The organism is Spiroplasma clarkii (assembly GCF_002795265.1).
In the GTDB taxonomy this organism is placed as follows: domain Bacteria; phylum Bacillota_I; class Bacilli_A; order Mycoplasmatales; family Mycoplasmataceae; genus Spiroplasma_A; species Spiroplasma_A clarkii.
In genome coordinates this window covers 115343-230685 of the sequence record NZ_CP024870.1, presented here as the reverse complement: position 1 = coordinate 230685, position 115343 = coordinate 115343, and the positions used below count along the sequence as shown (strand labels likewise).

Below are 115343 nucleotides of genomic sequence, written 5' to 3'. Positions count from 1 at the left end.
CTGGTTTTAATTCCACATTGTGAATCAAAGTACCTTCTGGAATACTTCTTAATGGTGCAGCATTACCAATTTTGATATCTGCAGTTTCAGAAGCAATGATTTCTTGTCCTACTTGCATTCCTTTTGCAAATAAGATGTATCTTTTTTCTCCATCAATGTAATTTACAAGTGAGATAAATGAGTTTCTGTTTGGATCATACTCAATTGTAGCAATTTTACCAACAATATCTCTTTTATTACGTTTGAAGTCAATGATACGATATTTTCTTTTATGTCCTCCACCTTTGTGGCGAGTAGTAATTTGACCGTGATTATTCCTTCCAGCCTTTTCATTAATTTTTCCTAATAATGAAGCTTCTGGCTTAGAAGTCGTAAGGACACTATAATCTAAACTAGTCATATTTCTGCGACCATTTGTCGTAGGTTTATACTTCTTGATTGGCATAATTATCCTCCTGTTTTTCGCCTTTCTTCATGACTTACACTAATTTATGCTTGTCAGCATCTCTCTATAAGTCAGATAAAATATCTAGTGATTCTCCATCTTTTAATACAATGATGGCTTTTTTATATGCATTAGTTTTCCCAACATATTTTCCCATTCTTTTTTCTTTTCCGTCATAGTTCATTGTTCTCACAGTTTTAACTTTAACTTGAAAAATTTCTTCGAATGTTTTTTTAATTTGGGTTTTATTGACTTTTCTATCAACAATGAAAGTGTATGCACCATTTTGTTGACCTGCATAAGTTTTTTCAGTCAATAATGGTTTTTTAATAACTTCTGTTAAATGCATTATGCATACACCTCCTCAATACGATTAACTGCTTCTAATGTAACTACTAATTTAGTAGCATTCATTAAATCAAAAATATTCATTTTTTGGAAATCAAGTGTTTTTACACCAGGAATGTTTCCTGCAGATTTTACAACCACTTCTTCATGATCTCTTGTCACGATTAATGTTTTTTGATTATCAATTTTTACATTTTTCATAACCTCTAACATTTCTTTTGTTGATGGTTTTGAAAATGCAAATTTGTCTAATATTACTAAGTTTTGTTCTTTAGCTTTAATACTCAAGACACTTCTAATTGCAAGTTGTCTTACTTTTTTATTGACAGCTTTTTTATAATTGATGTTTGGGGTTGGCCCAAAGGCAACTCCTCCACCTCTTCATTGCGGAGCTCTAATTGAACCCTGACGAGCACGTCCAGTACCCTTTTGTCTTCAAGGTTTTCTCCCTCCACCACGAACTTCTGATCTAGTTTTTGTTTTTCTTGTTCCTTGTCTTAATGCTGCTTGTTGAGATACTACAGTGTCATAAATTGCTTGTTCATGTGGTTCAATCCCTCATACTTTATCATTTAAAGTAATTTCTTTTACAGATGAACCTTTAACATCTAAAACTTGTGCTTTCATGCAATTTACCTCCAAGATTATCCATTGTTTTCTGTAGTTGTTGCTTCAACAGGTGCTTGGCTAGGGGCTTCAACAGGTGCTGAATTTCTAACCAATAATTTAACAGCTTCTTTGGCTGCAATTCCTTTAACATTTTGTTTTAGAACTACAAACCCTTTTCTTGGACCCGGAACTGATCCTTTAACTAAAACTAAATTTCTTTCACTATCAATCTTAATAATTTCTAAGTTTTGAATTGTCACTTTTTCATGCCCCATGTGACCAGGCATTTTTTTTGATTTGAAGATTCTATTAATAATAGCTCCCATTGATCCAATACCTCTGTGGTATCCTGAACCATGACCCATAGGTCCTCTTGAGTAGTTATGTCTTTTAATAGATCCTGCAAATCCTTTACCCTTCGAAATTCCTGTAACATCGACAAATTCACCAGCGTTGAATACGTCGGCTGCATTAATTACTGCACCTGTTTCGTATCCGCTCATATCTCTGATTTCTTTTACGAAGCGCTTAGGTTCAGAGTTTGCTTTTTTGAAATTTCCCATTTCTGGTTTATTCATTAAGTTCACTCTTTTATCAATAGTTCCTAGTTTCAAGGCAGTATAACCATCTTTTTCAACTGATTTTACTTGTAAAACTGTATTTGGTTCCACAGCAATAACAGTGATTGGAATTAGTTTACCTTTTTCACTAAAAATTTGTGTCATCTCTAACTTACGTCCTAAGATTCCTTTCATGTGATACTTCCTCCTGAATATGATAATCATGTATACTTTGTTAAAAAACTATAGTTTGATTTCGATATTTACACCTGAAGGCAATTGCACTCTTTGTAAAATGTCCATTGTCTTAGCTGTAGGTTCTACGATTTCAAGTATTCTTTTGTGTGTTCTCATTTCAAATTGCTCTCTACTATCTTTGTATTTGTGAGTAGCTCTCAAAATGGTAATGATTTGTTTTTCTGTTGGTAATGGTATTGGTCCACGAACCTTTGCTCCAGTTGACTCAGCTGCTTCAATAATTTTAGCAATTGATTGGTCAACAATAGCATGATCGTAACCTTTTAATTTGATTTTAATTTTTTGTTGAGCCATTTGGTCCTCCTTACACATTGACAACCCCTTTTAGCGTGTTGTCTTTATAGACACAAAATATACATGCCATTCCATTATCACACAAAATAAAAAGCATTTCAATAAGAAATGCTCTTTTTTTTAAATATTTTCTTGCCAGATTATGGACTTTGCTGACTGGCTTTTAAACAATTTTCCCTTGAGCAAAGGTATTATTTCCTCCACCTTTAACACTAAATTCTTTAGTATTTTTAAAGATATCAATTGCCTTGTGTTGCTCAGCAATGTTTGGCGAAACACCAACTGCATATAATTTTGCACTAGGATTTGCTATTCTTACAATTAGTGAATCATATTGATTTTGGTAAAAGTCAATTAAAGCCTTTATTTCTTTCATCTCTAGCTCCCCAGTATTTAAGTCAATTTCTTGAATATCCCCAAAACTTACTGGTTTAATAGTTTTGAAATTTGCAATTTTTTGCTCAATTAATTGATCATCCACTTCTTTTTGATAAAGTTTGAAATCATTTTTTAATTCATTAACTAATACTTTAATTAAAGCTAAGTTATCTTTTGTAAGTGGAAGATTTTGAATTTTACTAATTTTATCTGCAATTACAATATTTGGCTTCAATTCCTTAAAACTGTCATATTTTTCAACAATGCTTTTAATTTCATGGTGTTGTTTATTAAATTGGGTGCTCAAATAGGCCTCAACTTCTTTATGACTTGTAACAGCGTGAAAACGATAAATTCCACTACCTTTTGATTCAACATCAGTTACCAATAAATCTTCAATGTCTTTAGTATTGGCAACATGTGTTCCTCCACATAGTTCACATGAATAAGTTCCAAATTTTACTACTCTAACTTCAGCATCATATTTTTCAGCGAAAAGAGCCAAAGCATTGTGTTTGTTTATAGCCTCATCTAGTGAACAATAAATAATTTCTCTTGGAATGGCTTGTTGAATATGTTTTTCAACTGAGTCATGAATTTGGTGAATTTCTTCATGGGTTGGCATTCGGTTAAAAGTTATGTCAATTCTTAATTCATCTTCATTATTAAAACTTCCACATTGTAAAGCACTTTCTCCTAACACTTCCCGAATTCCTGATTGTAAAATATGTGTTCCTGAATGGTTTTTCATAGTGTAGTATCTTTTTTCTTCATCAATTTGTGCCACAACTTGGTCACCACAACTTAATGTTCCATTGACCTGCACCTTATGAATGTGTTGTTTGTTTGGTCCTTGTTGAACATCAATGACTGGATGATGGTTTCCAGTGCTGTCAATCAGCACCCCAGTATCTGCTGCTTGCCCACCTTTTTCTGCATAAAATGGGGTTTGAGCTAAGGTCACAAATACTACTTGGTTGGTAACTTTTTTTGCTTCAAGGTCATCAATAAACATAAAGTTAACTTTTGTTTCACATTTTTCTGTTTCATAACCAACAAACTCACTTGGGACTTGTAATTTTGTTAGAATAGCAGATTGTTTATTTCAGGCTTTATCATCTTTACGAGAACTTCTAGCTAACTCCTTAGTTTCTTCAAGAAGTTTTACAAATCCATCAACATCAACTTTAACATTATTTTCAAAAGCGATTTCGCTGGTTAATTCAATTGGGAAACCAAATGATTCAAACAATAGCAGAGCATTTTTTGCAGTCACTTTTTTTTCTTTACTAATTATATTTTCAAGGTGTTCATACCCTTTAGATAGGGTTTTTAAGAAGCGATTTTCTTCGATTTCAATTATCTCTTTTACCATATTAGCTTTATCAACTATATAGGGATAAAATTCACTCATAGCTTGAATAACTGCATCAACTAATTTATACAAGAAAGCACCTTGGATGTCTAGTTTACGTCCATAAACACTGCTGCGGCGAATTAGACGACGAATGATATAACCTCGATCTTTATTCCCAGGATAGACTCCATCACTAATTGCAAAAGTCACAGCACGAACATGGTCAGCAATGACTTTAAATGCAGTGTTGATTTTAGTTTGTTCAGCATTTGGTTGAGAGTAATTTTCAATACTATACTTAAATTTATTTTGACATAATTCTTCAGTTTTTTTAATTGTAGGGAAGAATAAATCAGTTTCAAAATTTGTTGGGGCATCTTGGAAAATTGAAGCAATTCTCTCTAAACCTGCACCAGTATCAATATTTTTTCTTGGTAATTCAGAATAATTATTCTTACCATCATTATTAAACTGTGAAAAAACTATATTTCAAATTTCAATATATCTATCATTTTCGATATCGTCTTTTAGGAGCTTGGGACCAATTTTTTGAGGATCTCATTTTTCACCTCGGTCAAAGAAGATTTCAGTATTTGGACCACAAGGTCCTTGACCCACATCTCAGAAATTTGTTTCCCTTGTTCCCTTGAAAATGTGGTCAGCTGCAATTCCAATTTCCTTAGTTCAAATGTCATATGCATCTTTGTCATCTTCAAAAACAGTTATATATAATAAATTCCTGTCAATTCCAAATCACTTTTGATCTGTCAACAATTCTCATGCCATTTCAATTGCTTCTTTTTTAAAATAATCGCCAATTGAAAAATTACCTAGCATTTCGAACATAGTTTGATGGCGGGCAGTGACTCCAACATTTTCTATATCATTTGTTCTAATTGATTTTTGTGAATTAGTCAACCTTGGAGATGGTGGATTTTTCCTCCCGTCAAAATATGGTTTTAGGGTTGCAACTCCTGAGTTAATTCACAACAAACTTGGATCATCAACTGGCACTAAGCTGACTGGTTCTAAAAAATAGTGATCATGTGCCTTAAAAAAGTCTAACCACATTCTTCTAATCTCATTTGTTGATAATTTTTTCATAATAAATCTCCTTAAAATAACAAGTTAATTTTATCACAATCATTTGCTTGCAAATAAATATTTAAATTTTAAATTTTTATAAATCGAAAAAGTGCTCTTATCGCAAAAGTAGAATCTCAAATTGGATAATTGCCTTAGACTTTCTTTGCACAGAGCACTTTTTTTTGGGGGCTAGTTTTTTGGGTTTTTAAAAATCATTGATAAATTTCATATATTATTCATATAGAACTTCTATTGATAAAAGAATTTAATTTTTTTTAGATATTAACAAATCATTTTCTTCTTCTTAATCTAAAAATTTTTAAGTACAAAAAAATACAAGCATTCTTGTATTTTTCAGATTAATAATTTATTGGTTTTCCATTTTGAAGTGCTTCTGCAGCTTCACCAATTGCTTCACTTAAAGTAGGGTGTGGATGCACAGAGTGTGCTAGCTCAGTTATTGTACCTTCACATTCCATTACTGCAGTTATTTCAGAAATCATATCAGTTGCAGTGTTTGCAATAATGTGTGCTCCTAAGATTTGTTTGTACTTTGGCTCACAGATTAACTTAACAAACCCTGTGGTATTTCCATCAGCCAATGCTTTACCAATTGCTGCAAATGGGAATTTGTAAGTTTGATATTCAACACCATTCTTTTTCAACTCATCTTCAGTTTTTCCAACATATGCCACTTCTGGATGAGTGTAAACACAACTTGGTACACGGTCATAATGCATTTGCATATCTTCAGCTTTTTCAATTTGTAAACGTCTTGCGATATGATTAGCAGCAATAATTCCCTGATGAGAGGCCACATGGGCTAACATCATTCTTCCGGTAACATCGCCAATGGCATAAACTCCATCCAAGTTTGATTCACAATATTCATTAACTTCAATGTGGCCTCTTTGATTTATTTTTAAACCAATGTCTTCAAAACCTGTGGTTACAGTTTTTCGTCCCACAGATTGCAAACAATAATCTGCAGTAATAGTATTAGTTTTACCATCTTTTTCATAAATAACACTATTACCCTTAAATTCCTTAGTTGATGCTTCAGTAATAATTTCAAGATTACCTCTGTTTAAAAGTTCTTTCACCATTTCTTTTGAAACGTCACTGTCTAACATTTCTAAAATTGTTGGTAAAAATTGCAGAATAGTAACTTTTACTCCCAATCTTTTATATAGACAAGCAAACTCAACTCCAATAATTCCTCCCCCAATAATCACTAAACTTTTAGGAATTTTTGGAAGGGATAATGCACCAGTTGAATAAATTAAGAAACCACTTGCAACTGCTTCTTTGCTTCCTGGAAGGTCTAAACTATTTGGCAAGCTTCCAGTTGCAATAATTAAATTATTGCAAGTATATTTTTGTCCTTTAACTTCAATTGTGTTTTTATCAAGAGCTTTTGCAGCTCCATCAATGGTTGTGATTTTATTCTTTTTCAAAAGTCCTTTGACTCCATTAGTTAATTTTCCCACAACATCTTTTTTACGTGCTTGAATTTTTTCTCAATCAGCCTTGACACCAGTTGAGTCAACTATAATTCCATACTTATCAGCAGATTTAATGATTTGCTCATATAAGTCAGCAGATTTTAAAAGTGTTTTAGTTGGGATACATCCAACATTTAAACAAACTCCTCCATAGTATTCTTTTTCAACAACTAATGTTTTTAACCCAAATTGAGCACAACGAATTGCCCCAACATAACCTCCAACTCCAGCTCCAACCACAATTACATCATAATGTTTTTCTGGATCTGGGGCATTGAATTTTGGTGCTGGTTTCAGATTTGAACTAGTTCCAACTTTTATTCCTGGACCAAGTGGGTTATTTAAAACTGCAGTTACTTGTTCAAAAATTTTATCTTTTTGAGGAATTTCTCTTTTACGACCTCTTTGAATTAAATCATTTGAAACAGGAGTTGATCCAACAACTGAAGCATTTTCTTCAACTGGTTCACTAGTTGAAGTTTTGCCATCCTCAATTTCAACAACCACATCTCCAACTTTAATTTCTTGTCCTTGTTTAATTAAGATTTTTGCGATTTTTCCATCTGTTGGAGCTGGGATATCTGAAGTCATTTTGTCTGTTTCAACATGAAATAAAGGATCCCCCATTTTAACTTGGTCACCAATTTTAACAAAGACTTCTTGAACTGTACCTTCGGTTAGTCCTTCACCAATATCTGCAAATTTTACTTTATACATAAATATTCCTACTTTCTATTTATATTAATAGCATTGCTGGTTTTTTTAACAACTCAGCAACCTTTTGCATAAAACGACCAGCATCAGCGCCATCAATTATGCGGTGATCTGCAGTCATTGAAAATGGCATCATGTCTCGTGGCATTAATTGTCCATTAATGTAAACTGGAATTGTTGTAATTGTTCCAAGTCCTAAAATTGCAGCTTCTGGAAAATTAATAATTGGGGTTGCATAATCTAGACCTACCGATCCAAAGTTAGTGATTGTAAAGGTTGCCCCAACCATTTCATTCACTGCTAATTTTTTGCTTCTAGCTTTATTTGCTAGTTCATTAATTTTTACAGCAATTTGTAAAACTGATAATTTATCTGCTCCTTTAATCACTGGAACCAATAATCCTTCAGGTGTATCACAAGCCATCCCTATATTAATTTGTTCAGCAATTGCAATACTGTTTGTGTCTTTGTCAATTCGACAATTGATATTTGGCATTTCTTTTAAAACTAATGCTGACGCTTTAATAATAAAAGCCAGATAAGTTAATTTGACATTTTGACTTTCAGCAAAGTCTTTTAGTTGAGTTCTTAATTGAACTAATTCTGTTACATCAACATTTCTTAATCCAGTAAATCCAGCAACTTCACTGTGAGATTTTTGCATTGCTTTAACTGTAGCTTTACGAATTGAATTCATTGGTTTGTTAATAAATGTTAAAGGTTCATTAATAACTGGGACTGTAATTTTTGGATTATTATAGTCTGCACTACTTTTTGGTGAACTTGAAATTGTTTTAAGTTCACCAACCTGATTTGTTGGTTGGGTTTTAAAACTTTGCACATCTATTGTTAGAATTCTTCCATTTGGTCCACTTGGAGTCACTAATTTTAAATCAACACCCAAAGTAGCAGCAACTTTTCTAGCCAATGGAGATGCTTTAATAACATTTGTGGCAACTGAACTTGTAGGGTTTGGTGAAGTTGGCCTTGCAATCAAATCATTTGAAACAGGAGTTGACCCAACAACTGAAGCATTTTCTTCAACTGGAACACTTGTTGAGGTTTTGCCATCCTCAATTTCAACAACCACATCTCCAACTTTAATTTCTTGTCCTTGTTTAATTAAAATTTTTGCAATTTTTCCATCTGTTGGAGCTGGGATATCTGAAGTCATTTTGTCTGTTTCAACATGAAATAAAGGATCCCCCATTTTAACTTGGTCACCAATTTTAACAAAGACTTCTTGAACTGTACCTTCAGTTAGTCCTTCACCAATATCTGCAAATTTTACTTTATACATAAATATTCCTACTTTCTTACATATTAAAATTTAAAATTGATAATCTCTTCAAGTTTTGCAAAGATTTTTGTAGGGTTAACTTGATGATAACCTTCTCCTGAATCAAATGGAATCACAATATCATAACCTGTTACACGAGCTAGTGGTGCTTTTAAATATTCAAAACACTCTTCAGTAACTGAGGCCATTATTTCAGCAGCAACTGAAAATGAGCGAACAGCTTCATGAACTACTAACAATCTTCCTGTTTTTTTAACAGATTCAAAAACCATTTGACGATCTCAAGGTTTAATTGTTCTTAGGTCAATTAGTTCAACACTAAGATCTGGGTGTTTTTCTTCAAATTGTTCAATAGCTTTTTGACAATCAACAGTTTGTGCCCCATAAGTCACAACTGTGATATCATTACCTTCAAAAATTTTAAAACCTTCTCCAATTGGAACTGTGTAAAACCCATCTGGCACTTCTTGTTTGAAAGCACGATAAAGTTTTGTTGGTTCTAAAACAATAACTGGATCTGGTGATTCAATAGCTGCCAAAATTAATCCCTTGGTATCATATGGTGTTGATGGACAAACAACTTTTATTCCAGGAGTGTGAGCATAGATTACTTCCATAGCTTCAGAGTGTAATTCTAAGGCTCTAATTCCTCCGCCCATAGGGGTACGAATAACAATGGGAGCTGGATATTTACCTCGAGTTCTGTTTCTCATTCTGCCCATGTGTCCCAAAATATTTTGTAGTGAAGCTCACCCTAAACCTTGAAATTGTAATTCAACAACTGGTTTTAAACCATTCAAAGCCATTCCTAAAGCAGCCCCAATGTAAATTGCTTCACTAATTGGAGCATCAAAACAACGTTCTTCTCCATATTTTTTTTGCAAACCTTCAGTTGCTCGAAAAACTCCACCTTCAAAACCAACATCTTCTCCATAAACTACAACTTCATTTCATTTTTCCATTGCCACATCAAGAGCATCTGTGACTGCTTTAATGTTATTTAACTGTTTCATTAGTGGTGTCCTCCTTTGGCATTTGGGTTTGCTGCAAAAAATGCTGCAGCTTCTTGATATTGTGCTTCTAACTCTGGGGTTTTAGTTTCATAAAGATAATTAAAGACATCTTCTAATGGATAATCTTTGTGAGCTTCAGCATAATCAAATTCTTGACGAATAAACAAGTCTTGCTCTTCATCAAGAGCTGTTTGTTTTTTTTCAGTTCAGAGTTTTTTGTCAATTAAATATTTTTTCATTCTAATTAATGGATCTTTTGTCAAAGCTTCTTCATATTCTGGTTTTGGTCGATAAATATCAGGATTATCAGATGATGAATGAGCTCCAAGTCTATATGTATCAAATTCAATTAAGACTGGGCCATTACCTTGACGAGCAAATTCAATAGCCTCACTGGCAACTGCATAACTTGCTAAAAAATCATTACCGTCAACCTTGATTCCAGGAATGCCCACAGCAATTCCTTTAACGGCAACATTTAATGATTTTGTGGATTTAGCATATGGAGTTGAAATTGCTCATTTGTTGTTTTCACAAATAAAGACAACTGGAAGTTCATGCAGTTTGGCAAAGTTCATTGATTCATAAACTTCACCTTCACTCATACCTCCGTCACCAGTTGATGTTAATGCAACTCCATTTGTTTTTTTATATTTTTCTGCAAAAGCAATCCCCACTGCTTGAGAATATTGACTCCCAATAATAATATTTGGTGGTAAGAGGTTAACTCCTTGAGGAGATTGACCTCCAAACTCATTTCCCATTCAATACATCATAATGTTGTGCATTGGCATTCCAGCAGTTAATCAAGCTGCATTGTTACGATAACCTGGTGCTAATCAATCTTGTCCTTTGACCATAGCCAAAGCATAGGCAACCTCACAAGCTTCTTGTCCAGTTGAAGATAAAAATGATAATAAACGCCCCTGTCTTTGGGCTTTATTTTGAAAATCATCTTGTCTTCTTGATAAATTCATCAATTTGTAAGCTTCAATTAATTGTTTATCTGAAATTTTTGGTAAAAGTTTTTCATCAATTACTTTACCGTCAACATCTAAAATTCTGACAACTTGGTCTTTTTGTGGATCAAATTTATTTATATATTTCATTGCTACCTCCTATTGGATAATTAAATCCAAAATTTCTTGGACAGTAAATTCTGCACCAAAGATTGTTTTAATATCTACGTTTTCTAAAACTGTTTTTATGGGTAAAACTTGATAAGTCACTCCAATCAGCTTAGCTTCTAATGGTTCAGTTCCTCCATAACCTAAAAAGTCCCCATAAATTTTGCAATCATTTATCACTCCATCAATAACATTCAAGTAAACTTCAACACTGCCTTTACCTTCAAGTCTTTGGTTGTTTTGATAAGTAAAGGTTGCATTTTTTTTAAATGTTCAATCAGGGTTTTGATACTTTTCTTGATAAATTTTTTCAATTGCTTGTAAATCTTCTGGTTCTAATTTTAAATCACTAACACTTTTATTTTCTTGATAAGTTTTTATTAGAGCTGTGATAAATTCAGCAATTGTAATTGGTTTGCTAATTTCTGCATTTATATTAGTGACCCTAGCAGTGATTGATTCAATGTTCTTTGAAAGAATTTTTGCTTTATCTACTGTTAGGTATTTTACTAATTTATCTAGATTTGCATTAAACAAAATGGTTCCATGTTGGAGAAATCTATTCTGATACTTTCACATAGCATTACCTGAAATTTTTTTACCATTTAAGACTATATCATTACGTCCAGAAAATTGAGCTGGGATTTGCATTTGGTTCAGTGTAGTAATAATTGGTTCTAACATTTTTTCAAACATTGCTACCCCATTGTTTTCTGAATCAGTATAAATAATACTAAAATTTAAATTTCCTAAGTCATGAAAAACTGTACCTCCACCTGTGTTCCTTCTGATGACAGCGACATCATCAAGGTTAGCATTTTGTAAATTTATTTCTTTAGCAGCATTTTGATTTCTGCCCACCACAATTGTGTTGTGGTTTTGTCATAAAAATAAAATTGGTTCTTTAAATTTTTCACAAACTGTTAAATATTCTTCAGTTGCTAAATTGTATTTTGGATCTGTGCAATCAACTTTGTAAACTAACACCTTTTCACCTCTAATCCATTTACATTGATTATATGTTAACGTTTTTAAAAATGTTGTTGTTTCCACCACAAAATATAACTTGAAAAATTTTTTCTATTATGACACAATTAAGTATAGAATATAATTAAAGTGAACGAGGAGAAAATATGAAATTACAACATTTAAATAAAAGAAGGTTAATTCTAGTTGATTTAGACGGAACTGCTTTAATGTCAAATGGTGAACAAATTCACCCAGATACAAATGCTGCTCTAATTAAAGCTACCCAAGATGGACACATAGTTTGTGTCATTACAGGAAGACCTCACAGGGCCAGCATTAGGTTCTACCGTGAATTAGGGATTAACACTTTACTTTCAAACTTTGATGGGGCTCATATTCATGACCCTTTAAAAAGAAAATTTAAAAGAATTGTCCTACCAATTAATGAAGATGTAGTTCAAGACATCATCAACAATCCAATAATTATTAAGTCAAAAAAGAATCTTTTATTAGAATCTCACAATAAAGCTATTGTTCAAGAAAAAGATGAATTTATTGAAAGATTCTTTCACCTTGATGATGTTGAAGGTGATGAATACTTCATTGCAGATCCTTACAAAGAATGAGAAGGTCCTGCCACAAATGTGGTGCTGTTATTAAAAGATGATTCTTATAAAGATGATGTTTTTAGACAATTAGAAAAATTTAAACACTCAATTAAAATTCAATCTGGTAATGTTTATGGTTATGATAACAAAAACTCAGTTTCAATGATTACTTTAACAAACAAAATTGTTAATAAAGGCTTTGTGGCTGAAATTTTAGCACAATACTATAACAAAGATATTCGTGATGTTATTGCTTTTGGAGATCAACTAAATGATTTTGAAATGATTAAAAATGTTGGTTATGGAGTTGCTATGAAAAATGGTAGTGATGAACTAAAAAAAGTAGCTTCTGGAATTACCAATAAAACTAATAATGAAGGTGGAGTTGGTGAATACCTAACTCGCTTACTTGCCGGAGAAGAGGTTTAATCAAAATATCTACCACAAACCACAATTGTGGTTTTTTTATAATTCTTTTAAGTATTTACTGTAAAAAAACCTATATGTGTACTAAAATAATAGTAGTTAGTGAGGCTATTATGGAGAAAAAATATTGATGAAAAATTAGCACCAAGTTAACATTAGCAATATTACCATTGTGTGGGATCTTGATTTTTTTAATTGGTCAATCCACTGAATTGTTCAAAGATAGCACCGCTTATTGAACTAGACTATTAAAATGAGGTCAAGTGAATGATGCTGGTGAAAAAGTTTCTTGAGCTAGTGAAACCTATTTTAATAAACTAATTTCATTAGGAGTTGGAGGAAAGTTACTTTATCTATTTTGTAGAAATTTTATACCTTTAACTACAGTTGCCAATATTGTGGCCTCTGCCTTTTGGATAAATTCAGCTAAAAATCAAAAAAGTGAAGGTCAAGGTAAATTTGACAACTATCTTGTAGCAATTATTATTTTCTCAACTGTGTTTTGGGTTTCGGCTTTATATAATTTTTCAAACATTTTTACATCAGCTGTTTCAAACATGGTTTGATACAACTATTTTGCTTGAACCCTACTTCATGGTTTCCCTCAATTAGTTGGAATTATCTATCTAGTTTGTTTTTATCAAAAGTATGAAATTCCTTTAGAATCAAAGCAAGTTTGAAAATTGTGAGGTTTTTCACTAATTCCCTTATTTGGCTATTTAACTTTCTTTATGTTAAGTGGAATGTTTTTTCAGGTTACTAACTTATTTCCATTTTTTGGAGATATGTCAGGAACTGGTCATTATCCTTATGACTTTATTGATTTATTTCACAAAAAAGGCAACTACGCTGCAGCATTAGGATTACCAATTAACAATGCCACACAATTGCTGATTATTTACTTATTCTTTTTATTGACTCAATCGCTTTATTTTGTAATTATGTACTTTCCAGCTCGTCACCAATTTCTTAAAAAGAATCCTCAGTTGAAAAAAATCAACGAACAATTAGCTTAATTTTTAAACAAAACCAACAGTTAAAACTGTTGGTTTTTATCTAAGTAATAATTGTTTTAACTCTTGAACTAGGTTTTTGATTTCTTCAATCAATGGAGCATAAGTTTTTGGATCAGTAAAATCTACTCCACATTGTTTTAAAATTTCTAATGGTGGTTGACTACCTCCAGCTTTAACTAGCTGAATAATTGTTTGTTTTCCATTTTTAAAATCATTATATAATTTAAAACTTGCTACAAGATCTAATGCATATTTATAAACATAAAATGGTGATTCAAAAAAATGAGAAACATAGGCTCAGTGATAAACTTCTCGTTTTTTATCATCAAATAAATCATATCCATATTGATTTTCAATGTTTTTGTACAATTCCATAAGAATATCTGCAGTTAAGGGTAGCTGTTCTTGAACAAGTTTGTGAACTTGATACTCAAATTCAGCGAATTGAATTTGACGATAAAAGGTTGAAATCATGTCAAAAACTCTCTGTTGCAATAAATAGATTTTTTCTGAGTCAGAATTGGTATGTTTTAATAAGTAATCAAACAAAATGTGCTCACTAAAAGTTGATGACACCTCTGCTAAAATGATTGGATAATCATTTAAAGGGAACTTATTATTTTTATCAGCAAACAAGGTATGAACTGAATGTCCAACTTCATGTGCTAAAGTGCTTACCGAACTTAATTTATCATCTCAATTCATTAAAATCACAGGATCATGATTTTGGGCCCCAGTTGAATAGGCACCACTAACTTTGTTTGGGTTCTCAATATAGTCAATATTTCCAACTTTGAGTGCTATATCTAAATAGGTTTGATATTCTTCACCCAAAACTTGCAAAGCTTCTCTAACTATTTTTTTACCTTCAGGAATTGAGTATTTCTTTGAAAAATCCCTGACCAACTTTAATTCCCTATCAGTTGAATTAAAAGTTTTTAAGCCATGGTAGTTTTTAATTAATAAATAATAATCTTTTAATGGTTGAATATTTTGTTTGCCAATTTCTAACAATTTTTCATAAACCTCAGTTGGTACCAAATCATCATTTAATTTCATTTCTAGTGCTGATTGAAAATTGCGAATTAATGCTGTTTCATAATGTTCTGCTAAAATTCCTTCATAAATCTTTGTGAAACTAAACTTATTTTTAAAATAACCATTAAAAAATAAATTATAAACTTCTCTTCGCAATTTTTGATCTTTGTGGGGATCAGAGTCTTCACAAATCTTTTTATAAAAAGTATTGTCAACCACTATATTCTTACCTTGAAATTTAAAAGTAGCCTGGGTTTTATCAGCATAAGCCAAGGTTTGATAAATCTCTTGTGAATTTTGACGACTTTTAGCAACTATACTTAACAATTTTTCACTATCAGCACTTAAATAATGCTTTTTATTGGCAAACAAAATTTTAAAGTTATTAAAATACTGACTCTGTTTTGAAGCTTTGACTCATTCTAAAACTTGCTCAGAATCCAATGCCAAAATTTCAGGCTCAAGAAAACTTAAATCTCTCTCAACTTTATGAACTGTGTTTCTAAAAATTGCATCATATTTTTGAAATGTTATTTGAGTTTGGTCAACATCTAATTGACGCATAAATAAATTCAGTCTCGAGAAAAACTGATTGGCTTCAAAGTCCAAGTTTAAATAAGTTTGAAAATCATGTTGGTTACTTAATTTCCCTTCTAGGTTTTTTATTTTTTTATTGGCATCAACATATAGTTGTAAGTCCTTCTCTCACTCACTTATGTTTGAATACAATCTTGAAAAATCTCAAGAATACTCTTTGCTATTTAATTTTTCACTCATATGCTTATTATACTTGTTTTTTACAAGGTTAATAATTATTTACAACAAAAAAATTGTTCAACCAAGTTGAACAATTTTTAAATTTACTTTTTGTTTTTTTGTGCTTTTTTATCTTTTTTTTGATTATTTACTTTCTCATCATGATGTTTTGAGTTAACATTAATTTTATCAACCATTTTATCAGTATCAACTTTAACTTTTGTTGAATGTTTCTCATAAATATCAATAATCTTTTCAGCAGTTTTATCAAAATCTGCATTATAAACTTGGTTACCATTATCAATTATTGAAAGTTTATTAATGTTTTCTTGTAATTCATCAATAATGTGACTTGTGATTAGTATTCCAACTCCTTTTTTGGCAAGGAATTTGATTACCTCCATGAATTCCAATCTAGCCTTAACATCTAGGTTGGCTGTTGGTTCATCTAAGAAAATATAATCAGGTTTACTTACTAAAGTTATAATTAACAGCATTTTTTTCTGCATTCCAGCTGATAAATCTTTAAATGACTTATGACGATAATTTGATAAACCAAATTTTTCAAGTAAAGTTCTGAAACGTTCTTTTGCTAATGCCCTTTTTACTCCAGCAATTTTTGCATCAAGCATACAATATTCTTGAACATTTATTCCTTTTGGATAAATACTTTGATCTGGAAAGAAAGCGATTCTTTTCAAACCAAGATTCTTTTTAACATCCACTCCATCAAGTAAGATTTCACCTTCATCTTTGCGGTATTCACCAAAAACTGCTTTAATTAAAGTTGATTTTCCAGCACCATTATCTCCAACAAAACCATAAATATCTCCAGGCATAATTTTTAATGAAACATTACGAACACCAGATTTGGTCCCCTTAATACGGTTATCAAAAATTTTTGAAACATTTTTAATTTCTAACATCTTACTCAGCTCCTTTTTTATAAATATTTCTGCTGTATGGTAAGTAAGCTAATAAAGTTAGTAGAATACCAACAGCAATGAAACCAAAGTAGATTAATTGAACTTTAACTGGTCTTGATCTAACTTCCATACTTAAATCTTTAATATTAGTTTCTTTTACTGGACCACTTGAATGATCAATGCTATCTGGGTTACCACCTTTATATTTAATGTTTGGAGTTGCAAAGTTACCTGCTGGTAAAATTGAATTTGAAATTCCAAAGTCATCATAGTAGAAATCTTCTTTACCTGAGAGTAAGGTCATTGTGAAGAAATAAGTGAATGGATTAAAAGTCATCATAAAGATTGTTTTTTCTAAACCTTCAAGATCATTTTTACTAGTAACTCCAGGAGCTTTCATCACCATGCCAATTGTACCATTAATAAGTACTGTGCTTGGTAAAGTGTTTGAAAATCTACTTATTGCTTCAATATTTTTAGAGACCTCAGGTTCAATTTCTTCAATTTTTTCCCTTCCAGCATCAGATAAGCTGAAATTTTGCTCTCGATCTTGTTCATCATCGTCATCTCTTGATGAAACTTTAATTAATTGTTTATATGATAAAAAAGAGTCACTTCTTGGTGATATAATATTTAGTCCAAACTTAAATTGTTTTTGAAGAATTTCTTTTAGACTATTCAAATTCTCTTCAAGATTAGTATCAGTTGGGAACAATTTAACAAGTTCAGTATTATTCATATTGATTTTTTCATTAAGGACTGCACCAAATTGTTTTTCACCATTATAATTTGAAGTAGTTTTGTTCATATATCATGATTGTTTTGCAAGAGTAGCTTTTTCATTTTGATCTGTGCTTGTAAAACCAATTGCATTGATAAATTTTAAGTAAAGGTTGTTCTCTAATTTCTCTCTAATTTTTTGAACTAAAGTACGTCCATCATCATCAAATGAATCAGGTTGATCATTTAAGCGAACAGTCACACCACTATCATCAAAGAGTGGGAATGTTTTAACATAGTCTGCTGCTAGTTTCACCACTGAGTCATCGCCTTCTAAGATTCTAGTTGCAAGTTCAAGAAATGAGTTATATCTAACTGGATAATTACTATGAATACTTCCAAAAAAATCAGTAATTGGATAAATGAAATATTTTAAACCAGGTTCTGCTTCTAAGTCTAGAGCTCTAGCAAGGTTTGAATCAGGTTTGATTTCTAAATAAAGCAACCCACGTTCACCACCACTAGCAAGACCTCTAATTGCATCAAGATACTCAATATTACTTTTGCGCAGTAAAGTATAAAAATTATTATTGGTTTTGTTGGTTTTTTCTTGCTCAATCAGTTTCATAGCATTATAAGTTACTAAATTATCACCCTGACTAAATGAAGACAATGTACTAAACAAATAAAAGATTGGACTTAATACTCAATATAGTGATGAAAAAATACCAACAATTCAACCAAGTGGTAAAATTGCTTTTAGCCTAAAACTCATTGTTGTTACTAAAATTACAAAACCTGAGAATAGAATATCAAATGGAATTAAGGCTAAAATTCCATAGACATAACCATCTAAATACAGGTCATAACCAAGTGGTTTAATAACATGTAAAAAAATGATAAATTGTGAAAATGATAAGGCAATAAAACTAAATGTGATTACTTTTGCTGCAAAGAAACGTGTATAAAGAATTATTCATTTATATGCTCCTCTTCTTACCATTAAACCTTGGATTCCAGTGTTGCTGTCAACAACATAACTTGTACCTGTGGCAAAAACATTATAAAAAACTAAATAAATGACTGAAAGCATTATCGTCATAGTGTATGCCAATTTTATTCCCCAAATTCCACTAATAAAGGTTGCGAACACAACATTAAGGGCAAAAATTAAGATAATCATAAATGGGATCCCAATGAAAACTGCTTTGGTTTTTAATGTTCTAAGTAAATTAAAACTAGATATTGTTAATAAATCTTTCATATTTCTCCCTCCTAATTATAGATATAATCAACAATGTCTTGGGCATTGACTGATTTACCTGTAGTCACTTTCTTATAAATATCTGCAACTCTTTGGGTTTTGTTATCAAAAGCATTGTTATAAACTTGAACTCCATTTTCAATGATGGTTAGTTTATTAATACTTTCTTGCAGCTCATCGATGATATGACTGGTGATTAGTATCCCAATTCCTTTTTCTGCTAATTTCATAATAATGTTGATGAACTCAATTCTTGATTGAACATCTAAGTTAGCAGTCGGTTCATCTAAAAAGATGTATTGAGGATCTGTCACTAAGGTTACTGCCAGTAAGGCTTTCTTTTGCATTCCGGCAGATAATTCTCGGAATTTTTTGTTCATATTGTCCCCTAAATCAAGTGAAGCCAATAAATTAGCAAATTTTTCTAAGGCAACTTTTGGTTTCATTCCAGCGAGTTCTGAATCCATTAAACAAAATTCCTTTAAAGATAAGTCTTTAGGGAAAACACTTTGATCTGGGAAATAACTAATTCTTTGTAAATTATCACCAGTATAAATTGAATTTTTATCAATTTCAACTGTCCCGCCATCTCTTTTGTATTCACCAAAAACTGCTTTAATTAAGGTTGATTTACCTGCACCATTATCTCCAACTAAACCATAAATGTCTCCTGGTTTAATTGCAATGCTAAAGTTTAACACACCTTTTTGATCTTTTGATAAGACTTTTTGATTTTCAATGTCACTTTTTTTACTAGGAAATAATTTTGTAACTTTTAAAATTTCTAACATAATTACACCTCACTTATGTTTCTAACTTTTCTTCTTGAAAACATTCAGTAACTTAATCCTAGTAAAATTAATGAACTTCCAATTCAGCTAATGTAATTGATAACGATAGGTAATGGTTTTCTAGCAAAAACTAAATTCTTGTTCCCATTACTATCTTCTTCTAAAATTGGTAAATAACGATTTGCCAGTGGTATTAATTGTGAACCAGATTGAATAATGCTACTATCATAATCTGACTTACCTGAGTAAAGAACCATATTGTAAAAATTGGCAAAGGGATTTGCAAAATCATTGATATTTAAAAGTTTGTTTTTGAATTCTCTTGTTGTTCCATCATCATATGTAGCAGGACCTGATAATATGATACTAAAGATGTTTCCTAAAACCAATCTTGAAGAAGCAGAATATTTTGAATCACCTGCTCAGCTTTCAAATTTTAAATCGTAGTCGTAAGATTTATGATATGAGCGGTCATATTCATCACCATCAACTTGAAAAGTACTGTCTTGCTCATAGTATTTTTTAAATGTGTTTTGGTAAAGATAGTGACTTTTTAAAATTGCTACAATTTCTTTCAACTCATCTTCGTACATTTTTTTATTATTAGCTTCTAAAAATAGTTTTAAAAACTCATTTTTAGAGCTGATATTATCTAGTACCGCTTCATATTGGTCATCACCTGAAAAGCTTTGACGAGTTTGACTGCCAAAGTATGAATCTTTATGAAGCTTGATTTTAGCATTCCCTTCTGGTTGGATTGCTATGCTTTTAACAAAATTTATTAAAAAGTTATTTTTAAGTAGATTGTAATAGCAAGTGCTACCACAAGAGTCTCCATAATTAGTAAAATAAAAACCCAAATTTGAATCCTCATCCAAGTAAACAAGGTCACCTAAAAAATGTTTCATAAAATCACTTAGAGGTGAAAGACTACCTCCAGTTGCTTGCTCTGATAATTCTAAAATCATTCCTCCCTTAGTCAGGGCTCACTCATTATAATTAGAAAATATAAAATTGTTATTTGAATAAATTGGGCGATAAAATGTTTCCTCATTTTTTACAACTCTAATTTTTAAACCGCCAATAAAACTTGAAATATTATCAGTTGAATAAATACTATCGCTGTACTCTCTTTCTGATTTAAATAATTTATTTAAATCACCATCAAGCAATCCGCTAGCAAGTCCATCTGGGTATTTTTTTCTTAATTCATACAACCTGTAGACACGTCCAGTATCAAATTGGTCTTGATTAGAAAATAGACCACCAATTGCAGTTGGTAGACCAGCAAATAGTCAAAAGCAAGACATAACAGTTATAAAAATTCATGTAAATGGAATTGATTTTTTGTTACTATATGTTGCTGTTGCGAAAAAATAAGTCATCCCTGAAATTACAAACTCCAAAGGAAACAAAGCAAATATCCCAACAGATAATGTTGTTAAAACATAATAAATATTTAAAACTCCAAAAATTTCTGCTAAAGATATATACATTAAATAAACTAAAATGATGTAAGATCAAGTTATTGTTTTAATTGCTAAAAACTTTGAAAAGAAAATAACTGGATCTTTAACACCACGACGTGATTGAATACTTTCAACGCCCCCGTGTTTATCACTGATAATTGTTCTTGTAATGTTATTGACATTGTATATAGTCAAAAATATTGAAGATAAAACTATAGTCAATGAGATTGATAATACTGGCATATGCATTTTGGTAAAGAAAAGAAACATTAATATATTGACAAATAATGTTAGTCCAAAAACAGCACAACATGCTATGATATTAAATTTATTTCTATAAAATTTCTGTAAATTATTCTTATAAATTACGTAAAAACTTCTCATTCAACCAACCCTCCAAATTATCTAAAATTATGTATAAATTAATCTAAAGGATTTATTTTAACAATTCAAACATTGTTCTTGTCATTGGAGCTCTTCCACGTTTACTTTGATCAGCAGTTGAGGCAATATCTAAATGAATGTATTGTTTTTTCTCTGCAAATGAGTCTAAAAATGCAGCTGCAGTTGAAGAACCTGCTTGTCTTCCTGGTTCAGAGTTAACTAAATCAGCAATTTTTGAACATTTCATTGCTTTTAAATGTCCTTCAATTAACGGTTGTCTTCAAATTGGTTCTTGTGCTTTTAAAGCAGCTGTAACAAATTCACTGTAGAATTCATCTGAACTTGAAAAAGTTCCTGTAAATCATTTTCCTAAAGCAATATCAATTGCTCCTGTTAATGTAGCTACAGTTATTACTCTTTCTGCTTTTTGATTATGCACTGCATAAGTAATACCATCTGCAAGAACCAATCTTCCTTCAGCATCTGTATTGGTGATTTCTACTGTTTGACCATTCATTGATTTAACAATTGATTCAGTTAAAGTAGCAGTACCCCCAATTCTGTTGTCAGTTAGTAAACCAATTCCAACAACATTACATTTTGCTTTTGCTTTTGCTAAGGCCATCACTGTTGCACTTACAATTGCAGCACCTGACATGTCAAATTTCATGTTTTCTAAGAAATTTGATGGTTTTAGGTTATATCCCCCAGTGTCAAAGGTAATTCCCTTTCCAACAAGAGCAGTTTTTTTAGCTTTAGGGTCACCAGTGTATTCCAATACTACAAGTCTTGGTTCTACATTTGATCCAGCATTAACTGCTAAAAATAAGCCCATGTCTAGGTCTTGAATTTGTTTTTTGTTTAAAATTGAAATTTTAACATCAGCAACTGTTTTTGCTTTTGTTTCAATTCTGTTTGCGATCTCAACTGATGTACCTACATTTGGTGGTAAATCTTGTAAGTCACGTGCAAAGTTTACAAATTCCAATTTAATTTCTGAGTTTTTCAATAGATCTTGATATTTTGCATCAAAACCTAAATCAAATTGTTTTTCTGTAGTTTCTTTAACTTTCATTTCAATTTGTTTATGTGCTGCAAACATAACTGTTTCAACAACAGCTTGAAAAGCAGCATTTTTGTCTTTAAATAAGGCTACAAATGAATCTACATCAATGTTCAGATTATATTTTGTTGCTATGATATAGTTTTCAATTGTGCTTTTTAAATCTTCACAACAATCTGTCACCTCAATACAAAGATAAATAGTTTTTTCACTTGAAATTAAAGTTGCCACACCTGGTTCTAAAATAACCAATGGATCAACTTTTGAGTCTTTTGAAATTGCTTTTAAAGTAATTTCATTGTTTTTTTTATTAATAGTAATCATTAGTAATTACTCTCCCTTCAATATACCTACTAATTCTACCACTAATTTTTGTTGTTGCTTTTTTAAGATTAAAAAAGTTTTTAATTTTCATAAATGCTAAAAATATGATAAAAATAATCATCCTCAATCTAGTTCTTGACTTTAAGTTGGTTTATCAAGCATCGCCAGGTTATAAGAATGCATTATTATCAAGGCAAAATTTTATTGAACTTTTATAAAAAAAATGAGGTTCACCTCAAATTAATTTTCTTTATCAATTAAAAATCTATCTTGGCACATTTTATTTCAGCAACAACCATAAATTTCAAGCCTAAATTTGCCATCAATTTCTGAATAAGTTAGAAATGTTTTTTTAACTCCATGTCCAAAATTACAACGCATTTTATTATTAGCAATTTTTGAATTAGCACTAATAAAGCGTGACTTGAAAGTATAAATATAATATGTTTCGGTTTTCAACCTCTGGTTTTGACTATCTGTTAGTGCTAAAATTACAAATCTTAAATTGCTTATGTTTGATTCAAGTTTTCTTAACCTAGCAGCTGGACGATTTTTGTTCTTTAAGTGATAGAGATGCTTTTTTCATCGAGTTTGAATGTCAGTTGATTCACCAATGTAACTCATTTTTAAATTGTTTTGGCTATCAAGTGCAAAAATCAGATAAACTCCTTGTAAATCCTTTTCAAGTTCAAAAACTGAATTCATATCATAAACTTTTTTATTTTTAATTACTTGATTTAAAACTTTTGTACAATAGTTAATGTTTAGAGCCTTATATTCTAAAGAGCGAGAATTTTTAATCTTCATAATTTGAACAAATTTGCGATTATAGATCATCAGAAAAACTCCTTATCAACTTAAGTATTGTTATTTTAGTAGTTCAAAAATTGTTTTTAACATTGGTGCTGTGCCTTCGCTTTCAAGACGCCCCACTCCACTTAAATCAACATGAATAAAGGGTTTATCTTCTACAAAGGCTTGTAAAAATGCTGCAGCAGTTGAAGAACCAGCCTCAGCACCAGGTTCAGAGTTAACTAGATCTGCAATTTTTGAACGTTTCATTACATCTAAATGCTCTTCTAGTAGTGGTAATCTTCAACAATATTCTTGAGCTTTTTGACTTGCTGTGCTAAATTCTTCACAGAATTTGTCATTATTGCTAAACATACCCACAAATCATCTTCCCAAAGCAATGCGGATTGCACCAGTTAAAGTTGCTGCAGTTATAATTTTTTGGGCTTTTTGTTCTTGTAAAGCATAAGTGATTCCATCTGCAAGAACCAATCTGCCTTCAGCATCTGTATTGGTAATTTCAACAGTTAAACCCTTCATTGATTGATAAATTGCTTCTGGTAACATGGCAGTTTCACCAATTCTATTATCTGTTAACACTGCAATTGCAACCACATTACATTTTGCTTTAGCTTTTGCTAAGGCCATTACAGCACCACAAACCACAGCTGTTCCTGTCATATCAAACTTCATATCTTTGATATAAGGTGAAGATTTTAAATTATATCCTCCACTATCAAAAGTGATACCTTTCCCCACCAAAGCAACTTTTGGTGCTTTTGGATCTCCAACGTATTCTAAAACTACTACTCTTGGCTCAATTTTTGACCCAGCATTGACAGCCAATAACAACTCCATTTTTAAATTCTGGATTTCAGTTTTATTAAGGATTGTAGTCTTAATACCCCCAACTTCATTTGCCTTTTGTTCAATTAATTCTGCAAGTTTAATTGAAGTGGCAATATTTGGTGGAAGATTTTGTAGATCTCTAGCAAAATTGCTAAATTCAGTTTTTAAAGCTAGCTCAGAAAATAATGAAGCTCAGGTTTCAGAAACTAAAAAGTTAAAACTTGGTTCAGTTTTTTGTGTAGTTTTCATACTTAATACTGGATGATTTTGATACATTAAAGTTTCAATAACTGCTTGCATTAAGTCAATGTTGTTTTGAAAAACTTCCACAAATGAATCTAAGTCAATATTTAAGTCATACTTGTTCTGTTTGACAAATTTTTTAATAATAGTTTGTATCTTTCTAATAGTGGTTGCCTCAGTTAAACAAATGTATAAAGTTTTTTCTGTATCCACTAGTGTTGTCTGTCCGGTTTTTTGAATAAACAAACTAGATTTTGTATTTTTTTTATAGGCACTGAGCTTTAAAAAATTTGTTTTTAAATTTTTTGTTATCATAATTCCCTCACTTTTTATATAAAAATAATAACACCAACAGCTGCATTTTACAATTTAAAAAACACCTAAAATATTTAGATGCATCAGGAATTTCATTAGTCACTTTAAATTTTAAAACATTTAACTTAGATTTAGAAATTTTTAAAAAACCTAGCTCTTTAAATAATCTAGTAAGTTTGATATTATAGAGCTATCAAGAGGAGGAAATTGAATGAGTGGGATTAAATTTATATTAAAAATGATGCCAGTTGCTGCCTTGACAAGTATTCCAGCAACTGTTGTATCATGTGGAAAAGAGAATAATATGGTAGAAGTATATAGCTTAGATAGGACTAATGGTAAGCCAGGAACAAATTTTGAAAACTCAGGCATTACTATTATTGATAAAACTAAAGTCGAAAGATATTCTTTAGAAGAAGCACTTCCAGAAGGAATATGTAAAATAACATTTTACTTTAAAGACGGTACTTTTGACAATACACAAAACAAGTGATGATCTGGTTATAAACATCAATATATTGCCTACTTTAAAGACATCTTAGGTCTTGATTATAATGAAGAATAGCATTAGCTATTTTTTTTATTCACACCTTTTATAGTGAGCTAGTCTTAGATGCAAGAAAATTAATTTTTACCAAAGTAGTTTTCTCCAGGCTCTCATTAAAAATTATGTGAGGATTAAATTAAATATCATAGATGCAAATCTACTAATGCTAGTGTTGGGTGTTGAATTTAATTATAAAATGCTTGCCAGCTTTTGAAACATATTGTAAGTTGAATTTTTTTCTTATAAGTTTTTTAAACTTTGGTGAGTTCAACAAGATTTTGCCAATAATTTGCGCCTAAATAACTTGAATTGCAAGTCAGGCTTCAAGTCAAAAAAACTAGTGTCAAAGACACTAGTTTTAATGTTTTATATTGTTAATTATTTTACAATTGAAACTACTGATCCAGCACCAATAGTTCTTCCACCTTCACGGATTGAGAATTTAGTACCTTGTTCAACAGCAATTGGTTTAATTAAAGTAATTTCTAATTCAACGTTGTCCCCAGGCATAACCATGTCAGTACCTGCTGGTAAAGTAACTTCACCAGTTACATCAGTTGTTCTGAAGTAGAATTGAGGACGGTATTTGTTAAAGAATGGTTTGTGACGTCCACCTTCTTCTTGAGTTAAAGCATAAACTTGAGCTTTTAATATTGTATGTGGATTAATTGTTCCTGGTTTTGCAAGAACTTGTCCACGTTCAATATCAGATCTGTCAACCCCTCTTAACAAGGCTCCAACATTATCTCCAGCTTCAGCAAAGTCAAGTAATTTTCTAAACATTTCAAGTCCAGTAACGACAACTTTTTTACGTTCTTCAACTAGTCCAACAATTTCAACTTCTTCGTTAACTTTAACAACTCCACGTTCAACTCTTCCAGTTGCCACTGTTCCACGTCCTGTAATAGTAAAGACGTCTTCTACTGGCATTAAGAAAGTTTTTTCTTTATCACGAGCAGGAGTTGGAATGTAGTCATCAACTGCATCCATTAGTTCTTCAACTTTTGAAACTCAGTCTTGTTCACCATTTAATGCTCCAAGAGCTGAACCTCTAATAACAGGTGCTCCATCTCCATCAAATTCATAAGCACTTAGTAATTCTCTTACTTCCATTTCAACTAAGTCGATTAATTCTGCATCATCAACCATGTCACATTTGTTTAAGAAAACTACAATTGCTGGAACTCCAACTTGTCTTGATAACAAGATGTGTTCTCTAGTTTGAGGCATTGGTCCATCAGTTGCAGCAACAACTAAGATAGCCCCATCCATTTGTGCAGCTCCAGTAATCATGTTTTTAACATAATCGGCGTGACCAGGACAGTCAACATGAGCGTAGTGTCTTTTGCTTGTTTTGTATTCAACGTGAGTTGTGTTAATTGTAATCCCACGTTCTCTTTCTTCAGGAGCATTATCAATGTTTGCGTAATCTTTAAATTCTGCTCCTCCTTTTGCAGCCAATACTTTTGTGATTGCTGCTGTTAAAGTAGTTTTACCGTGGTCAACGTGTCCAATTGTTCCAATGTTAACATGTGGTAAACTACGGTCAAATGATTCTTTTGCCATTTTGTTCATTTCCTTTCATTTAAATATGACCAAATGTCATACTTAATTTTAATTTTTTTTTATCTAAATTACAATAGATTTTATTGATTTTCTTGGGCATCTCTGCCCGTTAAAAAGCACTATTTTCCAGATTTTTTTATAATTTCTTCAGCAATGCTTTTTGGAGCTTCGTTATAGTGACTGAAAATCATTGTATAATTTCCACGTCCTTGAGTAAATGATCTCAATTCAGTTGCATAACCAAACATTTCAGATAATGGTACTTTTGCTTTAACAGTTTGTGCATTTCCTCTTTGTTCTGAACCTTCAATTAAACCACGTTTTGATGAAATGTTACCCATTACATCTCCATAGTATTCATCAGGAACAGTAACTTCAACTGACATAATTGGTTCTAATAGCACTGGATTGGTTTTTTTAGCAGCTTCTTTTAATGCTAATGAAGCTGCAATTTTATATGCCATCTCATTTGAGTCGACATCATGGTATGATCCATCAACAATGGTTGCTTTAACATCAATCATTGGGAATCCAGCCAAGACCCCATTTTGTAAGGCATTTTCTAGCCCTACTCTGGCAGCATTGATGTATTCTTTTGAGATTTTTCCCCCAACAATTTTGTCAATTCACTCAAACCCTTTATCTGTATTTGGTTCAAATTCAATCACAACGTGACCATATTGTCCACGTCCTCCTGATTGTTTAACATATTTTCCTTCAACCTTAGCAGCTTGACGGATTGTTTCACGATATGAAACTTGAGGTGCTCCAACATTTGTTTCAACTTTAAATTCACGTTTTAAACGGTCAACAATAATGTCTAAGTGTAGTTCACCCATACCAGCAATGATTGTTTGCCCTGTTTCTTCATCTGTGTAAGTTCTAAATGTTGGGTCTTCTTCAGACAATTTATTTAAAGCAACACCAAGTTTTTCTTGGTCTGCTTTTGTTTTTGGTTCCAAAGCCAAGTGGATAACTGGTTCTGGAAACACCATTGATTCTAAGATAATTGGGTGTTTTTCATCTGCAAGAGTATCTCCTGTTGTAGTATCTTTAATACCAACTGCAGCAGCAATATCTCCAGCATAAACTTCTTCAATTTCTTCACGGTTGTTGGCATGCATTCTTAATAAACGTCCAACTCTTTCTTTTTTGTCTTTTGTAGCATTTAAGACATAACTTCCTTTGCTTAAGATTCCTGAGTAAACTCTAAAGAATGTTAATTTTCCAACAAATGGGTCTGTCATAATTTTAAATGCTAAGGCTGAAAATGGTTCTGCATCTGAGGCATGTCTTTCAGCTTCCTCACCATTTGGCAATACCCCTTTAATTGAGGGTACATCTAAAGGAGTTGGTAGATAATCAACAATGGCATCTAACAATAATTTAACTCCTTTATTTTTGAAAGCAGATCCTGCAAGCACTGGGAAAAACTCAGCTGAGATTACCCCTTTACGAATTGCAGATTTCAATTCTGGAATTGTTATTTCTGCTCCATCTAAAAATTTCATCATTAATTCTTCATCATATTCAACTGCAGCTTCTACAAGTTGTGCTCTTAGCTCTTCAGCTTGAGCTTGTAAATCTGCAGGGATGGGAATTTCTTTTGCAACTTCATCAGCTGCTCCATCATAATGTCAAGCTTTCATTTCTACTAAGTCAATGATTCCTGAAAATTGATCTTCAGCACCAATTGGTAATTGAATTGGTGAAGCTTTTGCTCCTAAACGATCCCCAATTGATTTTACTGAGTAAATAAAGTCAGCTCCTGTTTTATCCATTTTGTTTACAAAAACAACTCTGGGAACTTTATAAGTGGTTGCTTGTCTTCAAACTGTTTCAGTTTGAGGTTCAACTCCACTTTGTCCATCTAAAACAGCAACTGCACCATCTAACACTCTTAAAGATCTCTCAACTTCAACTGTGAAGTCAACGTGACCAGGAGTATCAATGATATTAAATCGGTGTCCTGCTCAAAATGCTGTAGTTGCAGCAGAAGTAATTGTAATACCACGTTCTTGTTCTTGTGCCATTCAGTCCATTTGTGACTCACCTTCATGAGTTTCACCAATTTTGTGAATTTTACCAGTATGGTATAAAATACGTTCTGTTGTAGTTGTTTTACCAGCATCAATATGGGCCATAATACCGAAGTTACGAGTATTCTCTAAACTAAATTCTCTAGGCATTTTATGTTCTCCTTATATCTGTTTTTATCAACGATAATGTGCAAAGGCTTTATTAGCTTCTGCCATTTTGTGAGTATCCTCACGTTTTTTAACTGATCCACCAACTCCATTTGATGCATCAATAATTTCATTAGCAAGTCTGTCAACCATTTCTTTTTCATTTCTTAGTCTTGAGTAATTGATTAATCATCTCAATGCTAAGGTAACTTTACGATCTGTTGAAACTTCAATTGGAACTTGGTAGTTTGCTCCCCCAATACGACGAACTTTAAGTTCTAAATGTGGTTTGATGTTTTCAATTGCTTTATCAAAAACTTCAATTGGACTTGTTCCAGTCTTCTTTTCAATTTGCTCAAAAGCTTTATATAGAATTGATTGAGCTGTTCCACGTTTTCCATCTAGCATAATTTTGTTAACTGCTCTAGTAACTAACTTTGAATTATAAACTGGATCTGGTAGAACATCTCTCTTTTCAGCTTGGTGTTTACGCATAATAATTTGCTCCCTTCTACTTTTATTTGACTGCTATTAACTGTGTATTTACACTCTTAAATTACTATTTTTTTTCTTTTGGTCTTTTAGTTCCATAAAGTGAACGAGATTGCATTCTTCCATTAACCCCAGTAGTATCTAAGGTTCCACGAATAATGTGGTAACGTACCCCTGGTAAGTCTTTAACCCTTCCCCCACGAATTAAAACAACACTATGTTCTTGTAGGTTGTGTCCTTCTCCTGGAATGTAAGCTGTAACTTCCATTCCATTAGTTAATCTAACCCTTGCATATTTACGCAAAGCAGAGTTGGGTTTTTTAGGTGTCATAGTAGCAACCCTTGTACAAACTCCTCTTTTTTGAGGCGATGAAATTCTAGTTACTTTTTTAAGTAAAGTATTAACTCCTCTGTTTAAAGCAGGAGCCTTAGTTTTTCATGTTTTTGCTTTTCTTGGTTTTCTAACTAATTGATTGATTGTTGCCATTGTGACTTCCTCCTTTCCACAATACCGAGTGTATTGTCTACACACAAAATATATTATATATTAAATCAGGTACAATTGTATAGATTTTTGTGAAAATTTTGTTTTTTTCAACAATAAAAGTACTGCTCAGGAGTAAACCCACTCTGTACTTAGTTGGTTCTTAAATACTTTTATCATACTCCATGTTTTGCAAAGCTAACAATCTTCTTGAGAAATATTTTTTATTTTAAACCCATAAAATAAAAAGAGATTTAAGAATCTCTTCTGTGCTAATGTTTTCAAATCTTTTAAATATTAAAACTAGTTTTTTTGAATAGAACTGTTGAAACTCAACCAAGTGTTGGAGTAATCCCCATCATTAAGACTGTTGAGGTTCAATATAGGGCTTGATTAATTTCTTTCATTTGAGTTCTTTCTATTCAATATGTATAAATTCCATCATCAGTGATAATTGGTTTTCCAATTTCAAAAACAATTGGATCTAAATCATCATTATATTGGAACACATTTGTAATAAAGATGTGTAAACCTCCATAATTTAAAAAACCATCAAGAATTTTACTTTTCATTTGAGTGATCAATGCTACAATTTGTAGAGCAAAAATAAAAACAAAGTAACATAATAAAATTGTGAAAATTGCATTTGCAACAATTGCTTTTTCAGATAGAAGCAAAGAAATTGTTACAAAAATCAAAGCTAACATAATTATAAAAATATAGATTTGCAATCCCCCAAGAATAACATTTAATATCAATTCCTTAACATCAACAGCTTGACTTGAAATGATAATCATTATCAAATATGCCGGAAAATAAGTAATTGTTAAAACTAAGATTAAAAATAATATTTTGGAAATGAGAATTTTTGCTTTTGAGATAGGTTGAGTTAATCAAAGTGAAATTTGGCCAGTATGCAGTTCTTTTAATAGAATTTTATTAATAAAAATAACTGCAGTTAGCCCATAAAAAACAATCCCTAGACCATTAAATAAAAAACTATGTAAAAGAGAAATTGAAGTCATTGCTAAGTTTCTACCATGACTTCCACTATCCTCTGTTGTTTGACGTTCTCACAAAACTCCATTACCAATTGAAAAACCTTTTGATAATAATGGAAGTAGCAGCATTGTTAGCATAAAAACAGTTCAAATTATTGAAAATGTTAGAATTAATCTTCAGTGAATTTTAAAATGACTTGCAATGACATTAAATATTTTCATCAAATAATTCCCCCACAGCTTTTGTTTTAAATACCCTGATAAACTCTTTTTGGATTTCATCTGTGCTAGAATCATTTATCTCAAACTCTCTAGCCAGTACACCTTCACTAATGAAACCAACTCGATCACATGTTTTTAATATCTCATCAAAAATATGTGAGCAAAATATTATTGTTGTTTGAAATTCATTTTTAAATTTTAGAATTAAATCTTTAAATTGCTCAGTGGCAGCACCATCTAAACCTCTTGTTGGTTCATCAAGCACTAAAAACTTTGGCTTATGCACAACAGCAGCAATAATTGCTACTTTTTGTTTCATACCACTAGACATTTTTTTTATTTTCCTTTTTACATCTAATCCAAAAAAATCTATTAGTTTTTCAACAAATTCTCATTCAATATTGCTTTTAAGTTTTGCTGCTATTTTTAAATATTCCAGTCCACTTAAACCATCATACAGTGCAATTTCTCCTGGGATATAACCACAAAAATCCATAATTTTTTCTGAATTCTTATATGGAGCTAAGCCATGAACTAAAATTTCGCCTTTATCTGGCTTGATAAAACCTAAAATTTGTCTAATAAAAGTCGATTTACCAGCTCCATTTGGCCCCATAATTCCATAAACTTCTCCATCATTAACAGTTAATGAGATTCCAAAATTACCAGCATTTTTACTATATTCTTTAAAAATATCTTTTGAAACAAGCATTTTTTTCCTCCTTTTTAGATATTTTAAAATATTTTAAGCCACATTATTAGTATATCAAATTTTTGATTATTTTAAAGCACCTCATACATAGCTTTTCTTATTATATGTGGTCCTTTGCAAATTCTTTTCATATTTACTGTGGTTAAATAAGAGAGAAATGGAGATAATTTTATGAAATTACAAACTAATTTAACAAAAACTGAACTTGAAAGATTAAAGCAAAATCTAACAGCTAAAAACTATTTAAGTTTTACAGAAACTGAACATGATTTGACAAATTTTGACCTAAATCAAGCCAATGAGGCTGTTGAAACAAATCGCTTAGCAGCAGTGGCTATAACCCAAGCAGCAGTTCAAGCAATTGATGCTCAACGTGATGAATTTGGTGAATTAGCTTGAAATTTAACGATTGAGCGTAATAAACTTTTAAAAGAATTAGATCAAGTTTCTTGGAGTGCTATGGTCCAAACTAAAAATAATCATATTAAGGCATTAAAAAAATTTGTAATTGAGTATAACTTAAATCTAGAAGAAATTGCTGATGAAAGTGAACAACTACAAAAATTAATTTATATTACAGTTGATGGTAATAATCTCTTCTTAAATTTTAGTAGTGATTTTGCTGAACTTGAGTTCAACATGCAATCTTTACATCCCAATAAAGCACTAAGTTTTGTGCAGCACTTTTATCAAACAGTCACTAATAATTAGAATAGCTCTATTTTAGGGATAATATTTTTGAAAACCTCAGGTTCAATCAACCCCTCTTGGTATGGATAAGTTAACACAATTCTTAGAGCAAAAATGAACAAGTAGTTTGTATCTAAATAACGCATAAACATTTTAATACGTGCAGCTGTAAACTCATCAGTTTGAACTTCTGATAGTTTTTGATAACAAACTTGAAAGGTTCTAATGTATTCAATTAAATTATCCATTAATTTGGCAAAAGCAGTTTCTGCTTGCAGTTCACTTATTTGATTAACTAGTTTATTTAACTTATCAAAGATAATTAAAGGGTCATTCTTTAATTCCAATTCATCAAAACCTTTAACAAGTTCAATTGATTTTTGGCCAACAATTTGGACTGCAGTAGCTACAATTAAGTCTAAACCAACTTTTGTGGTTACAGTTCCAACTGGTAAAGCTTCATTTTTTAATGAACTTTCAAATGATAAGATAGCAATAACTGCACTTTGTAAAACAGACATTAAATGATTTAAAAGAATTGATTTATCAAGATTGTTATCATTTGGTTTTCAATCACTAAAGGTTTTATCCAAAGCCACTCCCAATGCATCTAAATCTGATCGGGTTTTTAATTCTTGATTATTTTTGAAAAATTCATCCATATTATCTGGTATTTCAAACTCATTCCCACAATTGTCTTTAAAATTTTTATAAACATCATCTACCACTTTAACAATGATACTTTCATATTCAATTGGCTTTATTTGATTCATATTAAAAACTCTTTTCTATACATTTAAATAATACCTTATTTTTTATTATAATTATCTTATAACAACAAAAAAGGGAGGAAAAAATTATGATTTGAGGAGAAAGTAATTCAAGAAACTTCTTACAATGAGCAGATTATTGTCGCAGTAATGCTTTAAAAGAAAGAGGTATCACCAATACAGTGGGTCCAAATTTTACAACTGATCGCAATTCAGTTCAGTACCAACAGGCCAAAGAAGATCTCTTAAATGCTATTCAAAAAAGTCTCACTATTAGTGTGCAACAACTCTATAATACACTACCTGGTGCATTAATTGCTAATCCAACTTTAAAGAATGTGCTCTTACAATTATTTTTAGAGGATAATATTCAAATTCAAGCACAAGGATCAAGCCTTTCTGAAAGAGAAACTAACTATACTTTAGTTTTTGTTAAAAAGGCTACAAAATCACCACCAAAACCCAATCCAAGCTTTGTTGGAGATCACAAACAATCAAATATTGAAGATTTAATTGATAATGATTGGAAAGCCACTGGTAGAAAGCTTGATTTTGACCCAAAAACTCAACCAAAGCGAGAAAATTTAAATGTTAGTTTAAAAAGAACTCCTCGCCCAACAGTGGCTACACCTGCTGTTAAGCCTGTAATTGATCTGCCAAAACCTGTTCAACAAGAGGTTCCCCAAGCACCACCAGTAATTACTACACCAAAAGTTGAAATTCCAGTACAAAATCAAAATATTACCTATATTGAGATTCCTAAACCTAAACCAAAAGAGGTTGAAGTTCCACCAGCATTCATACCAGAATTAAAACCTAGACCAATTGTTAAACAACCTGAACCTATTGCAGATTTAACTATTTTTTATGGGTTGACTGCTCTCCAACTCTACTTTATTGAGGCATTTCTAAGGGATGCACTTCGCAAAGAAACAGATCCTGGAGCAATTAAGGAATTAAAAGAATTGGTCAAATCAAAAGCAGACAGAATTTATCTTGAAAATAAAGTCAGTATGAATATTGGTTTAAAAATCTTGGTTGGTTTGTCATGTTTTATTCTGATTGGTTTTATCATAATTGCTATCAATTCACAAAACAAAGTACGCAACCAAGCTGTGAAAAGCTATCAAGTCAAATATAAGGAGCTTGGTTATGAAACCTTAAAGACTAAATTAAGAGAGAAGTACCCAAAAATCATTAAATTTTAGAAACAAACATCTAAGATGTTCTTAACAGAGACCTAATTTTGTGCTCTGTTTTTTTGTCTAAGCTATCACATTTTAAAATAGTGCGCTGCTCAAAAATGTTCAAAATAAAACTTTCTGAAACTTTGATTTGGTTAGTATCTTCTAAGAGTAACCTATTTAAAAAAACCTGAGCACAGTATTTTTCAAGATAATTAACTCGACTTGTTTTTAATTCAATTTGGTAAATGTGTTGTTTATTGAACAATACTAAATCCAAATGACCAATAAATTCAGCTTGTTCTGTTAAGTAAAGCAAAGTTTGATCACAAATAATTTTACTAATATCATATTTATAACAAAAATTATTTATCTCAGTAATAAACCTTTTTGTGGCAGCTAAATGGTCTTTGTTGGTGCATTCCCCTTCGATAAAGACTATTTTTTGTCCCTTCTTATTTTTGATGCTATGAAAAATCTGCATTTTAATACAATTTAAGCGATTAATTGCATTTTCTACAATCACTGGTTTGATATTATCTGCATATTTATACTCTTGTAGTAGAACATCATTTGTGGTTTTAATTTTTGACCTAGATTCCACTAAAGATTCACTCAATCTTTTTAAATAAATATTTGTTGGATTCAGTTCAACCCCATCATTTAAATGGTATTGTTGTTCATAATTATCTCAAGTTATATACTCACTAATGTTGTTTAATAATTTTTGTTTCATAAGTATATCTTAAAGAAAAAAACAACTAAATCCCAAAAATTTTTTAGGTTTTTTTAATGTTTATGAATGAAAGCACCATAATTTACAGTCAGTTCATTGGCAAATTAATATAGAATAAAAAATACTCAATTAATAATTGAGTATTTAAACAAAAATTAGTTTATTAAGCTTTTAATCTCCATAATTTCTTGTTTTAATTGACTTATTTGGTCTTGCATTATTATTTCTCGCTTTTTAAATTCATTTATTTCAGCCTGCATTAATAGTTCTTTTTGTCTAAATTCCTCTTCGCGTCTTTTGAACTCTGCTTCACGTTTTTTGAATTCTGCTTCGCGAGCTTTGAACTCTGCTTCACGTGCTACAAATTCTGCTTCACGTTTTTGAAAATATTGAAGTTGTTCAAACATCTGTGCTTCCATCATTTTTTTGGTTCTTTCAATTGCTTCATCAACAAATTGTTGACAGTCTGATGGTATGTCATCAAAATTGAAGACGTTTAGCTCCCTTTTGGTAGCATCAATAGTTTTTTTAAACATTTTTCTTTCCTTTCCAGTAAAAACTTTCTCAAGTCTTTCTTACTCTCTAACTAGTATATCATCTAACCTATCAATTAATTTTTCAAATTGCATTTTGATATCTGCATCAGCAATAATAAGGAATACTTCCCCTATTTTTAACTTTAAATTCATAATTAATTATGTCCTTTCAATTTATCTGTTTATAGTTTGATTTGTAGATCTTATAAACAAGTAATTAAATTCTGATCTACAATTAATTAATCGTTAGCAAATAACAAAATTTGCACAATTTTTTTAAAAAAATCTTTCATTATATTTCAATAAATACATAACTTATTTTGCTTTTACTTGGTTTCATTTAAAGTCAAACAAAAAATACTCAACTAATGATAGTGAGTATTTTTTTGATTAATTTATTAATTTTTTAAGTTCCATAATTTCTTGTTTTAATTCATTTATTTCTGCTTGCATTATTAATTCTCGTTGTTTAAATTCCTCTTCACGTTTTTGAAAATATTGAAGTTGTTTAAACATCAATTCTTCCATTTCTTTTTTGGTTCTTTCTATTGCCTCATCAACAAATTGTTGACAACTTGCTGGTACATCATCAAAATTGAAAACATTTAGTTCCCTTTTGGTTGCATCAATAGTTTTTTTAAACATTTTTCTTTCCTTTCTGGTCAAAACTTTCTCAAGTCTTTTGTACTCTTTAACTAGTATATCATCAAATCTGTCGATTAATTTTTCAAGTAGCATTTTGATATCTGCATCAGCAATAATAAGGAATATCTCTCCTATTTTTAATTTCAGATTCATAATTAATTATGTCCTTTCAATTTATCTGTTTATAGTTTGATTTGTAAATCTTATAAACAAGTAGTTCAATTCTGCTCTACAATTAATTAATCGTTGGCAAATAACAAAATTTGCACAATTTTTTAAAAAAAATCTTTCATTATACTTAAATAAATACATAATTTATTTTGTTCCTTACAATTTGATTCAAACATGTTTTTCAGCATTTTTGTATCCTCTTTTACTGAAGTTCTTTCAAGTTTTTCGAAAACAAAAAAACTACTTTTAATAAGTAGTTTTTAAAGGCTGTTAATAAAACTAATTAGTTATTTGTTTCAGTCTTATTATAGGCATGTTTTTTTGTTAAAGTTGCAATTAAAGTTTTTGGAGATGTAGAGTTCTTAATTTCTTCTACAGATTCTGAGACTTTTTCTAACTTAACATTAATTTGTTCAACAACAGTTTCAAGTTTTACCATTTTTACATCAATTTGTGAAATTTTACTGTCTAAGAAATTTGTTCTTTCATTAATGACTTTAACAATATCTTGATCTGAAACTTCTGTTGAAAATGATGTTGGTGCAAGTACTGGTTCAGAAATATTTAAACTAGCCATTTGGAATGGTACTGCAATATTTTCACTTACCTCTGGTGCACTTAATGGTGTTGGTGCAAGTACTGGTTCAGGACTAGCTTCACTGAAGTTTGGAATTGTGAATCCAAACGGACTTGCTGTTGTTGGTTTTTCAACACTAGATGTCAAAGTAGTTTCGATTGTTGAACTTGCAAGCAAGTCAGGTTGTTGGAAGTTAATATCATTGTAAATAATTTCACGATCTGCATTAACAGACTGTTCTGTTGTTGGAAGTTGATCTAAATCCATGTTAATTGCTACTTCTAAACGTGCTTTTAGATGTTCATCAAATTCTTCTTTTGAAAGTTTAACCTCAGGTTCAGGTTGAACAATTGGTGTTTCTAAACTTGGTGTAAAGGTTGTGAAATCAAATGCTGCTGGAGTTGCTTCAGGAGTTGCTTCATTTTTAACATCTCCATCCAATAAATAACTGTAATCTTTTTGTTCATAGTTTAGATCTTGATAAATTCCAGTAATATCTGTGTCTATCAATGGTGAACTTGCTGGCATTAATTCAGCAACATTCATGTCAATTGCTAATTTAAGTCTTTGTTCAACATAGGGATCTGCATTATGAATTTTAGTTTCAACATGAGGTGTGTAAGTTTGAGTTTGTTTAATAGTTGGTGGAGTTGCAATTAAATTAGCAAAAGCTTGGATATCTTCAACTTCTGAACTTGAAGTTTTTTCAACTTGATTTAATTCAGCAAAGATTTCACTGGCTTCAGCTTCAACATCTCCCACCATTGGTGATTGAAAAACTTCTTGTCCACCAGACTCTTCTAGTGGGAAATTTGTCATGCTAGGCATTGGTTTGATTTCATCACCAAAATCTGTAGTTTTAGTAATATCTGACCCTGTTCCTAGAAAAGTGTCATCAATTGAGATGAAGTCTAGATCAAAATCTTGAGATAAACCGATTTTGTTACCAAGCTCATTAAGTTTTTTGATTTTACTATTCAGTTTTTCAACAATTTTCAATTTCTTACTTTCTTTTAGGTTTGCTAAATTGTTTGAAAAACTATCTTTTTCAGTGCCAAGAGCTTTATACTCTTTTTCTCAGGCTGAATACTTTTTTGTTTTCTTAATTTTTGCAAGTTCCTCTTCTGAAATTCTTGAATTTCTTGTCATATCAAATTCACTAACTTTCTCTTCATCACCTAAACCTAATTGCTCAGTGATCTCGTTGATTGCTTTAACTAGTCGATTGTAAGACCAGATTTCCTCATATTTTTCATTTAAATTCAAAACTGATACTGTAGCTTGTAATTTTTCATCCAAAGCCACTAGTTGTGCTTTTTTTTCATTTAAGATTTCATATTTAATTTTTCATTTTGATGATCCTTTTGGCAACATAGAACTAGAATTTTGATTTGCTCTCTCATTTTGGTCCAGTATACTTTGCTCTTGGCGTTTTTTTACTGTTACCAAATCTATGTTGCCAATTAACTTTCCCTCTTTATTTACCTCTTTTTCAAATTTTTTCTCTTCATGGTAGATTGTGATCAAGTTTCTTTCTTCAGCATAATTGCTGACTGCTTCTGCATCAAACAAGACAATTTCTAAGAAAATTCATGCTGTTAATAATAACCCTGATGCAATTAAGACAATTACTTGCCCATATAACATTCCACAAATTGGGAATAAAATTAAGATAAGTTTTGTAAATGGTTTTGAAATTTTTTGTTTCTTTTTCAATCTCACTAATTCTGAGATTGCTACAGCAATTAAAGTGATTGCAATTACTCCTAATGCTCCCATAATTGAAAAAACTTGTAAGTTTCCCAGACTGTAATCTGGGTTAATTCCTTCTGTTCCAATTGAATTCATAATACCAATTGGTGTTAAGACTCAGGCATTTCAACCTCCTGTAGTCACTAATTCACCAAATTGTTGAGTTGGTCCTTCAACTGTGATTACCCTAAAGAATGGTAATGCAAATGGTTGGTTGGTTAATCAAATGATAACTTTTAACATAAAGTCATTTGAAAACATTAATCCCCCAAGATATGGGAGTGCTGCAAGAAATCCCAGCAGCAGGGCAGCTGTAATCACAAAGATTCATGCTGCAATTACTAGAAATGTAAACATAATTTTGCCTCCTTTATTTTAAATCTGACCAGTGTACTCCTGGAATTTTAATAACATTTGTATTTTGATTTGCCTGATTTTGTTTGGCAAAATTGTTCTGAATGTTAATTGCTTGATTTTGCTCTAAAGCATTACCAAATTGTTGTAAACGCTGTTCTATTTCAGCTTGACTTCTTGGGTCTATTTCAATTTTTGGTGTTCTTAGACCTGGATGTTCTTCTCATTTTTGACTTGTGAAGAAATTTAGTTGTGGATTTTGGTACTGTGCTTCAGAAACTGGTTCATCTGCAAGTATCTCAGGATTGAAGCCCACATCCATAATTTTATCAATACGTTCTTGTTCTTCATCTCGCTCTTTTGAAGCGATTTCATTGGCTTGTCTTTGTAAATTTAGATCAACTCTGATTCTAATATCATTTTGCAACAAGCTTTCTTTGTTGTGAATTGCTGGCATTGACTGTCCTGGTTGGAACCCCATTGTTGGTTGTACCGGCGGACTAGTGAATGGCATTGGCTTTTCAAATTGATTCAAGTTTTGATTCATGTTTGGCTGTCTGATTGGAACAAGCATCTCTTGTTGACTTGCAAAATCTGGCAGTGGACTACTTTGAGTTATCCCAGAAAGTTCAGGTCTTGATGGTCTTGCAAAAGTGACTTGATTTAAATCACTTGGTGATTCAAATGATCTTGGGAAAACTTCTTGACTTGGAATTGGTTGAGCAACTTGAGGTTGAACAAATTGAGTTAATGAATCTAGTTCTGTTTCAAAATTGTCCTCTCCAGGTATCTCAAAGTAACCTTGTTCTGGTTCTTTAACACTTTCGGTCATAATCAGAATTGGTTTATCACTAATAAAACTACTAATTTTCATCAAAACTTGATTAACAATTTCAAATTTTTTAGCCTCTTGTAAAATTTCTGAACTTATTTGAATTATAAATTTCAAAGTTGGAATACTTACAAAAACTTCATAAATAAATTGTAAGATTGGTGTGATTTCAGAAAGTTCTAACTTATCAAAGTTCTCAATAATGACTGGAACTGCAATTTTGTCTAAACCATAGGCTCCTAGAGCTGTGTTAAACTCTTCTGCAATTAAACCAATTGGGTCAGTTATACCAATTTCTTCCACTATTTGATCAAATTCTGAATCTGTTTTACCATACTCAGTTGCTGCTAAACAGATTGAGGTTTTTTCTCACAAGACTCGCTTATCATCAAGTGATAATAGTGGCAATAAGTTAATGGCTTTTTTTAATAAAAATAAGTCTGGAGCAGTATATTGATAAACTTCTTGAGCATCAATCTGGATTTGTTGACCAGTTGGTAATAAGTTTAAAAGCTCTTTAAGCATATTTTCATCACTGTTAGCCACTATTGCGTAAACTTGACCTGTTAAAGTGTTTGTATTTAATGCCTCAGCAAAATTCTTGTAAGTCATTTGCTCATGTTGAATTGGTTCAGGACGAGTGATTTTTATTTCACTTGGCACTACTGGTTCAGGTGCTGAGAGTGGAGACTTAAAGTCCAACTTTGGTGGACCTTGGTTAAAACTTGTGTTATTTAGTGGTGATCTCATTGGTTCAATGCCTCCAAGTGGTGGAATTCTTTGTTGTTGATAATTTTCACCAATACTATTTTGTGGTGAAACTATTGGAGGTTGTGGATTAAAGTTAACTGGAGGCATCAGATTTGGATCTTGTCACTGCTTTGGCTCAGGATTAAAGTTAACTGGTTGAGCAAATGCTGGAGGTTGATTTTCAAATCTTGGTGTCAGAGGTTGACTTTGATTAAAGTTTGGTGCTGGTGCAGTGTTAAAGTTGGGATAACTTTGACTCTGACTTGGAGCTGGTGTGCTAGCTTCACTTGGAGGCATTGGAGTCATTCCAGGTCCAAATGGTGGTACTGCATTTTGATTCTTTTCACCAATTAGGCTCTTAATAAATGATGGCATGACACCTTTATCTTGAGTGAACCCCATTTGGGCACTAAGTCTTGCATATTTTTCACGTTCTTTTTCGACTTCAACTTTTTGTTTTTGGTCGTCTTCACGTTTCTTACGCATTCTTTCAAATGGATTAACGTACATATTTAGCCCCCTATTTCTATATATATTATATCACAAAAATTTCATTTTTTTGCTATAAGTTGTTGCATTAGTGATTGGACTTTGGTATGATATATGCTATCTTTTTTTTGAATTATCAAGTAAATTAAGGATTTTTGATGGTTGGTTCTTTAGTTCTCCAATAAAAAAACAATGATCTGGCTTTAAAAAATTTGATAATTCAGCTTCAGTTGTCAAGTATTTTTGACCACTTCTGTTAACACTTGTTGAAAAAATTGGTCCCACTACATTGATGATTTGTACCAAGTCAGCCCTTTTAATAAGTCTAACAGCTCAGGTGCGTTCGCCGTTAAGTTTTTTAGAGATAACTGTAGTTGGTTCAAGTGTATTCAAGTGTTGCATGACATTACTGTCAAGATCTATAAATTCTGCTGCTTGATTTAAGTTACTAACCAAAACTATTAAAGGTTTGTCAGGCACACTAGCTTTCAAAGCATTAATTTTCTGCTCATTTTCCAGCGATACTGTGGCACTTAAGCCATAAATTGTATCTGTTGGTAAAATAATTACCTCTTGTGCTTGTAATAGTTTGATGGCTTGTTGGATTTGAAATTCATTTAAAATGCCCATAATTACACCCATTTCTCATATATTATATCATAAAAAAACATATTATAATACACTAGTTATAGATTAATAGCAACTGTTTTAGTGAAAATAAAAGGTAAAAAACCCTTTATTTAAAGGGTTTTTTAAAAAGTTAAAACTTTTTTGTTTATTTTATCTTAAAATGGTCATTTTACTCCTCATTTAAGAAATAAGCACCTAATAAATTGGCATCATTTTCAAATAAAGCTTTTTTAATTTTTGTTTTAAATTCAAAATCTGCTAGTTTTGAAATTGTTTGCAATTCTGTTTGTAACAAGTCCATAAATAATTGATTTGCACTAATTCCTCCACCAATTACCACAACATCTGGATCTAGAGTTGTTGCTAAAAATAATATCAAATTGGCAAGTCGACTAATTTGGGTGTCAATGGCTTGTTTGGCAAATTGATCTGTATGATAACTATCATAAATTTCTTCACCTGATTTTGAACTTTTAGCTAAGCTTTTATAATAGTTTTGTAAAAAGTTCATGCCTGCAGCTGCTGAATAGTTTTTTACTTCATCTTGATTGTTAAGATAAAGTGCTCCACCAAATTCCCCAGCTCTTAAAAAAGAACCATGATACAAGCTATTATTAACAACAAGTGCTCCACCAACTCCAGTTCCCACAACAATAAAGACTGCATTTTTTGAATTAATAGCAGCTCCTGCACGTAACTCTGCAATGGCTGCACAATTTGCATCATTTTCAATAAACACTGGCAGGTTAAATTTTTCTGCTAAAGCAGTTTTAGAGTTAAAGTTTGTTTGTCCTTCAATAGCGCTAATTCCAGTCATTTGACCTGTTTCAGGGTCTATAATCCCTGGTGTAGCAATACAAATTGAATCAATTTGGTGTTCTTTTATAATTAATTCAACATTTTCAAAAAGGAGTTTTTCTAGTTTAATATAATCAATTAATTGACCATACTTAGCATTGGTTTTAAAAATTACTCTTTGTCTTTCATCAAATACTGCAAATTTACAGGACATTCCTCCAATATCAATACATAGTTTCATTATTTTTTACCTCTTTTATTTCATAAAATTGCTGAACCAAGTAGCCCACCAACTAATGGACCTGTAAAAGTCATAATAAAGAAACCTAAATTAATTGAAAGATAATCAATGTTAAACTGTTGTAACAGGTTGTCAGTTGAAAAACCAAAGACTGTCCCTAAAATGGTATTATAACCACCATAAGTTTTGATATCTAAAAATCCAATGACAAAACCAACATAAATCCCTAATAAAATGTTAACTAGATTTGCCTTTCACTTATACTTTTCAATCATTCATAGTGCATCTTCTGAAACACCATTAAATGCTTTCTTACCTGATTCTTTTGATAGTTTTCTCTCAGCTTCATCTAAATGTTTGCCTACAATAACTCCTCTAACTCATAGTGAAGTTCCTGGCATTGTAATTCCAATAACTTGGGCTGTAATTGGGGTAAGTCAAACATCAACTGGAGCAATTGCAAAACTTTCAACCATCAACATTGTTGAAGTAATCAATCCTCACTTGTTAATAGGACCTCCCATGTCAATTACCATTAAGATAAAGAAACAAGCAGCAATTATTCATCTAAATCATCAATACTTTGTGTTAGTTTCGATTAAAAAACTAAATACTTTTAAATTTAATCACTCAAAGTACTGGAATGTGTAAAAAACCAAGAAGAAAATTAAGAAGAATAGGGTAATTTCAAAGAGTCATCTAACTCCACCATTTAATTTTCGATATTTAATTTTCTTTTTAATAAAGCCATAGATATACTTAATGTAAAGTATGGCAATTAATGCTACCACCATTGCTCCAAAAATTCCAAAACTAGTTTCTATAAGATTTTTGGCAATTATGCGATAAGCACTTACACATAAAATACTGATTCCAGCTACTGCTGAGCTGGTTTCAGACTTTGTAAATGAAAAAACCAGCAATCCCACTATCATTGGGGCTACAATTATTCTAGCATAAGCAATGATATTTATTAAACCTTCATTATCAATAAAGTTATTTTGTGGTAAAAATTGTTTAATAAAAATCAAAATTCCTATTGCTAAGGCAAAAAATCTCACATAATTGTAGGTTTTACCATAAGAAAAACTAGCAGATCTGGCTAATTTCATTTTGAAAAAGTCAGAAATTGCTTGTTTTGTTTTTGAAACCTTGATTTTTCCATTTAAGATTCCAAAAATCTTGTCAGTATCATTAATAGCATCAATTGTTCTTGTTCTTAAAATGTTATCATGTTGGATGTGTTTTGTATTAATATCTTTATCAATTGCAATTAAAACTCCTTTGGCTCTTGCCAAATCTTCACTATTGATAAGATTATTATCACCTTTAGCACCATGTGTTTCAACTTTTATTTCAAAGTCATGCTCTGCTGCATATTTTAGTAATTTTTGCTCAGCCAAGTAAGTGTGAGCAAGACCAAAAGTGCAGGCCACCACTGCAACATAAAAGTCTTTGGTACCATCACTAGTAGTGGTTGGGGTAGGTTGTAAATCTCCTCCAATTGCATCAACAATTTGTTGAGGATCTTTTGTTGTGCTAATTAATTCAACAAACTGTTCATTTAATAATTTACCAGCTAAATTACCCAAAATTTCAATATGTAAATTTTGAGTTGTAGACTTAGGAACAAGAATGCAAAAAAACACTTTAGCATCTTGACCATCAATTGAATCTCACCAGACCCCAGTTTGAGTTCTAATGAATAACACTGTTGGTTTTAATATTTTTTCAAACTGGGTGTGAGGAATGGCAATACCATTTTCAAATCCAGTTGAAGAGATTTCTTCTCTTTCTTTAAGTTTAGCAATTAATCCTTCATCATCTTCACAAATACCTTTTTTTGCAGCAACATCAGCAATAAATTTAAAGACTTCTGCTTGGTCTTTTAGTTTTATATCCAGATAAATATTTTCTGTGGCTATTACCTTACTGTTCATACTACTCTCCTCTAGTTTTTAATTTATAAGTTTTAATTTCATATGCTTGTAATTTTAAAGATATTGGTAGTTCTACTTTTTCTAAAAAATTAGTTTCACAAATTGGTTGTAACACCCCTTCAATTTCAAAATTTTGTAACTCCTCTGTCGGGTTAAAGACTCTCAAAATTATACAAGAACCATCTTCACTTATTTTTAATGATTTTACTACAACATTTTGATTTGAAATATTAATAATATTTTTTTGTGGTTTTTTTAGTTTAACATCTTCAATTAATAAAAATCTTTCAAATTTATTTAAATATTTATTTAATGTTTGTTTTTGAATTCAAACAGGAGCATTCAACTCCTCTTGAGCATAAGCTCAAAACGATTTTTTACTTGCATCAACAATGTGAACCAGTTTAAATTTAAGTTTACCTAACATTTTTGAATCATAAGTTTTTATTTGAAAATCTCCAGTACCACTAGCCCTTCCAGGCCTTCATAACAAATTGTTTTTACCCAAACAGCTAACTGAGCGAAACAAAGTCACTGCAATTGTTGAAAAATCTTTGCCAATAATTTCATATTCATTAGTCCCAAAAGTAATGACCCCATATTTTAAATCATTATTTTTCAAATAAACATAGGCCTCATTAGTTTCTAAGGGATGAGGTTTTTCTGCTCAATGTTCTTCTCTTCAAGTTTTACATTCAAGAATTTCTACATCTCTTTTAACATCTGCATAGGCTTGAGAAGCATATGAATGTTGGTTTTTGAAGTTTGAATCTAAATCAATTGTCCAACGAATTTGAGAATTTTTATTCTCCATTTCTAACTCAACATTAATTTTATTACTATCTAAAAAGTATAACTCTAAAGTAAGGGTTTGATCTTTTTTATTTTCAATTTGATACAATTGTTGCAATTGTACCTTTATCACTTGACTTGAAGCTTCAACCAAATATTTATTTTCAACTAATTTTGAAATTATTTTATTGCTCTCATCAAGCGGTGAGTAATCATATGAGTCGCCACTATCAATTTGGGCTTTAAGACGATACTGGTTTTTAAATTCCTTTTTTAATAATTTATTTTTAAAGTTAACTGTACCATCGACATTAACTTGAATACTTCAAAAATCATTTTCAAAGACTTTTTTAGTTACCAAGTCTTTTTTTTCAACAATCTTTAGAGTACTTAATGCAAATGAAGGCAAGTTAATTTTGCTAGTAATTAAATTAGTGCGATAATAACCTTCTTTACCATCTGTTGATTCACCAAAAGTTCCCACATTAATATCAACATCATCATGAATGAATTTCTGTTTTTTAATTAAGTAATCTACATTTTGGTCTTGAAATTGCAGTTCAAAATTTTTGAATTTAGTAAACAAAGTCAATTCTAAATTAGTTTCATTAACTCTTGTTAATGGATTAAAAACTACAATTTGATTTTCATGAACATCAACTGACAAACATTTTAGAATATAAATTTTTAAAGATTCTAATGTATCATTGGCATTTTTTATTCGCATTAAAACATCTTCATTAACTGTATCACTGCAACATCCACCCAAAGAGTCATGAGCACTTGAAGTTAAAAGTTTTTTTAAAACTGTATTAATTATATTTTTATATGAGTCGCCTCCAACCAAACTTGAAAAAACAATTAATGGTTCAAGCTGATCAAATAAAAGTTTATCAGTTTGTTTTAAAGATTTTTTAATATCATAACGTTGAGAACCAATTGTTTTATGAATCCGAGCATTTTGAGGATACTTTAGTTCTCCTGTAATAGTTGGTAAATTTTTAACCTCAGCTATTGCTGAAAAATATTCTTCATAGTTTGATAAAATTCATTCATTTTCTTGATCTAGTTTATTTAATTCTTCAATAAACTCAGGAATAAATTCATTAATTGGGGCTTGGTCGCCACCAAGTGGTAATAATATTTTATCACTAGACAAAACATTATATTGTTTTATTTTTTTTAAACTAGCAGAAAAATCTTTTAAAAATTTTTGTGCTAGATTGTTAACATTATTTAAATTTAATTGGGCATAAGGGAAGAATGAACCCATAATTCAATAACCCATCAAGAAATTTAAGGCTTTAATAGTTGTACCATCAATTCCTTTTCAATAATGCAAAACTGAATTTTGCATGTCTTCATTTTTGACACCTCTTCAATAAATTAAATGATCTAGTTCAAATTTTTTAAAAATTTGGGGCATTTGTGATGACTGTCCAAATGAATCTGGTACATATGCCACTTGCATTGAGTGACCCAAATTTTTAGCAGCATTAGTGCCAATTAACAAGTTGCGAGCAATTCCTTCTGAAGTTGTATTAAATAAATCTGGCTGAGTGTATCAAGGACCAATAACTAATTTTTTATTTTTTACTGCTGTGTTAATTGCTTTGTGGTCATCATTAAACAATAAGTAATCATCAATAATTGAACTCTGCCCATCATAAATAAAGTTTTTGTAATTTGGTTTAGTAGCAAAAATCTTTAATAATTTTTGCATATTAATTTGTAATAAGAGATCTGCTTCTTGTTTAGTAAAATATCACTCTTTATCTCAGTGAGCATGGGGAACTACAAAGAGCTTGGTCTTTTTCATTATTGGTTTCTTCCTTTCTGGGTTTTTTGATTCAAGCTTTTTTTGTTCATAAAATCATGTAGAGTCCACCTCTCACAATTTCTTCCACAGCTTGAATACCACAAACTATTAATAAATAGTTACGAGCAATATTTTTTACTTGGACTTGATTAGTTGCATTTTGTTCACCTAATCATTTTTGAATTTGCATTAATGAATAGGTTAAATAGATAAAACCAATATTAAATACTAGTAGAGTTACTATTGAAACAATTACAGGTACAACTGTGTACTTGACTGCCCTTAATGAGGATAAACCAACTTGGTTCATTGAACGACCAATATCTTGAACAGCAATAATAATAAACATAAAAATACCTGTGTTTCAAATTACTTCTGTTGGTATATTATAAATTTTTAACAATGGGTAAGTTAGTGCCACAGTTATTAGTGAAAAAGGCATTGCCACAACTAAAGTTAAGTATCAAATTTTTAATGAAACTGGAACACAAAGTTCAGTTAGTTTTGAGCCATTTAAACGAGAAACATAAATTAAAGAAACTTGACCCAAAGCAGATGACATTAATAAACCAAAGTTAGTAATTTGTTGAATTGAGATTAAAGTAACAAATAAAATATCAGCATCTTCATAAAGTAATGAAGCATCAGTAATAAATTTTGTACTAACTGCAGCAGCTAAGTTGAAAACCAAAGTTTCAACAACTGATGGGATAATTACAATTAAAATTGTTTTTAATATCTCTGAGTCCCAACATTTTTTAAAGTCAGTTAACATTTTTTTATAGTTAACATGTTTACGATTTAAAAAGAACATCGCAATCACTGTAAATAAATTTGAAATAATTACTCCCAGTGCTACACTAAGCACTGGATTTATTAAAAACATAGTGCCACAAACTATAACAGTATTAATGATTCCTGATACTAAAATCACTAAGAACAAATGTTTTAAGTTTCCGCTAGCAGCTTCAACTCTTTGCATAACAATGTGAACACTGACTAACAGTAAGGCTCCTAAGTTTGTATAATAAAGTATATCTGCTGTTTTTCAATATTCTTGTGGTAGGTTTGCTCATTCATAAATATATTTTTTACAAAAGATCAAACCTAAAATGACAAGACAACATAATGCTAAGTTAAAGACAAAGCCTTGAAAGACACTTTGATAGATTTCATCTTTTTTACCTTTACCAATTAAGTTGCCAATGACAACAAAGATACCAGCAGACGAAAAGGTTGGGATAAAGTTAAATCAACTATAAGCAAAATTGGCTTTGTTGATAACTGAAGTTCAAACTCCTCCATCAACTCATCTAATTAATAAATTGTTAACCATTGATAAAACTACTGTAGAAATTAATTGTAAGTAGATTGGCAAGGTTAAAACTCAAATGTTTTTGTAAAGTTTATTTGGTAGTAAAAAGTTTAATTCCAAATTATCTTTTACTAATTCCAACTGTTCATCGCTAACTAGACTTTTTTTCATGAGTTAATTTTAAAACAAACGTTTTGACTTCATTAGGATTAATTTCATAAATACTATTTGATTGTACTTCTTCTAACAAGTTAAGTTCAGCTCCTAATGCATTGCTTTCTATTTTTAAAACTTTTGAAGTTGGATTATAAAATCTAATTAAATTATTTTTTTTATCTCATGTTTGTTTAATAGTTGTAACAACTAAATTTTTTAATGCTAATATATTTGCAAAACTAATTTCATTAGGTAGTTTTTTAATTTTTAAACTATTTTGTGATTGAACAAAGGTATCACCTTTTCATTGAAATTGATTAATTGTTTGTTTTTGATAGTAAACACTTGGAGTAGCATTTAATTTTGATAAGACATTTAGTTTAAAAATGTCTTCACTAACATAAGTACTTAAACTAAATTCTAACTTTTTAAGTAAGTTACTTTCTGGAGTTGGATGAGGATAATCATTAATTCCACTAGCTCTACCACCTCGATACAAGAGGTCACGATTTCCTATTCTTGATACACCTCTAAATAAAGTGATTGCAATTTTTTCTTGATTAGCTCCAATGATTTGATATTCATTGGTTCCCTTTGTAAAAACTCCAAAAGCAGTTTTATTATCTGTTAAGTAAACTAGTGATTCACATGCTTCAATTTCAATTGGGTAATCAACTCATTTTTCACTCAGTGCAGTTTTGGTATGTTCATCATTTATTTTTCTAGCAACAATTGCATAGGCTTGATCTGCAAATGAGTTGCTTTGATTTTTAATTTCTGAGTTAAAAATAATTCTTCAACGAATGTTTTCAACTTGATTTGCAATTTCTAAATTGTAATCAATTTTTTCTTGATTTAAAACTATGTGTAAGTTGATTGCTTGAGATTTTGTTTGATAATTTATTTCATTGTAAGTTATATCGGAGAAATTATAAACTAAGTTTAAATTCATAACTTTAATATTGTTATGAACTTGAGTTAGTATTTTTAAATCAGTTAACTGATTTATTTTTTCTTGATGTTCTTTGGGTGGAGAAAAATCATAAGTATCTCCAGCATCAATATGAGCTTCAAGTTCTAAAAAATTTGAGTAAGTTTGATTTCTTTTTTTGTCAAACAATTTTATTTCATTGGCTTCAACTCAAATTTTAAAAAATTCATTTTCGATGTAAGTTTCTTTTTGATTAACAATGTTGGTTGGTTGTTCTAACTCTGTAAGAGAAATTACTTTATAACCAAATCCTGGCATTGCTAATTTAAAATTCACTGTGGTTTGAAATCTACCAGTAGCTTCTTCAAGTAAAAAGTTAGTGGCATTTAAATCTTTTTCAGCTAAGTTTGAATAAACTTTTTGTTCTTTGTTAATAAAATCTGTTGAAGAATCAACAATTTTAAAGTTATCATTGTCAAAAAATAATTGTTTACTGATACCAAAATTTATATTTTGTTGATTTTCTTTTAAAGCAAAACTTTGTTTTCTTGTATTTACTTTGATGCAAAACTCTTTTTCAAAAGCATAGGGTTCTAAATTAAATAACAAAATATCATTTTGATTTAACTTCATTTTTTCCATGATTCTTTTTTTAATTAAAGTAATTTGTCCTTCAACTAATCCTTGTGCTGATTCTAAACGAGCAATAATAGCTCTATTAGTTTCATCAGTATTACATCCTCCCAAAGAGTCGTGTGCATGACATGAAACAAGTAGCTTAGTGGCTTCTAAAATTATTTCACTAGGATACTCACCTTTAAATTCTTTATACATAACAGCTAATGGTTCAAGTTCTTTGTAAATTAAATTTTCAACTTCTCTTGATAATTTTTTAATATCATAGCGAGATGAAGTAATAGTTTTATGTGCTCGAGCATATTTTCCATATCGAAATTGTCCTTTAATGGTTTGAGCCTTTTGCATTACTTCTGGATCATTGACTAAATCTGCAAAGAAACTTTCAAAGTCAGACAAGATGTATTCATTCTCTGGATCAATTTCATTCATAGCTGCTATAACTTTTTTTCAACCCTTAACCATTGGCATTTGGTCTGAACCAATGGGAATTAAAATTCTGTTGTTAGTTGAGGCAGCCCTGGCTTCTAAAATTTCAACTTCAGATTTTACTCAATCTAAATAAACTTGAGCATGTTTACTAGCAAACTGATCTGGATCTCAATTCACTTCATCATCTTTACTTCAGTTTTTGTGATATTGTTTTAACAAACCTCCAACCCCAGTATAATAACCATGTCTAAATAAATTGTAAGTTGGATACTTGGTTCCATCATCTGCTTCTCATAAATTGAAAAGATTATGTTTTACTAATTCATCATCAGCTCCTCTTCAATTTATGATTCCTAAATTATTTGTTTTAGAAATGATTTGGGGTAAGTTGGAATTAAAACCAAATGTATCTGGTAAGTAAGCCACTTGCATTGAGTGGCCAAGTTCTTGGGCTAATTTTGTTCCAACTAGTAAGTTTCGAACTATTGATTCTCCTAATGTGTTAAAAGTATCTGGTTGGGTGTATCAGGGTCCAATAATTAGTTTTTTTTGTTCAACCAATTTCTTTAGTTTACTTTTTTGATCAGGAAAGAATTTAAGGTAATCATCAATAATTGAATATTGACCATCTCAACAAAATTGTGCTTCATCTTTGTTAGCTTTATGACTGTTGAGTATGTTTTTCATGTTGTCCACTAAGTAAACATCACTGACATCTTTAATAAAGTATCATTCTTTGTCTCAGTGTGTATGTGGAACTAGATAGATTTTTAAGTTCTTCTTCATATTTCTCCTTTATTGATACATAACTATTTTATAATTTCTAATTTCTATATGTGGGAATTATATTCCACAAAGTTTGCATTAAATGATTAAAACCTTGGTTTTATAATGCTTTTTTAAAGAAAATGCACTAAAAAAATGGACCTAAGTCCATTATAAATTTCTTCAGCCTTCAATTTCTTGTTTAAATTCATTTTTTTCTGAAAGTGCTTTTTGATTAATTAAGTAGTAAATATTTTTTATAAAATCATTAAAGAAAACTAGAGAATTGAATGGTGAAATTAAAACTGGTTTGTTTAAATAATCTAAATTTCTAACATTGTTATTGATATAGATTATTTCTTGGAAATACTTAGCAAACTTTGTTTTTGAGTTTGCAGTTAATAAAAATGAATGTAAGTTTTTCTTCTGATGAACTTTCTTAATTAATTTTAAAGTATATGGGTGCATACCCCTAAACGAATAAACTATAAAGACTGAATTGGGTTTCATGTTGTGGATAAATTGATCAATGTTCTCATCTTTAAAATGTTGACACACATCAATTCCAAACTTTTCTAACATTCCAAATAATTCTTTGATTGCAAGTTCACTGTGACCCAGGCCAAATCTGTAAATATTTTTAACATCAGAGATTGTTTCACAAAGATATTCTAGTTTACTAAGTTGTTCTTTCATCATGGCATAATTTAAATTATTGTTGATATTATAATCTGCTAATAGTTTATAACCAATACCTTCAATTGTTTTTAAATTACTATCACCAATTTTTTTGTCTTTCGTAGTTCTCTCTTCTTGTAAATCTTGATCAGTGGTAGCTTGCATCCCCAATTGAAATGACAGTCTGTGGATATATTCTTTTAAACCAGACACTTGGATCTTTTCAAAAAATCTGTAGATAAAGCTAATCCCACAGCCATAATCTCTGGAAACCTCATTTAATGATGAATAAATTAACAAGTCTACATTCTTCAATGTATAATTGTAAAAATCTACTTCATCGTTAGTTAAATTTGATATATTTATCATCACAATGTCCATTACCTTTCACTATTTATTATATATACTTTTCAATTAAAATTAATTTTATCAAAGAAAAATGATTAATTTTTTAAAAGTGACAGGTAACCTTTTTCCGGACACACATATTTTACAACTTTATTCTCACATAATTGTAAAATTTTTGATATAAACTTGCATTTAGCTGATACTCAGCAAGTCCTTTATAACAGTAATTTTCTTTTAAGCATTCTCTTTTAAAAACTGATCAAAACCCTTAAATCCAACCATTATCTGTAGACTTGGCTATTCTTGACATGCTTGGAATCAAATTAAAGTACATTAGCATCAACTTATAATTATATGCTTTAAATTCAGAACCATTATCTGAGTGTATTACACTGTTTGGCAAGAAGACACCAAATTCATCAGTCATTTTTAGAAATGATTTTTCTACAAGTTGATTCCCTTTATTTTTTTCTGTTACTAAACCAAATATTTTTTTCATTTTAATATGATAAAAACCACAGGTATAGTATCTTTCACCATTGAATTCCTTTTCTGTTATGTCTACTGAAAAAACATCACCATACTTATCAAAATTTTCAGGATCAGTTAACAAGTTTGGGTATTTACCAACCTTTTCAGGTTTTGCTACCTTATTTTTTCATTTCACATGATTATTGGTGGAGATGCTTCTCATTTTAAAGTATCTCAATATTTTTTTATGTGATGACTTAGCTATCCCCTTAGTGAGCAAATCTATTGCAATTCTTTTACAACCATAGGTTTTTCCTGAATCAATAAAGCTCTGCTCAATATTTAAATAAAAATCATGATCATAATATCTTACCCTAGGTTTCCCTTGCTTCACTCATTCATAGTATGTACTTTTTGGAAGTTGAGCAATTTTTAATAAGCCATTTTTAGGTATTTTGAATTCATTGTAGATAAATTCCTCAACAACTAAGCATTTAATTATATTAAGCTCCCATTTAACTACTTTTTTTTACTTATCAGGGCCTCAATTCTTTTTCACATTTCATTTCTAGTTTCTAATTCGGCATTTTTCTTCTTCAGTTCTTTAACTTCATTTCTTAAAATTATTAGTTCTTCTTTATCAGCTGAATTTGGTGCCCCAAGACCATCAATTCCAGATTGATCATACTTTTTACACCAATTTAAAAGTGTTTGATCTGAGATGCCATAACTTTTAACAAAATTCTTGGCCTTTGTCTTGCTCTCTCTAAATTTTAAAATTATTTTTTCTTTTTGCTTTGCTGAGTAATGTCCCATAAAAAAACCTCTTTCCTAACAATATTATTTTACATTCAATATAAATGTAATTTAATTTTTTGTCCGGAAAAAGGTGGAAGTACATAATTTTTTAAAAGGGTGAATAAAAACACATAAAAATGTGTTTTTATTTGTAAAGTTTTTACTATTTGTATTCGCTTAAAACCATTGCAGGTGTATCTGCATTTTCTCCGTTATAATTAAAGAATTGTTCCATAGTCATTTCTACAAATGTAACCTCAGATGTTGCGTTATTTTCAATTTTAAACACAATTCCTTGATCTTTGTAACCATAGTAACTAATTGCTTTATCATCTTGAATTTTTGGATCAATTCCTTGAATTGTGTAAGAGCTTGTTTTTGATCCATTTGTCACAGTAAACTCTTTATTCTGAACTTTTAAAGTTGAACCATCAGGACTTTCTTTATCTCCTTGGTGAACATATTTGTTAAAGTAGTCTGCAAAGTTATGTGCTGCACTTATATTTCTTCCTCAGTTAAATGCATCACCAACTAAACCAATTTCTTTTGCTTGGTCTAATGTTGTTGCTGCATCAGCATCTTTCATTACTTTTTCAATTCCACCTGCAGCTAAATCTTTAGATGCAAATCCAGAACCAAGTTCAGGGTCATTGTATTTGATGAATGACATACCATTTTTGGTATTAATTTCAGTAATTGCTGTTTCAATTTTTTTTGTAAATTTAGTTGAAGCCTCAACTGAAGTATCACCTATATAGAATAGCGCTTGGAAATTATTGATTAAAAAATCTTCATATTCGTCAGCATATCTAGCTCAACTTGGTATTCACTCCATCTCTGGTTCTTCATCTTTACCTGCAGTGTTTGCATTAACACTAGATAAACAGTATTGATTTATGATGCTTTCTGTTGTTTTAGTCACAAAAAGATAGTCATCTAAATCAAAAACCTCAATCTCTTTATTTTCCTTGGCATCTCAAAGTCCAAATTTAGTAATTTCAAGTTTATCAGTAAAGTCCTCTTTAATTGTTCCATCATCTGGATTAATGTCGGCTTTTTGTAAAGCTCTTCCTGTCATTTCTTTAATAAAAATGTACTTACCAGTTAAATTATCACCAGTATGTAAAGCAATTGCATCATGTAATGAACTTGGAATAATTCCATAAACACCACCATCATATGTTGGAATTCCATTTACAAATGTGTTTGATTTTCATGCAGATTTTGCTAATTCATTCAAAGTATTTACTGAATTAACTAAACTAATTTTTAAACTAAATTCAGTGCTTGTAGTTAAGAAATCATCTCCCACTTTAACATCACCTGTAACTTCTTGAACAGTTATGCTAGCTCCATCAATTGCTGTTGATTTAAAGGTAATATCTGATGCATAACTTGATTGTAAATTTAAATCTTTTTTAATACTAAATTCTTTTGCAGTAATTTCTGCAGCTGATTTCATTATTTCTTTACCTTGTAATTTTTCAACAACAACTAAATTAATTTCAGTAGCTGTTTCTCATTTAAATTCAAGTACTTCTGTTACATCACCTTGTTTGGCACTTACTGTAATACCTGAACCTTTAACTGCAAATGTTGAACTATCAATTTCAACACTTTCACCTTCAAAGTCAAATTTTAAATCTGTTTTAGTTTTAAATATTTCAACTATTTTTTCTGCCATTTTAGTAAGTTCTTCAGAATTATTTGTAGAAATTATTAAGTCTTTGTGACCAATAACTTCTTCAGTCATAAGATACTGTTTTGCAGCTGTTGCTTTTTCAGATTCTGTAATTGTATCTTCTGTTTTTGGTTTACAAGCAACCACTCCACTAGTTGTTGCTGAAGTAATCCCCACTATCGATAATAATGTTAAAAGTTTCTTCATAAAGTTTCCTTCTTTCTTTTATTTTAATTCTCTAATTGTTGTTTTAAAATTCTCTGAATTGTAGTTTGAAATATTTTTAATTGCAAATTTTTTACTTTTACTTAAATCTACATCTTGTAGGAAGTAAGCATTTGTTCTTGTTGTTCCTAAAAATACTTCTTTGCCGTCAACAATTTGATAGATTTCATATCTGTCACCTTTTGTTGAAGCTTCATTTCAATACATTCTAATATTTGCAAATTCTGAATCTGAAATTACATATTCAAAATTAATGTCATCAACAAATTCAATGTTTTCAGTTTTTGCTGATTTTGCTAAACTCATTTGACCTAAATCAATGAAAACACCAGACTGATCTTGGGTACCTTCAAAAATTAATCCAATTGATTTTAGGTTTTTTCCTGTAAATTCACTCAAGTTTGCACTTAAGTCATATCAGTTTTCTGAACCTTTAATAAATCCATTATTTACTGCCTCAACCACTTTTGAAGTATTGTCTGTAAATTCTAGATTAAACTTAACATCTAATGAATTATTTGAACTTCCAAGTAAGTCTTTTGCACCAGCAACTGCTGATAAATTAATTTGCATTACTTGATCTGTAATTGGAATGTCACCACTAAATAATTTAACCTTAGTTGTTCCATTTTCTTTTAAGGTTCCACCTTCATATTCACCATTTTCAGTACTATAATTGCTTGAAGCAAATCTCAAGGCATTTCCTTTACTAAAGGCTTTTGAATATGTGAAGTCCGCATCAAAATTATTACCTCCACCATTTTCAATAATTCATTGGTAGGTTGGCATGATGTCCATAACTCCACGATGATTTCAAATTGAATTTTCAATCATTTTACCTTCTTGGAAGTATTTTATTCCTTGACCTGTTGAGAAATTTGTGACAAATTCTGGATTGGTTAAAACTGTTCTTTCATTTATAACAGATCCAATTCCTGAACCGGCACCTGATTGCCCTAGTTTTGATGGATCACCAGTGGTTCCACTAAACATTTTTCTATCCAATTCTCTGAATTTTTGAGCAACATTAAGTGCTTTGTTAATACCAACTCCACCAACAGCACTTGTAAAGTCTTTGTAAGTGTCTGCTAGTGCAAATGTGGCTAAACCAGTGGCAAAGTCTAAATCATCACCATTTTCAACTTTTATTAATCTATCAAAGTTAATATCTCCACTTTCCACTTCTGATTTAGCTTTGTTAATGTTAATCATATTGTGGTTTTTTCAACGATATTTTTCTAGATCATTTGCTTTGATATATGCATCTGTGTCTGCTGCAATTGAAGGATTAAAGTCACTAATGTAGTTATTTGCTCCACCATCCAAGTAACCCTTTGCTAAATTTGTTTTACTGTTGTTATCAGCTAGGCCTCCATGGTCAGTGTACATTGTGATTTTTAGGTTAGAATTTTTTTCTTTAACCTTTTTCACATATTGTTTCATTACTTCTGTAACTTCTGCTTCATTAACAATTACAGAGGTTGCATTTGCTTCATTATTTCAAAGTCATCCATCAAATCCAAAATATTCAGCAACCTCAATTAGTCTGTCTACAATTTTGTAGTTTCCAGCACCATATTTTTCAAAGAATCTTGCTAATGTTTGCTCTGTTAAACCAAAGTAACCATCAAAGTAAATGATACCCATAATTTCTGTACCATTTTTATGTGCAGCATCAATAATATCTGCAGTTGGTAAAACTATGATACCTTCATTGATTGCTCCAGCTCAAGCTGTATACTGGTCAACATATTGTCAATTTGTAAAGTTGTAATTATCAAACTGGAAACTACCTTGGGCAGGAGTTCCTGAAGTATTTTTATTTACAACACCCATTGCATTATGTTGAACATTACCAGTTTTGTCTTGGACAGAGTTAGATCCTTCAGTTAGTTTTCTTTCTTGTAACTTAATTGATGCACGATTGTATTTTGCATCTTTATCAGTATTTGGATCATAATCTAAAAAACTGTTAATAAGGTCATCATTATCAGTATATCCAAAATCACTTTCGCTTTGACCGTTTGGCATTCAATATTTACCAAATGGTGTTCCACTATTTGACTGTCTTGTAATATCAGCCTTAGTTTTATATCCTGTGCTAAATTCACTTGTATAAGTTAGTTGACTTCCACTATTTTCAGCTGCTTTTGCACCTTTTCAAGTTTTTACATTACCATCAGTTTTTGCTTTTGCTGTACATGAAACTACTGAAATAGTTGAAGTTGCAACCAAACCAACACTTGCTAAAATTTTTAAATAACTGTTTAATTTTTTCATTTAATTATCTTTCTATCGGATTTCTCCGCATTATTATTTTAAAATTTTGAAAAATTAAGGCAATAGATTTTTTGGAACCATATTCCAAAAATGGAAAATTTTATATAATTTTCAATAAAAACCCCACAGTGCCCTAGTTTAATAAAAAACACAATACCTATGTCAAATTCTAGACTTTTATATTGTGTATCTATTTTATTTAGTTTGTGTAATCACTTAAAACCATTGCAGGAGTGTCTGCATGTAGTTTATTAAATTCAAAGAATTGATCCATGGACATTTCCATGTATTGCACTTCATTGGTTGCATTATTACTGTAAAGATCAAACCTTGATCTTTATAGCCATAATAACCAATTGTTTCTGGGTCATTAATTTTTGGGTCAACTGCAATTATTGTGTAAGTGCTTGTCTTACTTCCTTGTGTTACACTAAATTCTTTATTTTTAACATAAATTGTTGTGGTGTCATCAAGTGGATTTGTTTTTTCTCCTTGATGAACATATTTGTTGAAGTAATCTGCAAAACAATGAGCTGCGCTTAGTCTTCTTTCTCAATTGAAAGCATCTCCGACAATACCAATGTCTTTTGCTTCTTCAATTGTTTGAGCATTATCTGCTCTTTTCATTAAAGCTTCTATTCCACCTTCAGCAAGTTGAATAGCAAGTATTCCTCCATATATGAAACTCATTCCATTATTACTTTTAAATTTATCTATTGCATATTTAGTATTATCAAATTCATAAAGTCTACCAGAATTATTTACCAATCATTGGTAATCATCTTCTTTAAAGTTAGTAACTTGTTGTTCAGTTTTTGCATCATATAAAGCAAAACCGCTTCCACTTTTAAATAAGTACTTCCCAGTTAATGAATCACCTGTATGCAAAGCAATTGCATCATGCAATGAACTTGGCATTAAACCGTAAACTGCTCAATCATAAGTTGTAAGTCCATTTGCATAGGTATTTGAACTTCAAGCAGATTTTACTAATGCAGCTAAAGTGTCTATTGAATTTATAAGGTTTATTTCTAAATCAAACTCAGCACTACTGCTGATAAATTCGGCTCCAACTGTTACTTTACCTGAAACCTTTTGAACCCCCTTACCTGAACCACTAATCATTGCATTTGATTCAAAGAATATTTCTGATTCATAATTGGAATTTAAGTTTAATTCTTTTTTAATACTAAATTTTTTGGCACTAATTTCAGTATTGGTTCTAATCATTTCACTTCCATTTAATTTGTTTACTTCAACAAAGTTAAGTGCTGGAATATTTTCAAGACTAAAACCAATTGTTTTTTTAGTGTTTTCTTTATTAACTTCCACAATGATTTGACCATCAACCAATACAAATGAAGCTACTTTTATTTCAACACTTTCTCCTTCAAAATCTAACTTTAAATTTTCTTTTGCTTTTAAAAGGTCAATAATTTTTTCAGATAGCAATTTAATTTGTTCTGAATTCTTTTCAGCCAGCAACACATCAGTGTGCCCTAAGACATTGTCACTAATTAAATAGTTTCTAACTGCAATTGCAAGATCTGAATCAACTTCGAGATTTTTTAAAATTGATCCTTTACATGCAATAACACCATTTGAGGTTGCTGTTGTTAACCCAACTGCGGCTAATAAAGTTAATAGTTTTTTCATATTTTTAACCTTCTCTCATTAATTTTGGTTCTTAAATTATTGTTTTAAATTACTTTTACATTAAATGATACATTTTCAACTTCATCAAGTGATGATTGAACAACAATTTCTGCATCTCCAGTAGAAAACCCTGCTGTAATAGTGATTACACCATTGTCATCATACTCAGCACTTGCTATGAACATTGATAAAGATCCAACGCTGATCTCTCCTAAATTTTCATAATTCAAAATTGTAACAATAGCAGTTTTGTCTTCACTTGATGAAACTATTTCAATATTTTCAGCGCCTGCCAAAATAATTTTGGGTGTAGTATTTTCAAAAACTTCAATTGAAAATTACTTATTTTGTATTTCTCCAATTGAAGATGAAACTATAATTTCTGTGATTCCAACACCAACTCCAGTTAGTGTAATTGTTCCTGCAAATTCGCTAACTGTAGCTATGTCTGTGTTATTAGAAGTAACTAAGATTTCACCTAATTCAGTGTAATTTGAAATTACTACAGTTTTAGTTTTGTCTTCACTACTCAAATTAATTTTTACATCTTCAGCTCCATCTAGAATGATTTCAGGTATTGGTATTTGAGTGCTATCCAAAATTTGAACATTGAAAAACACATCCAACACTCCATCCACTGATGATGAAACTGTAATTTTAGCACTTCCAACACCAACTCCAGTTAGTGTAATTGTTCCTGCAGATTCAGATACTGAAGCTACATCTGTGTTATTAGAAGTAACTAAGATTTTTCCTAATTCAGTGTGATTTGAAATCGTTACAGCTTTAACTTTATTCTCATTAATAAGATCAATTGAAACATTCTCAGCACCAACCAAATTAATTGTTGGAACTTGTGGTGCTTCAAGATTTGTTGTTCCCGATTTAATTTTAACTACAATTTTTCCTAAAACTGTATTTTCATATTTTATAGTTATTTCCTCATTTATGTCTTGTGCAAGTGCTGTTGTAATTTCTTTTAAACCAATTTTAACATCTGTTTTTAAAGTGCTAGCATTGAATTTAGTAAGTTGACTGGTAGTAATAATTGACTTTCCTGTTGCTGCATTTGATTCAAATATTAAACTGTCCTTCCCTTCAATAAATTCAGCAATTGTAATATTTTTAACATCTGTTGATAATTTTTCATTTGATAATTCAATGGAATCAAATATTACCACCTCATCATTGTCACTACATGCAACAACCGTTATGCTTGTACTTGCAACTAATCCTGTTGCTGCTAATAATCCTAATAGTCTTTTCATAATTTTATCCCTCTCTTTTTGCTTTCTTTATACTATGTTTTACAATATTTAATATTTTTAAAGATTGTAGTTCTTTGTTAAAGACTATCTTATGTAACATGCTGCATAGTTCAAAGATAATTCTTTAATCACTCTTCAATTTTGATAAAACTTATTTTTCTAACTTTCTAATAGATCTCTTGCAAATCCCCTTCATTAAAGGTTGCTCAATTTTACAAGTCACCACTTATATATTTAAAATATTCAATAAATTATTAGCTTTGTAACATTTTTAACCAACTCAACTCAATTTGAATTAGCAGTAACTTTTGCATTGTTTAGTAAACAACTTTGACTATAATAATTGAAAAGATCTATAATTCAATATGTTAAATTATCTAACTAGTAATTTAACAATTTCATTTATTTTCTATTTTTGGGGTTTTACCCTCAATAAAATTTTATAATTTTTTACCGTAAAGTCAAAAATTTTTGGAGAATGATATTCCCACATTTGGTGTTGTAAAAAAAATAGACCCCTGAAGGTCTATTTTAATTTAACTATTAGTGTTTTAATTTCATTTTTCTTTAAGATCTCAGTTACTTGACTTTGTTCTTTTTCAAGAGCATTAGTTTCAAATAACTCATAATCATTTAGATGATTTTTTAAGTTAAAATCATTTTCACTTAAATTTGCAATCCTGCAAATTATGTGTTTTTCATCATATGAAAGTTTCAATGCAGAAACAACAACTCCAGTTGGAACATTTTTAAAGATATTTAGTGGTGCTGGTTGGTTATTTTTGCAAGCAACTTTTGCTCTTCAAAAAGTTTGTCCAATTCATAAGTAATCTGAAATATTTTGATTTTGATAAAAATCTGCATATGATAGTGAATCATAAATTTGGTTAGCATCAAAATCTTTATTTAACAATAAATCAAATTCAAATTTTAGTTCTTTATTTAAATTACTTTCTGGTGTTGCATGTGGGTAATCATTAATCCCACTAGCTCGACCAGGTCTAAACAAGAGATCTCTGCGCCCAATTAATGATACCCCCCTAAACAATGTTAGAGCAAGTTTATCAAATTTCTCACCAATTAATTCATATTCATTTAAGTCATTACTTTTAACTCCAATAATTTTGTTGTTATCAGTTTTTACATAAACAAATTTTGAAAAGTTTTCAATTGCAACTGGCATGTCTTTTCATTTCTCTGCTTCTCAAATTTGCATTTTTTCAGTTTCAAAAACTGGTCTTTCAATCAGTGACAAAGCTTGATCTGCAAATGAAGTTTTATTGCTTTGATTTGTATTTAAAACAAATCTTCAACGAATGTCTTTGGCTTCATTTTTCATATTAATTTTAAAATTAATAGTTTCATTAATTATTGCGATTGTCACTTTAACTGCTTGAGTGATTTTTACTTTTGAATTTAAATCTTCATTAACGCTATATTGTAATGAAGTTACAAGTTTTGAAACTTGAGTATCACTTTCAGTAAGACATTTTGCTGACTTGGGTGCCATAATTTCTTGAGCACCAATTTTTGGTGAAAAGTCATAAGTGTCACCAGCATCTTGAGTTGCTTCTAAATACAAATCATATTTTTTATTTTTACTTTTATCAGTAATTTCAAAAACATTATTGATAAACTTTACATCATAAAAACTATTACTAATTGAATTTGTAACATGTTTTTTTCTTAAAATATTTTTAAATGGTTTTTCTTCATCTTCAACTACTTGTAAAATTTTATAGCTAACTCCAGGAATTATCACTGAGTTTAGATTTACATTGTGAACATAAAATCCTTTTTCTGATGCATCATTTTTAATTTGAGAATCAGTTGAGATGATAAAATTACTTCTGTCAAAATAATCACTGTCGACTAAAGCATAATCAAGTTCTTTAGCTCCAGACATTATTTTAAAAACTTTTGACTTTGTAACAACTTTTATTTTTGTTGAAACATTTCTCTCATAAGGTAACAAGTTAAAAATTAATAGATCATTTTTTTCTAAATTAAGGTATTCTACAATTCTCTTTTTAATTAAAGTGTTTTGAGATTCTAACATGAAGATTGCTTTTTTAATTCTATTTAAAACTTCTCCATTAGCCTCATCGGTACAACTACCTCCAAGGCTGTCATGGGCATGTGATTCTAGCAGTAATCTCAATGCTTTTTGATAAATTTTTGTTGGGTATTTGCCTGTAAACTGGTGGTATAAAATTCCTAAAGGTTCAGCAACATTATATAAAAGATTTTCAGCATGTTTGTTTAAACTTTTTATATCATATCTTGATGAACCAATTGTTCGGTGAGTTCTTGAATATTTACCATATTTTAATTCACCTTGAATTTCATTAATTTCTGCATCATAATTTTTTATTAAGTCAGCAATAAAATTATCATAATAACTTAAGATCCATTCATTTTCATCATCAAGTTCATTTAAATATTTTATAAAAATTGGTAGCCATTCAATGACTGGACTTTGGTCTGAACCAAATGGGAAACATAACATGTTTGACTTGTTTCTTTTTTTCAAATTAATTAAATCATCACGTGAACCATCTTTAAATTTTGCTAAATATTCTTTGGCAAGTTCACGCATGTTTGAAGCATCTCAATTTTTATAAACAGAATTAAAAGCTCAGTAAGTTAAACCATAACCATATTTAAATAAGTTATAAAGATAAACTTGTGATCCATCAATTCCTGTTCATTTATTAAAAACATCAGCACCAATGTGGCTGTCATCAACACCTCTTCACTGAATGATGGCATCACAGTCATTGTGTTTTAAAATTTGGGGTAAATTAGAATTAAAACCAAATGAGTCTGGGGTGTAAGCTTGTTTTGCTGTAAAACCTAATTCTTTGGCAAAATGTTTTCCATAACTTAGGTTCCGGATTAATGACTCTCCTGATGTTGAAAACATATCAGGTTGTGAATATCATGGTCCGACAATTAGTTTCTTTTCAGTAATTAATCTCTTAATATGTTTATAGTCTTCAGGATAAAACTCTAGATAGTCATCAACAATTGATAACTGACTATCATAAATATGATGTGAAAATGAATCACTGTTATCAGCAATTTCTTTTAGTTTGGCAATGTTGTCGACTAAAAATACTGATGATGCTTCTTTTGTGAAGTATCATTCTTTATCTCAATGAGTATGCGGTACAAAATATATTTTCAATTTCTTGCTAGACATTTTTACTTTCCTTTTCTTTCATAGCATTTATTTTTTTAGTATATTCAATTTTCATTTCAATAAATTTTGAAATGTTTTCATTTTTTGTTTTTAAATATTTTTCTTTAGCTGCTTTGTTTTTTGCATTGAACTCATCAATGATTTTCATGGCATCGCTCTTGTTAATATTTTCTTCATTTAGTTTTGCATTTTTATAGACTTTATTTTCTTTAAGAGTTTCTTTTAACTCAGTTTTTAATTTTGCATTAGCTTTAATTAAATTAAAACCAATTGAATCTTGAATTGCTAATTTTCTAGTTCTATTTAATTTTGGTGAGATTAAAAATCTTGCAGAAAATTTTGGAATTTTGGCATCATTAAAGATTAATGATTTTTTAAATTCTAAATCATGATTCTTTTTCAGAACAGCAGATTTTAATTTATCATAATTTTTACTATTAAGCTTTGACTCTAATAAGAAATTATTGTAAATAATTTTCTCATCATAGTATTTTCTTAAATCACTTTGAGCAAACTTAATACTTTGAATATGCTCTTGTTTTTTTTGTAAGTGACTTATAGTATCTTCAACTTTTGAAATTTTTGTATTTAAATTTGAAATATTTTTTTCAATTTTACTGTTATTTTTATTATCCTTAGTTAATTGTAGTTCAAGTTTTGATTTTTGATATTCTAGTTTTGCTTTATCATGTTCAGTATTTTCTAGTTTAGTAAAGTTAGAGTAAATTTGACTTAATTTTAATTTACTTGCATCTCTGTATTTTTGCAAGTTCATCAATGATGAACGAGTATTTCTAATTTTTTCATTCTCTGTAAAGTTTTGAATTGCTTTTTTAGTTTCTAAATTATTTTCAACAGTTATATTTAACTGTGAAACTGGATCAAAGAAATGAATTTTGTTTAAGTCAATAGCAAATTCAATTTCTTTGGTTCCACTTTTATTCATAATTGAATATTCATAAAAAGGAATTTTTACAGTTAAGATTTTTTTGTTAGTTGTTTCATCTTTTGTATTAACTCCAAACAAGTTAACTTCTGAACCCATAACTTCTTCATTTGAAATTTTTAATTTAAATACTGTTTCTGGATAAGTTAATTTTGTAGCTTCATTAAACTGAATATCAGTTGGACGAACTCCTAAAATAATTTCTTTATTTTCATAAACATCTAACTTACTCATCATAACTTTTGGTACTGAAAAATTAAATCCACAACCAGCAAAGACACCTTTAGCATAGGTTCCTTTTATTAAATTAATTTGGGGAGTACCTATAAATTTTGCGACAAATAAATTAGCTGGTTTTAAAAAGATTTCATCTGGTTTTCCAACTTGTTGGACAAAACCATCATTCATAACAATAATTCTGTCAGCCATTGTCATGGCTTCAATTTGATCGTGAGTTACATAAATAATATTTGTTTTTAAATCTCTATGTAAATTTTTAATCATGATTCTCATTTCTTGACGCAAGGCTGCGTCCAAGTTACTTAATGGTTCATCCATTAAAAATATTTTTGGTTTTCTAACAATTGATCTTGCTAGGGCAACTCTTTGACGTTGACCTCCAGATAATTCTTTTGGTTTTCTTGAAAGTAAATGAGATAGCCCTAATTTTTTAGCAGCACCATTAACTTTATCACTAATTGTAAACTTATCATATTTTCTTAATTTTAAAGAAAATGCAACATTGTCATAGACAGTCATATGGGGATACAAAGCATAACTTTGAAAAACCATTGAGATGTCTCTGTCTGCTGGTGAAATTAAGTTAACAACTAAGTCATCAATTCAAAATTCACCTCGACTAATATTTTCTAAACCAGAAATCATACGTAAGACTGTAGATTTTCCACATCCACTTGGTCCTACTAAAACAATAAATTCTTTGTCAGCAATTTCTACATCGAAATTACAAACTGCATGAACTCCATTGGGATAGACTTTATTTATATTTTTTAATTTTAACTTTGACATTTTTTACCTTTCTATAATACAAATTTAATATCTTTTGTTTTTTTACCTCTAAAGTATATGAATAAAACCAGGAAGGAAAATAATAACCCTCCAATTGCTAAGATCAATAAACCATAGAGAATATTAAATTTAAAAAGTATTGAAACTAGTATTGCCACAATACTTGGGCAATTCATGCTGTATGTTGTTATAGCACAACATCCAAAAAAACTTAAACTTCTTTTTGCAAACTTGCAAATTAACCAGCTGATAAAAGCAAACAAAACAATGTAGACAAGTAAGTAGCCAAAAATTGTTAAGTAAAACATTAAGGTAACCATTGGTAGTCAATCATACTTAGTGATATCCATAAAAAAATTAATCATTTTTCTTCAATCAGATTTGGTACTCAAATCATAATTGACTAACTTTGATTCCAAATATGGAACTGGTTTAAAATATTTTGAGTAATTATTTGTTTTAATTACCATTGATTTTTCATTAAAGATGAAGATATTTTCATCAACAGCATCTTTTCTTAAATCTTCATGATTGTAAATTGTGAAGTCTAACTTAAATTGTTTGGCTTCATAATCTTCAACATAATTAAAATGTAATTGATATTTTTCATTGTAAACTAAATCTGTTCTATTAATTTCTTGATCACCAATAAAATAATCTAGCTTTAAATTTTCGGTATCGACTTTTGAATTCTCTCCTAAAAAAATCTTCATTCGATCCACTAATTTCTCATCAACTTGATCATAAATTTGATTTTCAGAAATCACTATGCCTTGATTTCCTCAATAATAACTTTGTAATTCATTTAAGTTATTTGGATCTGAGATAAATCTGACTTTAATAAGTTCAGACATATATGAGAATGAATTAATTTCTTCATCAGAGCTTTCTTTTTTTATTAATAAACCTTGTTGGTTTATTTCATATTGAGGCAATTGTTTTCCTAAAGCAATAAGGTTTGACATGTTTCAGGTATTAAATCATAAAATCAGCACCCAAAAACTAACTAGAGTTAAAGTAAAAACAACAATATATAAAATATTTCAATATCATTTAATGTACTTTGTGTCAATGATAGCAGTTGGGCTGTAAAATGTTTTCACAAAATTCCTAAATCAATTTTTCATTAAATCGCACCTACTCCTAAAAGGACTCCAAAAATAATTAAGATTATAATTATTAGTGCAAAAACAATTGTTCAAAAAATTGTAGTTTCTTTTGAAAATGATAATCCAAACATTATTGCACCTCCTTTTTGTTAATTTTAATGCTTTTGTTCATTCACTTGACAATAGTTAAATTGAACCAAAACACAATTGCAATTGAGGTGAGGGCAACTCAAACTGTTCATCATTTGACTTTAATGATTTGGTTATTTGCATCAATTCAAGAAAAATTAAAGTAAGCAACTAATCATAAGATTAAACAAATAACAATTTGAATTAAAAATGGTACCAGAGCCTTGGCAAACCAATGCTCAAACAATAGTCCAAAGTACATACTTGAAGACAAAGCTCAGTAAATAAGAATAAAAGTTGTTAAATCTATTCTATCTTTAAAATACCACCAAAAATCTCCTTTTTGTATCAGTTGAAAACAACTAATTAGGATTAAAAAGGCTGCATTTGCTATTACATTTATGAAAATGTTTTCATAAAAATCAAATACTTTTAACATTCAAGCTTGAACTGCCAAGTAAATTGGAATTCCCACAATCAAAACTGGTTGAAAGAAAGGAATGTGCATAATAATATATTGGCACAGAAAAGAAACCAATAAGAGTAATGTTGCAAAGGTTTTTTTTAACATATCCTAACCTTTTGAACCTCCTTGCACCAAACCACTAGTGATTTGTTTATTAAGTGCCATAAATAAAAGTACAAATGGCACAGCAATCATTAGTGATCCTGCATTATAAGTCGTTTCTTGAGACTCACCGTAATACCCTCCCATTAATAAGACTCTTAGTCCCATTGGGACTGTTCAATCAGTCACACTACTTGTAGCTGCTTGTAAAATAACTCCTGATAAAATAAACTCAGAAAAACCAGCCATAAATGCTCATAGTGCTTGAATTGCTAAAATAGGTTTGGCAAGTGGAATAATTATTTTCCACAAAATTTTAAAGTTACCTGCTCCGTCAATTTTTGCAGCTTCATCTAAATCTCTTGGAATTGAATCTAAATAACCTTTTAATAAATAAGTATTTCAAGGTATAGCACCCCCAGCATAAGCAAAAGCTAAAAATAAGTAAGCTACATATTTTGCCACTGCTTCACTATTGGTAGGATTAAATAATCTTGAAAAATAGTCATATAAAGTAATTGAAGCAGTTAGTGCAGCCACTGTAGGGACCATTTGAATTACTAGTAGTAAAATTAAAGCATGTTTTTTTCCTCTAAAGTTAAATCTTGAGTAAGCATAACCTGAAAAAAGAGTAAAAATAACTTGTAAAATAATTGTAAATAATGCCACAAACAAAGTATTTAGCATTCATGATACAAAAGGATACTTGCTTGGGTTACTTAGCAAGTAAGAAAAATGTTCTCAACTGGCATTATCTGGTCATCAACTTTGGGTATCTGGATATTTTCCAGGAGTAAAAGCTGAACCAATAACAAATAAAATTGGGTAAATTACAATTGCTACCATTATAAATAAGAATAAATAGTGCAATAAAACAATTGGTGTTTTTGCTCCAACTTTTTTATAGTATTGTTTTCTGATTTCTTTTGAATCATCTAACTTGAGAGCATTACTAATAAAATATTTTAATTTTTCCATTACATCATATCCATTTCTTTAAATGATCTTGATTTAGTAAATTGGATTACCCCAATTACCATTAAGAATATTGCTAAGAAAATGCCAATTGCTGCCCCAAGTGCATATTCTGCAGCTTGGGAATTTGCATTGACATCATTTAACCCAACCAAGTTATAAATTCATGAAAGTAATATATCAGTTTGACCAGCATATGATGCCCTTAAACTTGTATCTAAAAATGCCGGGCCGCCTTGATTGAATAAGTATATTACTCCAAAGTTGTTGAAGTTTCCGGTGTACTGCATAATTAAAATTGGACCAGTGGTTAAAAAGACCATTGGTAGTGTAATTTTACTAAACTTATGTCTACCTTTTGCTCCATCAATATCTGCAGCCTCATATAAATCTTGAGGAACAGATTGTAAAACAGCAGTTGTTAATAAGAAAATAAATGGGAAGGCTAATCAAGTTTGAATCATAATTAAAGCCATCTTAGTAAATGTTCCTTCTGCTAACCATTGGATTTTTTGAGGATCTGTCATTCCAAACATCTTTAAAATCATATTGTTCATAGCTCCATAAGTTGGATTGAAAAAACCTTTAAAAGACATGATTAATAAAAATGCCGGAATTGCATAAGGTAGCAAAAAGATAATTTTAAATTCTAATTTACCTTTGATAAATTTTTTGTTTAAAATAACTGCTATTAACATTCCCAATGAAATTTGCAAAGTTGTTGCCAATAAAGTTCAAATAATATTTCATTGTAAAACAACCAAAAATGCTTTTCCAAAAATGTCACTTGTAAACATTTTCTTATAGTTAAACCAACCAACTCAACCAATTAATACTGCAGGAGTTTTATTTTCTCCTGAATATGAAGTGAGCGAGATCATAACTGTAAATAAAACAGGTGTAAAAATAAAGAAAATTGAAATTACTACTGCTGGAATCAACAGTAAGTATGGGAATGATTTTTCTTTAATGATTTTAAATTTATCTTTAAAATCACTGGGCATTTCATTGAATTCAATCAAAAATGCAGCTCTTTTTACATCATACATTTGAATTAAGTATGCTGCCACAAGAAAAATAATTAGAAAAATTGAAAATATTCCTCTAACTAAAATTTCAAGTGAGTTATCAAACATAATTCCTCCTTGATTTCCAATTCAAGAAGTTACTTTATCATAAATTTCTTTTGAACTTTCAGTTCAACCATCATACCCTAAAGCACCAGTTTGAGAATGATCAAGTCCTCTTACAAACATTGTACTAATGTTGGGAGCTGAATAAATCGCCACAAACACTGATAATATAGCAACAATTGCAACCACAAAGGCTGCTTTTACATATTGCTTGTTTAGGACTTGACCAAATCCAGGAATTAAACCAAATCAAATTTTCCTTCCTGGACTTAATTTTTCATAAAAGTTTAAAAAACCTTTTTTATCTGAACTACTGGTATTCATCATTTCATCCACTTGATGATTTAGGGTCAAGTGCTTTAACTCATCTTTCTACATAAGATTTAACATTTGTTGCTTTAAAATCATCAAGTTTATTTGTTTTTGTAGCAGCATATAGAGCACTAATTGCTGATGAAAATTCACCTAAAAAACTTGTTCATGCTGGATATGAAGGAATAATTGTTCCTTGTTCAGCATTAATGATTGCTTGTTTCATTCCGCTAACTCAATATTCAACATATTCAGTGTCAATATAGGGTTTGTCAACATCAATTGGATCAAAGAATTCTTTAAGTTTTTGATTTTTTTGATCTTCAGTTAATGATTCATCATTAACAATTGCATCTAATTCAGTTTCAATTGTTTCAAATGATGAAGAGTCAAACATCATACCTCTTGAGTTTTTCATTCAAGTATAACTTGATTCTTTTCTTGCAAGGTATTGCAAGAATGCCATTGAAATTTCTTTATGTTTTGCAAGTTGATAAGTTCCCAATCCACCAATCATCATCAATGGATTTGACTCATTTTCTTGATTTCATTTGATGGCTTGTCCGTATTTTAGTTCAACATTACCATTTCCATCAGTTAATGAACCATGTGGTTTAAACTCTTTTGCTGCTCCTGACATATCTCAAGTTGCAGTGTTTCACAAGAATAAGTTTCCTTTACCAAATTCACCTTTTAAAATTTTTGCATTGGCTTCATAGTCAGGTAATTCTCTATTTTTTGAATAGTAGTTGTCAATTAATCAATTGAAAATATCTGTTCAATGTTTTTCAAACTCTTTACGCAAGTATTCACTTGATTTTCCTTTTATTACATCATAAAAAGCATCACCTGATGAGTCAAGAACTTTAATTTGATCTTTTGTGTAGTATTCACCTGGTTGCCCTTCAACTTCAATTTTTGGTAATTCCATTAAGAAGGCAGAAGTTACAAAGTCTGCTTTAAAGTCATTAAAAAAGAGCTCATTGTTTCACTGTCTTTGAGATGCTGATGTTGCTGTAAACTTACCTGACTCTACTTGTTTTGTGATTAATTCACGAGCATCAAAATTAAATGCACCATTAGAATCAACTTCTGCAGTTGGAATTGCTTTTTGTAAGTCTCCCATTTTTTTCATGTTAATTTCTGTCATGTTAGTTTGGAATGTTGATGGTCAGATATAATCAAATCTACATTTTTTCCTTGTTGGTTTTCATAAATTGCAATGTCATCAATTGCAGTTTTACTTACTGGTTTTCCATAAGTGTCATCATCAGCACTATTTCATGCTGCTTTTACTGTGTCAACAAAATCTCCCCATTCTGTTGCCATAACTTTACCATTTGGGGCGATCATTTTTTTATCTTCGATTTTAACTCCCAAACCACTTAAATCTTTGCTGGCTGTACCATCTAATTTAATGTCATTTAAATTAGTCATAGCTTTTGTACTGTGCAAGTTTCCAATGTAGTCATGTGGCATGTTGTATAAGTCGGTTTTTACCATTCTTGGGTTACTTACCATCAGTGATGAAATACTTTTCATATCAACTGGTTGAGATTTTATTTTAAATCCATCTAAACCATATTCTTTTAAAAAGTCTTCACCAATAATTTGTAGAGCTTTTGCATCATTTTCACCATCAGCATAAATGGTTAATGTATCTGCTCTGTTATCACCACCACAAGCTACAGTTAATGCAGCTGGGGTAGTAATTGTTAATGAAAAAAATAGCTTCAATAATTTTTTCATTCGATACCTCTTTCTACCGAATATCAATTCGCATTTTTATTTTATAATTATTTGAACAAAAAATGGAATTAATTATTGGAATGTCATTCCAAATTGATATTTTTTGTAAAAAAATGCCTATTAATGGTGTTTGGGTTTCAATAAAAAAATCCCAATAAATATTGGGATTAAAATCAGGTTTGCTTTACTATAATTCAGCAATTAGTAGGTTTGAAATTTCAACACTTAGACCAAATTTATTTATGAATAAATCTTTTAGACCTTGTCCATAAACAATCATTTTCATTTCTACACTTTGAGGATCTGTTTTGTTTCAATAACAAATTCCAGATTTTAGAACTTTTAACATTGCTTCTCTCTTTGTGTTTTTTGAAATGGCTAGCAGTAATGGTGTGAAGATTCTTTCATTAAATGTTAATTTTGATAAAGGGTTTCTACCAACTCGATCTAAATTATCATCAATCTTTTTATTTAAAAATCTTTCAATTGTTTTTTCACCAAATTCTTTTAGTTGCAGCTTTAATGTTTGATTGTTATCTGAAATTGCACAAGCAATTTCATCAATGTACTGATCTATAAATTCTAAAGTTTTAGAATTTTGCAAAGCTTCATAAACAGTTTTGACAACTTCAAAGTTGTCTTGATTAAATTGATACCATGCAATGGCACAGTGAACTCCATTTAATAAGCATAATTTTTTTTCAATTTCATTTTCAAGGTTTTCAACATAAGTTAACCCTTGAATTTTTGAAAAAGTTTGAGGTCACTGTAAATTGTCACATATTCAAGTGTAATATTTTTCTGCAAATAGTGTATTTGCAGTTAAGAAATTTTGATTTGGTATAATTCTATCGATAATACAATCTACAAAACTAATCTTTTCATCATTTACTTGTAATAATTCTTTGAAATATGAACTAACTCTGTTACCATTTTCACAACAAATTATGATTTTTGGTTTTTCATTAATTGAAATTACATGTTTTACACTATCAACAATTTTACTCAAATTAACTTGTCCAACTGAAGTTGTAATGATATCAACATCTTGAATTAAAGTTTTTCCTTCTTGGGTAAATAACTCTGAACTTGAAATTATTTGAAAGTTAGTTAGTTTTAAATCTTCTTTTGCATCTTTTGTGAATAACTCTAGATTAATTTGTCTCTTTGTTTTTAGATGATCAACTAAGTTTTGATCATTGTCAACAAAAATAAATTCTTTTATTTGAGGTGAAGCTTTTAAAATTGGTAAAATTAAACCCTTACCAATATTTCCAGCACCAAAGTGAACTACTTTCATTATAATTCCCCCTCTAAAAAAGCATTAACCTTTACAATGGTAGGATTTGTTAACAACTCTGTAAATGCTGTTTCATTCATTGAATTAATTGCAATGTTTTGTAAAGTTTCAAGTTGTTGGTCTCCAACCAAAGCAAGTGCAATAATTAAACTAACTTCGCTTTCATCTCAAAGAATTGGGTTTTTTAAATGTCAAAAAAACATTTTAGATTCAGTCAGCAACTTACTTGCTTCATAAGTTCCATGTGGAATTGCAATTTGGTTTCCTAAATTAAAACTTGCTTGTTTTTCTCTTTCAAAAATTGAATCAAGATATTTTTGAGGTACCTCTGAATTGCTCATTGTTTTTAAAACACTTTCAAGTGCTTCAGTTTTATTTTTAAATTGACAATCTAATTTAATATTAAGGTTTGACATTACATTACTTGGCCTCCTGTAATATTTATTGATTGACCAGTACAATAACTTGCTTTATCAGAAGAATAAAATTCTAAAACATTAAACACATCATCAAAACTGCATCCTCTAGCTAGTGGAACTTTATCAATGTAATATTGTTTTACTTGATCCTCAGGAATATTTAATTTTTTTGCATATTGAGGTACTAAAGATTCAAACATTTCTGAGTCTAATAAGTTTCCTAACATTAAAGCATTAACTCTGATGTTGTGTGGAGCAAGGTCTAATGCTAGACTTTGAGTTAATCCAACCCCACCAAATTTTGCAGCTGAGTATCCTGAATTATGTTTGGACCCCACTCTTCCTGATTTTGAATTAATTTGAATAATACTTCCTTTAGTTTTGTTTTGAATAATAATTTGAGCACTATATTTTGCTACTAAAAAATAACCCAAGAGATTGATTTGTCAACATTTTTCAAATCAAGCAGTTTCAAACTCAGTAATCATTTTTGAAACTGCATAACCAGCATTATAAACCACAATATCTAATGTTTGAAAAGTGGCACTAATTGATTTAAATGCACTTGCAACAGATTGTTCAGAAGTTAAATCACAATCATAAGTTGCTATTTTTGGATTTTCAGTTTTTAAAATTTTCAAATTTTTTGCATTATTGTCCAGGACAATAACTTGATAATCTTTACTTAGGAATTTTAAAGCTAGAAATTTTCCTAAACTTTTTGCACCCCCAGCAATTAAGACATTTTTTTTCACAAATTCTATCCTTTCTCTACTTTTTCAGGTAGTAAGTAGGCAAACAAAGCATCATAAACACCTTTACCCATAAATTTATCAATCTTATATACAAAAGCATGTGGTGATCTTTGTTTTGCAAAATCTACAAAATTTTGCATTGTGACAATGACATCAAAACTATCATCTAAGTCTTTTACTGCAATATTTGAAACTTTAATTTCAAGATTATTTTGTTTTACAAATTTGGCAATTACTCCACTTGCCATTGCACTTGATCCCATTCCAGCTTCACAAGCAACAACAATTGATTTAACATTTGCTCAGCTAAAGTCTTTATTGTTTGCTAAAACTGGTTTTTCTTCATTGTTGCTAAATGTAATACCTTCATCACTGATTGTAAATCCTGTGCTAGCATCAGCTTTGTTTCTATTTTTATCACTTAATAAAATTGGGGTAGCAACTCCAAAGGCAATTCCAGCTCCAACAGCAAATGATAATAAATTAATTAATAGTGCTTGCACTCCTGGTGACAAAGCAATTAAAGCAATTATGCTACCTGGACTTGGTGTAGCAATTGTCCCTCCACCAAAGTAACTTGTAATAAATTGTGCTCCCACAACTCCAGCCATTGTTGCTAAAACCATTTTTGGTTTTGATAAAATGAAGACAAAATACACTTCATGTATTCCACCAATGGTGTGGATTAAAGTTGAACCTGCAGCATTGTATCTGCTTTCTCCTTTTGTAAAGACAATGTATGCAATTAACATTCCCATTCCAGGTCCTGGATTTGGGTCAAATAAGAAGAAGATACTTCTTGGGTTTGCTACACCATTTTGAGTTTGTAAAGCAATTTCGTTATAACCAATTGGTCCTAAAACCCCATGGTTTAAAGCATTGTTTAAAAAACTTACTTTAATTGGTTCTGTAAAAATCCCCATTAATGGTGCAGCTCATTTGTTATCACCAAATAATTGAATTATTTGCATCATTACTCAAGTAATTCCTCACATAACTCATCCTCAACCAAAGAAGACAATTGAACAAAAAACTATTCCTAAAATTGCTGTTCCAAAGTTTTTGACTAACATGTCAAAACTTTTATTAATTTTATTGATGTATAATTTTTCAACATATTTTAAGAATAATGCAGAAACTGGACCCATTACCATTGCACCAATAAATTGATTTGGACTTCCAGGGTGAGTTCCATCTGCTAAGGTAATGAATTCTCCATAGATTCAATCTGTTCCTACAATTGTTCCTAACATTACAAATGTAGCAAACATACCTCCTCTTATTCCATAAATTAATTTACCCCCATTAAAAGCAATTAATATTGGTAGTAATCATTTAATTCCTGGTTCAATTAATTTCCCCAACATCGGGGCATTAAATCAACCTAAGTTTTTATTTGCATCATAGTCATATAAAAACATTGATGTTCATAAACCTCATGCCAACAATATTCCGACTGAAGGCATAATCATTCCAGCCATAAAAGCACCCATTTTTTGGATCTTTAGTTTAAAGTTCTTTGCTTTTAGACTTTTATGTTTAACATTTAAGTTTCCAGTTTGATTTATTTGTTTTTCCATAATTTATAATTTTTCCTTTCACAATTACATTGTACCCAAAAATTTCTAAAAAACAACGGAAATAGTGAAAATATCACATTATAATTTGAATTATTACGCTAATAGTGTTGTTTATAGAATAATCAGCTTCTGGGAACCCAATTCCAAATTGATGATTTATAATAATAAATGATAGAAAAAACATGAGGTAAAAAATGAAAAAAATCCTTAACCTTTCGCTGGTACTAATGAGTTTTAATCTAGTCACCAACACTGTTGCATGCCTAGATCCAGGAAATGATCCCTATGAGTATTTACCTAGTAGAATTTCAGGAAATTATGAGAACTTAATTAGTAAATCTGACCCAATAATCTTCAAAGAGGAAGAAAACACCAAAATTGACTGGAGTCCACTAGTTATTGATGCTATAAAATCATTTGCCAGTGACAAATTTGAAAATGAAAAATTTTGACACTTACGCAATCAGTTTGTTGATGAATACACCTTTAACAAACAATTTTCAGAAACTATCACTTTCAATTACCAAAATTCAGTTTTCAAACAAAATGAAGTTCTTAAACTTGATGAGAATGAACTAGTTGATATTATTAGAGTTAAAAATTATAATTTAGACCCAGATATTGAAGAAAATCAACTACATTTTAAAGAGATAGTCTTAGAAAAATATAAATTTGAAACTACTGAAGGTAATCTTGGCCAATACAATAACTTAAATTCTACCAAGGAAATTAAGAACCTTTATATAAACAATATTGACACCAAAAATCTAGGCATATAAAAAACCAATTTTCATTGGTTTTTTATATTCTGTTTTCAGTTTTTTCATCAAACAAGAAATAGTTATTGAATTTTACTTTGATCTTACTGTATGCTTCAAGTTCAATATCACTTTTGCTAGTGATTGTAATATTATTATCTGAATCAATAGCTCCTCGAATTTCACTTTCTTTACCTAATCTCTCAATGTGGATTACAGTAACTTGGGCATCTTCATCTTTTAAAACTTGCTTGATTTCTTCACTTCTGATACAAAATACAATATTTTCAATTTTTAGTTTGTTGATTTTTTCAATTTCTTCAGGTTTTAGTTTAATTTTTAAAAGACCACTGTCATTTATAAAGTAACCGTCTTTTACTTTTCCTTTAAAATTGTTTATGGTTGGGTTACCAATAAAGTTTGCTACAAAAAGATTTTTTGGATCATTATACAAATCCATTGGTTTCCCAATTTGTTGAATTTTTTGGTTATGCATTAAAATAATTTTTGTCCCCATTGTCATAGCTTCAATTTGGTCATGAGTTACATAAATTGTTGTAGACCCCAGTGATTGGTGCAATTTTACTAATTCAACTCTCATGTTTTCACGCAACTTTGCATCTAAATTACTTAAGGGTTCATCCATTAAAAATAAACTTGGTTTTCTTACAATAGCTCTTCCCAAAGCTACTCTTTGACGTTGACCTCCTGAAATTTCACTTGGTTTTTTATAGAGTAAATGACTAATGTTAAGAATTTTTGCAACATCTTTAACACGGTTGTCAATTACACTGGTTTTTTCTTTTTTCATTTTTAAACCAAAAGCCATGTTTTTATAAACATTCATATGAGGATACAAGGCATAACTTTGAAAAACCATGGCAATATCTCGATCTTTTGGTGGTAAGTCATTTACTCTTTTGTTATTAAATAACAAGTCACCTTTGGTGACTGAGTTTAAACCAACCACCATTCTTAATAAAGTAGTTTTCCCGCAACCACTAGGTCCTAGTAGGACACAAAAATCATTATCATCAATAGTCATATTGATGTCATTTAATGTGTAAACATTATTTCCTTCATATTTTTTTGAAATATTTCTAAGTTCTACTTTCATATTAACCTTTCACTCCTCCTGTTGTTAATCCAGCAACTACATATTTTTGTAAACTAATAAATAGTATAACAATTGGTACTGATACCAATGTAGCTCCAGCAAAATATCCACCATAGTTTTTGAGACGTTCAGAGTTAATGAACATATTTAATCCCACAGCTACCGTGTAATCTTCTTGGTTTTTTAAAATTAGTTGGGGGAGAATTACATCTCCAAAGGGACCAATAAATGACATTAATGCAATTAACACTATCATTGGTTTACACAAAGGCATGATGATTCTGCTGTAAATTCAAAAATGACTACATCCATCAATTCGAGCAGCGTCATCAATATCTTGAGATATTGAATCCATGTACCCTTTAAGTATTACTGTATTACTGGCAACTCCCCCACCTGTATAAATAAAAATTAGAGTAAAGACTGGTGGGATTGAAAATGATGCTTTTAGTAATTCGGTCATAATGTAATACACAATGATACTTGTAAATGAAGGAATCATTTGAGTAACTAACAGTGCTATTAGAAAAGCAGATTTTCCTTTGTATTTAAACCTACTAAATGAATAGGCTGTTAGCGAAACTATAAAGATTGTAAAGAACATATTTGCCAAAGCAATCATTGTTGAATTCAACAATCATCTTAAAAACAAAGTTTCAGCAAACAAACCTTTATAAGTATTTGTAGTAAAAATAAAGTTTTGAATATCAATAATAACTTTTGAGTTTCTATCATTGAAACTTTGTTTCAACAAGATAAAGATTGGATAAAGAATGACTATGGCTCAAAAAATTAAAATAGCATATTTGATTAACAGAGCAAACCAATCATTGTAAGTCATTGGTGGTAAATCTGATAAATTTACTTTAATATCTAATTCAGTTATTTCAGAAATAATGTGTTCTGATAGATCAACATCAATTCTAACAGTCATTTGTCTAATTCTATCAAGTAGAATCATTTGTTGAGATGAGAAGTATTCATAATTTTCATCATTGACAAAGCCAAGATGTTTTTTCTTCTGTTTTAAAAATACCATCATTTCATTTTTTATAAAGTAATACTTGATTATATCTTCAATTAAACTTGAGATGTTATCATTGATAAAATAATTGTCATGAATGTTTTTAAATAAAACTTTAATTACTTGAGTTGCTTTATCTCAAATGTTGATTAAATCTTTTTCAACATCTGCAAAACATTCATCTTGTAATAAATTTTTAAGATTACTTGTAAAAATACCTTCCACCAGTTCTCCAAATTTCTTGTCTAACTGGTTTGCTTTTGCCACAATGATATCTTCTAATAATTTATTACTTTCAACACTTAATTTATTTTTAGAAATTTGAGATGCATAAATGCTTAAGTATTTTGCAAGAATCAGGTAATTGTTTTTTTGATCGTTGTCAATTTTAAAGTTCTTTGTCAGCAATAAAAAGCATGAGGGGATGTATCAGTTTCTATCATTTTTTTTATAAAACGAAACAAGTTCTTTTGAAGTTGTTCTTTCAAATTTGTTAACTGATTGTAAATTTAGTTTTACTGAACCATCACTAATTATTTTTTTAAAGTCTTTATTAAAACTTTCAAATATATCAAAAGTGATTAAATTTAATCGCTTAAATTTTTTAACTTTTTTTACTGACTTAGTTATAGCAAACTCTTGCATTAAGCTACACCTCCTTTAACAGATTTTGATCTCATTAAGATTGTTACTGAAATTGCGACAATGACTCCTGACACAATAATGTTCATAGCAGATGCCAAACCAGCCTTACCAGCACTAATTAATTTATAGATTAATGAAGCAATGGTTTCAGTAGCCCCGGCTCCACCTTGGAGATTAACATCAGTAAAGTAAGGTCCTCCATCTAAGTAAAGATAGATTATACCAAAGTTATTGAATGCTCCCATAAATTGTCCAACAAGAATTGGAGTCATTTGATAAATAATTAGTGGTAAAGTTATTTTAAATAATTTTGATGAGCCCTTGGCTCCATCAATTTCAGCAGCTTCATATAAATCGGTGGTGATACTTTGTAAAATACCTGTAATTAAAACTAAATTGACGCAATATCCTGATCACATTTGGATCATTATTACTGAAATTTTGGCATACAAGGGTACTGATTGAAATGTATCATTACCAAAGAAGTTACTTAAAATACTTCCTGGTAAAAACATTATTTTGAATAGTAGAATCGTTATAAAGCCAGGTATTGCTCAAGGCAATACATAAATTAATCTAAATAATAATTTTCCTTTAACTCTTTTGTTATTTAAAACTGTGGCAAGTGTTAAGGAAATAATAAATGCACTTAGTCATGTAAAGACTGTTCAAATCATAGTTCACCCAAAAATATTTTGCATTGTCTCTGCTCATTCAGGTGTAAAAATTTCTTTAAAACGATTGAAACCATCTCATTGAAAATTTGCTGCATTGTTTGGTTTATAGTTTGTAAATGCTAATAAGAATGTTGTGACAATTGGAATCAACACAACCACAAGGAGCATAGCAATTGTGGGAATTGAAGTCATTACCGGATAACCAATGTCTGTAAAATAATTTTTTGACTCAGTTCAAGTTTTAACTCTGGCACCATTTTTACTTGCTATCGAAATTTTATAAGTACCATAAGCATTAATTAAATTTCACATAATAAACATTGTTAAAAATAATACTGCAAGAGATCCTTCGATTATAAAGTACCTTGCATCACCAACTTCTCATAAGTTATCGGCATGACCCAATTTTCTTAATCCAAAAATACCATCACCTTCGATGTTTCCAAACCCCATTGCATATAACAACAAGATGTAGAAAAATACTGAAGCGAGTATTTGTAGTGCTCCTTTGATAAATTGTTTGTTAATTAGAGTACCCAATCCAGGAAGAATTATTGTTAGCACTGTAGCTAAACAGACTTTTCATCATGAATAGATGATTGGGGTTTTTTCATAAATTTCAGATATCTCTGCTTTATGTTCTAAAGATAATTTTCTTTTGTTCATGTTTTCAGATATCTTTAAGCTTTTACTTTTATGTAGTAACTCAAAATATTTTAAGTGACTACTTCTTTTTGTGATTTGACTTTTATACTCATTGTAAAAAAGCATATTGTTTTGTTTAAAATTTTTATATTTAATTTTTCTAGTAAATAGTTCTTTCAAGTTTGTTGAAATCTTTTTAAAGAATAATTTAAGTTCTTCTTTTTTAATTTTTTTGATTTCAAGTTTTTGAGATTTACTGTCAACTTCTTTTAACAAAGTTTTGTTCTTGGCAATTGCCTCTCTTGATGCTTTTTTTAATTCTAAAAGTTTTTCAAGGTAAATATATTTTGAATTATAAATTTTAAATTTAAATTCACCTTCATAAGAAATTTTTGAATTCAATTCTTCAACAAGAACTTTTAGTTTTAATTTATTTAATTTTTTACTGATTGATGAATCACTTTTAAAATTTAGTTTAACTTCTTTAACTTGTTTTTTAACATCAAGAATTTTTTCAGTTCTTACATTTAAAAATTTATTGTCATGAATGACACCATCTCTTGAGACAAGTAATTTATTTTCTGAGATATTTTTCTTTTTACTTTTAAAGGTATTAATATTTTTTAATAAATTATTTTTGTATTCTTCTTTGATAATATTTACTTGTGTTTTATAATATTGTCTTCCATATTCTTTTTTTGTAGCTGCTCGATCACTTCAAATTTTTTTTATAAACTCAGCATCTTGCTTATTGGCTGAATCTTTTTTTGAAAACATTTGTTTAGTTTTCACTTGAATTGTTAGCAGTGACAATCGAAAAATACTTTTTCCCTGCATATGTAACTTAATATAATTTTTTAATGCAACTATTTTTTCTTTGTATTCTTTTTGTTCAACTTTTTTAATTGTTCTTTTAGTTTGTTCAAAGTCAATTACTGAATTTTTGTTGTCACTTGCAGAGTAAGCTCTAAACATTTCCATTTCTGCTTGTTTCATATTTTTTCCTTTCTAAAATTTACTTCTTTCTTTTCTACTTGTAAAATCAATTTCTCTTTTTCTTTTTTGTAAGTCAAAAAATAAAACTAGTAACATAAAAGTACAACTGATTCCAACAAGTAAATTAATAGACTTTAATCAAATATTGGTATCATACATTATAAAAGTACCAATTGAAAATAATGCTCATACAAAAAATCAAAATATTACAAACACATAACCTACTTTTTTTCTTGAAATTGAAAGGTAGACATACAATACATAAACAATATTTAAGACTGCATTAAAAATGAAAGACACAATAATCATTGTCATTTTATTTTTTAAATTTATATATTCTTCTGCCTGATTTGATAAATTTGCCAATGTGTTTTGATCACTAACTAAATTTCAAATGAAACACATTGATAGAACGACCATATTAATTGCAATGAGTCCAATAATGAACATTGCTTTTTTTTCGCTGATAAATATTTGAGTTTTTTCAATAATATAATCTTTTATATTCTTCATTATTTCTTTTAATAAATAATGTTTATCCTTAAGAATAAACATTATTTTGATTCTAGTTTTGTTCTGATTGATTTTTATTTAAATCAGCTAAACTCTTAATTAGGTCATCAACAAATTTATCTCTACGAGATGTAAATTTTGTATCGTTCATTCAATCTAATGATTTATCTGAAAAGAAACCAAATACATCTTGGAAAGCTGCATCACTTGCAACTCCTGTAACAAGTGCAGCAGTTAATGATGGTTTCATTGCATTATTTCCATGTCAATCATTATCTGTTGCAGTGTCATATGATGAAACGTTTGGTGCTCAACTAAGTGTTGCATTTTCTGATCCATATAAACTTGCTGCTAATCTAATAGAAATTGATTCAAGTCTAAAGATTGCATCTTTTTCATTTTTAATTTTATTTTGATCAGTTCCAATTCAACTTTTATATTCTGAATCTTCATTTATCGCTCTGTTGTATTTAACATCAACTTTACTGTCAAGTGCAGTTTTAAATTCACCAGTTTCTCTAAGTGATTCATCAAGAATTGCAATTTTGGCTGGGTTATCACCTAATTTTGAGAATTGGTCTTTAAAGTTAAATACCCCTCCATCATCATCAAATTTAATTTCTTGTTCACCAGCTTCATTTTTAACTTCAGATGCCCCAAACATTAATTCAACTCATTGTTGGGCAGCTCTTAATTTAGCAGCATTTGATCCAAGTCTAGCATTAAACACCATCATCCCACTACCTGCAGGTGAAAGTCATTTATTTACTCCTTGGCTTTCATATTTATTATATAAATCAGCACTATCTGCTTCACTTCATAATTTTAAGTGGTCAAGCCCAACATAATCCATTTTTGCAAACTCTCTAAATCCTTTTAACATATCAAAGTAGCTTCCGGGTTCATAGTTTACTCCACCAGCAATTTCATTATCAATCATATTTGCTTGAACTGCTGCATTTTGAGATGGGTCTAGCAGATTTTCTGGTAGTTCTGAAATTTGACCAGTTCCAGCAAGTTTGTTTTTTGCTACTTTAAATTGTTGGGCAAATAATTCAAATCATTTACCAACAACTTCTCTAGCTGATGTAGTAAAGTATTTATTAGTTCACACTGATGAGTATTTTCCATCATTTGTATCATAATATGGTAGTGAACTGTCATTTACTCAGTTCATTCCAATATCTGCTGCTTTATAAACAGTACCACTAATTGGGTCACTAACAATATTTGCATAAACTGGGTACATTCATCACATTCCTCTATCAATTAAGAAGGGCACATATGAATTTTCTGACTCAGCGGATCAAGTAGCTAATTGTTTAATTGAAAAACCGTCAGCATTTGCTTTTCAGTCTATTCCTCCATCTGGTTTTAATGTAATTGAATTTAACATTCCCATAGCATTAAATGTAGCTATTGACTTTTCACTTGTAGAAACTACAGCAGTTCCTCCACCAACTCCAAGGTGTTTTGTAATTCCGTATTGTACTGCCTTGGTTTCATTTGAACTTGCATTATTTGATTTAATTTTTGATGCTTTAACTGCATAAGGTAATCAAGCACCTCATTTGTCTGATGAACTCATTGAGGCTCCATCATCTGCTTTAAAGGCAGTTAATTTTTGATTTGCATAATCTTCATTATAGTTTAAATTTTTAAGAATTTGATCTGCTCCTTGTGGAGAGTCAGCTCCTTCAAGGGCAAGAATTGCATTATTTGTTGCCAGTTTTGCAGCTGCATCTACATTTGCTGCAAAAACATCAGGTGCTGAAGCATTACCAACAGTCATGATATCTTCTGGAAGTTGATTTTCATCTTGGTAAGCTTTTCCTTCTAATTTGTATTTTGTTCCATAAATTTCATAGTACTTTTGTTCAAGATCTGCAAACATTTTTGATGCATCTTTATCAGTACCATTGTTTACATATGAATATGTAATAACATTACTTTTACCACCACATGCCACTACACTCATACCTAAGGGTGCAGTTAAACCAAGTGAGGCTGCTATTTTAATTAGATTTTTCACTATTTTTTTCCTTTCAATGGCAGGTTTTCTGCTCATTTTTATTTTAAATCTAAAATTAAAAAATTTTCTGGAACGCAATTCCAAATATGGATAAATTTACGAGTTTACAAAATAAAAGCCTGCAATACTAGTTGCAGGCTTTTTATGATTGAGTGGTTATTTGAATAATAACCTGTTATCACTTAATGAGTGATTAGTGTTCCACAAAGGGAATAATTGTGTTTATTTAAGTTATCTTAAATGGAAGTGAATATATAATGATCAGAGGTATTGCTACCAAAATAATTATTTTATTCTGATCATATACACTATAGATTTCACAGAGCGGCATGACTTGTAGAGAAGGTGCTCTATGAAAAAATTAAAGTATTAAGAGTTGTAAGACTCTTTAATAATTTAACAAAAGTTTTTAATGAATATATCCTGGTTATCATTATTTGAATTGCAAAAGGAAACAGTTCATTTAATGGTTTTTGTGAAGTGGTGTGTTAATACTTGAAGCAAGTATTAACAAAGCAACTGATTTATTAAAGGCAATCAGTTATCCAAAACACAGACTATTATTACAATTAAACAACTATGAATACTATTTTTATGACGAAATGCTTTTGGTAGAGCTAATGTTTTGAAAGGATAAGGAGCGGCTAAACATGAGTCTGAATTTTAGCCGAGAATTGAACTATTAATCTACCAATTGCTTTTAATTGATTATATTTTGAAAGATAGAGAATATTTTACTTATTTTGAAAGGAACATGCTATGATAAAACATGCTTTTATAAACTCATTATGCCAAGCAGTAGTGTTTGCAATAAGCAGTAGCCAAAGAGAAATGCCACTAGGTGAGGAGAAGAACTCACATTTTGCTGATTGCTTCACACAATGCAATGAAGATAATTTGCAATGTAATCTTGTAATGCAAGAACAAGAAATGGGACTGATGACAAATGGTTTATAATAAAGAGCTTAGCCAACTCCTAACTACAAAATTGGGTTTTCTTTGAAGAATAGAATAAAAACCATTAAAAATGTAGGTTTGAGTTGGGAGGGGTGCTATTCAATTGAATAGGTCATGGCCAATTTGCAACAACTCAACTTGACCTCAACAGTATCACCCCTCATTTAATTTATCGTATGATAAAATGCTTTTTCGCCAAAAAGTTTAAAATTTTTTTTAGAAAGTTTTGTTGTTTAAAAATTATATTTAGAAAAATAACAAAAAATAATGAGGGAAAAAATCTAATTGTAGGTGATGCAAATTAAATAGCCAGTGACTTCTATCACTGGCTATTAGAATATTGAGATTACTATCAAAATAACTGTAGCAAAAATTAATTTATCTAAATAAATAAGAGAGTCAACACCAGCGAACCACTAACAAATAAAATTAAAGGTATGCTTTGCACAAAATAATGGCTAAGTGTTTTTTTACTTATAAAATTCTGTTTGTCTTTTCTGACTATATAATATGACAAAATGCTTCAGAGTAATAAACAGATTCCAATGACGACGTGAACTACAATTTTAATCACAAATTTTTTTCACTTTCAAAAACTTTTTATTGTAGTCATATTCTTGTTCACATCTTTTTTCAAAAATTTTTTTATAAAAGAAATTGATCTCACTCAACATTGCTGCTTTGTCAAAATTTTTTATAGTCATATTTTTACCAGTCTCAATTTCTTTGAGTTCAATCTCATTTAATTCATTTGAAACTAACTTTTCAAATAGTTCTATGGTACTCTTTGTATTCAATAATCCGTTATGGTTTAAATAACAATAACTGTTTAGGGAACTAAGAATTTTATAATAACCAATTTCAATTTTTTCTAAATCATTATTAGTCAAATCAAAAATCTGAAGTTCATTATTTCTCAACTCAATGTATTTGTTTTTACTTGCTATTTTTTTAAAAAAATCTATTTCATCAATCAAACCAAGTTTGTTTGACAATTTATTTTTATTAATATGATACCTGTCAACAAAGAAAACTTCTTTCAAGCATAATTTTTGAATGATAGCTTCAAGTACTAAATTTAAATCTGGGTATGAAAGAATTTTTTTATTTTCAACAGGAACAATCGCTAGCAAATTTTTTTGATCTTTCAAATGTTCTACTGCTTCATCACCAGTAAAAAGAACTTCTGAGGTAATCAAATCTCTCAACACCATTGAACTTTCTGTGTGAATAATTTCAGCATCCTTATAAACTAAAATTTCATTTCAATCAATATCTATGTAGTACATTGTAAATCATCTCATTTCATCTTTGCTAATTTTTCTATATTCTTAAATGGAAAATTGTTTTTTAAAAATTCATACACACCATAATTAACTTTCATGAATGGATAATAATTATCAATAAATTCTTTTAAGGCCGCACTGAAGTTTTGATTTTTAATTTTTCTTTTAATAACTAAGTATGCAAAAACTACTGCTGCACTTCTTGAAACTCCAAGTTGACAATGAACATAAATTTCATTTTCTAAAATATTTTCATCAATAAATTTAACTGCTGCTGCAAATAAAACTTCATTAAAATTTGCAACATCATGAGAATCAAATAAATTTAGTGCTAACTTTATTTGAGTTTTAACAAAATAATCATTTTTGAAGTACTCAATATTTTCTCATTCCCTACTCAATAAAATTTCATAGTAGATGTTGCTAATCTTTAATTGCCACACTGACTTTTTCTCGTTTGAAAACTGATCTCCAAGGTATAAATTATCAAGGATTTTTTTATGTGGCATTGCTAATCCTCAATTCCCAAATATTCCTTAGCAACTGTGGCAATGTTAGTAACTCTACCCCCATAAATAATCTGGAATTGGTTTCCCATTTCTTTGATACCAAAGGGTTTTGTTTGATTAATTAACTCCTTGTCAAATTTTGTTTTATCATAAAGAGTTACTCTTAATCTTGAAATACAATTTGTTAAGATTTGAATATTTTCTTTTCCTCCCAGCCCTTTAATTATCAATTCAACCTCAGCTATATCTTTAGCTTTGCTGGTAGTTGGTTATTCATCAGCTTGTTTATCTTTAAGATCTTTTCCAATTACTGCAATTTGTCCATCTCTACCTGGTGTATTTCAGTTAAAGTATTTAATCAAGAAATAGAAAGTTACAAAGTAAATACTTCCCATTATTGGTCCAATAATAAATAACCCTCAAACATTTTGAATATTTCTAAAGTTAACAGCATTAACTGCTATTCAAGTAATGAGACCGCTACCTCTGGTTGAAACTTGAGCAAAATTACAAACATACATTAGCAAATAAGTTATTCCTGTGAACAGAACATGAATCCCATACAGCCAAGGGGCTGTAAATAAGAATGTAAACTCTATTGGTTCAGTAGTCCCTGCTAAAAATGATGCCATCATTGCTGATATAATAGCACTACCAGCAACTTTACGATTTTCTTTTGGAATTACAAAATATAGTGCTAATGCTGCTCCCAGTAAACTAAACATATTTGTTGGGAAAGTTCCGTTAATTATTCAAGTATCTTTTGCTGTTAAAAAGACACCTTCTCCTAATTTAGCAATAGCTACACTGTAAATTCCTTCAATAGTTCTACCTGTACTATCTACTCAAGTTGTTCCAACTGAAGTATAGTACAAAAAATAATTTGTAACTTGATGTAATCCAAATGGAATTAGGGCTCGATTTGTAACTCCATATAAGAATGGGGATGCTGGTCCTAGTGAACCTATTCCTTTTCCAAAAGCCACTAAACCTCTTGAAATGTAAATTCAACTTATTCCCAGTGGCATCCCCACAAGTCAAGCAATTAGGGTTGAAGCTACTGGTGAGAATCTTGGTCCACCAAAAAATGCTAAATATTTTGGAAACTTAAGTCTATAAGTATATTTATGGACAATATATCCTATTAATCCAGCAATCATTCCACCAAAGGCATTGTATTGAAATGACATAACCCCAAATCTTATGGCAAGTCCATTTTCTTTTGGACCTGTTCCTGATAGCATATCAGGATGAATAGATTGGATCATTAGATTGGCAGCAAAATGTAGTGCTGCATAAGCCATAAGTCCAGAAAGTGCTGCTGCAATTTTTTCTTGTTTTGCAAGTCCTGCTGCTAAACCAACTGCAACTAAAAAGTCTATGTTGGTTATTGCAATCATCCCAATATTTTTTATAGCATCTGCAATTATTTTTACAGTACCTTCATAAGTTCCTGCTTCCACAGCAATAGCTTGCATGGCATAACCAACTGAACCTATTAAAGCTAATAATGGAATTACAGTTACTGGGACTAAAATTGCCCTACCAAATGATTCCATAGACCCACGAGCTTTTGATAACCACCCTTTAAATCTGGTTCATGGTGTTATCTGAGTAGATTTTATTTTTTCTTTTTTCATTAATTAATTTTCACCTCCATAATGATTTAATAATAAATATTAGGGAATACTTGGAAAATTATTTCTTAGTTTTTACAAAATATAGAAATTATATAAAGTTTTTTGATTTAGAGTTACCAAAAACAACTTTATTGTCATATTTCAATTTTTCAAAGATGTTTAATAAAATATTGTCAATTAAGTACATTAAAACATATTTTTCAACAAAGGGATTTGCTCTTTGGTCTGAAGAAAAATACTTTCTAATGTTTCCATAAATATGAAAATTAACATTATTTTTTGAAATAAAGTTTGGAGTTGAAGTGACTCCAACAATCATTTTGTATTTTTTAAATTGATTAATAATATTTAAATATCTATCAATTTTTGAGTTGTTTCCAGAAATTGATAGAGCAAAAATTATGGCATTATTAGTTTCAAAGCCTTTTTCTGCATATAACGAAGAGACCATTTCAACATTAAATCCATATTCAAGCAATGTAAAGTAAAAGTAACTGGCAATTATTTTGGTTTTGCCTGTTGCAAAGATTATTATTTTGTTATTATTTTCACATAATTGACTTGCAATCTTTGCAATTAAATCTTGATCAATAATATTATGTGTTAATTTTAAATCACTAAACAAATTATCATAAAAATCTTCTTTTAAATTTTTTTCTTTTTTGTAGTAGTATTGATTTAAAAGATGATCTTTTAAATCCTTAAAACCACTAAAATCCACTTTCTTACAACTCTTTGTGATCAAAGATTCTGATACATTTAATTGGTTACAAATTTTTTTAATTGTCATATTCTCTAATTTATCTATGTTTGTGATAATATACTCAATTACTGTTCTTTCTGTTGATGATAATTTAGTGTTATTAACTAAATGCTCCATATAAACTCTCCTCTTATCTATAACTATTATACCAATATTATAAGTGTGTACTTGGTGCTAGGGGTTGTTTTTAAAACACTTAGTTCAAATTATCTCAAATGTTCATTTTTGAACATATCATTATTAATAAACATGGTTGTAAAATTTAAAAACAACCATTTCAAATTTGCCTAAAGCCTTTTTTGAAAGTGGTTGTTAATTTTTTTTAAAATTTTTAAATAGCGTTATGAACTAGTCTTCTTTTTTATCTAAAGCAGCTTTCACTGTAATAGTAATTTCATCTAATTTGTATTTGCTTTTATTTTCATTAGAATTTTCAATTTCTTCAATTGCTTTTTCAACAGATTTTGAACCTAATTCAGATGCAGACATGTGCACTGTTGCAAAAATATTATTTGTAGGGTTTTGTTTTCAGTTTGAAAGCATAGTAACACTAATAGTATCATAGTCATAACCTACAATGATACCTCCAAGTTTGGTTACTTCTCCAGTAACTTCATCAATTTCTGGTTGCAATCAATCTTTACCTTTTTGATCTGTTTGTAATGCAGACAACGCCCCTCTAGCCATTGCATCACTGTGTGCATAAATTAAATCTGCGCCATCTTCAGCTACAATTTGTTGTAAATTGGCAACAACTTTTTGGTTGGCTTGAATTTCAAGAAACATTCCATTAACTCCCACACCATCTGGTAATGATGATTCATTCATACTGCCCATTCAATCGTTATCAAATAAATTTGTGCTGTGTCATCCAGCATGTCTTGTTGTTGCACTAGTGGTTGCTGGGTTTCCTTGAATTTCATAAACTTTATATTTATCATTTGTTTTTGCAACACCATAGTCTTCAAGGATTTGGTATATGTCCTCAGCCAACTGTGCTGTTGCTTTTGCTCCATCTTGGAAAACTTGTCAATTTGGTTTTTCACTATCTACAAGATCTTTTTCATCAGCAAATGGAACATTTGATGCAATTAAAGGTACATTATTAGCATTAACATATTTTGCAGCTTCAGTTGCTTTCATATCAACTTGTGCAAGTATTATTGCTTTTGCTCCTCCATCAACTGCAGACTTAGTATTTGATAATTCAATACTTGAATCTTGTTTTGATGAAATTCATTTTACTCTATATTTATCTTTTAATTCATCAGTTTTAACATAATCTTCTGCGCCTTTAATATAATCAGTTCAAAAGGCATTTGGATCTTCAGAAATTACTATTTGGATTAAATCTCTGCTATCCCCACAAGCAACTACTGTTGCTACTGATGATGTCAATACTGACATTGTTCCTAAAATACTCATTAATTTTTTCATAATTTTTTTTCCTATATTCTATATGCAAAATGCATAATTAAATTTTTGGTTTTTTGGATAACTCCAAATTTTTTATCAGATAATACTGCCACTAAAATTACAGATCCTTTAACAATCATTTGTCAATAACTATCAATACCAATCATGTTCATAGCTGTGCTTAAAACACAAGTTACAAATCAACCCATTAAAGTTTTAGTAACTCCACCTTTTCCTCCAAGTAAAGAGGTTCCCCCCAGTGCTACACAAGCAATGGCATCCAATTCAAGTGAATTTCCTGAAGTTGGCGCAATACTATTTAATTTACTTACATAAAATAATGCTCCAACAAACACTAGTGCTCCTGAAAAGACATAAACACTTGTTGATACCATTTTGGTTTTTATTCCTGAAAGATGTGAGGCTTTGGTGTTACCCCCAACTGCATAAACATGTCTTCCGTATTTATATCATTTCATTAAGATAAATAAAAATATATAAATCGCAATAGCAATAAAGAATGTTCAAGGTATGTTACCTAGTAGAGGTCTCACTAAAAATTGTAAAGTGTTATTGGGTAAAAGAGTTGCAGTTGAATTTAATAAAATTGAATTTGCTCCTCTCAAGACAATCATTAAGACAAGGGTGAAAATGAATGGTTGAAGTTTAACATAACTTATCAATCATCCAGAAACTAATCCAAAACTCATGGCTGTAGCTAAACTAATAATTAAGGCCAAGTAAATATTGTAATCACTTTCTAACAACTTAACCAACACTGCACCTGAAAAGGCTAGTAATGAACCTACAGATAAGTCAATACCTCCAGTCAAAATAATTAAAGTCATCCCGAAGGCCACTAATAATAAATCTAAATTATTTGTTAGTAAATTGATTCAGGTTCTTTGTGTAAAAAAATATTGATTTGAAAACCCGGCAACAATTGCAATAATTAAAATAATAATTAGTAACTTAGATTGATCTAAAATACTTAACAATGTATTTTTTGTTTTTATCTTTTTTTGTTCACTGTAAAAATCTAGACTTGCAACTTTTCATGTTAAGCGAGATAAACTAAAATTACCTAAGCGATTAATTTTTTCAACTCGCTTATTTATTTTTTCTTCAAACTTTGGTTTCTCTTCGCTGTAAGATAGTTCTCCAAATTTTTTATTCTGATAATCAGATTCAAATTTTTCATAAGCTAAATATTCTCTACTGTTTTTTAATTTAAGTTTCTTCTTCTCTAATAAATTTTGCTCATGAGTTTCAATAAATTCTTGATTATCTGAAATAATTTTTTTGATAGCATTTTCTTTTTTACTTTCAAGTACTTCAATTTTTTTATTAATTTTTATTTCAAAATTTTTTATTTGTTCTTTGAACTTTAATTTTTTTAAGTCAACTAGTGAATCCATTTTTTTATTATATTTTTTTGCCTTTGCATGTAACTCATTAATTTTTTTTGCATAGTTTTGTGAAAAGTCTTGTTCTGCAATTTTAATTTGTTGATCAAATTCTTGTTGACTAATTTGTTTATCGTTCAACAAAAATTCAATTTTATCTTTATTTTGTATTAAGAGAGAATTTAATTTATCAATTTTGTTTTGATTTTTTAATAAATTTCTTTCTCTTATAGTAGATATGTTATAGATCACATCATTTTTTTTGAGATTATAGTTTTCTTTTGATTCAACTAAAAGTTCTATGCTGACATTATACTTGTTAACTATTTGCTTCCTAGTTTTTTCACTATAATCTTTTTGAAAATATTCTAGTTTGTTCATAATATTATCCTTTATATTGCATATCTCAAGATTGTTTCTTGATCCATTTCTGTTTCCAGAATCTCTTTTGTAATTGCTCCTTTTTTCATAACCAAGACTCGGTCACATAAGCCAATGATTTCCGGTAAATCATTTGAAATAACCACAATTCCACCATTGTTATTTTTTTTAAATTCATAGATTAAATCATATATCTCGCGTCTGGCTCCAACATCAACCCCTCGGGTTGGTTCATCAAAAACAATAATTTTGGGATTGGCAGATAAGGCTTTAGCAATCAGTACTTTTTGTTGGTTACCCCCAGAAAGATTACCTGCAATTCTGTCAATGTCTGGAGCTTTGATTAAAGTTTTTTGAAAATAAAATTGTGAATTTTTTATTTCTTTAGCATTTGAAATTGAGTTTAAAAATTTTACCTTAAACTTATCAATTGATGATAGAGAAATGTTAAATTTTATACTTTCATTTAAATGTAATCCTTCAAGTTTGCGATCTTCAGTAACATAATAAAAGTTTTTGCGAATTGCATGGTTGGGACTTTTAAAATTTACTTCTTTGCCTAAGTAAATCATTTCCAAGTTATCCTTTTGGTATAAACCAATTAGCGTTTTAAAAAGTTCAGTTCTTTTTGCTCCAACTAATCCAGCAAAACCTAGAATCTCATTTGAGTTAACTTGAAAGTTAATATTTTTTAAAAAACTATTTGAAAGTGCTCGCACCTCTAAAATTTTTTGACCTGGTTTTTTAAATTTTGCTGGGAATTTTTCAGTGACATTACGTCCAACCATTTTGGCAATAATTTCATCTTCACTCAATTCACCAACCAAATATTCACCAATGAAAGTTCCATCTCGAATGATTGTCATTCTTTCACAAATCACAGGAATTTCTTGTAACCTGTGTGAAATATAAATAATTGATTTATTTTGGGTTTTCATTTTTTTTATAACTTCAAATAATTTTAAAGTCTCTTTATTTGAAAGTGATGAAGTTGGTTCATCCATGATAATTACCTTTGCATCTCGAATAATTGCTTTCGTAATTTCAATCATTTGTTGTTCTGCAACAGATAATTTATTCATTTCAATCATAGGATCAATATTGATTTCAATTTCTTGTAAAGCTTCTTTTAAGATACTTAATTGTTTTTTATAATTTATTGTTCCTAAATTTGTTCTAATTTCTGACCCTAAAAAAACATTGTCTAAAACTGTCATATCATTAACTGTGTTTAATTCTTGGTGAATAATCACCACTCCAAGTTTTTCAGCATCCTTAGTATTTTTGGGGATATACTCTTGGTTTAAATAGAGCATTTCTCCACTAGTTTTTTGGTGTACTCCTGAAATAATGTTCATTAAAGTTGATTTACCAGCTCCATTTTCCCCAAGCACTGCCATACATAAACCTTCATATGAATTCAAACTTACACCCTTTAGTGCCATGACATCACCAAATTTTTTAAAGATATTCTTTAACCTAAGAATTTTTAAATTCTTATTCTTGTGTTCTTTTATCATTTTGTCCTCCATTTGTTAGTTTGTAAATATTTTTGCATGTGCTTTGTAAAATGACTGGTTGTTGTTATATATTTGTTTGTATAATTCAAAGATTTTTTCATATTGTTGTTTATTTTCCAGATTTGGAGTATAGACTGTATCATATGAGACAAAACATTGACAACATTCTGCATATGTTTGTCATCATCCTGAATTAACTGCTGCAATCATAGCAGCACCAGTAGCTGCACCCTCATTGTTCTTTAATGTATAAACCTCAGTTCCAAAAATATCTGCTTGTAGCTATCAAAACAAATTTGGACTTTTAGTAATTTTAATACAACTTTTAATAAATTGCTAGTTTAATAGGAGTGCTTTTTATATCAACTTGAGTATTTTTTCTTAAAAAAGATAAAGTTTGATTGAGCTCAGACAGAGTTGTTTTTAATTTTTTGTGGCATATCTTCAGGTTTCACTCCTTCATTTTCAAGAACAACTTTTGATTTGTAGAGCATTTCATTATCAAATTCAATCATACTATAATAGTTATCACCAAGTGATGCGATAAGGTTACCATCACAACATTGAATTATCATAATCTCTCGTCTGGGTATATTTAATGGTGTTGTGAAATTGCATATAAAGTACTTTTTCTTTTCATAGGTAACAGTTAGATCTCTTGCAACCACTCTAATTGATTTGTGTCCCAAAATAATATTTAGATCTCCCTCAAATTTTTTGAATGAATTTGTAGTAAAATCTTTTTGAAGGGTTACAACATGATTATTTAAATACTCAACAAATTTTGGTAAGACTAGATTGGCCTCATTAATATTTGTGACTTTATTTTGTTCCATAAAGGTAGTGATTGTACCTTTAATGGTTTTTCAGAGCCTTTCAATCCTTGGTTTGAATTGTGGTGAAATTGATGATTGGATGTCAATACCTAAGTTTTTAGCTACAAATGCAAACTGAATTCGAGAATCTTCGGGCGAAGATTCTTTTTTTTCACTCCAAAAAGTTCTGCGTTTGTCAGTTCTTAGCACTTCAAAAGTCCCATAATTTTTTAAGACCGGTTTCAAAGCATTGAAATAACCTTCAGTAGTTTCTTGATGATCAAAATATAATCCTAAAACCTCTCCACTTGCCTCATCAATATAACCATGCAATGCCCAAATCTCCTCATCACTGAATCTTCAAAATGTAGCATCAGCTTCAACAACATGACCATGCCTTTGGGTTCTTGGCTTTGCAATATGGATATTTTCTTTTGCTCTTTCTGTAGCTGAGGAGGGAACCAGTAGACTTTGAGGTCTATTTTTCAACTCTTCTTCTTTTGCTAACAATTTGATAGTTTTTTTATGTGCCAGTTTTGAGCAATGATTTTTAGATCTTAAAATATTGTAAATATATGAATAACTCACCCACTGATAGTCATATCTTTTATCTGCTTTTAAATAGCGCATAAAATCCCTAAAATTACAGTTTAAGTACTCATCCCTAAAAATCCTGCTAATCTCTAGTGCTTGCATATGGGTTCGCTTTTGAGCATGCTTATTGTTTTTATTTTTGTGGATAAAGAAGGCCTCACCAATTTCTTTGTATTTTTTAATGGCATCATAAAACCATGATCTACTACCACCACTTTTTATCAAAAGTTCTCTTTTGGCTGCTTTATCCCTGGATAAAGCAGCCTCCCTAATAATATCTTGTATATGTTTGTTGGTTTTCATTTGTCTTTTACCTCTATAATTTCTTTTCATTTTTATTCCCTGATTTCCTTTATTATTATAATAAAGTCCAAATTTGTTTTGATAACATTTAGTCCTTTTTTGTTTTGATAACAATGGTATAAACCTCAGTTCCAAAAATATCTGCTTGAATTTGTAATCACTCTTTATTCTTTGCACCACCTCCAATTGAAATCAATTTTGGATATGTTTTATTTTCGTTTAGCATTTCATAAATAATTTTTAATGAAAAAGTGATGCCTTCAATTACTGAACGAGTTAAATCAGCAGCTGTTGAATTTGCTCCAAGACCCATAAAGTTTGCTCGAACTTCGGCATTTAAATATGGGGTTCTTTCACCAAATAGTCATGGAGTAAACAAAACTCCATTGGCTCCTATGGTTGAATTATTAACACTCTCCATTAAATCACTGTAACTTTGTTCTTTAAAGAAGCATTCTTTAAATCATTTCAGACTGTAACCTGCAGACAAGGTTACACCCATACTATAAGATAAGTTCTTGATTGCATGATTGAAAATATGTAATTTACCATCAGCAAGCTTGTTGTCTTGACTTACAGAAAGAACCACTCCAGATGTACCAATACTTAATAAATTTACACTAGCATCAATAATTGATGAACCTAGTGCTGAAAGTGCATTGTCAGCTCCTCCAGAAAATACTTTTACTGATTTATTTAATCCAAATTTTGTAGCAAAATCTGGTTTAATAATTCCTACTAGGTGATCTGAACTATTTAGATCTGGTAAAATAGTTGTTGAAATTTTTGACAGCTCACACAATTGCTTGCTTCAAGTATTTGTGTTCATATCTAAAAGTAAAGTTCCAGCAGCATCAGAAAGTTCAGTTTGTAAAACTCCTGTTAAGCAATAAATTAAGTAATCTTTTGGTAAACAGAATTTTGAAATTTTTTGATAGTTTTGAGGTTCATTATCTCTTAACCACAATAACTTTGGCAAGGTAAATCCCTCAAGTGCAATATTTTTAGTTATTGTTAATAATTCATTTTTAAAGTTATTGTTTAAAAATTCACATTCTTTAAAAGTTCTAACATCATTTCATAAAATTGCATTGCGAATTATTTCACAATTACTATCAAGAGTAACTAGGGTGTGCATTTGTCCTGAAAAATTCTTGCCTCAACTTCCCCTAAAGCTGTTGAATCCAAAGAATTTATTTTTGACAAACAATCTTCAAAAGCATTTACCCAAATTTGGGGATTTTGTTCACTAAACCCTGATTTTATTGACTCAATATCATACTCAGAATTAACTGCATAGACATTTTGACCTTCTTTATTTACTAAGATTATTTTTAAAGAACTTGTTCCTAGATCAACACCCATTACATATTTCATTTTAAAACTCCCCTTGAATTACTATTGTACATAATCATTTAAAATTGATTTGTAGATTTCAACATGGTTTGATTCAATTTCTACATCTTTTAGTTTCATTGCATAATCTGAAAGTGTTTTTAAATTTTCTTTGTCTTCAACAATTGCTTTACCAATTCCTGTTGAATAACTTTGATATCTTTTTTCAACAATTTTTTCTAAGAATTTTTCTTCAATAATTTTGGCAGCCCCAATTAGGCCACGAGCATATGAATCCATACCTGCAATATGTGCTAAGATTAAATCTTCAATTGCAAAACTAGTTCTTCTAATTTTGGCATCAAAATTAATTCCACCTTTACCAAGTCCTCCTGCAGCTAAAACTTGATACATAGCTAATGTATTGTCAAGTGCATTTGTCGGAAACTCATCTGTATCTCAACCAAGAATGGTTTCACCATTATTGGCATCAATAGATCCCAAAGCTCCAAAACATGCAGCTACTGCTAACTCATGATCAAAAGTGTGTCCAGCTAAAGTAGCATGGTTTGCCTCTAAATTAAGTTTGAAATATTTATCTAAATTATGTTTCATCAAGAATGCCATAGTTGTTGCTGCATCATAGTCATATTGATGTGTTGTTGGTTCTTTTGGTTTTGGTTCAATTAACATTTGTGCATCTAAACCAATTTCTTTAGCATAGTCAACTGCCATTTTTAAAATTCTGGCAATGTTGGCTTGTTCAAATTTCATATCTGTATTTGGCAATCATTCATACCCCTCACGACCACCTCAAAATACATAATTTTGACCATTTAATTTTTTACAAATTTCTAAGCCTTTTTTAATTGTGGCTGCACTTACTGCAAAAACATCTGCATAGTTTGAACTTGCAGCACCATGAGTGTATCTCTGGTGACTAAACAAGTTAACAGTATTTCACAATAATTTAATTCCTGTTTGTTCCATTTTTTCTTTAATAAGATCTGTAATTACATCTATATTTTGAAAAAATTCTTGTAAATTTTTACCTGGTGGGGCAATATCTACATCATGGAAACAAAAGTAACCAACACCCATTTTTTGCATCATCTCAAATGCAGCATCTACTTTATTTTTTGCTGTTTGCATTGGATCTGAAGTGTTTCAACTTCTTGTTGCAGATGGTCCTCCAAATGCATCAGTTCCCTCAAAACAAAATGTATGTCATCAAGCAATTGCAAATTTCAAATGCTCTTTCATGGGTTTTCCAAGAACTATTTTATTTGCATCATAATGCCTATATGCAAATAAGTTTTTAGTATTTGGTCCTTCATATTTGATAGGACCTATATTTTTAAAGTACTCTTCCATTATTTTCTCCTCTTCAATATGTTAGCATACTAAACTAACATACAAAGATATATTACCATAAGTTATACAAAATAATGAAAAAAAATCTAAAAATTTTAGATTTTTTCAGAAATATAAAGATGGGCCTTCTTAATGTTTAAGAATTTTTTAATAACTATTGCACAACAACCATATAATACAGATCTTTCACCAAGTCCAGAACTAATAATTGTTGTATTGTTAAGATATTGATACTTAATGTTTGCTTTAACCATATCAAGCATTTCAGGAATACTCCTTAGTAATGTTCCATTTAAAATTAATAGATCTGGAGATAACAAAACTATTATGTTGTTGGCAACAATTGACAGGATTCTTGCACCTTCTGTTATAATTTCATTAACTTTACTATTGTTTTTAAACTCATCATGAATTGTTGAATAATCAAGCTCAGTTTTATTTTGAACTGTAAGTATCTTGTCCTCCAAAGCTTTTGTTGAAGCATACAACTCAACACAACCTTGATTACCACAAATGCATTTTAATCCATCTGGTTGATAAATTGAGTGACCAATTTCTCCAGCAAAACCATTGCTTCCTTTAAGTAACTTATTGTTCATAAAGATTCCTGCACCAATTCCACTATTGATGTTTAAATTAACTAAATTTTCAGTTTCATTTTTAAAGGTTGATTCTGCAATGGCAGCAGCATTGGCCTCATTTTCAATTAAAATTGGAAAACTATAAGTTTTTTTTAATTCAGCAACAATATCAACTTGATCAAGATTATATTTGGGACTAAACTCTAACTTGTTGTTTTTGACAATTCCGTGAACCGCAATACACATACCAATGATTTCATGGTCTCTGAACTCTGTTTGAGTTTTAACAACTTCAATAATTTTTAGAATCTCTTGAATTATTGTGTCTTTATCAACCATTTGCTTTTTTGATTCAAATAAAACTATCTCTCCATTCAAAAGATGTATGGAAAACAAAATTTTATTAAAATCAATTTCTATTGCTATTATAATACCTCTATTTTTATTTAGTTCAAGCAATACTGGTTTTCTACCACCTTGAGTGTTTGAAAATCCCATTCCAGTTTCAATTACAAGATTTTGATCAATCAATTCTTTAATAAGTTCAGTCATTGTGGCTTTATTTAAATTGGTTTCTTTGCATAACTTGGCTCGGGAAATAACTTTATTTTTTAATAATTCTTCAATAACAATTGATTTGTTGTTTTGTCTCATTTTTTGTTTATCTATTTTAATAAAGCTCACCTCAATTCTCTATGTGTTATGTAATATAAAAATTATATAACAAATAAACATTTTTCTTAAATCCTTTAAGTAATTAAAATTTTAAAAACAACTACTTCGAATTTGCACCAGGCACTTTTTTAGTAGTTGTTATTTTTTTAAAAGTTTTAAATAATGTTATTGACTAAGATTTTGGATCTAATGCAGTAATAACTGCAACACCAATTTTTTCTTTTGTATGTTTGTTTTTGTTTTGATTTGAATTTTCAATTTCTTCAATTGCTCTTTTCATTGATTTTTCAGCTAATTCTTTAGCTGACATATGAATTGAAGCAAAGATATTTTCTTCAGGTTTTGTTTTTCAAGCAGCAATTTGGTCAATACTTAGTGAATCATAATCATACCCAACAATAATACCTCCAAGTTTTATTGCTCCATCTCCAGCAACTGTTGGTTTTAATCAGTTTTTACCTTCAGTTGATTTACCTAATGCAGTCAATGCACCTCTAGCCATTGAATCACTATGTGCATAAATTAAATCCGCTCCTGCTATAATTTCTGCTTGATGATCTGTTGTAAGTTCATTTGCTTTAGTTTCAAGGTACTGTCCATCAACACCTTTGCCACCATCAAGTTGACTGTCATTATTTTTGAATCAACTATAGTCAAATTTACCTGACTCTGCAAATCCTTTGTGTCTTCCTTTTGCAGTTGGAGTTGAAGGATCTCCTCAAATTTCATAAACTTTGTATTTACCATCAGTATCTTTTACTCCATTATCTGCAAGTGTTTTTGCTATTTTCTCTGCCATAGTTTTTGAAGCTTCAACAGCATCTTGAAATACTTCAAAATTTGGTTTTTCTCCATCAACGCAATCATCTGCAAAAGGAATATTGACAGCAATTAATGGAACATCATTTTGAACCACATATTTTGCAGCTGCTCTTTGATCAGGATTGTTTTGTCCCATAATAACTGCTTTTGCTCCTCCATCAATTGCTGATTGAGTGTTTTTTAACTCATTGTTCGAATCTTGTTTTGAACTTGTTCATTTTACAGTGTATTTATCTTTATAAGTATCAGTTTTAACATAGTTTTCTGCAGTACTAATTAGTTCATTTCAAAATGCATTTGGATCTTCAGGGACAATTAATTGAATAACGTCTCTGCTATCTCCACAAGCAACAACTGCTGTTGAACTTGATGCAATAACTGATAGTGTTCCTAAAATACTCATTAATTTTTTCATTATTAAGTTCTCCTATATTCTGTATGCTAAATGCATAAATAAATTTTTAGTTTTAGATATAAAATCAAATTTTTTATCTGATAATACTGCTATTAAAATAACAGCACCTTTTACAATCATTTGTCAAAATCCATCAATACCAATCATGTTCATAGCTGTACTTAAAACACAAGTTACAAACCATCCCATTAGGGTTTTAGTAACTCCACCTTTTCCTCCAAGTAAAGAAGTTCCACCAAGTGCTATACAAGCAATGGCATCTAACTCTAATTGATTACCTGAAGTTGGGGCAATACTATTTAATTTACTTATATAAAAGATTGTACCCACAAACACTAGTGCTCCTGAAAAGACATAAACACTTGTTGAAACCATTTTGGTTTTTATTCCTGAAAGATATGATGCTTTGATGTTGCCACCAACTGCATAAATATGTCTTCCATATTTATACCATTTCATTAAAATAAATAAGACAAGGTAAATTGTGATTGCTATAAAGAAAGTTCAAGGCATTTTACCAATAAAAGGTTGAGTTAAAAACTGTAAGGTATCTTTTGGAAGAGCTGTTGCTTTTGATTCAAGTAAAATCGAAGTAGCTCCTCTTAAAACTAACATCAAAACTAAAGTTACAATAAAGGGTTGAAGTTTAACGTAACTTATCAATCAACCTGAAAATAGCCCAAACACCATAGCAGTTCCTAGACCAACCATAAGCGAAAGATAAATGTTATAGTTTTTTGTTAGCAGTTTTACTGTAACTGCACCAGCAAAGGCGAGTACAGAACCAACTGACAAATCAATGCCACCAGTTAAAATAATTAAAGTCATCCCGAAAGCCACTAATAGTAAATCTAAATTGTTAGTTAATAAATTGATCCATATTCTTTCTGTGAAAAAATATTGATTTGAAAATCCAGCAATGATGGCAATTATCAAAATAATAATTAGTAATTTTGATTGATTTAAAAGATTCAAAGCATTAGTTTTGGTTCTTATCTTTTTTTGTTCATTGTAAAAATTTAAGGTAGCTACTTTTAAAGATAATTTTGAAAGATTAAGATTTGTTATTTTATCAATCTTATCTGCTCTATTTTTTAAGTTAACTTCTAAAATTGGTTTTTCCTGATTATAGGTTAGATCACCAAATTTATTTGCTTGATAATCACTTTCAAAAGTTTGTAAGGCTAAGTATTCTTTGCTTTTACTTAATTTTTCTGTTTTTACCAAGAGTAGTTTTTGCTCATGCTCATGAATATAATCTTGTTTATTTTGAATTATCTCCTGGATAGTTTTAGCTTTTTTAGATTCCAAAACTTGAATTTTATTTTCAATTTTTTTGTTAAACTTGCTGATCATTTCTTTAAATTTTATTTGTTTTGAAGCAATAACTGCATCCATTTTTTCACTATATTTTTTTGAACAATCTGTTAACTGTGTAATTTTGCTTCCATAATCATTTAAGAATTTGGTGTTTTCTGCTGCAAACAGTTTTTCAAATTCTGTTTGCTTAATTTGTTTATCATTCAATTTAAATTCTAGTTCAGCTTTTTTTTGTACCAAAATAGAATTAATCTTTTCAACCTTAATTTGGTTTTTTACTAAATTTGCTTCTTTAAAACTTGAAATGTTGTAAATCACATCAGATTTTCTCAATTTATAGTTCTCTTTGATAGTGTTAAGTACCTGAATACTCGTGTCATATTTTACAGCAATTTGTTTTATAGCTTTTTCACTATAGTTTCTTGCAAAGTAATTTAATTCATTCATATAAATCCCTCTATATTGCATACCTCAAAATTGTTTCTTGATTCATTTCTGCTTCAAGAATTTCTTTGGTGATAATACCATTTTTCATGACTAGGACTCGGTCACATAAGCCAATGATTTCTGGTAAATCATTTGAAATAACTACAATTCCACCATTGTTATTTTTTTTAAATTCATAGATTAAATCATATATCTCACGTCTGGCTCCAACATCAACCCCTCTGGTTGGTTCATCAAAAACAATAATTTTGGGATTGGCAGATAATGCTTTGGCAATAAGTACTTTTTGTTGGTTACCACCAGAAAGATTACCTGCTACTCTATCAATGTCGGGAGCTTTGATAAGTGTTTTTTGAAAGTAGAATTCTGAATTCTTGATTTCTTTCATTCCTGAAATAAATCTTAAAAATTTAACTTTTAATTTATCAATTGATGATAGGGAAATGTTAAATTTTATACTTTCATTTAAGTGAAGTCCCTCAAGTTTGCGGTCTTCAGTTACATAGTAAAAGTTTTGTCGAATTGCATGGTTGGGACTTTTAAAGTTAACCTCTTTACCTAAGTAGTTCATTTCCATATTTATTTTTGGATATAAACCAATTATGGTTTTAAAAAGTTCAGTTCTTTTTGCTCCAACTAATCCAGCAAAACCTAGAATTTCATTTGACTTGATTTCAAAACTGACATTCTTTAAGAAGTCATTTCTTAAATGCTTTACTTCAAAGATTTTTTCGCCAGCTTTTTTAATTTTTTGTGGGAATTTTTCAGTGATACTTCTTCCCACCATTTTAGCAATAATTTCGTCTTCGCTTAATTCTCCAACCAAGTATTCACCAATGAAAGTTCCATCACGAATTATTGTCATTCTTTCACAAACTACAGGAATTTCTTGCAATCTGTGTGAAATATAGATAATTGATTTATTTTGGGCTTTCATTTTTTTAATGACTTCAAACAATTTTAGAGTTTCTTTGTTTGAAAGTGATGATGTTGGTTCATCCATAATAATAACTTTTGCATCTCGAATAATTGCTTTTGCAATTTCAATCATTTGTTGCTCAGCAACAGACAACCTGTTCATTTCTTTCATTGGATCAATGTTTATTTCTATTTCAATCAATACTTCATTTAAGATTTTTAACTCTTTTTTGTAGTTTATTGTTCCTAGTTTTGTTTTAATTTCTGATCCTAAAAAAACATTATCTAAAACAGTCATTTCATTAACTGTGTTTAATTCTTGGTGAATTATAGCGACTCCTAATTTTTCAGCATGCTTTGTATTTTTTGGATCTCATTCTTTCTTCTCAAAAAACATTTCCCCACTGGTTTTTTTATAAACTCCTGAGATGATGTTCATTAAAGTAGACTTTCCTGCTCCATTTTCACCCAAAACTGCCATACAAATTCCTTTGTATGAATTTAAACTTACACCTTTAAGTGCAACAACATCACCAAATTTTTTTATGACATTGTTGAGGCTGAGAATTTTGTTTAAATTCATATCTGCTTTTTTCATTTTTAATTCCAACTACCCTCCTTGCAATGGTAAATTTACCACCAACTTAATATTAACACAATACGATAAAAAAATATCAAAAATTATACAAATTTATCATTTTTAAAAACATTAGTTGGCAATTAAAAAAGTAGAGCAATACAGGTTATTCCTACTGCTCTACTTGTTAGACATATAGTTTTGAAAAAGCTAGGACAATTCCACTGATTATTAGTAGTCCTGCAACAGTGTTTAAAAATATTTTAGTATAAACCCATTTTTGATCCTTGGCTACTTCAAAATTTTCATTTTTTTGTTCCTTTATCTTTTTCTTTCATTTAGTTTGAATAAATATGAACAATATTAATCCTAACAAAAAGAGGATTATCCCAATGATTGTTAATCAAATTGTCACTATTTTTTACTTAACTTTCATAATTCTATTAGTGAAACTGCAAGTTCTTTTAAAAGAATTGTGGTCATCAAGTGATCTTGTCCATGCACCATAGTTAAGGTAACATCTGCATATTCTCCTCTGGCTTCAGTTACAAGAAGATCAAACTGTGCTTTGTGGGCATGATTGATTAATGCTTCAGCTTCTTTCATTAAATTATCAATATTTGAAAAATCACCATTTCTAGCATCTTCTAAAGCTTCAAGAATGTAACTTCGAGCTTCTCCAGCATATGCTACTAGTTCAAGTCCTTTTCTTGTCACTATTTCTTTATTGTTCATAATTTAATTCCTACTTTCCAAGTTTTTTTTCTAGTTCTTTTAAGTCAACTTTTTCATCAAGTCTATCTTGTTTTGATTTTTCTAATCACCAATAAGCACTTAATTTTTCATATCGCTTTTGAGTTTCAAAATCAACATAAAATAAGCCATATCTTTTGTTGTATCCATTTGTTCAAGAAAACATATCCATGTGACTTCACAAATAGTAGTGTTCAATTTTTTCACCCTCATCAATTAATTTTTGAATTACATCAAAATGATCTTGAATGTATTGAATTCGGTCATAATCTTTAATGAACGGTGTTTTTGTTATATCTTCTAAATCACCATAACCATTTTCAGTTATGTGAATTGGAAGCTTGCAATTGTATTTTTCACTAACTCATTTAATAACAATTGCTAACCCTTCAGGATAAATTGGTCAATCTCAATGAGTTGATTTAACACCAGGTTTTGAAACTGTTTTTCAAAGTCATGGGATATTGAATTTTGATTTACCTTTTTCTCCAGTTGTATTAACTGAAAAATCTATTATTTCATCTGGTTTTGTGACAAAATTTGTTGCATAATAATTAATACCAACTCAATCTAAATTTTCTCTTGCAAGTTTGATTTCTTGAAGATCAGTTTTTTGGGGTTTGAAAATAAAGTCATAATGTTCTAAAACTGAGTTTAGTAAATCAATTGTTTCTTGTGAATATCCTCCTGAAACTATTGGTTCTAAAAAACCTCAATTAATTATGGCATTTGCCTTTTGTGATGCCAAAACATCTCCAGGATTACTTTCATCAATTGGTAGGTATGGACTCAAATTACAGGGAACCCCAATTTCACCATCAATTTTAAGTTTTTTAAATAAATTCACAGTTCTAGAATGTGCTAAAACCATGTTATATTGTTGTTTAAAAAATTGTCCATATTCTAATGTGAAGAATGGGGGCAAGGCTGCCTTTATATTTTTTTGCTCTGAATAAGCATTAATTTCATTTAATGTTGATCAATATTTAATTTCACTAAATTCTTTGAAGCAAAATTCTGCAAACTTTAAGAAATCTTCAATATTTTCTTTTGATAGAAAATCACCTTTTTCCACAAACCATTGTGGTGAATCAAAATGATGCAAAGTTACATTGGGAACAATACCTTTTTCAATCATAGCTTTAAACATTTTGTGATATTGTTCAACAGCTTTTTTGTTGACTGTTGAAGCATCAGTTGGGAAAATTCTACTTCAAGCAATTGAAAGTCTAAAGACTTCAATGCCATATTCTTTTGCTAATTTAAAGTCAACATCAAATGATTTATAAAAATCACTTGCTGGTTCAGGATTGTATTTGGCAATACTTTTATCATTTAATAGCACATCATCTCAAATACATTTTCCTCTACCATCAGTTGTTAAATTTCCTTCACATTGGAAAGCAGCTGTGGCAGTTCCTAGTTTAAATTTTTTCATTTGCTATTCCTCTCAATTCTTTAATTTTTGCTATTATTTTATCTTGAGTAATTTTTTTGTTACTTATCATCTCCAAGAATTCTGGACCTTTTGTTTGAAAGACAATCATGTTTTGTTTACCTTTTGCATAATCATCAATACTTTTTTGTATTGAACGAGCTTGTGGGGAAATAATAACTAAATTTGTATTTTCAATAAATTCTGAGTAATTACCTGATGAACAAGCCTTAGCATCGACTTTAACTTGTCCATCACTAAATGCTTTATTAATAGTTTCAGCCAACATCGCACTTGATCCAGCCCCAATACAAATTACCAAAACTTCAACTGTGTCTACTGAAGTAGTATAGTTTGTTTGTTGCATTACAACCTTGTTATTTTCATCAATAAGTTTAACTCTATTTTTCTCATCAAGTTTTAGCTGTTTAATTTCAAGATGTTTTTTTCTATTAAATAAGGCATGATTAATAAATTGCACACCATTTCTGTAGTCCACAAACTCATCTGGATCATTGATTAATAATTCTTTTTTGTAATTTATTTTATCTTGAATTAACACAAATGGCATTCAGATTCCAAAGCTTACCCCAAATCAAATTCATGGTAATAAAAATGATAGTGGCTGGAATCTACTTGAAATTGGTACTGCAACTATTGTTGGCATTGATCAAGGCATTGCCACCGCACTTGCATTCATACCAAATCCTAGAACAAATATTACACCAATTATAGTATTCACTAGTGGTGCCAATAAAAATGGCAATAGCATCAGTGGATTTAAAATACTTGCTAATCCAAATAAAATTGGTTCATTAACTTGGAATAAGATTGGCACAACTGCCACCATTCCAATTGATTTTAGTTGTTTTGATTTACAAAATAAGAGAATTATAAAGGGAACTGCAATTTGTGCTCCAGACCCTCCCATTGAGTATGCTCCCATACTAAATGGACCAGGTCATAAGTTGGTAGCTTGTTCTCCATTTGCAAGTAACTCAACATTTTCTTGAACACCAAGTGCTGCAAGGGTATCTGTAATTCCAGCTCAAACACTAGTGTGGATTCCACAAAATCAAGTCAGAGATAAAACCATACCTCACGCTATGAAGAACCAATAACTTTTGGCTCCTTCTAGCAGTGGAGTTAGTGCATTGAAAATTGCACTCAACATGGTGTCGCCTAAAAATTCAATAAAGACTCATCCCAAAATTCCATATATGATAATTGTAAATATTAATGGGAAAATATTTAAAAATGCTTGGGAAATATTTTGAGGTACTTGTTTTGGTAATCTAATTGTTATATTAAATTTATAACATAGATAAAAAACTCAAGGTACTGTTAAACCCGTTAACATAGCAACAAAAATTCCTTTTGCACCAAATAGTGCAGATATTATATCTAGAGCACTAACTTGTGTTGTGCCACTTGCCACATCAATTGTATTTGGTATTGAAAATAGCAAGTATGCCACTGTTGCTGAAATACAAACAACAATCACATTCATTTTTCTATTACTTTGTAATCTTGGTCCTATTTTTTCAGTAAGTCTTGAAGTTAGTGCAATAGTTAAGGCTAACCCCAAAATTCCATATGATAAATTATACATTCTTCAGCAAAATGCACTATACATTGCATAGCCCTGGTTTGTCACATTACCAAGGTCATCTTTTCACTCAAATCCAAATGATGGAGCTAACTCAGCTGCTAGAATAAAAATTGTTGATGTAATTACTAATGGCATCACCAAAATGAAACTTTCCATAATTGTTGAAACAAATGTAGATTGAGTTATTTTTTGAACAAAATCTAGGGCCTTTTTACCAAAGTCCCTAAATTTAGAAGGTTTTGATAGCTTTTCTGTTTCCATATTCTTTCCTTTCAATATTATTAATTTATTTTTAATAAGTGCAAATTTTAAACCAAAAATTCCGTCATTATATATAATTAAGGAATTTTTTTGCTATTTCTTTCTGATCACCCCCTTAAATCATCAGACATATTCATTACATTTATATTGTATCTTGAAATGATAAAAAATGATATTTTTTTATCATTTTTTATAAAATTCTCTAAATTTTTAATAGGAGTCTATGCACAATAAAAAGTAGAGGTATCCTCTACTTTTTAAATATATAATTTTGAAAAAGCTAACACAATTCCAGAGATAATTAACAATGCTGCAATAGTGTTTAAAAATATTTTAGTATAGACTCACTTTTGGTCCTTTGCTACCTCAAAATTATTGCTCTTTTGTTCATTTACCTTTTGTTTTCACCTAGTTTGAACAAATATAAACAAGATTAATCCTAGTATGAAAAGAATTGTTCCAACAATTGTTAATCATATTATCATTACTTTTTATTTAACCTTCATAATTCTATTAGTGAAACTGCAAGTTCTTTTAAAAGAATTGTGGTCATCAAATGATCTTGTCCATGTACCATAGTTAAGGTAACATCTGCATATTCTCCTCTAGCTTCTGTTACTAGAAGATCAAATTGTGCTTTGTGAGCATGGTTGATTAATGCCTCAGCTTCTTTCATTAAATTATCAATATTTGAAAAATCACCATTTCTAGCATCTTCTAAAGCTTCAAGAATGTAACTTCGAGCTTCTCCAGCATATGCTACTAGTTCAAGACCTTTTTTAGTAACTGCTTCTTTATTTTCCATAAACTAACATCTACTTTCCAAGTTTTTTTTCTAGTTCTTTTAAGTCAACTTTTTCATCAAGTCTATCTTGTTTTGATTTTTCTAATCACCAATAAGCACTTAATTTTTCATATCGCTTTTGAGTTTCAAAATCAACATAAAATAAGCCATATCTTTTGTTGTATCCATTTGTTCAAGAAAACATATCCATGTGACTTCACAAATAGTAGTGTTCAATTTTTTCACCCTCATCAATTAATTTTTGAATTACATCAAAATGATCTTGAATGTATTGAATTCGGTCATAATCTTTAATGAACGGTGTTTTTGTCATGTCTTCTAAATCACCATAACCATTTTCAGTTATGTGAATTGGAAGTTTACAGTTAAATTTTTCACTAATTCATTTAACTACATGACCAAGACCTTCTGGATAAATTGCTCAATCTCAATGAGTGTATTTTAAATCAGGTCTAATTGCGGTTTTTCAAAGTCATGGTACATTAAATTTTGATTTACCTTTTTCACCAGTTGAATTTATTGTAAAATCAAAGTCAGCATCAGCTTTTGTTACAAAAGTTGTAAAGTAATAATTTATTCCCACTCAATCTAGATTTTTTGCAGCTTGGTGAATTTCTTTTAAATCCTTTTCTTGTGGTTCAAAAATAAAATCATAGTTTTTTAAAACTGAGTTAATTAATTTAAGAGTTTCTTGAGAATAACCCCCTGTTGTAATTGGTTCAACAAAACTTCAATTTGAAACTGCATTTGCTCTATCTGAAGCCAATACATCATCTGGGTTATTTTCATCTAAGGGTGCCATTGGACTTACGCTACATGGCACTCCAATTTCACCATCAATTTTAAGTTTTTTAAATAAATTCACAGTTTTTGCATGTGCTAAAACCATATTATATTGTTGTTTGAAAAAGTGTCCATATTCCAATCTAAAGTATGGTGGTAAAGCAGCACTAATGTTTTTTTGTCCTGAGTAGGCATTGATTTCATTTAAAGTTGATCAGTATTTAATTTCACTAAATTCTTTAAAACAAAATTCAGCAAAGACAAGAAAATCATCAATGTTTTCTTTTGATAAGAAATCTCCTTTTTCTACAAACCATTGTGGTGAATCAAAGTGATGTAAAGTTACATTGGGAATAATACCCTTTTCAATCATAGCTTTAAACATTTTGTGATATTGTTCAACAGCTTTTTTGTTAACTGTTGAGGCATCAGTTGGGAAAATTCTACTTCAAGCAATTGAAAGTCTAAAGACTTCAATACCATATTCTTTTGCTAATTTAATGTCAACATCAAATGACTTGTAAAAGTCACTTGCTGGTTCAGGATTGTACTTGGCAATACTTTTATCATTTAATAGCACATCATCTCAAATACATTTCCCTCTGCCATCTGTCTCTAAGTGCCCCTCACATTGAAAGGCAGCTGTGGCTGTTCCTAGTTTAAACTTTTGCACTTACTTTTCTCCTTAATTCCTCAATTTTTTCAATAATTTTGGTTTTTGTAATTTTTTTAGATTGTATCATCTCTAAGAACTCTGGACCTTTTGTTTGTAGTACAACAAGATCAGTTTTATTTAATGCTAAACTATCAATTGCTTTTTGTACTGTTTGAGCTTGTGGTGAAATTATACAAATATTTGTATTACCAATAAACTCTGAGTAGTTTCCTACTGAACATGCTTTTGCATTAACAGATACTTCTGAATCCTTAAAGGCTTGATTTATAGTTTCAGCCAACATTGCAGATGTTCCTGCACCAATACAAACTACCAACGCCTCAATAGTTTCTAATTTTGATAGAGTTGATTTTATAACTGGAGTTTCTTGAACAACTTCTTCAGCTTTTTGCGCTGCTTTAAGATTTTTAATTTCTAAATGTTTGGCCCTATTAAACATAGCATCCTTAATGTATTGGACACCATTTCTATAGTCCACAAACTCATTTGGGTCATTGACCAATAATTCTTTTTTGTAATTTATTTTATCTTGAATTAATACAAATGGCATTCAAACTGCAAATGAGACTCCAAATCACACTCAAGGCAAGATAAATGAACTTGCCTGGAACTGACTAGATATTGGAATTGAAATCACAATTGGCATACTCCATGGTAGCTGGATGATACTTGCATTCATACCAAAACCTAAGATAAAAATGATTCCTATAATTGAATTAAGTAATGGTGCAGCAATCATTGGTATAAGCATAATTGGATTTAAAATTGTTGGTAATCCAAATAAGATTGGTTCATTGACTTGAAACAGAATCGGCACAACTGCCACCATTCCAATTGATTTTAGTTGTTTTGATTTACAAAATAAGATGATAATGAAGGGAACTGCAATTTGTGCTCCAGACCCTCCCATATTGTAAGCTCCTGTTGCAAATGGATCTGCATTTCAATTTACTGCTTGTTCACCTGCTTCAAAAGCTGCCACATTTTCTGCAACAGCGAGCGGCCCTAATGAACCAGTAACTCCATATCAAACATTAGGATGAATTCCTACAAATCAAGTAAATGAGATTACTATTGATCATAGAGTAAAGAACCAATAGCTTTTAGCACCTTCTAGCAATGGAGTTAATGCTTTAAAAACTGCATCTAACATTGTGTTATCTGTAAATTCAATAAATACTCAGCCAAGTAGTCCATAAATAATAATTGTGAACAAAATTGGGAAGATATTTAAGAATGATTGTGAAATTGATTGAGGTACTTGTTTTGACAATCTAATAGTTATGTTATATTTAAAAAATAGTAAAAATAATCAAGGTACACTCATCCCAGTTAACATTGAAATGAACAAACCTTTAACGCCAAAAATTGCAGAAATGATTCACAGTACATTTGTTTGTGTTTCTTCTGCCCCAACACTCCATAAATTTGGTACTGAAAAAAGCATGTAAGCCAAAACAGATGAAATACAAATGATAATTACATTCATTTTTCTGTCTGCTTGTAATTTTGGTGATATTTTTTCAGTTAGTTTATAAGAGATTGCTATTACCAAGGCTAATCCTAGAATTCCGTATGATAAATTATACATACGATAGCAAAAATCGCTAAAAGTAGCATAACCTTGATTTAAAATATTTCCATCTGCATCTTTTCACTTATATCCAAATGATGGTGCCAACTCAGCTGCTAGAATAAATACAGTTGAGGTAATAATTATTGGCATGATCAAAATGAAACTTTCCATAAGTGTTGTAACAAATGAAGTACTGGTAATTTTATTTATAAAATCTAATGTTTTTTGACCAAACTCCTTGAGTTTAGAAGTCTTTAAAGTCTTTTCTTTTTCCATATTATTCCCTTTCAATATTATTAATTTTTTCTAAATAAGTATACATTCTGTATCAAAAATTCCGTCATTATAAATAACCTAGGAATTTTCCTCTATTTTTTCTGATCACCCCCTTAAATCATCAGATATATTCATTACACCAATATTGTATCTTAAAATGATAAAAAATGATATTTTTTTATCATTTTTTATAAAAATCTCTATTTTTTTAACATGGTCTTTAGTGACAAAAAAGGTAGAGTAAACCTCTACTTTTTAAATATATAATTTTGAAAAGGCAAGCACAGTTCCACAAATAATTAGCAGTGCTGCAATAGTGTTTAAGATTATTTTGGTATAAATCCACTTCTGATCCTTTGCTACTTCAAAATTTTCATTTTTTTGTTCTCTTATCCTTTTCTTAAATTTTATTTGAATAAACATGAACAACATTGACCCCAGTAAAAAGAGAGCTACCCCAATAATTGTTAATCAAGTTGTCATTATTTTTTATTCAATTTTCACAATTCTATTAGTGAAACTGCAAGTTCTTTTAGAAGAATTGTGGTCATCAAATGATCTTGTCCATGTACCATAGTTAAGGTAACATCAGCATATTCTCCTCTAGCTTCAGTTGCTAAAAGGTCAAACTGTGCTTTGTGAGCATGGTTGATTAATGTTTCAGCTTCTTTCATTAAATTATCAATGTTTGAAAAATCTCCATTTCTAGCATCTTCCAAAGCTTCGAGAATGTAACTTCGAGCTTCTCCTGCATATGCTACTAGTTCAAGACCTTTTTTGGTAACTGCTTCTCTGTTGTTCACAATTAATCACTACTTTCCAAGTTTTTTTTCTAGTTCTTTTAAGTCAACTTTTTCATCAAATCTATCTTGTTTTGATTTTTCTAATCATCAATAGGCACTTAATTTTTCAAATCTTTTTTGAGTTTCAAAATCAACATAAAATAGACCATATCTTTTGTTATATCCATTTGTTCAAGAAAACATATCCATGTGGCTTCACAAATAATAGTGTTCAATTTTTTCCCCTTCATCAATTAATCTTTGGATTACATCAAAGTGATCTTGAATATATTGAATTCTATCATAATCTTTAATAAATGGTGTTTTTGTTATATCTTCTAAGTCTCCAAAACCATTTTCAGTTATATGAATTGGAAGCTTGCAATTATATTTTTCACTAACTCATTTAATGACAATTGCTAACCCTTCAGGATAAATTGGTCAATCTCAATGAGTTGATTTAACACCTGGTTTTTGAACAGTTTTTCAAAGTCATGGGATATTGAATTTTGTCTTACCTTTTTCTCCAGTTGTATTAACTGAGAAATCAATTTTTTCATCTGGTTTTGTGACAAATGTTGTGTAATAATAATTGATTCCAACTCAATCTAAATTTTCTCTTGCCAATTTAATTTCCTCAAGGTCTTTGCTTTGAGGTTTGAAAATAAAATCATAATTCTCTAAAACTTTATTAATTAAATCAATTGTTTTGGTTGAATATTTTCCTGAGGTGATTGGTTCTAAGAAACTTCAATTTACTATTGCATTTGCCTTATCTGCCACAAAAACATCTTCAGAATTTTCTTTGTCGAGAGGTTGGAATGGACATACATTACAAGGAACACCAATTTCTCCATCAATTTTTAATTTTTTAAATAGATTCACAGTTTTTGCATGTGCTAAAACCATATTATATTGTTGTTTGAAATAATGTCCATATTCTAGTTTAAAATATGGTGGTAATGCAGACTTTAGATTTTTATGACTTGAATAAGCATTGATTTCATTTAAAGTTGATCAGTATTTAATTTCACTAAATTCTTTAAAACAAAACTCAGCAAAGACTAGAAAATCATCAATGTTTCCTTTTGATAAAAAATCTCCTTTTTCTACAAACCATTGTGGTGAATCAAAGTGATGTAAAGTTACATTAGGAATAATACCCTTTTCAATCATAGCTTTAAACATTTTGTGATATTGTTCAACAGCTT

The 115343-nt window shown here is 30.0% G+C and carries 94 protein-coding genes and 1 pseudogene (2 of these 95 running past the window's edge); 7 read left to right on the top strand and 88 right to left on the bottom strand.

The window, feature by feature from the left end:
• From rplB to lplA, 11 genes are all read right to left on the bottom strand, one after another.
• Positions 1–445: the 5' portion of a 50S ribosomal protein L2 gene (gene rplB / locus SCLAR_RS00965; RefSeq protein ID WP_100254087.1), read on the bottom strand. The gene continues 398 nt to the left of window position 1, outside the view; the window shows 445 of its 843 coding nt (coding positions 1–445); its start codon is at positions 443–445; its stop codon lies beyond the left edge, outside the window.
• Between the two features lie 64 nt (positions 446–509).
• Positions 510–794 carry a 50S ribosomal protein L23 gene (gene rplW, locus SCLAR_RS00960; protein ID WP_100254086.1) on the bottom strand — a complete coding sequence of 95 codons (285 nt, stop codon included), beginning with the start codon at positions 792–794 and terminating at the stop codon, positions 510–512.
• Positions 794–1420: a 50S ribosomal protein L4 gene (rplD, locus tag SCLAR_RS00955; RefSeq protein ID WP_100254085.1), complete on the bottom strand. Its 627-nt coding sequence runs from the start codon at positions 1418–1420 to the stop codon at positions 794–796. Before rplD ends, rplW begins: the two co-directional genes overlap by 1 nt.
• 17 nt (positions 1421–1437) lie before the next feature.
• A complete protein-coding gene (rplC, locus tag SCLAR_RS00950; RefSeq protein WP_100254084.1) occupies positions 1438–2157 on the bottom strand; it encodes a 50S ribosomal protein L3 in 720 nt (239 codons plus the stop codon).
• Between the two features lie 48 nt (positions 2158–2205).
• Entirely contained in the window at positions 2206–2514 is a 309-nt protein-coding gene (gene rpsJ / locus SCLAR_RS00945) for a 30S ribosomal protein S10 (RefSeq protein ID WP_100254083.1), read from the bottom strand.
• A gap of 163 nt (positions 2515–2677) precedes the next feature.
• On the bottom strand, positions 2678–5353 hold the full coding sequence (gene alaS / locus SCLAR_RS00940; protein ID WP_100254082.1) for an alanine--tRNA ligase: 2676 nt from the start codon (positions 5351–5353) through the stop codon (positions 2678–2680).
• A gap of 341 nt (positions 5354–5694) precedes the next feature.
• The gene (gene lpdA, locus SCLAR_RS00935; RefSeq protein ID WP_100254081.1) at positions 5695–7557 is read right to left on the bottom strand and encodes a dihydrolipoyl dehydrogenase; all 1863 of its coding nucleotides are present in this window, start codon (positions 7555–7557) and stop codon (positions 5695–5697) included.
• Positions 7558–7576: 19 nt separating this feature from the next.
• Positions 7577–8854 (bottom strand): dihydrolipoamide acetyltransferase family protein, encoded by a 1278-nt coding sequence (locus tag SCLAR_RS00930; protein ID WP_100254080.1) that lies wholly within the window; start codon positions 8852–8854, stop codon positions 7577–7579.
• A gap of 23 nt (positions 8855–8877) precedes the next feature.
• A complete protein-coding gene (locus tag SCLAR_RS00925) occupies positions 8878–9867 on the bottom strand; it encodes an alpha-ketoacid dehydrogenase subunit beta (RefSeq protein WP_100254079.1) in 990 nt (329 codons plus the stop codon).
• Positions 9867–10976, bottom strand: coding sequence for a pyruvate dehydrogenase (acetyl-transferring) E1 component subunit alpha (gene pdhA, locus SCLAR_RS00920; protein WP_100254078.1), 1110 nt, complete (start codon positions 10974–10976; stop codon positions 9867–9869). Before pdhA ends, SCLAR_RS00925 begins: the two co-directional genes overlap by 1 nt.
• A 9-nt stretch (positions 10977–10985) precedes the next feature.
• A complete protein-coding gene (gene lplA, locus SCLAR_RS00915) occupies positions 10986–11981 on the bottom strand; it encodes a lipoate--protein ligase (RefSeq protein WP_146637306.1) in 996 nt (331 codons plus the stop codon).
• A 146-nt stretch (positions 11982–12127) separates the two neighbouring features.
• Here lplA and SCLAR_RS00910 point away from each other — a divergent pair, with 146 nt between their 5' ends.
• Together SCLAR_RS00910 and SCLAR_RS00905 are read left to right on the top strand one after the other, a co-directional pair.
• Positions 12128–13000, top strand: a complete 873-nt coding sequence (locus SCLAR_RS00910) for an HAD-IIB family hydrolase (RefSeq protein WP_100254076.1) — start codon at positions 12128–12130, stop codon at positions 12998–13000.
• Positions 13001–13110: 110 nt separating this feature from the next.
• Entirely contained in the window at positions 13111–14013 is a 903-nt protein-coding gene (locus tag SCLAR_RS00905; RefSeq protein WP_100254075.1) for a hypothetical protein, read from the top strand.
• 36 nt (positions 14014–14049) lie between these two features.
• On the opposite strand, the gene pepF is transcribed toward SCLAR_RS00905, so the two are convergent.
• The 8 genes from pepF to SCLAR_RS00865 form a co-directional block, all read right to left on the bottom strand.
• Entirely contained in the window at positions 14050–15828 is a 1779-nt protein-coding gene (gene pepF / locus SCLAR_RS00900) for an oligoendopeptidase F (protein WP_100254074.1), read from the bottom strand.
• Between the two features lie 83 nt (positions 15829–15911).
• The gene (locus SCLAR_RS00895; RefSeq protein WP_100254073.1) at positions 15912–16733 is read right to left on the bottom strand and encodes an ABC transporter ATP-binding protein; all 822 of its coding nucleotides are present in this window, start codon (positions 16731–16733) and stop codon (positions 15912–15914) included.
• A gap of 1 nt (position 16734) precedes the next feature.
• Positions 16735–18717 carry an MFS transporter gene (locus tag SCLAR_RS00890; protein WP_100254072.1) on the bottom strand — a complete coding sequence of 661 codons (1983 nt, stop codon included), beginning with the start codon at positions 18715–18717 and terminating at the stop codon, positions 16735–16737.
• A gap of 11 nt (positions 18718–18728) precedes the next feature.
• Complete coding sequence (locus SCLAR_RS00885) at positions 18729–19508, bottom strand: ABC transporter ATP-binding protein (protein WP_100254071.1); 780 nt, start codon at positions 19506–19508, stop codon at positions 18729–18731.
• Between the two features lie 2 nt (positions 19509–19510).
• A complete protein-coding gene (locus SCLAR_RS00880) occupies positions 19511–21361 on the bottom strand; it encodes an ABC transporter permease (protein WP_100254070.1) in 1851 nt (616 codons plus the stop codon).
• 52 nt (positions 21362–21413) lie between these two features.
• On the bottom strand, positions 21414–22748 hold the full coding sequence (locus tag SCLAR_RS00875; protein ID WP_100254069.1) for a M17 family metallopeptidase: 1335 nt from the start codon (positions 22746–22748) through the stop codon (positions 21414–21416).
• Positions 22749–22988: 240 nt separating this feature from the next.
• The gene (locus SCLAR_RS00870) at positions 22989–23585 is read right to left on the bottom strand and encodes a GIY-YIG nuclease family protein (protein ID WP_100254068.1); all 597 of its coding nucleotides are present in this window, start codon (positions 23583–23585) and stop codon (positions 22989–22991) included.
• Positions 23586–23615: 30 nt separating this feature from the next.
• Positions 23616–24845: a M17 family metallopeptidase gene (locus SCLAR_RS00865; protein ID WP_169921829.1), complete on the bottom strand. Its 1230-nt coding sequence runs from the start codon at positions 24843–24845 to the stop codon at positions 23616–23618.
• 313 nt (positions 24846–25158) lie between these two features.
• Between SCLAR_RS00865 and SCLAR_RS00860 the strand changes: the two genes are divergently transcribed.
• The gene (locus SCLAR_RS00860) at positions 25159–25512 is read left to right on the top strand and encodes a hypothetical protein (protein ID WP_100254066.1); all 354 of its coding nucleotides are present in this window, start codon (positions 25159–25161) and stop codon (positions 25510–25512) included.
• Between the two features lie 360 nt (positions 25513–25872).
• Here SCLAR_RS00860 and tuf read toward each other — a convergent pair whose 3' ends face one another.
• The 6 genes from tuf to SCLAR_RS00830 form a co-directional block, all read right to left on the bottom strand.
• Entirely contained in the window at positions 25873–27060 is a 1188-nt protein-coding gene (gene tuf, locus SCLAR_RS00855; protein ID WP_100254065.1) for an elongation factor Tu, read from the bottom strand.
• Between the two features lie 119 nt (positions 27061–27179).
• Positions 27180–29249 (bottom strand): elongation factor G, encoded by a 2070-nt coding sequence (gene fusA, locus SCLAR_RS00850; RefSeq protein ID WP_100254064.1) that lies wholly within the window; start codon positions 29247–29249, stop codon positions 27180–27182.
• A gap of 24 nt (positions 29250–29273) precedes the next feature.
• A complete protein-coding gene (rpsG, locus tag SCLAR_RS00845; protein WP_100254063.1) occupies positions 29274–29741 on the bottom strand; it encodes a 30S ribosomal protein S7 in 468 nt (155 codons plus the stop codon).
• Between the two features lie 64 nt (positions 29742–29805).
• A complete protein-coding gene (rpsL, locus tag SCLAR_RS00840; protein WP_025363570.1) occupies positions 29806–30225 on the bottom strand; it encodes a 30S ribosomal protein S12 in 420 nt (139 codons plus the stop codon).
• 287 nt (positions 30226–30512) lie between these two features.
• Positions 30513–31445: an ABC transporter permease gene (locus tag SCLAR_RS00835; RefSeq protein ID WP_100254062.1), complete on the bottom strand. Its 933-nt coding sequence runs from the start codon at positions 31443–31445 to the stop codon at positions 30513–30515.
• Positions 31432–32157: an ABC transporter ATP-binding protein gene (locus SCLAR_RS00830; RefSeq protein WP_100254061.1), complete on the bottom strand. Its 726-nt coding sequence runs from the start codon at positions 32155–32157 to the stop codon at positions 31432–31434. Before SCLAR_RS00830 ends, SCLAR_RS00835 begins: the two co-directional genes overlap by 14 nt.
• Before the next feature lie 171 nt (positions 32158–32328).
• Between SCLAR_RS00830 and SCLAR_RS00825 the strand changes: the two genes are divergently transcribed.
• Complete coding sequence (locus tag SCLAR_RS00825; RefSeq protein ID WP_100254060.1) at positions 32329–32868, top strand: hypothetical protein; 540 nt, start codon at positions 32329–32331, stop codon at positions 32866–32868.
• On the opposite strand, the gene SCLAR_RS00820 is transcribed toward SCLAR_RS00825, so the two are convergent.
• Complete coding sequence (locus SCLAR_RS00820; protein WP_100254059.1) at positions 32865–33620, bottom strand: hypothetical protein; 756 nt, start codon at positions 33618–33620, stop codon at positions 32865–32867. The two genes, SCLAR_RS00825 and SCLAR_RS00820, sit on opposite strands and share 4 nt — an antisense overlap.
• 86 nt (positions 33621–33706) lie before the next feature.
• Between SCLAR_RS00820 and SCLAR_RS00815 the strand changes: the two genes are divergently transcribed.
• Positions 33707–34825, top strand: a complete 1119-nt coding sequence (locus SCLAR_RS00815) for a hypothetical protein (RefSeq protein ID WP_100254058.1) — start codon at positions 33707–33709, stop codon at positions 34823–34825.
• A gap of 10 nt (positions 34826–34835) precedes the next feature.
• Here the strand turns inward: SCLAR_RS00815 and SCLAR_RS00810 are convergent, their stop codons facing one another.
• The 31 genes and pseudogenes from SCLAR_RS00810 to SCLAR_RS00660 form a co-directional block, all read right to left on the bottom strand.
• Positions 34836–35537: a hypothetical protein gene (locus SCLAR_RS00810; protein WP_100254057.1), complete on the bottom strand. Its 702-nt coding sequence runs from the start codon at positions 35535–35537 to the stop codon at positions 34836–34838.
• 155 nt (positions 35538–35692) lie between these two features.
• Positions 35693–36073 (bottom strand): hypothetical protein, encoded by a 381-nt coding sequence (locus SCLAR_RS00805; protein ID WP_100254056.1) that lies wholly within the window; start codon positions 36071–36073, stop codon positions 35693–35695.
• A gap of 390 nt (positions 36074–36463) precedes the next feature.
• Positions 36464–36871, bottom strand: a complete 408-nt coding sequence (locus SCLAR_RS00800) for a hypothetical protein (RefSeq protein WP_100254055.1) — start codon at positions 36869–36871, stop codon at positions 36464–36466.
• A gap of 301 nt (positions 36872–37172) precedes the next feature.
• Positions 37173–39575 (bottom strand): hypothetical protein, encoded by a 2403-nt coding sequence (locus SCLAR_RS00795; protein ID WP_100254054.1) that lies wholly within the window; start codon positions 39573–39575, stop codon positions 37173–37175.
• 13 nt (positions 39576–39588) lie between these two features.
• Positions 39589–41664, bottom strand: coding sequence for a hypothetical protein (locus tag SCLAR_RS00790; RefSeq protein ID WP_100254053.1), 2076 nt, complete (start codon positions 41662–41664; stop codon positions 39589–39591).
• Positions 41665–41760: 96 nt separating this feature from the next.
• Entirely contained in the window at positions 41761–42285 is a 525-nt protein-coding gene (locus SCLAR_RS00785; protein WP_100254052.1) for an L-threonylcarbamoyladenylate synthase, read from the bottom strand.
• A 157-nt stretch (positions 42286–42442) separates the two neighbouring features.
• Positions 42443–43312, bottom strand: a complete 870-nt coding sequence (locus SCLAR_RS00780) for an ROK family protein (RefSeq protein ID WP_100254051.1) — start codon at positions 43310–43312, stop codon at positions 42443–42445.
• Complete coding sequence (locus SCLAR_RS00775) at positions 43312–45252, bottom strand: fructose PTS transporter subunit IIA (protein ID WP_100254050.1); 1941 nt, start codon at positions 45250–45252, stop codon at positions 43312–43314. Before SCLAR_RS00775 ends, SCLAR_RS00780 begins: the two co-directional genes overlap by 1 nt.
• Before the next feature lies 1 nt (position 45253).
• Complete coding sequence (locus SCLAR_RS00770; protein WP_100254049.1) at positions 45254–47863, bottom strand: glycoside hydrolase family 38 N-terminal domain-containing protein; 2610 nt, start codon at positions 47861–47863, stop codon at positions 45254–45256.
• The gene (locus tag SCLAR_RS00765; protein WP_100254048.1) at positions 47817–49349 is read right to left on the bottom strand and encodes an MATE family efflux transporter; all 1533 of its coding nucleotides are present in this window, start codon (positions 49347–49349) and stop codon (positions 47817–47819) included. Before SCLAR_RS00765 ends, SCLAR_RS00770 begins: the two co-directional genes overlap by 47 nt.
• Entirely contained in the window at positions 49330–52119 is a 2790-nt protein-coding gene (locus SCLAR_RS00760; protein WP_100254047.1) for a glycoside hydrolase family 38 N-terminal domain-containing protein, read from the bottom strand. Before SCLAR_RS00760 ends, SCLAR_RS00765 begins: the two co-directional genes overlap by 20 nt.
• Before the next feature lie 150 nt (positions 52120–52269).
• A complete protein-coding gene (locus SCLAR_RS00755) occupies positions 52270–53148 on the bottom strand; it encodes a MurR/RpiR family transcriptional regulator (RefSeq protein WP_100254046.1) in 879 nt (292 codons plus the stop codon).
• Between the two features lie 244 nt (positions 53149–53392).
• On the bottom strand, positions 53393–53989 hold the full coding sequence (locus SCLAR_RS00750) for a DDE-type integrase/transposase/recombinase (protein ID WP_157795119.1): 597 nt from the start codon (positions 53987–53989) through the stop codon (positions 53393–53395).
• A 125-nt stretch (positions 53990–54114) separates the two neighbouring features.
• Entirely contained in the window at positions 54115–54411 is a 297-nt protein-coding gene (locus SCLAR_RS00745) for a transposase (protein WP_100254044.1), read from the bottom strand.
• A 145-nt stretch (positions 54412–54556) separates the two neighbouring features.
• Entirely contained in the window at positions 54557–56281 is a 1725-nt protein-coding gene (locus SCLAR_RS07155) for a hypothetical protein (RefSeq protein ID WP_100254043.1), read from the bottom strand.
• Positions 56282–56299: 18 nt separating this feature from the next.
• Positions 56300–58579, bottom strand: a complete 2280-nt coding sequence (locus tag SCLAR_RS00735; RefSeq protein WP_100254042.1) for an endo-beta-N-acetylglucosaminidase — start codon at positions 58577–58579, stop codon at positions 56300–56302.
• Between the two features lie 216 nt (positions 58580–58795).
• Complete coding sequence (locus SCLAR_RS00730; protein WP_100254041.1) at positions 58796–60235, bottom strand: lipoprotein; 1440 nt, start codon at positions 60233–60235, stop codon at positions 58796–58798.
• A gap of 44 nt (positions 60236–60279) precedes the next feature.
• Positions 60280–60531, bottom strand: a complete 252-nt coding sequence (locus SCLAR_RS00725; RefSeq protein ID WP_100254040.1) for a hypothetical protein — start codon at positions 60529–60531, stop codon at positions 60280–60282.
• A 42-nt stretch (positions 60532–60573) separates the two neighbouring features.
• On the bottom strand, positions 60574–61503 hold the full coding sequence (locus tag SCLAR_RS00720) for a lipoprotein (RefSeq protein WP_100254039.1): 930 nt from the start codon (positions 61501–61503) through the stop codon (positions 60574–60576).
• A 526-nt stretch (positions 61504–62029) separates the two neighbouring features.
• Positions 62030–64708 (bottom strand): glycoside hydrolase family 38 N-terminal domain-containing protein, encoded by a 2679-nt coding sequence (locus SCLAR_RS00715; protein ID WP_169921828.1) that lies wholly within the window; start codon positions 64706–64708, stop codon positions 62030–62032.
• A gap of 859 nt (positions 64709–65567) precedes the next feature.
• A pseudogene (locus SCLAR_RS07335) lies at positions 65568–66683 on the bottom strand (ABC transporter ATP-binding protein); the annotation flags it as partial.
• A gap of 11 nt (positions 66684–66694) precedes the next feature.
• Positions 66695–67810, bottom strand: coding sequence for a DUF1189 family protein (locus tag SCLAR_RS00705; protein WP_100254036.1), 1116 nt, complete (start codon positions 67808–67810; stop codon positions 66695–66697).
• 112 nt (positions 67811–67922) lie between these two features.
• On the bottom strand, positions 67923–68492 hold the full coding sequence (locus SCLAR_RS00700) for a hypothetical protein (RefSeq protein WP_100254035.1): 570 nt from the start codon (positions 68490–68492) through the stop codon (positions 67923–67925).
• 3 nt (positions 68493–68495) lie between these two features.
• Complete coding sequence (locus SCLAR_RS00695) at positions 68496–69467, bottom strand: sugar ABC transporter permease (RefSeq protein ID WP_100254034.1); 972 nt, start codon at positions 69465–69467, stop codon at positions 68496–68498.
• Positions 69467–70924 (bottom strand): carbohydrate ABC transporter permease, encoded by a 1458-nt coding sequence (locus SCLAR_RS00690; protein WP_100254033.1) that lies wholly within the window; start codon positions 70922–70924, stop codon positions 69467–69469. Before SCLAR_RS00690 ends, SCLAR_RS00695 begins: the two co-directional genes overlap by 1 nt.
• Positions 70908–72044, bottom strand: coding sequence for a hypothetical protein (locus tag SCLAR_RS00685; protein ID WP_100254032.1), 1137 nt, complete (start codon positions 72042–72044; stop codon positions 70908–70910). Before SCLAR_RS00685 ends, SCLAR_RS00690 begins: the two co-directional genes overlap by 17 nt.
• Positions 71957–72658: a type 2 periplasmic-binding domain-containing protein gene (locus SCLAR_RS00680; protein ID WP_100254031.1), complete on the bottom strand. Its 702-nt coding sequence runs from the start codon at positions 72656–72658 to the stop codon at positions 71957–71959. The genes SCLAR_RS00685 and SCLAR_RS00680 overlap by 88 nt, the downstream gene beginning before the upstream one ends.
• Before the next feature lie 187 nt (positions 72659–72845).
• Positions 72846–73958, bottom strand: a complete 1113-nt coding sequence (locus SCLAR_RS00675; protein WP_100254030.1) for a mannitol dehydrogenase family protein — start codon at positions 73956–73958, stop codon at positions 72846–72848.
• A complete protein-coding gene (locus SCLAR_RS00670) occupies positions 73958–74374 on the bottom strand; it encodes a PTS mannitol transporter subunit IIA (RefSeq protein WP_100254029.1) in 417 nt (138 codons plus the stop codon). Before SCLAR_RS00670 ends, SCLAR_RS00675 begins: the two co-directional genes overlap by 1 nt.
• Entirely contained in the window at positions 74374–75132 is a 759-nt protein-coding gene (gene srlD / locus SCLAR_RS00665; protein ID WP_100254028.1) for a sorbitol-6-phosphate dehydrogenase, read from the bottom strand. Before srlD ends, SCLAR_RS00670 begins: the two co-directional genes overlap by 1 nt.
• A gap of 5 nt (positions 75133–75137) precedes the next feature.
• Positions 75138–76712, bottom strand: coding sequence for a PTS transporter subunit EIIC (locus SCLAR_RS00660; RefSeq protein ID WP_100254027.1), 1575 nt, complete (start codon positions 76710–76712; stop codon positions 75138–75140).
• Positions 76713–76906: 194 nt separating this feature from the next.
• On the opposite strand from SCLAR_RS00660, the gene SCLAR_RS00655 reads away from it, so the two are divergent.
• Positions 76907–77491, top strand: coding sequence for a hypothetical protein (locus tag SCLAR_RS00655; RefSeq protein ID WP_100254026.1), 585 nt, complete (start codon positions 76907–76909; stop codon positions 77489–77491).
• 22 nt (positions 77492–77513) lie between these two features.
• Here SCLAR_RS00655 and SCLAR_RS00650 read toward each other — a convergent pair whose 3' ends face one another.
• The 5 genes from SCLAR_RS00650 to SCLAR_RS00630 are packed head-to-tail and all read right to left on the bottom strand — an operon-like array spanning position 77514 to position 85155.
• A complete protein-coding gene (locus SCLAR_RS00650) occupies positions 77514–78587 on the bottom strand; it encodes an ABC transporter ATP-binding protein (RefSeq protein ID WP_100254025.1) in 1074 nt (357 codons plus the stop codon).
• 1 nt (position 78588) lies between these two features.
• On the bottom strand, positions 78589–80256 hold the full coding sequence (locus tag SCLAR_RS00645; RefSeq protein ID WP_100254024.1) for a sugar ABC transporter permease: 1668 nt from the start codon (positions 80254–80256) through the stop codon (positions 78589–78591).
• Complete coding sequence (locus SCLAR_RS00640; protein ID WP_100254023.1) at positions 80256–82574, bottom strand: ABC transporter permease subunit; 2319 nt, start codon at positions 82572–82574, stop codon at positions 80256–80258. The genes SCLAR_RS00645 and SCLAR_RS00640 overlap by 1 nt, the downstream gene beginning before the upstream one ends.
• Before the next feature lie 12 nt (positions 82575–82586).
• A complete protein-coding gene (locus SCLAR_RS00635) occupies positions 82587–83087 on the bottom strand; it encodes a hypothetical protein (protein ID WP_157795118.1) in 501 nt (166 codons plus the stop codon).
• A gap of 52 nt (positions 83088–83139) precedes the next feature.
• A complete protein-coding gene (locus SCLAR_RS00630; protein WP_169921827.1) occupies positions 83140–85155 on the bottom strand; it encodes a hypothetical protein in 2016 nt (671 codons plus the stop codon).
• Positions 85156–85878: 723 nt separating this feature from the next.
• Between SCLAR_RS00630 and SCLAR_RS00625 the strand changes: the two genes are divergently transcribed.
• Positions 85879–86076, top strand: coding sequence for a hypothetical protein (locus SCLAR_RS00625; RefSeq protein ID WP_100254020.1), 198 nt, complete (start codon positions 85879–85881; stop codon positions 86074–86076).
• A gap of 566 nt (positions 86077–86642) precedes the next feature.
• Here SCLAR_RS00625 and SCLAR_RS00620 read toward each other — a convergent pair.
• The 26 genes from SCLAR_RS00620 to SCLAR_RS00485 all read right to left on the bottom strand — a co-directional run.
• On the bottom strand, positions 86643–87365 hold the full coding sequence (locus tag SCLAR_RS00620) for a hypothetical protein (protein ID WP_100254019.1): 723 nt from the start codon (positions 87363–87365) through the stop codon (positions 86643–86645).
• Positions 87353–87871 (bottom strand): dual specificity protein phosphatase family protein, encoded by a 519-nt coding sequence (locus SCLAR_RS00615; protein ID WP_100254018.1) that lies wholly within the window; start codon positions 87869–87871, stop codon positions 87353–87355. The genes SCLAR_RS00620 and SCLAR_RS00615 overlap by 13 nt, the downstream gene beginning before the upstream one ends.
• Before the next feature lie 2 nt (positions 87872–87873).
• A complete protein-coding gene (locus tag SCLAR_RS00610) occupies positions 87874–88101 on the bottom strand; it encodes a PTS sugar transporter subunit IIB (protein ID WP_157795117.1) in 228 nt (75 codons plus the stop codon).
• A 39-nt stretch (positions 88102–88140) separates the two neighbouring features.
• Complete coding sequence (locus SCLAR_RS00605; RefSeq protein WP_211277555.1) at positions 88141–89511, bottom strand: PTS transporter subunit EIIC; 1371 nt, start codon at positions 89509–89511, stop codon at positions 88141–88143.
• 88 nt (positions 89512–89599) lie between these two features.
• Positions 89600–90391, bottom strand: a complete 792-nt coding sequence (locus SCLAR_RS00600; protein WP_100254016.1) for a MurR/RpiR family transcriptional regulator — start codon at positions 90389–90391, stop codon at positions 89600–89602.
• Positions 90392–90622: 231 nt separating this feature from the next.
• Positions 90623–91711: a sugar ABC transporter substrate-binding protein gene (locus SCLAR_RS00595; RefSeq protein WP_100254015.1), complete on the bottom strand. Its 1089-nt coding sequence runs from the start codon at positions 91709–91711 to the stop codon at positions 90623–90625.
• A gap of 11 nt (positions 91712–91722) precedes the next feature.
• Positions 91723–93477 (bottom strand): ABC transporter permease subunit, encoded by a 1755-nt coding sequence (locus SCLAR_RS00590; RefSeq protein ID WP_169921826.1) that lies wholly within the window; start codon positions 93475–93477, stop codon positions 91723–91725.
• Between the two features lie 11 nt (positions 93478–93488).
• Positions 93489–94997 carry a sugar ABC transporter ATP-binding protein gene (locus SCLAR_RS00585; RefSeq protein WP_169921825.1) on the bottom strand — a complete coding sequence of 503 codons (1509 nt, stop codon included), beginning with the start codon at positions 94995–94997 and terminating at the stop codon, positions 93489–93491.
• Positions 94998–95012: 15 nt separating this feature from the next.
• Positions 95013–95207: a hypothetical protein gene (locus SCLAR_RS00580; RefSeq protein WP_100254012.1), complete on the bottom strand. Its 195-nt coding sequence runs from the start codon at positions 95205–95207 to the stop codon at positions 95013–95015.
• A gap of 131 nt (positions 95208–95338) precedes the next feature.
• Positions 95339–96739, bottom strand: a complete 1401-nt coding sequence (locus SCLAR_RS00575) for a DDE-type integrase/transposase/recombinase (protein ID WP_157795116.1) — start codon at positions 96737–96739, stop codon at positions 95339–95341.
• 58 nt (positions 96740–96797) lie between these two features.
• The gene (gene xylB, locus SCLAR_RS07275) at positions 96798–97847 is read right to left on the bottom strand and encodes a xylulokinase (RefSeq protein ID WP_100254010.1); all 1050 of its coding nucleotides are present in this window, start codon (positions 97845–97847) and stop codon (positions 96798–96800) included.
• Positions 97835–98086 (bottom strand): FGGY family carbohydrate kinase, encoded by a 252-nt coding sequence (locus SCLAR_RS07270; protein WP_100254009.1) that lies wholly within the window; start codon positions 98084–98086, stop codon positions 97835–97837. The genes xylB and SCLAR_RS07270 overlap by 13 nt, the downstream gene beginning before the upstream one ends.
• Before the next feature lie 21 nt (positions 98087–98107).
• Positions 98108–99418, bottom strand: coding sequence for a xylose isomerase (xylA, locus tag SCLAR_RS00560; RefSeq protein WP_100254008.1), 1311 nt, complete (start codon positions 99416–99418; stop codon positions 98108–98110).
• Between the two features lie 95 nt (positions 99419–99513).
• Entirely contained in the window at positions 99514–100653 is a 1140-nt protein-coding gene (locus tag SCLAR_RS00555) for an ROK family protein (protein ID WP_100254007.1), read from the bottom strand.
• A gap of 193 nt (positions 100654–100846) precedes the next feature.
• Positions 100847–101911, bottom strand: a complete 1065-nt coding sequence (locus tag SCLAR_RS00550; RefSeq protein WP_100254006.1) for a sugar ABC transporter substrate-binding protein — start codon at positions 101909–101911, stop codon at positions 100847–100849.
• Positions 101912–101923: 12 nt separating this feature from the next.
• Positions 101924–103678 (bottom strand): ABC transporter permease subunit, encoded by a 1755-nt coding sequence (locus SCLAR_RS00545; RefSeq protein WP_157795115.1) that lies wholly within the window; start codon positions 103676–103678, stop codon positions 101924–101926.
• Between the two features lie 10 nt (positions 103679–103688).
• Positions 103689–105206, bottom strand: coding sequence for a sugar ABC transporter ATP-binding protein (locus SCLAR_RS00540; RefSeq protein WP_100254004.1), 1518 nt, complete (start codon positions 105204–105206; stop codon positions 103689–103691).
• 381 nt (positions 105207–105587) lie between these two features.
• Positions 105588–105908 carry a PTS sugar transporter subunit IIA gene (locus SCLAR_RS00530; protein ID WP_100254002.1) on the bottom strand — a complete coding sequence of 107 codons (321 nt, stop codon included), beginning with the start codon at positions 105906–105908 and terminating at the stop codon, positions 105588–105590.
• 10 nt (positions 105909–105918) lie between these two features.
• A complete protein-coding gene (locus SCLAR_RS00525; protein WP_100254001.1) occupies positions 105919–107364 on the bottom strand; it encodes a family 1 glycosylhydrolase in 1446 nt (481 codons plus the stop codon).
• Positions 107351–109234, bottom strand: coding sequence for a PTS transporter subunit EIIC (locus SCLAR_RS00520; protein ID WP_100254000.1), 1884 nt, complete (start codon positions 109232–109234; stop codon positions 107351–107353). The genes SCLAR_RS00525 and SCLAR_RS00520 overlap by 14 nt, the downstream gene beginning before the upstream one ends.
• A 484-nt stretch (positions 109235–109718) precedes the next feature.
• On the bottom strand, positions 109719–110039 hold the full coding sequence (locus tag SCLAR_RS00510; protein WP_100253998.1) for a PTS sugar transporter subunit IIA: 321 nt from the start codon (positions 110037–110039) through the stop codon (positions 109719–109721).
• A 10-nt stretch (positions 110040–110049) separates the two neighbouring features.
• Positions 110050–111495 (bottom strand): family 1 glycosylhydrolase, encoded by a 1446-nt coding sequence (locus SCLAR_RS00505; RefSeq protein WP_100253997.1) that lies wholly within the window; start codon positions 111493–111495, stop codon positions 110050–110052.
• Positions 111482–113350, bottom strand: coding sequence for a PTS transporter subunit EIIC (locus tag SCLAR_RS00500; protein ID WP_100253996.1), 1869 nt, complete (start codon positions 113348–113350; stop codon positions 111482–111484). The genes SCLAR_RS00505 and SCLAR_RS00500 overlap by 14 nt, the downstream gene beginning before the upstream one ends.
• A gap of 255 nt (positions 113351–113605) precedes the next feature.
• A complete protein-coding gene (locus SCLAR_RS00495) occupies positions 113606–113833 on the bottom strand; it encodes a hypothetical protein (protein WP_100253995.1) in 228 nt (75 codons plus the stop codon).
• Positions 113833–114153, bottom strand: coding sequence for a PTS sugar transporter subunit IIA (locus tag SCLAR_RS00490; RefSeq protein WP_100253994.1), 321 nt, complete (start codon positions 114151–114153; stop codon positions 113833–113835). The genes SCLAR_RS00495 and SCLAR_RS00490 overlap by 1 nt, the downstream gene beginning before the upstream one ends.
• A 9-nt stretch (positions 114154–114162) precedes the next feature.
• Positions 114163–115343 carry the 3' portion of a family 1 glycosylhydrolase gene (locus SCLAR_RS00485; protein WP_100253993.1) on the bottom strand. Its footprint extends 265 nt past the window's final position, so only the last 1181 of its 1446 coding nucleotides appear in the window; the start codon falls outside the window, past its right edge; the stop codon is at positions 114163–114165.